Origin of the sequence: Pseudomonas sp. BGI-2 (assembly GCF_004310295.1) — a bacterium.
Classification (GTDB): domain Bacteria; phylum Pseudomonadota; class Gammaproteobacteria; order Pseudomonadales; family Pseudomonadaceae; genus Aquipseudomonas.
On the sequence record NZ_SISB01000009.1, the window covers coordinates 1 to 115343 of the forward strand.

The 115343-nt window shown below is 58.2% G+C and carries 100 protein-coding genes, 1 other RNA gene and 1 pseudogene (1 of these 102 running past the window's edge); 49 read left to right on the forward strand and 53 right to left on the reverse strand.

Annotated features, from left to right (window positions below; genetic code table 11):
- Positions 1 to 106 precede the first annotated feature (106 nt).
- On the forward strand, positions 107 to 1120 hold the full coding sequence (gene dusA / locus EYC95_RS08210; RefSeq protein WP_131060004.1) for a tRNA dihydrouridine(20/20a) synthase DusA: 1014 nt from the start codon (positions 107 to 109) through the stop codon (positions 1118 to 1120).
- A 59-nt stretch (positions 1121 to 1179) separates the two neighbouring features.
- Here the strand turns inward: dusA and EYC95_RS08215 are convergent, their stop codons facing one another.
- Positions 1180 to 2013, reverse strand: coding sequence for an undecaprenyl-diphosphate phosphatase (locus EYC95_RS08215; protein ID WP_131060005.1), 834 nt, complete (start codon positions 2011 to 2013; stop codon positions 1180 to 1182).
- 500 nt (positions 2014 to 2513) lie between these two features.
- On the opposite strand from EYC95_RS08215, the gene EYC95_RS08220 reads away from it, so the two are divergent.
- From EYC95_RS08220 to EYC95_RS08235, 4 genes are all read left to right on the forward strand, one after another.
- Complete coding sequence (locus EYC95_RS08220) at positions 2514 to 3254, forward strand: winged helix-turn-helix domain-containing protein (RefSeq protein ID WP_131059906.1); 741 nt, start codon at positions 2514 to 2516, stop codon at positions 3252 to 3254.
- Between the two features lie 28 nt (positions 3255 to 3282).
- Positions 3283 to 4035 carry an EAL domain-containing protein gene (locus EYC95_RS08225; protein WP_131059907.1) on the forward strand — a complete coding sequence of 251 codons (753 nt, stop codon included), beginning with the start codon at positions 3283 to 3285 and terminating at the stop codon, positions 4033 to 4035.
- A 29-nt stretch (positions 4036 to 4064) separates the two neighbouring features.
- Positions 4065 to 4754 carry a helix-turn-helix domain-containing protein gene (locus tag EYC95_RS08230; protein ID WP_131059908.1) on the forward strand — a complete coding sequence of 230 codons (690 nt, stop codon included), beginning with the start codon at positions 4065 to 4067 and terminating at the stop codon, positions 4752 to 4754.
- 360 nt (positions 4755 to 5114) lie between these two features.
- Positions 5115 to 6509: an undecaprenyl-phosphate glucose phosphotransferase gene (locus EYC95_RS08235; RefSeq protein ID WP_131059909.1), complete on the forward strand. Its 1395-nt coding sequence runs from the start codon at positions 5115 to 5117 to the stop codon at positions 6507 to 6509.
- Between the two features lie 256 nt (positions 6510 to 6765).
- On the opposite strand, the gene EYC95_RS08240 is transcribed toward EYC95_RS08235, so the two are convergent.
- The 6 genes from EYC95_RS08240 to galE all read right to left on the reverse strand — a co-directional run bounded on the left by EYC95_RS08240 (position 6766) and on the right by galE (position 12876).
- Positions 6766 to 8844, reverse strand: coding sequence for a YjbH domain-containing protein (locus EYC95_RS08240; protein ID WP_131059910.1), 2079 nt, complete (start codon positions 8842 to 8844; stop codon positions 6766 to 6768).
- A complete protein-coding gene (locus tag EYC95_RS08245; RefSeq protein WP_131059911.1) occupies positions 8841 to 9602 on the reverse strand; it encodes a capsule biosynthesis GfcC family protein in 762 nt (253 codons plus the stop codon). Before EYC95_RS08245 ends, EYC95_RS08240 begins: the two co-directional genes overlap by 4 nt.
- Positions 9599 to 10264 carry a YjbF family lipoprotein gene (locus EYC95_RS08250; RefSeq protein WP_131059912.1) on the reverse strand — a complete coding sequence of 222 codons (666 nt, stop codon included), beginning with the start codon at positions 10262 to 10264 and terminating at the stop codon, positions 9599 to 9601. Before EYC95_RS08250 ends, EYC95_RS08245 begins: the two co-directional genes overlap by 4 nt.
- Positions 10265 to 10278: 14 nt before the next feature.
- The gene (locus EYC95_RS08255; RefSeq protein WP_131059913.1) at positions 10279 to 11334 is read right to left on the reverse strand and encodes a polysaccharide biosynthesis/export family protein; all 1056 of its coding nucleotides are present in this window, start codon (positions 11332 to 11334) and stop codon (positions 10279 to 10281) included.
- Positions 11335 to 11474: 140 nt separating this feature from the next.
- Positions 11475 to 11717: a hypothetical protein gene (locus tag EYC95_RS08260; RefSeq protein WP_131059914.1), complete on the reverse strand. Its 243-nt coding sequence runs from the start codon at positions 11715 to 11717 to the stop codon at positions 11475 to 11477.
- Positions 11718 to 11859: 142 nt separating this feature from the next.
- Positions 11860 to 12876, reverse strand: coding sequence for a UDP-glucose 4-epimerase GalE (gene galE, locus EYC95_RS08265; RefSeq protein WP_131059915.1), 1017 nt, complete (start codon positions 12874 to 12876; stop codon positions 11860 to 11862).
- Positions 12877 to 13180: 304 nt separating this feature from the next.
- On the opposite strand from galE, the gene galU reads away from it, so the two are divergent.
- Positions 13181 to 14014, forward strand: a complete 834-nt coding sequence (gene galU / locus EYC95_RS08270; protein ID WP_131059916.1) for a UTP--glucose-1-phosphate uridylyltransferase GalU — start codon at positions 13181 to 13183, stop codon at positions 14012 to 14014.
- 28 nt (positions 14015 to 14042) lie between these two features.
- A complete protein-coding gene (locus EYC95_RS08275) occupies positions 14043 to 14450 on the forward strand; it encodes a mannose-1-phosphate guanylyltransferase (RefSeq protein WP_131059917.1) in 408 nt (135 codons plus the stop codon).
- Between the two features lie 4 nt (positions 14451 to 14454).
- On the opposite strand, the gene EYC95_RS08280 is transcribed toward EYC95_RS08275, so the two are convergent.
- The 8 genes from EYC95_RS08280 to EYC95_RS08315 all read right to left on the reverse strand — a co-directional run bounded on the left by EYC95_RS08280 (position 14455) and on the right by EYC95_RS08315 (position 24048).
- Entirely contained in the window at positions 14455 to 15606 is a 1152-nt protein-coding gene (locus tag EYC95_RS08280) for an SGNH/GDSL hydrolase family protein (RefSeq protein WP_131059918.1), read from the reverse strand.
- Positions 15607 to 15649: 43 nt separating this feature from the next.
- Positions 15650 to 16687, reverse strand: coding sequence for an acyltransferase family protein (locus tag EYC95_RS08285; protein WP_131059919.1), 1038 nt, complete (start codon positions 16685 to 16687; stop codon positions 15650 to 15652).
- Positions 16688 to 16699: 12 nt separating this feature from the next.
- Entirely contained in the window at positions 16700 to 17803 is a 1104-nt protein-coding gene (locus EYC95_RS08290; RefSeq protein ID WP_131059920.1) for a hypothetical protein, read from the reverse strand.
- Positions 17803 to 19023 carry a phosphoribosylaminoimidazole carboxylase gene (locus EYC95_RS08295; RefSeq protein WP_131059921.1) on the reverse strand — a complete coding sequence of 407 codons (1221 nt, stop codon included), beginning with the start codon at positions 19021 to 19023 and terminating at the stop codon, positions 17803 to 17805. The genes EYC95_RS08290 and EYC95_RS08295 overlap by 1 nt, the downstream gene beginning before the upstream one ends.
- Entirely contained in the window at positions 19020 to 20132 is a 1113-nt protein-coding gene (locus EYC95_RS08300) for a polysaccharide pyruvyl transferase family protein (protein ID WP_131059922.1), read from the reverse strand. Before EYC95_RS08300 ends, EYC95_RS08295 begins: the two co-directional genes overlap by 4 nt.
- Positions 20133 to 20146: 14 nt before the next feature.
- Positions 20147 to 21229, reverse strand: a complete 1083-nt coding sequence (locus EYC95_RS08305) for a glycosyltransferase (RefSeq protein WP_131060006.1) — start codon at positions 21227 to 21229, stop codon at positions 20147 to 20149.
- Positions 21230 to 21334: 105 nt separating this feature from the next.
- A complete protein-coding gene (locus EYC95_RS08310) occupies positions 21335 to 23563 on the reverse strand; it encodes a polysaccharide biosynthesis tyrosine autokinase (RefSeq protein WP_131060007.1) in 2229 nt (742 codons plus the stop codon).
- 44 nt (positions 23564 to 23607) lie between these two features.
- Entirely contained in the window at positions 23608 to 24048 is a 441-nt protein-coding gene (locus EYC95_RS08315; RefSeq protein WP_131059923.1) for a low molecular weight protein-tyrosine-phosphatase, read from the reverse strand.
- Positions 24049 to 24357: 309 nt separating this feature from the next.
- Here EYC95_RS08315 and EYC95_RS08320 point away from each other — a divergent pair, with 309 nt between their 5' ends.
- On the forward strand, positions 24358 to 25314 hold the full coding sequence (locus tag EYC95_RS08320) for a glycosyl hydrolase family 5 (protein WP_131059924.1): 957 nt from the start codon (positions 24358 to 24360) through the stop codon (positions 25312 to 25314).
- A gap of 16 nt (positions 25315 to 25330) precedes the next feature.
- On the opposite strand, the gene EYC95_RS08325 is transcribed toward EYC95_RS08320, so the two are convergent.
- Positions 25331 to 25714, reverse strand: a complete 384-nt coding sequence (locus EYC95_RS08325) for a hypothetical protein (protein ID WP_131059925.1) — start codon at positions 25712 to 25714, stop codon at positions 25331 to 25333.
- A gap of 340 nt (positions 25715 to 26054) precedes the next feature.
- Between EYC95_RS08325 and tal the strand changes: the two genes are divergently transcribed.
- The gene (tal, locus tag EYC95_RS08330) at positions 26055 to 26981 is read left to right on the forward strand and encodes a transaldolase (RefSeq protein WP_109629027.1); all 927 of its coding nucleotides are present in this window, start codon (positions 26055 to 26057) and stop codon (positions 26979 to 26981) included.
- A 114-nt stretch (positions 26982 to 27095) separates the two neighbouring features.
- Here tal and rssC read toward each other — a convergent pair whose 3' ends face one another.
- Together rssC and rssB are read right to left on the reverse strand one after the other, a co-directional pair.
- Complete coding sequence (gene rssC, locus EYC95_RS08335) at positions 27096 to 27578, reverse strand: anti-sigma factor antagonist RssC (RefSeq protein ID WP_007935262.1); 483 nt, start codon at positions 27576 to 27578, stop codon at positions 27096 to 27098.
- Positions 27578 to 28759 carry a two-component system response regulator RssB gene (gene rssB, locus EYC95_RS08340; protein WP_010456296.1) on the reverse strand — a complete coding sequence of 394 codons (1182 nt, stop codon included), beginning with the start codon at positions 28757 to 28759 and terminating at the stop codon, positions 27578 to 27580. The genes rssC and rssB overlap by 1 nt, the downstream gene beginning before the upstream one ends.
- Before the next feature lie 276 nt (positions 28760 to 29035).
- Between rssB and EYC95_RS08345 the strand changes: the two genes are divergently transcribed.
- Positions 29036 to 29335 carry a PilZ domain-containing protein gene (locus tag EYC95_RS08345; RefSeq protein WP_131059926.1) on the forward strand — a complete coding sequence of 100 codons (300 nt, stop codon included), beginning with the start codon at positions 29036 to 29038 and terminating at the stop codon, positions 29333 to 29335.
- Between the two features lie 61 nt (positions 29336 to 29396).
- Here EYC95_RS08345 and EYC95_RS08350 read toward each other — a convergent pair whose 3' ends face one another.
- The gene (locus tag EYC95_RS08350) at positions 29397 to 30086 is read right to left on the reverse strand and encodes a VacJ family lipoprotein (protein ID WP_131059927.1); all 690 of its coding nucleotides are present in this window, start codon (positions 30084 to 30086) and stop codon (positions 29397 to 29399) included.
- A gap of 200 nt (positions 30087 to 30286) precedes the next feature.
- On the opposite strand from EYC95_RS08350, the gene EYC95_RS08355 reads away from it, so the two are divergent.
- Both EYC95_RS08355 and EYC95_RS08360 read left to right on the forward strand, forming a co-directional pair.
- Positions 30287 to 30907: an HAD family phosphatase gene (locus EYC95_RS08355; protein WP_131059928.1), complete on the forward strand. Its 621-nt coding sequence runs from the start codon at positions 30287 to 30289 to the stop codon at positions 30905 to 30907.
- A gap of 109 nt (positions 30908 to 31016) precedes the next feature.
- A complete protein-coding gene (locus EYC95_RS08360) occupies positions 31017 to 31280 on the forward strand; it encodes a DUF4404 family protein (protein ID WP_131059929.1) in 264 nt (87 codons plus the stop codon).
- Between the two features lie 174 nt (positions 31281 to 31454).
- Here EYC95_RS08360 and queF read toward each other — a convergent pair whose 3' ends face one another.
- Together queF and EYC95_RS08370 are read right to left on the reverse strand one after the other, a co-directional pair.
- Complete coding sequence (queF, locus tag EYC95_RS08365) at positions 31455 to 32285, reverse strand: NADPH-dependent 7-cyano-7-deazaguanine reductase QueF (protein WP_131059930.1); 831 nt, start codon at positions 32283 to 32285, stop codon at positions 31455 to 31457.
- 61 nt (positions 32286 to 32346) lie between these two features.
- Positions 32347 to 32871 carry a plastocyanin/azurin family copper-binding protein gene (locus EYC95_RS08370; RefSeq protein ID WP_131059931.1) on the reverse strand — a complete coding sequence of 175 codons (525 nt, stop codon included), beginning with the start codon at positions 32869 to 32871 and terminating at the stop codon, positions 32347 to 32349.
- A 155-nt stretch (positions 32872 to 33026) separates the two neighbouring features.
- On the opposite strand from EYC95_RS08370, the gene EYC95_RS08375 reads away from it, so the two are divergent.
- Positions 33027 to 33707, forward strand: coding sequence for a heavy metal response regulator transcription factor (locus tag EYC95_RS08375; protein ID WP_131059932.1), 681 nt, complete (start codon positions 33027 to 33029; stop codon positions 33705 to 33707).
- Entirely contained in the window at positions 33707 to 35056 is a 1350-nt protein-coding gene (locus tag EYC95_RS08380; protein ID WP_131059933.1) for a heavy metal sensor histidine kinase, read from the forward strand. The genes EYC95_RS08375 and EYC95_RS08380 overlap by 1 nt, the downstream gene beginning before the upstream one ends.
- Before the next feature lie 89 nt (positions 35057 to 35145).
- On the opposite strand, the gene EYC95_RS08385 is transcribed toward EYC95_RS08380, so the two are convergent.
- The 3 genes from EYC95_RS08385 to EYC95_RS08395 form a co-directional block, all read right to left on the reverse strand.
- Entirely contained in the window at positions 35146 to 36390 is a 1245-nt protein-coding gene (locus EYC95_RS08385) for a lipoprotein-releasing ABC transporter permease subunit (protein WP_131059934.1), read from the reverse strand.
- A 65-nt stretch (positions 36391 to 36455) separates the two neighbouring features.
- Positions 36456 to 37139: a lipoprotein-releasing ABC transporter ATP-binding protein LolD gene (gene lolD / locus EYC95_RS08390; RefSeq protein ID WP_165557440.1), complete on the reverse strand. Its 684-nt coding sequence runs from the start codon at positions 37137 to 37139 to the stop codon at positions 36456 to 36458.
- Positions 37140 to 37146: 7 nt separating this feature from the next.
- On the reverse strand, positions 37147 to 38397 hold the full coding sequence (locus tag EYC95_RS08395; protein ID WP_131059936.1) for a lipoprotein-releasing ABC transporter permease subunit: 1251 nt from the start codon (positions 38395 to 38397) through the stop codon (positions 37147 to 37149).
- Between the two features lie 94 nt (positions 38398 to 38491).
- Between EYC95_RS08395 and EYC95_RS08400 the strand changes: the two genes are divergently transcribed.
- Complete coding sequence (locus tag EYC95_RS08400) at positions 38492 to 39070, forward strand: PilZ domain-containing protein (protein WP_131059937.1); 579 nt, start codon at positions 38492 to 38494, stop codon at positions 39068 to 39070.
- Between the two features lie 14 nt (positions 39071 to 39084).
- Positions 39085 to 39807, forward strand: coding sequence for a glycerophosphodiester phosphodiesterase (locus EYC95_RS08405; RefSeq protein WP_131059938.1), 723 nt, complete (start codon positions 39085 to 39087; stop codon positions 39805 to 39807).
- Between the two features lie 42 nt (positions 39808 to 39849).
- Here EYC95_RS08405 and sthA read toward each other — a convergent pair whose 3' ends face one another.
- Together sthA and EYC95_RS08415 are read right to left on the reverse strand one after the other, a co-directional pair.
- Positions 39850 to 41244, reverse strand: coding sequence for a Si-specific NAD(P)(+) transhydrogenase (sthA, locus tag EYC95_RS08410; protein ID WP_007907752.1), 1395 nt, complete (start codon positions 41242 to 41244; stop codon positions 39850 to 39852).
- A gap of 207 nt (positions 41245 to 41451) precedes the next feature.
- Positions 41452 to 42396, reverse strand: coding sequence for an FAD:protein FMN transferase (locus EYC95_RS08415; protein ID WP_131060008.1), 945 nt, complete (start codon positions 42394 to 42396; stop codon positions 41452 to 41454).
- 407 nt (positions 42397 to 42803) lie between these two features.
- Here EYC95_RS08415 and EYC95_RS08420 point away from each other — a divergent pair, with 407 nt between their 5' ends.
- Positions 42804 to 44102: an MFS transporter gene (locus tag EYC95_RS08420; RefSeq protein ID WP_131059939.1), complete on the forward strand. Its 1299-nt coding sequence runs from the start codon at positions 42804 to 42806 to the stop codon at positions 44100 to 44102.
- Between the two features lie 177 nt (positions 44103 to 44279).
- On the opposite strand, the gene EYC95_RS08425 is transcribed toward EYC95_RS08420, so the two are convergent.
- Positions 44280 to 45743, reverse strand: a complete 1464-nt coding sequence (locus EYC95_RS08425) for a glyceraldehyde-3-phosphate dehydrogenase (RefSeq protein WP_131059940.1) — start codon at positions 45741 to 45743, stop codon at positions 44280 to 44282.
- A 363-nt stretch (positions 45744 to 46106) separates the two neighbouring features.
- Here EYC95_RS08425 and mfd point away from each other — a divergent pair, with 363 nt between their 5' ends.
- From mfd to EYC95_RS08440, 3 genes are read left to right on the forward strand one after another with little or no spacing between them, the layout of a single operon-like run.
- Positions 46107 to 49556, forward strand: coding sequence for a transcription-repair coupling factor (gene mfd, locus EYC95_RS08430; RefSeq protein WP_131059941.1), 3450 nt, complete (start codon positions 46107 to 46109; stop codon positions 49554 to 49556).
- Between the two features lie 10 nt (positions 49557 to 49566).
- Complete coding sequence (locus tag EYC95_RS08435) at positions 49567 to 50133, forward strand: CsiV family protein (RefSeq protein WP_131059942.1); 567 nt, start codon at positions 49567 to 49569, stop codon at positions 50131 to 50133.
- Between the two features lie 11 nt (positions 50134 to 50144).
- Positions 50145 to 52838 (forward strand): DEAD/DEAH box helicase, encoded by a 2694-nt coding sequence (locus EYC95_RS08440; RefSeq protein WP_131059943.1) that lies wholly within the window; start codon positions 50145 to 50147, stop codon positions 52836 to 52838.
- A 133-nt stretch (positions 52839 to 52971) separates the two neighbouring features.
- Here the strand turns inward: EYC95_RS08440 and EYC95_RS08445 are convergent, their stop codons facing one another.
- The 4 genes from EYC95_RS08445 to EYC95_RS08460 all read right to left on the reverse strand — a co-directional run bounded on the left by EYC95_RS08445 (position 52972) and on the right by EYC95_RS08460 (position 58940).
- The gene (locus EYC95_RS08445) at positions 52972 to 56268 is read right to left on the reverse strand and encodes a DEAD/DEAH box helicase (RefSeq protein ID WP_131059944.1); all 3297 of its coding nucleotides are present in this window, start codon (positions 56266 to 56268) and stop codon (positions 52972 to 52974) included.
- Positions 56269 to 56313: 45 nt separating this feature from the next.
- Complete coding sequence (locus EYC95_RS08450; RefSeq protein ID WP_131059945.1) at positions 56314 to 57051, reverse strand: S-methyl-5'-thioinosine phosphorylase; 738 nt, start codon at positions 57049 to 57051, stop codon at positions 56314 to 56316.
- 12 nt (positions 57052 to 57063) lie between these two features.
- Positions 57064 to 58062: a beta-N-acetylhexosaminidase gene (gene nagZ / locus EYC95_RS08455; protein WP_178083827.1), complete on the reverse strand. Its 999-nt coding sequence runs from the start codon at positions 58060 to 58062 to the stop codon at positions 57064 to 57066.
- Positions 58063 to 58232: 170 nt separating this feature from the next.
- Entirely contained in the window at positions 58233 to 58940 is a 708-nt protein-coding gene (locus EYC95_RS08460) for a TetR/AcrR family transcriptional regulator (protein WP_131059947.1), read from the reverse strand.
- Positions 58941 to 59169: 229 nt separating this feature from the next.
- Between EYC95_RS08460 and lexA the strand changes: the two genes are divergently transcribed.
- Entirely contained in the window at positions 59170 to 59778 is a 609-nt protein-coding gene (lexA, locus tag EYC95_RS08465; RefSeq protein ID WP_026286346.1) for a transcriptional repressor LexA, read from the forward strand.
- A gap of 10 nt (positions 59779 to 59788) precedes the next feature.
- Positions 59789 to 60262, forward strand: coding sequence for an SOS-induced cell division inhibitor SulA (sulA, locus tag EYC95_RS08470; protein ID WP_131059948.1), 474 nt, complete (start codon positions 59789 to 59791; stop codon positions 60260 to 60262).
- A gap of 93 nt (positions 60263 to 60355) precedes the next feature.
- Here sulA and EYC95_RS08475 read toward each other — a convergent pair whose 3' ends face one another.
- The 7 genes from EYC95_RS08475 to EYC95_RS08505 form a co-directional block, all read right to left on the reverse strand.
- A complete protein-coding gene (locus EYC95_RS08475; RefSeq protein ID WP_010456352.1) occupies positions 60356 to 60589 on the reverse strand; it encodes a hypothetical protein in 234 nt (77 codons plus the stop codon).
- Between the two features lie 106 nt (positions 60590 to 60695).
- Entirely contained in the window at positions 60696 to 61220 is a 525-nt protein-coding gene (locus EYC95_RS08480) for a DUF6586 family protein (protein WP_131059949.1), read from the reverse strand.
- Between the two features lie 141 nt (positions 61221 to 61361).
- Complete coding sequence (gene topA, locus EYC95_RS08485; RefSeq protein WP_131059950.1) at positions 61362 to 63989, reverse strand: type I DNA topoisomerase; 2628 nt, start codon at positions 63987 to 63989, stop codon at positions 61362 to 61364.
- A 114-nt stretch (positions 63990 to 64103) separates the two neighbouring features.
- Complete coding sequence (locus EYC95_RS08490) at positions 64104 to 64340, reverse strand: DUF1653 domain-containing protein (RefSeq protein ID WP_046047845.1); 237 nt, start codon at positions 64338 to 64340, stop codon at positions 64104 to 64106.
- Between the two features lie 102 nt (positions 64341 to 64442).
- A complete protein-coding gene (gene fadA / locus EYC95_RS08495; RefSeq protein ID WP_008007076.1) occupies positions 64443 to 65618 on the reverse strand; it encodes an acetyl-CoA C-acyltransferase FadA in 1176 nt (391 codons plus the stop codon).
- 32 nt (positions 65619 to 65650) lie between these two features.
- On the reverse strand, positions 65651 to 67798 hold the full coding sequence (gene fadB / locus EYC95_RS08500) for a fatty acid oxidation complex subunit alpha FadB (RefSeq protein ID WP_131059951.1): 2148 nt from the start codon (positions 67796 to 67798) through the stop codon (positions 65651 to 65653).
- Between the two features lie 540 nt (positions 67799 to 68338).
- Positions 68339 to 68776 (reverse strand): hypothetical protein, encoded by a 438-nt coding sequence (locus EYC95_RS08505; RefSeq protein WP_131059952.1) that lies wholly within the window; start codon positions 68774 to 68776, stop codon positions 68339 to 68341.
- 104 nt (positions 68777 to 68880) lie between these two features.
- On the opposite strand from EYC95_RS08505, the gene EYC95_RS08510 reads away from it, so the two are divergent.
- Positions 68881 to 69318 (forward strand): universal stress protein, encoded by a 438-nt coding sequence (locus tag EYC95_RS08510; RefSeq protein ID WP_008151425.1) that lies wholly within the window; start codon positions 68881 to 68883, stop codon positions 69316 to 69318.
- 190 nt (positions 69319 to 69508) lie between these two features.
- On the opposite strand, the gene EYC95_RS08520 is transcribed toward EYC95_RS08510, so the two are convergent.
- Complete coding sequence (locus tag EYC95_RS08520; protein ID WP_131059953.1) at positions 69509 to 71428, reverse strand: ATP-binding cassette domain-containing protein; 1920 nt, start codon at positions 71426 to 71428, stop codon at positions 69509 to 69511.
- A gap of 213 nt (positions 71429 to 71641) precedes the next feature.
- Here EYC95_RS08520 and EYC95_RS08530 point away from each other — a divergent pair, with 213 nt between their 5' ends.
- Positions 71642 to 73570, forward strand: a complete 1929-nt coding sequence (locus EYC95_RS08530; RefSeq protein ID WP_131059955.1) for a transglycosylase SLT domain-containing protein — start codon at positions 71642 to 71644, stop codon at positions 73568 to 73570.
- A gap of 81 nt (positions 73571 to 73651) precedes the next feature.
- Here EYC95_RS08530 and EYC95_RS08535 read toward each other — a convergent pair whose 3' ends face one another.
- Positions 73652 to 74677 carry a Fic family protein gene (locus tag EYC95_RS08535; protein ID WP_131060009.1) on the reverse strand — a complete coding sequence of 342 codons (1026 nt, stop codon included), beginning with the start codon at positions 74675 to 74677 and terminating at the stop codon, positions 73652 to 73654.
- 68 nt (positions 74678 to 74745) lie between these two features.
- On the reverse strand, positions 74746 to 76512 hold the full coding sequence (locus EYC95_RS08540) for an ABC transporter transmembrane domain-containing protein (protein ID WP_131059956.1): 1767 nt from the start codon (positions 76510 to 76512) through the stop codon (positions 74746 to 74748).
- 257 nt (positions 76513 to 76769) lie between these two features.
- Between EYC95_RS08540 and EYC95_RS08545 the strand changes: the two genes are divergently transcribed.
- Positions 76770 to 76949, forward strand: a complete 180-nt coding sequence (locus EYC95_RS08545) for a PA1571 family protein (RefSeq protein ID WP_131059957.1) — start codon at positions 76770 to 76772, stop codon at positions 76947 to 76949.
- Positions 76950 to 77133: 184 nt separating this feature from the next.
- Here the strand turns inward: EYC95_RS08545 and pdxB are convergent, their stop codons facing one another.
- Positions 77134 to 78276: a 4-phosphoerythronate dehydrogenase PdxB gene (gene pdxB / locus EYC95_RS08550; protein ID WP_131059958.1), complete on the reverse strand. Its 1143-nt coding sequence runs from the start codon at positions 78274 to 78276 to the stop codon at positions 77134 to 77136.
- A gap of 331 nt (positions 78277 to 78607) precedes the next feature.
- On the opposite strand from pdxB, the gene EYC95_RS08555 reads away from it, so the two are divergent.
- Positions 78608 to 80017 carry an MATE family efflux transporter gene (locus EYC95_RS08555; RefSeq protein ID WP_131059959.1) on the forward strand — a complete coding sequence of 470 codons (1410 nt, stop codon included), beginning with the start codon at positions 78608 to 78610 and terminating at the stop codon, positions 80015 to 80017.
- Here EYC95_RS08555 and tusA read toward each other — a convergent pair.
- Together tusA and rlmM are read right to left on the reverse strand one after the other, a co-directional pair.
- Positions 80014 to 80265, reverse strand: a complete 252-nt coding sequence (gene tusA, locus EYC95_RS08560) for a sulfurtransferase TusA (RefSeq protein ID WP_123403368.1) — start codon at positions 80263 to 80265, stop codon at positions 80014 to 80016. The two genes, EYC95_RS08555 and tusA, sit on opposite strands and share 4 nt — an antisense overlap.
- Positions 80266 to 80460: 195 nt before the next feature.
- On the reverse strand, positions 80461 to 81534 hold the full coding sequence (rlmM, locus tag EYC95_RS08565) for a 23S rRNA (cytidine(2498)-2'-O)-methyltransferase RlmM (protein ID WP_131059960.1): 1074 nt from the start codon (positions 81532 to 81534) through the stop codon (positions 80461 to 80463).
- A 210-nt stretch (positions 81535 to 81744) separates the two neighbouring features.
- On the opposite strand from rlmM, the gene acnA reads away from it, so the two are divergent.
- The 3 genes from acnA (at position 81745) to EYC95_RS08580 (ending at position 87145) form a co-directional block, all read left to right on the forward strand.
- Complete coding sequence (acnA, locus tag EYC95_RS08570) at positions 81745 to 84486, forward strand: aconitate hydratase AcnA (RefSeq protein WP_131059961.1); 2742 nt, start codon at positions 81745 to 81747, stop codon at positions 84484 to 84486.
- Positions 84487 to 84684: 198 nt separating this feature from the next.
- Complete coding sequence (locus tag EYC95_RS08575; protein WP_131059962.1) at positions 84685 to 85476, forward strand: CPBP family intramembrane glutamic endopeptidase; 792 nt, start codon at positions 84685 to 84687, stop codon at positions 85474 to 85476.
- Positions 85477 to 85579: 103 nt separating this feature from the next.
- Positions 85580 to 87145 carry a PAS domain-containing methyl-accepting chemotaxis protein gene (locus tag EYC95_RS08580; RefSeq protein ID WP_131059963.1) on the forward strand — a complete coding sequence of 522 codons (1566 nt, stop codon included), beginning with the start codon at positions 85580 to 85582 and terminating at the stop codon, positions 87143 to 87145.
- A gap of 223 nt (positions 87146 to 87368) precedes the next feature.
- On the opposite strand, the gene EYC95_RS08585 is transcribed toward EYC95_RS08580, so the two are convergent.
- Positions 87369 to 88046 (reverse strand): alpha/beta family hydrolase, encoded by a 678-nt coding sequence (locus tag EYC95_RS08585; protein WP_131059964.1) that lies wholly within the window; start codon positions 88044 to 88046, stop codon positions 87369 to 87371.
- 99 nt (positions 88047 to 88145) lie between these two features.
- Between EYC95_RS08585 and ccoN (EYC95_RS08590) the strand changes: the two genes are divergently transcribed.
- The 18 genes from ccoN (EYC95_RS08590) (at position 88146) to EYC95_RS08675 (ending at position 104702) form a co-directional block, all read left to right on the forward strand.
- Positions 88146 to 89570 carry a cytochrome-c oxidase, cbb3-type subunit I gene (gene ccoN / locus EYC95_RS08590; protein WP_131059965.1) on the forward strand — a complete coding sequence of 475 codons (1425 nt, stop codon included), beginning with the start codon at positions 88146 to 88148 and terminating at the stop codon, positions 89568 to 89570.
- A 10-nt stretch (positions 89571 to 89580) separates the two neighbouring features.
- The gene (gene ccoO / locus EYC95_RS08595; RefSeq protein WP_131059966.1) at positions 89581 to 90189 is read left to right on the forward strand and encodes a cytochrome-c oxidase, cbb3-type subunit II; all 609 of its coding nucleotides are present in this window, start codon (positions 89581 to 89583) and stop codon (positions 90187 to 90189) included.
- Positions 90190 to 90192: 3 nt separating this feature from the next.
- On the forward strand, positions 90193 to 90393 hold the full coding sequence (locus EYC95_RS08600) for a cbb3-type cytochrome c oxidase subunit 3 (protein WP_131059967.1): 201 nt from the start codon (positions 90193 to 90195) through the stop codon (positions 90391 to 90393).
- Entirely contained in the window at positions 90390 to 91343 is a 954-nt protein-coding gene (gene ccoP / locus EYC95_RS08605; RefSeq protein ID WP_131059968.1) for a cytochrome-c oxidase, cbb3-type subunit III, read from the forward strand. The genes EYC95_RS08600 and ccoP (EYC95_RS08605) overlap by 4 nt, the downstream gene beginning before the upstream one ends.
- 483 nt (positions 91344 to 91826) lie before the next feature.
- On the forward strand, positions 91827 to 93269 hold the full coding sequence (gene ccoN, locus EYC95_RS08610; protein ID WP_131059969.1) for a cytochrome-c oxidase, cbb3-type subunit I: 1443 nt from the start codon (positions 91827 to 91829) through the stop codon (positions 93267 to 93269).
- Positions 93269 to 93877 carry a cytochrome-c oxidase, cbb3-type subunit II gene (ccoO, locus tag EYC95_RS08615; protein ID WP_131059970.1) on the forward strand — a complete coding sequence of 203 codons (609 nt, stop codon included), beginning with the start codon at positions 93269 to 93271 and terminating at the stop codon, positions 93875 to 93877. Before ccoN (EYC95_RS08610) ends, ccoO (EYC95_RS08615) begins: the two co-directional genes overlap by 1 nt.
- Before the next feature lie 5 nt (positions 93878 to 93882).
- Positions 93883 to 94068, forward strand: coding sequence for a CcoQ/FixQ family Cbb3-type cytochrome c oxidase assembly chaperone (locus EYC95_RS08620; protein WP_003175465.1), 186 nt, complete (start codon positions 93883 to 93885; stop codon positions 94066 to 94068).
- On the forward strand, positions 94065 to 95048 hold the full coding sequence (ccoP, locus tag EYC95_RS08625) for a cytochrome-c oxidase, cbb3-type subunit III (RefSeq protein ID WP_131059971.1): 984 nt from the start codon (positions 94065 to 94067) through the stop codon (positions 95046 to 95048). Before EYC95_RS08620 ends, ccoP (EYC95_RS08625) begins: the two co-directional genes overlap by 4 nt.
- A gap of 178 nt (positions 95049 to 95226) precedes the next feature.
- Positions 95227 to 95481: a type II toxin-antitoxin system Phd/YefM family antitoxin gene (locus EYC95_RS08630; protein ID WP_178083828.1), complete on the forward strand. Its 255-nt coding sequence runs from the start codon at positions 95227 to 95229 to the stop codon at positions 95479 to 95481.
- Complete coding sequence (locus EYC95_RS08635) at positions 95481 to 95891, forward strand: type II toxin-antitoxin system VapC family toxin (protein WP_131059973.1); 411 nt, start codon at positions 95481 to 95483, stop codon at positions 95889 to 95891. Before EYC95_RS08630 ends, EYC95_RS08635 begins: the two co-directional genes overlap by 1 nt.
- Before the next feature lie 206 nt (positions 95892 to 96097).
- Positions 96098 to 97513: a cytochrome c oxidase accessory protein CcoG gene (gene ccoG, locus EYC95_RS08640; RefSeq protein ID WP_131059974.1), complete on the forward strand. Its 1416-nt coding sequence runs from the start codon at positions 96098 to 96100 to the stop codon at positions 97511 to 97513.
- Positions 97514 to 97524: 11 nt separating this feature from the next.
- Positions 97525 to 98064, forward strand: a complete 540-nt coding sequence (locus EYC95_RS08645) for a FixH family protein (protein WP_131059975.1) — start codon at positions 97525 to 97527, stop codon at positions 98062 to 98064.
- A gap of 174 nt (positions 98065 to 98238) precedes the next feature.
- A complete protein-coding gene (locus EYC95_RS08650; protein ID WP_131059976.1) occupies positions 98239 to 100689 on the forward strand; it encodes a heavy metal translocating P-type ATPase in 2451 nt (816 codons plus the stop codon).
- Positions 100690 to 100711: 22 nt separating this feature from the next.
- Positions 100712 to 100930, forward strand: a complete 219-nt coding sequence (gene ccoS / locus EYC95_RS08655; protein ID WP_007905420.1) for a cbb3-type cytochrome oxidase assembly protein CcoS — start codon at positions 100712 to 100714, stop codon at positions 100928 to 100930.
- On the forward strand, positions 100923 to 101606 hold the full coding sequence (locus EYC95_RS08660) for a sulfite exporter TauE/SafE family protein (RefSeq protein WP_131059977.1): 684 nt from the start codon (positions 100923 to 100925) through the stop codon (positions 101604 to 101606). The genes ccoS and EYC95_RS08660 overlap by 8 nt, the downstream gene beginning before the upstream one ends.
- A gap of 194 nt (positions 101607 to 101800) precedes the next feature.
- Positions 101801 to 103183, forward strand: coding sequence for an oxygen-independent coproporphyrinogen III oxidase (gene hemN, locus EYC95_RS08665; RefSeq protein WP_131060010.1), 1383 nt, complete (start codon positions 101801 to 101803; stop codon positions 103181 to 103183).
- Positions 103184 to 103339: 156 nt separating this feature from the next.
- Entirely contained in the window at positions 103340 to 104074 is a 735-nt protein-coding gene (fnr, locus tag EYC95_RS08670) for a fumarate/nitrate reduction transcriptional regulator Fnr (protein WP_131059978.1), read from the forward strand.
- A 79-nt stretch (positions 104075 to 104153) separates the two neighbouring features.
- Positions 104154 to 104702, forward strand: coding sequence for an adenine phosphoribosyltransferase (locus EYC95_RS08675; RefSeq protein WP_131059979.1), 549 nt, complete (start codon positions 104154 to 104156; stop codon positions 104700 to 104702).
- A gap of 133 nt (positions 104703 to 104835) precedes the next feature.
- Here EYC95_RS08675 and EYC95_RS08680 read toward each other — a convergent pair whose 3' ends face one another.
- The 5 genes from EYC95_RS08680 to dnaX all read right to left on the reverse strand — a co-directional run bounded on the left by EYC95_RS08680 (position 104836) and on the right by dnaX (position 110627).
- The gene (locus EYC95_RS08680) at positions 104836 to 105984 is read right to left on the reverse strand and encodes an acyl-CoA dehydrogenase family protein (RefSeq protein WP_131059980.1); all 1149 of its coding nucleotides are present in this window, start codon (positions 105982 to 105984) and stop codon (positions 104836 to 104838) included.
- A 181-nt stretch (positions 105985 to 106165) separates the two neighbouring features.
- Complete coding sequence (gene recR / locus EYC95_RS08685; RefSeq protein ID WP_131059981.1) at positions 106166 to 106768, reverse strand: recombination mediator RecR; 603 nt, start codon at positions 106766 to 106768, stop codon at positions 106166 to 106168.
- 65 nt (positions 106769 to 106833) lie between these two features.
- Entirely contained in the window at positions 106834 to 107868 is a 1035-nt protein-coding gene (locus EYC95_RS08690; protein WP_131059982.1) for an NADP-dependent oxidoreductase, read from the reverse strand.
- Between the two features lie 265 nt (positions 107869 to 108133).
- A complete protein-coding gene (locus EYC95_RS08695; RefSeq protein ID WP_109628912.1) occupies positions 108134 to 108472 on the reverse strand; it encodes a YbaB/EbfC family nucleoid-associated protein in 339 nt (112 codons plus the stop codon).
- 67 nt (positions 108473 to 108539) lie between these two features.
- Positions 108540 to 110627 (reverse strand): DNA polymerase III subunit gamma/tau, encoded by a 2088-nt coding sequence (gene dnaX, locus EYC95_RS08700; protein WP_131059983.1) that lies wholly within the window; start codon positions 110625 to 110627, stop codon positions 108540 to 108542.
- A gap of 145 nt (positions 110628 to 110772) precedes the next feature.
- On the opposite strand from dnaX, the pseudogene EYC95_RS08705 reads away from it, so the two are divergent.
- Positions 110773 to 111524: pseudogene (locus EYC95_RS08705) on the forward strand (substrate-binding periplasmic protein).
- A gap of 20 nt (positions 111525 to 111544) precedes the next feature.
- On the opposite strand, the gene EYC95_RS08710 reads toward EYC95_RS08705, so the two are convergent.
- Entirely contained in the window at positions 111545 to 113245 is a 1701-nt protein-coding gene (locus tag EYC95_RS08710; RefSeq protein ID WP_131059984.1) for a bifunctional diguanylate cyclase/phosphodiesterase, read from the reverse strand.
- Between the two features lie 303 nt (positions 113246 to 113548).
- On the opposite strand from EYC95_RS08710, the gene EYC95_RS08715 reads away from it, so the two are divergent.
- A complete protein-coding gene (locus EYC95_RS08715; RefSeq protein WP_131059985.1) occupies positions 113549 to 113863 on the forward strand; it encodes a helix-turn-helix domain-containing protein in 315 nt (104 codons plus the stop codon).
- 201 nt (positions 113864 to 114064) lie between these two features.
- Here EYC95_RS08715 and ffs read toward each other — a convergent pair.
- Both ffs and EYC95_RS08725 read right to left on the reverse strand, forming a co-directional pair.
- An RNA gene (gene ffs / locus EYC95_RS08720) (signal recognition particle sRNA small type) lies at positions 114065 to 114161 on the reverse strand.
- 304 nt (positions 114162 to 114465) lie between these two features.
- On the reverse strand, positions 114466 to 115343 hold the 3' portion of the coding sequence (locus tag EYC95_RS08725; protein ID WP_131059986.1) for a putative zinc-binding metallopeptidase. Its footprint extends 289 nt past the window's final position; 878 of the gene's 1167 nt are visible here — the last part of the coding sequence; its start codon lies beyond the right edge, outside the window; the stop codon is at positions 114466 to 114468.

The following is a 115343-nucleotide window of genomic DNA, read 5'->3' on the forward strand; positions in this document are numbered from 1 at the left end:
TTCATCTATTATTCCAGTCCATCTTCTGCTCCTTCTTCGTATACTCTGTTTTTTATCACACCCCCGGCCCACCCCACAGATCCCCCCCTTATCGCCTCCCGCCCGGCTGGAGTTTGTAAAAGGACCCCCCCCACCCCCCGCCACCCCCGCCCCGCTCTCCCGCCGCTTCTCCGTCGCGCCGATGATGGATTGGACTGATAGACATTGTCGCTTTTTCCTACGCCTACTCTCCAAACACGCCCTCCTCTACACCGAAATGGTCACCACCGGCGCGCTCCTCAACGGCGATCACGACCGCTTCCTCCGTCACAACGAAGCCGAACACCCACTCGCCCTGCAACTCGGAGGCAGTGTTCCGTTGGACCTGGCCGCCTGCGCCCGCATGGCTCAGGACCACGGCTACGACGAGGTGAACTTGAACGTCGGCTGCCCGAGTGATCGGGTGCAGAACAATATGATCGGCGCGTGCCTGATGGGGCATCCGCAGTTGGTGGCGGATTGTGTGAAGGCGATGCGCGATGCGGTGTCGATTCCGGTGACGGTGAAACATCGGATCGGGATTAATGGGCGGGACAGTTACGAGGCGTTGTGTGATTTCGTCGGTACGGTTCGGGATGCCGGGTGCACGAGTTTTACGGTGCATGCGCGGATTGCGATTCTGGAGGGGTTGTCGCCGAAGGAAAACCGTGACATTCCGCCTTTGCGTTATGACGTGGCGGCGCGGTTGAAGGCGGATTTTCCGGAGTTGGAGATTATTCTTAACGGCGGGATCAAGACGCTGGAGGCGTGTCACGCGCATTTGCAGACGTTTGATGGTGTGATGTTGGGTCGTGAGGCGTATCACAATCCTTATGTGATGGCTGAGGTGGATCAGCAGCTGTTCGGCAGTACGGCGCCGGTGATCAGTCGGGCCGAGGCGCTGGCGCAGTTGCGGCCTTATATAGCGGCGCATATTGAGGCGGGCGGATCGATGCACCATATCACCCGGCATGTGCTGGGGCTGGGCACCGGGTTTCCGGGGGCGCGCAAGTTCAGGCAGTTGTTGTCGGTGGATATCCACAAGGCTAAAGAGCCTTTGGTGTTGCTGGATCAAGCAGCGGAGTTGCTTGACGGTCGTTAATGGTCAGCGTTTTATCGAAGTAAATACCAGGCTGGTGGGTCCGCAGCCTGGTTCGAGTGTCAGAGCGCTGCTGCTTCAGTCCAGTTAACCCAACCGAATGCCCATGTGGCCAGGATCACCAGACCGAATACGATTCGATACCAGGCGAATGCGGCGTAGCTATGGCTGGCGATAAACTTGAGCAAGCCGCGTACGGCGATCATGGCGAAAAAGAATGCCGTGACGAAGCCCAGGGCGAATACTGGCAGGTCGCCGGCCTGGAACAGATCGCGATACTTGTAGCCTGAGTAGACGGCGGCACCGACCATGGTCGGCATGGCCAGGAAGAACGAAAACTCGGTGGCCGCCTTGCGCGACAGTCCAAACAGCAACCCACCGATAATGGTCGATCCAGAGCGTGAGGTGCCCGGTATCATCGCCAGGCATTGAGCGAAACCGACCTTCAGGGCGTCGGACCAGCGCATGTCGTCAACATGGTCGACATACACCACATGTTCTCGCCGCTCAGCCCACAACATGATGATGCCGCCCACCACCAATGCCACCGCCACGGTGATTGGATTGAACAGATACTCGTGAATCTTATCGGCGAACAGAACGCCCAAGACAACGGCCGGCATAAAACCGATCAATAAGTTCAAAGTAAAGCGTTGCGCATTCCGTTGGGTTGGCAGGCCTGTGACGATTTCGAGAATCTTGCGCCGATACTCCCAGACAACGGCCAGGATTGCGCCCAGCTGAATAATGATATTGAAGGCCATTGCACGCTCACCACCGAAGCCGAGCAGGTCCGCGACAATGATTTGGTGCCCTGTACTTGATATGGGCAAAAACTCTGTCAGCCCTTCCACCACGCCTAAAATCAATACCGTTACGGTAGTCCAAAAATCCATCACCCCCCCCTCATCGACAACAGAAATCTGCTGGCATACTTTAAATTTATCGCCAACGAGCAAGTAAAGCGCATTCAACTGAACATTAAAACCCAACGTTAGCAAATGTCCAGAACCACAACTAACAAATCCAATGTTATACAGCGGCAAATAGGAGATAGCTCTGAACCTAGGAAAAGCACTAACTAGCACGTCGAGTAGCCAAGTGCTGATAATTCATAACTTTCTATAAACAAAAATAAACAACGGCAGCATTAGTCAGCGTCACAGCGTATTTATCTGGAAAAGCGGGACATTGCGGCAAAAGATGGCACAATGACACTCCCGTGCCTGCTGGCATGCCACGCGCCAAGAGCGCAAAGAATCTCGCCAGATTGACCAACAATGTTAAAAAAATTGTGACGCCTGCTTGAAAAACCCGGGAAATGTTACCAATTGTCAGTCACAAATGAGAATCGGTGCTTTAACATCCAAATGTCAGCACCCAGCCGAGTCAAAGCATGATGCTTACAGGGAAATTAACGAATACCAGCCACAGCCACGCAAAGGAGGTGACAGGTATTCTCACCATTGGGCGGACCCATAGTTTAGCTGAGGGTTTCAAGACATTAGTAACACGTCGTGTAGCGCAAGATATACCCGTTGACACCTCGTGCTACAACAACTTGTTTAAAAAAAATAAGGACGCCCATTCATACCGTGCAGTATTCATTATCATTGACTGCCCTCAGGCGTTTAATGAAAGCCTCGCCCTTGTGGAAAATATGCGTACCGATAACCAGGCCCTTATTATTTTTGTAGCGATCACCGGCAGAGGCACCTACAACAAGATGAAATACTATCTTGCCGGGGCCGACCATTGCATTAAATTCAGTATGCTTCCCGAAGAAAACCCGGACGCACTTTCCGAATTTTTTAATAGCGAAGAATGGCAACAGCAGCACCACTTGCTCTTGGACCCGACTCGAATGTGCCTGATTGAAAACTATAAAAAGCTGGATGTATCGTTTCCGGAAATGAAAATTCTTGAAGCGTTTGCAGAAACAAGAAACCAGATATTGAGCCATGATGAAATCGCCAGAATCATGGGGCTTAATATAACGTTTTATGACCCAAGAGCCTTGGAAAAATCTATCAGCCGCCTTCGCGGAAAGATTAAAGGTATGTATGGCACCAACGCCATTCAAAGTATTCGTGGGCATGGATATCGTCTTGTCAGGGGTCTGATTTCGACCACCTGAAGATTAATATGCAGGGAGTTATAGCATTATGAACGCAACGATGAGCGCGTCACACACCTATCGTGCGAGTCATTATCTGTCTCGACAATTGATCCTCACTCGCGATGACTGCCCATTTGGCAGCGAGATCAGAATACAGTTTGACGACGGTCAGGCTCATGCATCCTTTGTTGCCCCCATGCAGCAGATGAATGGCATTTACAGTGAAGTTCTCATGCAGACCCGGCTGATTGCCTTTTCGCTAAAAGATCACAATATTTCTAACGAAAACAAATACTTAAGTCGACTATTCGTTTGCGTTGGACAGGCAGATCTTGCCGATTCCGCACTCACGGAAGAGTTGATACAGTCCAGCGATGCCCTGCGCGATTTTGGCCAGACACTGGTTATCGCTTTCAATGAGTTGCCCCTTTCGGCGGTCAGCTTCATTGATAAAAAGAAAACCCTCAACAATGTTTATCTGTTGAAAGATCACGGCGTAGAAATCGCGTTCGACGGCAATAACATCGATGAACAAAGTATCGAAATATTTACAACCCTGAATCTTTTTGACTATATCAAGATTCCCCTTTCAGCCCTAGACTTGAGCCTTAATCTGACGGGCAACCCCGATTTATTCAATCGACTCCATGAACGCATGACCATGCTGACTCACACCACCAAAGTCGCTTTTATAGCTGACAGAGTGGAGCATGCCGCTAGCCATATACTGGCACGCGCGCTGCCTTTTGATTACTTTCAAGGGAGTCATTACTCCCCTGCCGACAGCCTATTAAATTAAAACCGAGCGCGCCCCTTCAGGAGAGAGACATGGAAAGCACTACCCCCCTCCCCAGAAAATATTTTGTTGTCGTTACTCATAGCCCGGCATTACAACTTGAGCTTGAGGCTTTACTCTCGAGTGAGCGATATAACTCATTCGGTACGTCGCAGGCAAAGATGTTTGTCGAAGATGCTGGCCTACCCTCTTCCGCCCCTAAGCTCATGGAATTTATTTCCCCTCACTTGGACAGAATCGTCCCTCCTGTTATCAGACATGATACACAGCGCATACTCTCGACATTCGAATCCGAGTGGCGAGCGGCCCAGTCCGATACGCGGTTCAATAACATCTCCTCACTTGCGGATGAAGATCGAGATGACACCCGGGATTCCCTCTCCAGCGTGACAGCCAGACCACACTATCCCTATGAAGAAGCCTGGCGACTGAGCAATGTCAATGGCGCTTTGATTAAAGATGACGTGGAGATTGTCTTGACTGGCCTGGAGGCCGCCCTGGTCAAAAAGATGCTGCACCATGATGACCGTGTAGTCAGCAAAGATGATCTTATTCGGAGCATTGGCAGAGAACCCGAACATTATCGAGGTCTGGAAATGTGCCTGAGCCGACTACAGGAAAAGTTCAAAAATGCCAGTAATGGCGAACGTCTTTTTCGGGCGGTCAGGAATCGCGGATATTGCCTGATTCAAAAAATCACAAGGGGAAAAACCTTCACCTGAGTAAATGAAACGACCACGATGGTAGTGCATACAAAAATAAAAAAGCACCCCGCCATTTCACTTTTCCAGCGCCTCCCGCCCCTCAAATAAATCCCGCCTGCCACACCATCAAACCAACTTACATTCTCGACTATTTCTAACGCCTCGCCACCCCAACATAATCGCCAGATTAACTAACCACTCGTTAAAAGTCGTCAGACAGCTTTCAACTCAATAAATTAATCTATTCACTGACGAGCGCGCCGCACAGTGGCGTTTCGCCCGTTAACGTTTTGCCCTCTTATAAAAACAATAATTTTTGTTACATCAACTTGGCTCTTGTCTGTCGACGCGCGAATGGACGTATTTTGGGGATATCGCATGGTTAACAATCTTCGTATCAATCGAAATACCCACCTCAAAGGATTGACCTTCTGGGGACAATGGGCACTGGGTCAGGGCTTTGTTGTTGCCCTGTTGTTTCTATTGGTTTATTACCAGACCGGGACGGTAGAGTTCTATTATCGTGCGTGCGCAATTCTGACGGTACTTGCCTCGGTGCCCGCCTATACATGGTGTGGCGTCTACGCGAAGAAAGATAACTACCTGGAGGGATTGGGACGTTTGCTGATGGGCTGGACAATAACCCTCGCGGCATTGGCCTGCGGGGCGTTCATCTGCAAGGCGGATGACCTGTTTTCTCGTCAACTGATCCTGGTATGGGCAGCCTGCGGTTACATCGGGCAGGCACTGTTGTACGTTCCGCTGCACGGCTTCTCGCAATACTATCAACGCTCACTTCAAAGCGAGCATAAAACCCTGATAGTCGGTACGGGTGAGTTGGCGTTGGGACTCGCCAGAAAGCTGCGTAGCCTTGAACATTTTCCGCTGGTTGGGTTGGTCAGCACCGACACCACGCTCCCGCTGGCGATGGGCTCACCGCCGATCGTAGGCCCGCAAGAGCAGTTGCTGGAGTTAATCAAAGCCCATGACATCCGACGTTTGTACATCACGCTGCCCCTGAGTGAAGCGGCAAAAATCGAAGCCATGTATATCGATTTGCTGGGCGCCAACGTAGACGTGGTCTGGGTGCCGGACTTGAACAGCCTGACGCTGCTCAATCACTCGGTCAGGGTCGTGGACGGCTTGCCGGCGATCTACCTGAATGAAAGTCCGTTGACCAGCCAGCCGACCGCGGCACTGAGTAAAAGTCTGCTGGAGAAGAGCGTGGCGCTGTTGGCCATTGTTCTTCTAAGCCCGGTCCTGTTGCTGATTGCCCTGGCTATCAAACTCAACTCCCCGGGCCCGGTGTTCTTCAAGCAGGACCGCCACGGCTGGAATGGCAAGGTGATCCAGGTCTGGAAGTTTCGCTCGATGCGTGTGCACGATGACAAGGAGGTCAAGCAGGCTAGCCGTAACGATTCGCGAATCACTCCTGTCGGACGCTTTATCCGCCGCACTTCCCTCGATGAGTTGCCGCAACTGATCAATGTGCTGCAAGGCCATATGGCCCTGGTCGGGCCACGTCCGCACGCCGTTGCGCACAACGATTACTACTCCGGGAAAATTCTCGCCTACATGGCGCGTCACCGAATCAAACCGGGGATTACCGGGCTGGCTCAAATCAACGGTTGCCGCGGTGAGACCGACACCATCGACAAAATGCAAAAGCGTGTGGAGATCGACCTTACGTACATCAATAACTGGTCGTTGTGGCTGGATCTGAAGATCCTGGTGAAGACACCCTTCACCCTGCTGTCAAAAGACATTTACTGACGGCTTCGAAGTCAGAAACCGAAAAACGACAAGGGGACGCAAGTCCCCTTTTTCATGGGCGTCTATCAGGCTCTGGTGCCCATGCAAGACCATAACCAGGGACTTATGTCAGCCCCCGGCTTACCGTTGAAGTGTGTTGGGATAGCGCAGAGAACCCTGCGCAGAAGTGTGCTCACTGTGAAACCTTCCGGGCATCCCCCTTCCGGTTGACCGCGTCACGAACTACAGCGTCTGTCGCCCTGTAGTTCGCCCGCCTTCACTCAGTGATCTTGTCGAAGTTGCGGTAGAACAAATCACTGTCACGGCTATCGGTCATCGAGTGCAGCCAGTAGCTGCGATTGAGCCGTGCACCACCGTCCCGGGTCAGCGGCGACCAGACGATGTTGGCGCGACGCATGGTCGACATGCTCATCAGTTCGTCGAAAGGAATCGAGATGTAGATGCCCTTGTCGAAACTGCCTTCGCCGTATTCCGCTTTTGTCGCGGTGGTGAGCGTGGCCCAGGCACCGAATCGCACACCATTGCGCAACTCCCGTGACAGGTCGATGGTGGTGCCCCAATCCCGCGCCAGGTAACGGCCGACACTGACGGCTGCCTGGGTATCGAACGGCAAGTCGGTATAGCCGGTGATATGGCCGGTAACGGTCGAGTAATCACGCAAGCCAAAACCCTGATTAAACTCGCGCTGACGCACGTAGTTCAAATCTGCACCCACCGACCAGCGCTGGCCCGCTGGACGGAACAACACCTCACCGCCAACACCGGCAAACATCGACTCCAGATAGCCGCCGTAGACCATGCCGTACAGGTCTTTATCCAACTGCTCGGCGTGGTTGACCTGGAACGTGGGCATGGTGACGTCAGAGGTCGTCAGGTACTTGCGCAAGTCCGTCCGCACCCGGGGCAATCCACTCGGGGCGTCGTAGGTAAAGTGGTCGTAGTTGTTCACCAGGTTGGCGCTGAGCATGCCGCTCCACCAGGTATTGCGCGTGAAGCGATACTCGGCGTCCGCATCGGCACTCAACTGATAGAGCAAACCATCAGGGCCACCGACGTTCTGTTTATAGCCCAGCCCGATGCCGTAGTTGAATGGATCGCGCGTCGCGGTATAGAGCGTGGTCTCGGTGTGCGGCATCGCCCCATTGACCTCGGTGGTACGGTGCAAAGTTTGCAGCGGCTCCTCGTTATTGACCACTTCGCGAAAGATCTCGCGAGGCACACTGGTTTCTTCCAGCGGCATGTCGTAGCGCTTGTTCACCAGGGTGAACCAGTCGATATCGTCGTTGACGCTGTTGTCCAGAATCCGGCTGGCGCGGCCGACGGCTTTTGCCGAATGGAAATAATTCGTCTGCTCGCCGTACACAAATAACTCGGGGCCGCGCTGGGTGATGCGCTCGACTTTATAGCCCGCATTTTTCTGCAGGCGTTGCGACACGTCGGCCCAGTTGACCTGATCCGGTGGCGTGGCGGGTGCCTGTGCCGGCAGACGCTCCGCTGGCGGATCGTAAGTCTTGGCCGGTGTCTTGCGGCTGACGAAGTTGGTGTGCAGGGTGATGCCAAACATAGCGGTATTGCCGCGTTCCCAGCCAGCGCTGAGATCCACCGAATCGCTCAGCTTGAACACCGCACCGATATTGATGGGCGAGTCTTGCTTGATGGCGTTGTCTTTCGGCTCGTTTTTGTAGTCGTTGCCTTCGTACTCGAGCTTCAGGCTGAGCGGGTCCCACGGTGTCTGGTAGGTGACGCCGCCAAACAATGAAGGTCGCCCACGGAAATAGGCGTTGGTGTTGACGTCACCGGTGCCCTCGCCGTCCGGCCGGGTGTTGAAGCGATCAGCCGCCCAACCCAACGGGTTGTCGAAATCGCCTCGATTGCCGATGTATCCCCAGGCAATACCCGCGCTGAAATCAAAGTCGTCATAGCGTTTGTTGGCGACCAGGAATTCGCTGGAGAACAGGCCGGTACCACCGACATCGCGAAAGCCCAGGCCCAGTTCAGGTGCCCAGTGGCTTTCTTGCCAAAGGCGTACTTTGAGGTCCACGGCCTTGTCTTTGTAACTCTGGTCGCCACTCAATGACTCGGGGCCATACCTGCGGTTGGTGATCGCGGTGTAGCGAAACGAACCTTCCAGCCATTCAAACGGCTGCAATGAAACGCTGTAACGGGTGTAGGGATCGGTTCGACTGGCATTCACACTCAACTCGCCGGCCGGGGCCATTCGGGCAGTCGGTGTCTGCATCAAGCCCACGCCGCCGAAATCATTTTGAGTCAATCGCGGCTCTGCGTGAGCCAAACCACAAGGCAACAACAGCACTGCAGCAAAACGTAAATTCAAGGAACCACCTCAGCCAGTTGCGTGGCAAGAAATTCGGCCAACTGCTGATTCAGTTCAGGTATAGGCGGATTAAGATCATCGGTTTTGACAGGAACGAGGATTTTGCTGCCGGCGGCAGGCACCTGCCCGCTTTCGCGATTCCACGGCGCAATGCCGACCCGGCGGGTGACGCCATCGGGCTGAATGATCCAGAGGTAATCGGCGTCGGCATCGGCCCGCGGTGAACACCCTTGCAGGTAATCCCGGGCCTCCTGCAGCGGACGATAGGCGACCCGGCACGGTTCGGCGACAGCGCCCAGCACTTCAACCGCATCGGAACGCATCGGGTAGACCAGGCTGTCGCCGTCATCGAGGCGAAAGTTGCGAGCGAATCCGACTTCTACCGCGATCGGATCGAGCACGGCCACCTGGCGCCCGGTAACCGGCAAGCGGCTGACTTGCTCGTACAACCGCAACGCCAATGCCGCCCGGCTGGGACGATCAAAGAGCAATGCGGTGCGTTGCAGCACCTTCAAATCGAACAAGACCCCGGCTTTGAGCCGAGCCTGCTGTTCGAGCAAGGGTTGTCGCAGCCAGGCGGCCGCCAGCCAGTAGCCTTCAGGATTGGGTTGCGTATCACGCATCACGTCCAGCACGCGGCCCCCGGGTTGCAGTTCGACCGGTCCCGGATTGCGCACATCGCCGCTGACGGTGACTGCCGCACTCGCGCCGCTGGAAATCAACAACAGGCACGTCCATAACGCCCTGGGAAACTTCAACGGACAGCCCTGCGTTCAGCGGTCAACTGCACGATCTTCAGCCGGAGTCGCCCAGTCAGTTGCTGCTCGCTCTGCAGGATGAAACCGTTGTCCGGATCGACCCAATAATGATTGGTCGCGCGCAGGCCAATAGCCGGTGCCTCTATCTGCTCATCGACACGCAGCACAGCGTATTCCTTGTCCAGGATCCTGATGGTTTCCATAGGTTTTCGGGTGAAGCGACTGCTCACGGCAACGCCCACTTCGTAACCCCGATAGAGATCGATAAAGCGCTGGCTGGTGTATCCATCGGGCAACCGGTGAAGGCCTTGCTTGAACGGCGATTGCGCTTCGATTCGCGTACCGTCCAGATCACCCTCGAAGCCCAGTCCGACAGTGCGAACCGCCAAACCGTCACGCAGCAACAGCACCTGCTTGCCGGACGCGACCCAGTACTGCAAGTCGCCTCGCTCACGCACCATCGCCAACACCCCTTCACCAGAAGGGGTGGTCAACTTGAGTTGGGGGTACTGAACCTCGGCCACTTGCGCCGGGGTCAACTCCAGGTCGTCGGGCCCGGTGGCCACGGCCTTGAAGTTGGCCAGCGTGGCCTTCATCAGCGGATTACATCCACACAACAGCAAGGCCGCCATCAAGCAGACGCTAACTTTCAACGTTCTCACAGTGGGACCAGACCTTATCTGCTGTTGGCTTCACTTAAGTTGTTTTGTGCCGCCGCGCCCATGCCCAGAATCGAGGCCGATGGCACCAATTGACTGATGAAGCGGTTCCAGCGGGTGACGTTGGCAGGACCTACGTAAACAATGTCCTGGGGACGAACGTCGAAATGAGTGGCGAGCGCCATGGCCGAAGGTGACTCGGCTTGCAGTTGATAGATTTTGGCGGGTTCCACATCGAGGTTTTCCACGCCCCGGATGACGTACACGGCATTGCCGTTTGAGGTGGTCTGGTTCAACCCCCCTACCGAGCCAATGACGTCGGAAAGATTCATGGTGCGGGTCTTGAACGTCAACGCGCGCGGCTGATTGACCTCGCCCATCACGTAAATCTTTTTGTTGTCGTTGTACGGCAAATACAACTGATCGCCGCCTCTGAGGTAGACCTTCTGCAACTCGGCATTCTGTTGATTGAGCGCGTCGAGATTCAGTGGATAAACCCGCCCGTTTCGCGTCAACAGCAACCCCGACAAGTCAGCATTCAGAGGGTCGACACCCGCAGAACCCAAGGCTTCAACCACATTGAGCGGGTTGGTGGAAATCGCTTGCGGGCCTGCTTTCAATACGGCGCCCGACACCACCACTTTCTGACTGGCAAAGCGCAATACCGCGACATCCACTTGCGGGTCCGAGATGAAAGTCGACAACTGCTCGGCGATATCGGATCGCAGTTGCTGGATGGTCTTTCCGGCAGCCTGGACTTCTTTGATGTAGGGGTAGTAGAGCGTGCCATCGGAACGCACAAGGCGACCGTTTGCATCGATCTGCTGTTGCGCGCCTGAAGGTGCGGTCAGCTCGGGGTGATCCCATACCGTGATGTACAAGACATCGTTGTTACCAATGCGGTATTCGTCCGGTGTGGCCAACAATTCCGGGGGCAGTGACTCACGTATCTGAGTGGCCCTGTCCATGGCGATGAGCTTGGGGGTAATCGGAATAAGCTCAACCCGACTGTTTTCGCTGGCACCTTCGCGAGTAATATCGCTGGTGCTCATATGTTGACCCGGCGAAAACATACAACCTTGCAAAGCAATACTTGCCAGCATTAAAAAAGGAACACTACGAATCATAATGGCACTACGCTATTCAAGGGCAAACCCAACACAAGATCGCCCAGTGTTAGCCGGGCAATCTTGTACAACACCTGCGGTATTTCTCAGTTTGTGCCGGTGGTCCCGGTAGTGCCAGTTGTCCCGGTACTTCCGGTGGTTCCGCCATTGGAACTTCCACCACTGCTGGAGGCAGCCACGGCACCTGAAACCAGCGCAGTGCTGGCCAGTGCTGCTTGTGCCGCCGTTACATCACCCAGCACTTTTGTTTCCAGCGAGAGCGGTACTTCTACAGCGAAAGCCCCGCTGCTCATCATGGACAACATGGCAATTACCATCATCTTTTTCATATCGAACTCCTTCCTGCGTGTTCTTTATATCTACGGACTTGCGGGAGGTGTTTCCAGTCAATTTTCCCGACCATAATTAACATCGCAGCCTGATATAACAGTTCAGCAGAAAAACCGGGCGCTGAAGGCACACCCTCAAGCCTTACTCGAGGTAGCCCCTGGGATGGTTCGATTGCCAGCGCCAAGTGTCCGTCATCATCTCCTGCAAATTCCGCGTGGCCTTCCAACCGAGCTCCTTCGCCGCTTTGGAGGGATCGGCCCAACACTCGGCGACATCGCCCGAACGTCGCGGCATCACTCGATAAGGCACTGTCCGCCCCGAAGCCTGCTCGAATGCCCGGAGTACCTCCAGAACGCTGTAACCGTCTCCCGTGCCCAGGTTCCAAATATTTATTCCGGTACGCGTCGAGATCGACTGCAACGCCTTGAGGTGTCCGTCCGCCAGATCCACCACGTGGATGTAGTCGCGCACGCCGGTGCCATCGACGGTGGGGTAATCATCACCAAATATTGACAGTTCCTGCAGACTGCCGACGGCAACCTGGCTGATGTAAGGCACCAAGTTATTGGGGATCCCGCTGGGGTCTTCACCCATGTGCCCACTGGCGTGAGCGCCGATCGGGTTGAAGTAACGCAACAGCGCGACGCTCCAGCGCGGCTCTGCCGCACACAGATCATGCAACACGTTTTCGATGATCAGCTTGGATTGCCCGTAAGGATTGGTGGGCGTGCCTGTAGGAAAATCTTCACGAATCGGCATCTGCTCAGGCGCGCCGTACACCGTGGCCGATGAGCTGAACACCAACCGGAACACGCCGGCCGCGGACATCGCCTGGCACAGGGTAATGCTCCCGCAGACGTTGTTTTCGTAATACTCAAGCGGCTTGCGCACGCTCTCGCCTACGGCTTTGAGACCGGCAAAATGCAGGACAGCGTCGATGGAATGCGCCTGAAAAATCCGGTCCAGCAATGCTCGGTCGCACACATCCCCGTGAATCATTGACGCGGATTTACCGCAGATGGATTCAATCGCGTGCAGGGACGCATCAGAGCTGTTGCAAAGGTTGTCCAGAACAACCACGTCGAAGCCCGCCTCAAGCAGCGCAAGTGTGGTGTGAGAACCGATATAGCCGGTTCCACCCGTTACCAGAATCTTCATAGAGCGGTCCATAGTGGGGTATTGAAGTGCTCAATGGCGTGCAAATGTTTAATGCGCACATCACCCATCGAAGCCAATGACTTATTAGCACTTCATAACAACCGACACTATTGATAGACACCGACTAAAACTAACTAAACATCATCAGATCCGACAACTAATAACATTTACCCCACTCTGCACACGCTATTAATTGCCATCAAATCTTCTCTAAGGTATTAAAGTACAACCGCAGTAATACATCAAAACCCACAGTCATACTTTTTTTGTGTGGCTGTGGACAATGACTTTTCAGGATATATCTATGATTCGTAAATGCTTGTTCCCCGCCGCTGGTTATGGCACGCGCTTCTTGCCTGCAACAAAAGCCATGCCGAAGGAAATGCTGCCGATCGTCAACAAGCCTTTAATCCAGTACGCCGTTGAAGAAGCGCGGGACGCGGGTTTGCAACACATGGCAATTGTGACCGGTCGGGGTAAACGTGCACTGGAAGACCATTTCGATATCAGCTATGAACTGGAACACCAGATTCGCGGCACCGAGAAGGAAAAGTTTCTGGCCGGCACGCGAGAGCTGATTGAAACCTGCACGTTCGCCTACACCCGTCAGGTCGAAATGAAAGGCCTGGGCCACGCGATTCTCAGTGGTCGCCCCTTGATCGGCGACGAACCTTTTGCCGTGGTGCTGGCGGATGACTTGTGCCTGAACCTGCAAGGCGACGGCGTGTTGGCGCAGATGATCAAGCTCTACAAAAAATTCCGCTGCTCGATCGTGGCCATTCAGGAAGTCCCCCATGATCAGACGCACAAATACGGCGTGATCGCTGGCGAGTTGATTTCCGAAGGGATCTACCGGGTCAACAGCATGGTCGAGAAGCCGGCGCCCGAGGACGCACCGTCCAACCTGGCGATCATTGGCCGCTACATTCTGACCCCCGATATTTTTGATCTGATCGCCGATACCCAACCCGGCAAGGGCGGCGAAATCCAGATCACCGACGCGCTGATGAAGCAGGCGCAAAATGGCTGCGTGCTGGCCTACAAGTTCGAAGGCCTGCGCTTTGATTGCGGTGGCGCAGAAGGCTATATCGACGCCACCAACTTTTGCTATGAGCAGCTGTATCTCAACGGTCTTTAACCCCACTCACTCACCCAGGCAGGCCACTATGACCACTGCAAAACGCTCGGTAGACATCGAACAGCAAGCGAGCAACTTCGGGGTGATGGCCTGGCTGTCAAGAAACCCGTCGTTATCTTCCACCTCGGCTGCCTGGTTTGGCACAACCTTGTTGGTTGAGCGTATCGGGGTGTTCCCCTCTTCGGGCGATATCTATCGCCCGGTCAGGGACCCCTTTGCGCTCTTGACCCACTTAAACAGCCTGTACGTCCACCAGGCCCTGGATATCGATGAACGCGATGGGCTTAAAGTGATTTTCAACGATTGGCGATTCCGGGTTCGCGTCCGCTATAGCGACCCGGCCATCGTCATCAATGTTGAAACCCGATGCGATCCTGACTTGATGCCTCTGAAAACCGCAGAGTTACTGAGCCATCTGGAACACTTTGAACGGTGAATGATTACTTCAAAGCGGAACCGCATTCACCCGGCACTTCACTGACACCACCGACCATCACGCGATACAAGTAATCCGCGATAAGCCGACCGCCCGAACCCGGGATGGGGTGTATTTTGTCCGGGCCGATCATGGGTGTCGGCCCGTCATTGGCGTAGCGTTTGAAGTCGGGACCGAACGTACACTGCAAACTCGCATACGCGATGTTTTCCGAACGTGCCCAAGGTTCAAGCACCTGAGCGTACTCCGTCATCGGATAGGTACTTGCGCGCGTTGTGTCCTGACGCAGGATCACGTTGATGCTCGCCGCCGGATGAACGTCGCGGATCATCCGCACCAGCCCTTTCATGTTCTCCAGATAGTCCTTGGGCTTAACGCCAAACCCCTGGTCATTACCGCCCAACATGATCAGGTAAACGTCCGCCGGTATCTTTGAGAAGACGGCCTTCCATTGGGTTTGCCATTGGCGGTCGCTTTTATAAAAGTCACCGGAGGCTGCGCCGGAAGCGGCGAGTTTGGAGACCCTGACACCGCCCTGATTATTGGCCAGCCACAACCCGAACAACGTCGGCGAGCCTTTCACCACTTCAAGCCTTAACGCCCACTTATCATTGGCGGGGGCACTTAGTTGTATTTCCTGAACCCCTGAACCGGCCATGGTCAAAGGGTGCCAGGTGTCTGAAGGTGTCCACCGATAGCGCATCTCACTGGTTTTGCCATCGCCCAGGTAGAGCAATTTGGCGTGGGCAATGGACGTATTGATGGCAGCCGTTTCGGTGGAATCCAGCTCAAGATAAGCGCCCACTTGCCCGGTAACGGTGCGGCTGTCCGGACTTGCCTCGCCCAGACTGGAAACATCCCAATCTCCACCGAAATACTTCTTGTTGCTGCGGCTGTATTTGAAATTCGAACCGCCCAGTGCGGCACCGTGATTGAACCCGACATAGCCAGGCCCAGCGAAACCAAAATCTTTCGCCAGGTGCTGAGTGAGGTCTTTGAGATAAAAGTCCTGCCCGGCGCTGTAACTGTCGCCAATCACCGAGATGGCCAGCACCTCCCCCGCTTTACCCTTGGCCATCCCGGCAAGCCGCTCGCGCGAACTTCTTGCTTCGATCACCGGAGCCGGAACGGATCGCACATCTTCGACATAGTCCATTGGCTCATCCTTCTATCTATCAGCCAGTAGGCTGAATCGGCGCTCAGGTTTGAGACACCTTAAACCCTGTCTCTGGAGTCTTTTTGCTGCTTGCACGTTCGCCCAAAAACAGAACAGAAGTAATGGCAAAACGGCTGAAAACATTCGACAACAGCACGGGGCCCAACAATCCGCACAGCACACCGCCCACGACCAGGATGCTTTCGTCTGTAACACCCAACCGACCCAAGGCGAACCGTGAACTGGCGGCAAACAGCACGTGAAAGAGGAAGATGGCGTAAGAGTATCCGCCGAGCCAGATCAGTGCTTTCGAGCGCATGTCACTCGACAGTAGCGCGACGCAGGACGTACAGCCAACGAGCAAGCCGACAAGGCTTCGGCGATCGACAATGAGTTCGCGATCCACGGCAGCAATGTAAAGCAGCGCAACCGATATCAAGACGAACACGACCGGCCCGATCACCTTCAGCGATCGCTTTAAAGCACTGACATTTTCGTGGCAAATCATCCCCGTCACGAAAAACGGCAGCAAATAGACCGCGCCGTTGATGCCAAACGCATCGACCGGAAAGACCGGCAGCAGGAACACCACCGCCGAAAACAAAAACAGCAGGTACAGCCGCGTCGCCGTCTGCAACAGACCGCGCCACTGCAGAAAACCGACAAACATGAAGATGATAAATACCGCCTGTAAAAACCAGAAATGGTTCACCGGCACGTAAAACGACAACAAGGCGTCGATTAAACCGAGGTCCTTGTTCACACCCGGTCCGACAACCTGTAGCACGGAAAATGGAATACCGACAAAAAACAAAGGCACGATCAACCTTCTCACCTTGCCAACGCAGTAAGCGGATAAGTCATTGCCCCTGATTTTGTAAATCGAATAGATATAGCCCGATATAAAGGTGAACAGCGGCATCCTGACGTACACCATCGAATCCGCCAAAACCCGAAACGGTGATCCCAGGTCTATTTTCAGTCCACCGCCCAACGGCCCTATCACGTGATAGAGCACCAGCAGCAGACACGCCAGGCCTCTGAGCGTTTCTATTTCCAACGATTTTTTCTTGCTTTGCATAAACCACAAACCTCAGCGCAAGACGCTTGATTCAACCGACTCAGGTTTTTTTGAGCGCAACTGCAACCCCAGCCCCAGAAACAGCACCGGAACCACCATGGAGAAATGTCGGGCAAACGAGCCGAAGTCAGGCTCGAACAAACCCTGCACCAATAAAAAGGACAGTGGAATCGCAATCAGCTCTTTGACTTTCGGCTCGATGATTGAGCCCTTGTAGTGACTCGACGTCATCATTTTGAACATCAACAACGAGGTCATCATCATCAGCACGACGAAGATGATCTGGCCCAGGCCGGAGAGAAGTATCAACTCCACCGGGAAAGACAGCCTGAAGAATATGCTCATCGAGTCCACGGCCTGTGAAACGAAATCACCGCCGCTAAACCACGACACGATCAATGACTTTGACCCCTCTTCACCGAGGGTGCGCTGTTCATTGTTACTGGCTCGAATGGACGAAACCGAATAGCCGACCAGCAACTGAATCGCCGTCGCGATCACCAGATAGAACATGAACAACATCACGAAAAAACTGAAACGCGATACATGTTTTTTCATCACGCACACGCCAACCCAGACCAGCGAGAACAATATCCAGTAGGGCCGAATCAGCACGCCGTAAAACAGCGCAGAAAGAAAAAAGCCCGCTCGGTATCGTTTCGAAAAGGAGAAAAACAGAATGGCAATCACCGCCACCGAGACAATGATTTCCTTGGTCAGGTTATCCAGAAAAAACGACCTGACCACACCCCATAGACACAAGGTTAGAAACAACGTTATTGGTATTTTTTTGAAGATGAAGACCGGGATGGAAGTCAGAAACAGGTTGCACAGCATCCCGTAGGCCCACGCATTGGTCAGGTTGATACCGGTGGGACGCAGCAGATAGGCCGAGCACTCGTAAGAAGACCGGTCTGGTGAAAACGGATTCCAGAAATTGCAGTTGTCTGAACGAACGTATGACGACCACAACGTCATTGCATCAGGACCAGGATCGCGGTGCATCAGCAGCGGCATCGCAATAGACAGAAAAAGACCACACAGCAGAATCAGGAATGAGATGGGCGAGTCGAGTTTTCTTCCGCGAAACTCTATGGACGGTAGAGAAATAGCCATTACAAGCTCCCCTTCGCCTGGGCGAACCTGGTCAGCAAAGCAATGACGGCCAACTGCATCGTAATCGAAAAGACATTGCCCCACGCCGCGCCATAAATTGAATAGTGCTTGATGAGCACATAGCTGACAGGCAGTGAAATCACCAGGCAGATTGCCGCACTGGCTAATGAAACCCGACTATTTTTTGAGGCAATAAGGCCTCCCCATACGATGTCGCCGACGGCGCGCAGGGCAAAAGAGAAAATCAGGATCGCTAAAATCCGGTTATCCGGACGCGGAACTGCCGCGGCCACATAATCAAGCAGGATGTTAAAGAAGGCATAAATCAGCACAGCAACCGCGCAGGAAACAACGAGTGAACGCAGCACCCATTGATTCACAAATAATTGCCGGACCGTCAGCGCCTGCTGGTTATCTTTATAACGCTTGGCAAGCACGGGAATGCCCACCACGGCAACGACCGCGTAAGACAGCGCTTGTAACGTGTTTGCGGCAGACCAGGAGTACACGTACTTGCCGAGGCTGGCATACGGTTCCATGTCCAGAATGAGAAAACGTTCAGCGTACTGACTTAATGCGATCAGCCCGCCTCCCAGATAAAACGGCAGCCCTGCTCTCCAGACAGAAGCCGTGGTGACGACACTGACTTCCCGCCCCCTGTGAACGTTAACCACAATGAAGTAACCGGCCACGATCACCAGAAGGTTGGTGGCCACCCATAACCAAAGAACACTGGCGATGGTGGACACCACGCCCGCCATGAGTCCGCCAACGGCAAGGAGCGCCCAGAGGCCGGTTTTGATGAAGAACAACAACGCGCCCCAGTTGGCTTTTTGTGCGGAAAAGACAAACGAGTTTATTTCGAAGGAAAGATGCTCGGTGAGCAGCAAAAACGTGACGCACGCGATCAACGCGACACTCGCCTCAACATCACTGAACAGTGAGTAAAGGGCGACCGTGCCCACCGATAACAACAAACCAACGGCCAGGTATAGAACCAGTACCTTATCAACGACGAGCTTCGTACTGCCCCCCACGCTGATCAGCCGATTGATTTCAGAGCTGAACCCTACACTGTAAAACTTCGAGGCGATCAAGGAGGCAGCTACCACTACGCCGTAGAAACCCAATGCGTCATAACCCAGGTAATGAGTGATGGCCAACACCAGCAAAAACTTCGCGCCTAATGCACCTCCCCGTAGCAACAACCGAAATATCATCGAACAATCCCTTTGATGATAGTGTCCATCAACTCCGTTTTGGCTTCGATTTCCTTGCAGGTGTCCGTCAGTTTTTTACCGAATCTGGACAACGCATTCGGGGCGTAAACGGTGTCGATGATGGTGTCGACATTGATATCTCCACCATTGATCACCCAGTCTTCCACGCCCATATCCTGATAGGCGCCAAAACCTTTGCGTTCATAGCTGATATGGAACGCAGGCACGCCGGCGAGTAGAGACTCAATGGCTCCATGCAGCCTTACGGAAATGACCAGATCGGGCTGATACTTTGACAGGGTTGCCTTCAAGGGCAAGAGGTCCTCGGTAATGCCGAGTTCCCGATAGAACGCCCCGTCATCGTTGCCACGGACGGCGCTTTGGACAGCGCAGACCACTTTGCTCTTGGCCCTTAGTCGCTTCAACAGAAGCTTCAAGTTGGCAACGTAGGCAACTTTCTTCTCTTTGCTCCATTCCGGCGGCTTGCGTAAAACCACGCAGACCACGGCCGGCGATGCCGCACAGCGGGTGAACTTGGGTTGCACCAGTATCTTCTTCGCCAACGCCTGGACCGCCAGATCTGGCGCTCGATAGACATTGGCATTGGACTCGAAAATAGCCGACGACCTGTTGTCCCGGACAAACACCGCGTCGGCACTGGCGTAGTGTTCTACGATCGCGCTGCTCTCACCGTGGAACGGGCCGATACTTTGCGGCAGGTAAACCGACGGCACCTTGCTCAAAATCGCCGTTTCGAGCTGCTTGGCATGACCCAGTTTCAACTTGATGTGTTCAAAGGCACTTTTTGAGCGCATGTACCCACCGCCTACCCCGACGATCAGATCACTGGTGCTCAAGAGGTCCGCGAGTGGCGCGTAAGACTGTTTAAGGAACACAGCTTCCTTCACGCGCCCCAGTCCTTTAGCCGCCATGACCGGCGCGTCATACCGCTTATAGGGAAGATAACTAAATGACTTGGGGTCCGACGCAACGACGTTGATTAACGTGTCAGCACCAAAGTTTCGCAACACCAAGGCGATGGCCAAATCCACGAGAAGGCCATCACCCGAATTTGACGCACTGTAGCCATGCAAAATAGTTACGTTCATATCTTGATATCTACTTAATAAGTTTGAGCGGAATACACGTCATAGGTTTGCTGGATCATCAGCGTTGCGCTGAACCGTTTGCGCACTCGATTGCGGCTTTCGGTGCCCAGCTCCAGCAACTTTTGTTTCTTGATATTTACTAAGATATTGGCGAGCGCCTGGTGATCGCCCGTCGAAAATATGTAGCCCGTAACGTCGTGCGTCACCAGTTCAGGCAGCGATGTACAGTCACTGGCAATAACGGGCACGCCCATGGCCATTCCTTCGAGTGGGACCATGGCAAAACCTTCCCAGCGACTGGGGACAATCAGGGCGTCTGCCGTTTTATAGAGTTCATTCACCTCTGCCGGGGTTACCCAGGGCAGGTATTCAACGGCGTCAATGACGGGGCACTCTACCGACTCCTCATTTACCGCACTGCCGACAACCGTCAGTTTCAAGTCCTTGCGTTCGACTTCCGTGAACGCCTTGAGCAAAACATCAAAGCCTTTCTGGTAGTCCAGTCGACCCACAAATAAAAGCTGAATATCCGTACGCTGATGAGACAGACCCTCATCGTTTTTATAATGAATGCCGTTGTAGATCAGCTTCATACGGTGGCGGTCGATACCAAACGAAGCCGCTTTATCCAGTTCATACTGGCTCACACAAATAATGACATCCGTCACTTTTTGCAAAAGCCGCTCAATCAGCGAATACACTTTCTGCTTGGCGGGAGAACTTTCCATCAAGAACGAAAACGCGTGCGGGCAATAGATGACTTTCGGTGACCGCCAAGGGCGCACGACCAAACAAACACATCGGCCAATGACACCGGAGAACGTGCTGTGCAAATGCACCACATCAGGTTTTTCCTTGAAGATCACACGGATGAGTTGCCAGGCAAACCGCATAAGGGAGACAACACCTCTCTTGTTTCTGGAGAAGGTCCTGATGTCCTTTTCATCAATGCCATGCAGTTCTTTCTTCTGGTCGAACGGGATCAAATAGACCAGTTCATACTGCCGGGCGTCGCCCTCAGGAGGGGTTGATATCGTCCGGATGACAGTCGCAACACCACCTTTGATCGTTTCCGCAACGTGTAGTATTTTTTTCACAATCCACCCAATTCCATGAACGTAGACGCAGGCAAAAGAGAGCTGAAAGTGGTTAAAAATCGTCAACCCACTTTCAATCCAATGACTTGGTAGATAGAACTCGCTTCACGACTTGTCAGAGGCGTATTCATAGTTGTAATAGCCGTAACTGCCATTACCGTAATAGCTGGACGCTCGTTTCTCGACGCCATTAAAAATCGCGCCTTTTAATTCGATACCGTTTTGAGCAAACCGACGAATAGTCAATTCGATCTCTTTGGCAGGATTTACACCGAAGCGAGTCACGATCAGATTAATGGCGGCTTCACGCCCAACGATTGCAGCATCTGTCACGGCCAGAAGAGGTGGCGTGTCGATGATCACCACGTCGTAGCGCTCACTCAGTTCTGCCAGGAGCTCTCTGAAGTTGGCATGCATCAACAGCTCTGACGGGTTAGGCGGTACCTGTCCACGACTGATGAAATGCAAGTTATCGACTTCGAGCTTATTGATTGCTTGCTCAATGCTGCAGCGCTTGGTCAACAGATCGGATAAACCATTGCTGATCGGGGTGGCCAACGTCTTGTGCAGATGACCTTTGCGCATATCGCCATCGATCAGTACGACTCTCTGCCCGCTTTGAGCAATGACCGCGGCCAGGTTAGAGGAGACAAACGTCTTGCCGACCTGGGGGCTCGGACCGGAAATCATGATCCGGTTATTGGTCGCATCCAGGCCCGCAAAATGCAGACAGGTTCGCAGGCTGCGTATCGACTCGATGGACAGGTCAGTAGGGTTACGCAGCGCTAATAGAAACGCCTGGTGGTTGGCACTATCGCCCAAGCGGACTTTTTTACTGTCCTCTTCCTGTTGCAGGGTGCTGTAAGGAATGGAGGCATAGACGGGCAGTCCAAGTTGTTCGATGGCTTCTGGCCCCTCGAGTCCTCTGCTCAGCGATTTACGCACTAACACCAGGGCAACACCGACAAACCCACCCAGGAAAGTCGCAATCAGTACGATCAGGGCTTTGCGGGGTTTGACCGGGGTCGTGATGTCGACATCCGCCGTATCAATCAACCGCGCATTGCCGACCGCCCCTGCCCTTACGATATCCAGCTCCTGGGATTTGTTCAGCAGCTGGGTGTAGATCTGTGTCGCCACTTCCACATCACGGGTCAGGTTCAACAGCTCCTGCTGTGTAGCCGGAAGCCCCTGGACCTTTTTTTCCAACCCTTGTCGCTGTTTGTTCAAATCCCCCATCTGAGCCATCAAGGCGCGGTAAGCCGGATGCTCTCTAGTGAACTTTCGATCCATGTCCGCTTGCTGGAGTTTCAGGTCCGAGATGCGCGTATCCAGCACCACCATCTGTTCCAGGACTGACTTGGTTTCGAGCGAAATGTTTACTGTATTTCCGCGGGTTTGATAGCTGTTCAGCGCGTTACTGGCTTTGACCAGATCGTCTTTGACTTGCGGGAGTTGTGCCTGCAGGAACTCCAGACTCTGGGCTGCCTCGGCTGAGGTGCGTTGCACATTCTGCTGCACATACAGTCTTGAGATCTTGTTGAGAATCTTCACCGCCAGCGCGTAGTCGGTGCTGGCCAAGGCCAGACTTATAATGCCCGACTCTTTACCTTGCTCGGAGACCTCGAGGGCGTCCTGGTAATTCTGAATGGTGACAATGCGTGGATTGCGCACGACTTCAAATTGGGTGCCTGGATTCGCGGCCATGCTCGCGACGAGCACCTCTACACCGTCTTGCGCGATGGCTTCGCCTGTGGCGCCGGCGGCCAACAAACCGCCATTGTCATCGTAGAGTTTGAATCGATTCTGCTCTTCGGCAACCAGCATCAATTTTTTGCCTAACAGTTCATTCGGCAGATTGAGCTGTTCAATATCAAGGCGTTCGCCGCCCCATGCATAACTGTTCATCCCGAAACGCGGCGGTGAAACACTTTCGGTCGGGATACTTTTACATCGCCGCGCAAGAAAGCCGCCGACAACCGGAAAGGTGTTGGGCGTTATCATGATATCAAGGCGCAGATCATCGACTGTTTTACCAATCACCGCGCGGGACTTGATAATGCCGATCTCGGTAGCCGCCGGGGATTGCCCACCGAGCATGCTACTGATATCCGAGAAGCCCAACATGTCGTTCTTTTTCGGCTCGACCTGTACCAGAGCGTTCGCCAGATACACTGGCGGCGATAAGATCGAATACGCGGCACCGCTCACCATGAACGCCCCGGTGATGGCACCGATCAACCATTTATGGTCAATCAATGTGCCTAATAAACCGAGCAGATCAATCTCGTCTCTCTCTTTATCCCGGGTGCTGACTACTGACGGTAACTGCATAAGGTCTATTCTTTTACCATTATTACTAATCTGAAAATCATCCATCAACGTCCGAGGCGCTGCGCCCATGAGCAAACGGCATCTTCAATCAATGCATGGGCATGGACAAAAGCAGCTTTTCCTTGACGATACGGGTCCTTTATTTCGCGTTCACTCTGCCACTTGCCCAGAAGAAACACTTTGCCCCTGGCGTGCGATGCAATCCTTAGTACGGCCTGTACATGCTCTTTTTCCATGACCAGAATGAGGTCTGATTCATTAACTATGGCGGGAGTAATCTGTCGCGCTTTAAACGCTTGGGCTTCGTGGCCCTGTTCTTCAAGAACCAGAAGTGCGTCGGGCTCCATAGACTCACCCACCCGCGCGTTCAATCCCGCGGAGGTCACTGAGATACCTGAAGGTTGCAGCGCATGGCGAAGCAACAGTTCAGCGGTAGGACTTCGGCAAATATTGCCGACGCAGACCACAAGAATCTTTCTGAACAAGGCTACTCTTCCCGTGTAGTGTCGAATCGGCCAACGTATAGCGAGGAGTTGAGTGAACCGATTAGATCGTCCCGCATTCAGAGATGGATCCGTCATGAAAATACAAGTGTATTAAATACCACGACGCATAAAAAACACCCAACCAGAAAACCGGACCATAAATAACACTTGCGATCTGGAAGTTATTTATCCGACAAAAATTAACAATGAAGGGAATGACATAGAGGATTAATGATATCGCTGTACTAATGCTATTTTGACCCTGGCCCATGCCAGGGACGACATACTGACTCAACAGGAAATCCCGATATGCGTATTCGACTGATCGCCACTTCAACGCTGTTTATACTTGGCGCACTCAGCCCCGCTTACGCCAGCCAGGCTTTTTCAGTGCTGGCGCAAGACAACAAGACAATAGGCGTTCAGGTGAAGATTCAAAATTTCTCAGCCGCCGACGCCCATCAGATCAAAGCCTCAGGGTTCGGATTCGTACGCTTTGGCGTATGGACGAACAGCCTGGGCAACCCGGCGTATCAACACCAGATCAATGAAGCCTTCGCTGCTGCCAAATCCGCCGAACTGCCGGTATTGATGACCGTTCGCTCAACCAAAGCGTTAACTCACAAAACGCAAAGCAGCGGCAGTGATCTCGCCGCTGCGGGAGATTCCTTCGCGAACTCGGTCATCGGCCTGGAAAAAGCCTTCAGCACGCAGCTTGTCGCCATTGAAATCTGGAATGAACCAGACTTGCCGAAATACTGGCCCACCCGGGATTTTGAAGTAACGTTTGTGCCTTTCATGAGTGCAGTGTGCAACGCGTTACAACAGCGGGATCATTCAACCCCACTGATCGGGTTTGGGTTCGCAAAGGTGCCAACCAAAGACTCCAAGGCGACCGTCGCACTGACTGAAATCATTAAGGATTACCCACAATGCCTCAGTGCGGTCTCCTACCATCCCTATGGCATGTCGGGCACCGAGATCAGCAGTGCTCAAGCGTTTATCCTCGATAACTTCCATGTACCGGGGGTCATTACCGAATGGGGAGTGCCATCGCTCAGTTCCATCGGGGGCACCGCCGGACAAGCATCACGCATTACAAGATTCATCTCGGATGTCAAAAAACTGAATATACCGCTGACATCCCTTTACGAATGGAAAAACAGCGACTCAGGCAGTAACGATCGCGAACGAAGTTTCGGGCTAACGTCATCTGATGGAAAATCAAAACCTGCGCAAGTGGCCGTCAGAATGTTACTAAAGTAACGACCGCACCCTTCCCTTAACAGGGGCTTTTATTCATCCACTCCGCATAACTCGCGGCGTCCATTGCCAGCGACTCCTCCACCAGGACCTCGAACAATACGGCTTGCGCTTCAAACCGCAGGTCATGTCTGGACTTCTGGGAGTCGTTCATTTGTTCCATCAACACGCGAGTGACTTGACTGGGCATGCTGGATTTCACTCGTTTTAGCCAGCCGGGAATTTTCTTCGCGGCTTTCACTCTTCCCATCTCCACCAGACCATTCATATTGTCCGGGTGGTTCTTCTTTGAAGCAGTCATCAGTTCTTCAAATACTTCGGTCAATTTCTTCAAGACATAACCGAGAATAAAGTCATCGAAGGCCTCCACAATTGCAGACACCCGCTCCCCTTGTGAAGTCATTTCCCCATCCAATACCTACATTTATCGGCGCCACATTACACGCCATCCGGGTGGCACTAATTGACATCTTATAACGACTGAACTTGACTATTTCTAACAGTCACAGGCACCCGAATGCAGGCATGGCAGCGCAGTCGCCGGAGTTGCCAGCGAAGCGTCAACGGTCAGTTGCTTTGAACCTGCGCCGCGTTTTGGCATCGTATTTACCGATACCCGCGCCCCGCCTTTCAAACATCCGTTTCCCGGTTGTTGCCACCGGGGCCACCGATACGTACATGCGCCCTTGAGTGGCTGTCAGCGCTCGGGTAATGTCATCAGACCCATAGGACAGAGCACGCCCATGACTTCCAAGCTGGAACAACTCAAACAAATGACCACCGTAGTTGCCGACACCGGCGACTTCGAAGCTATCGCTCGCGTAAAACCCGTCGACGCTACCACCAACCCTTCCCTGCTGCTGAAAGCCGCTGCCATCCCCGGTTATGCCGAGTTGCTGAACGCCTGCGTTCACGACTGCAAGGGCGATGTGGGCCTGGCCAGCGACCGTTTTGGCGTGGCGGTAGGCCAAGAGATTCTGAAGGTTGTACCGGGCCGAATTTCCACTGAAGTGGATGCGCGCCTTTCGTTCGACACTGACGCCGTATTGAAGCGTGCGCACCGTCTGATCGAGCTGTACGACAAGGCCGGCATTGGCCGCGACCGCGTGCTGATCAAAATCGCCTCCACCTGGGAAGGCATCCGCGCCGCCGAGAAGCTTGAAAAGGAAGGCATTCAGACCAACCTGACGCTGCTGTTCTCGTTTGCTCAGGCTGCGGCCTGTGCTGACGCCGGGGTATTCCTGATTTCGCCGTTCGTAGGTCGCATCTACGACTGGTACAAGAAGGCTAACGGCAACGACTACACTGGCGCGGATGATCCGGGCGTGCAGTCGGTGACGCGTATCTACAACTACTACAAGGCCAATGACTACAAGACTGTGGTCATGGGCGCGAGCTTTCGTAACCTCAATCAGATCGAGCAGTTGGCTGGGTGTGATCGCCTGACCATCAGCCCGGACCTGCTGGAGAAGCTGGCGGCGGACACTGGCAAGCTGGAGCGCAAGTTGGCTCCGGGCCATGCGGGTGAGGCGCGCTTGAGCCTGAATGAAGCGCAGTTCCGTTGGTTGTCCAACGAGGATGCGATGGCGACCGAGAAACTGGCTGAGGGGATTCGTCAGTTCGCCCGCGACCAGGAAAAACTCGAAGCACTGCTGCAAGCCAAGCTCTGATTCAGTAAGCAAATGCAAAAAAGGGCGAACCTTAACGGGTTCGCCCTTTTTTATGCTTTGAATTTGGGGAGTTTGTTATGTCGCCATCGCGGGCAAGCCTCGCTCCTACAAGGATCAATGACGCTCTAAAGCATTCACCAAATCATGGAAAGCTTCACGATTGGAGTCGTTCAGGCCCATGAGGATTTTGTGTGCTTCAAGCACTTTGATCCGCACGACTTCTTCGGACTGATCCTGGTCTGGCAGGTCGGTCAGGCATTCGGGGCACGGGATCGGGCGGTCAACGATGTTGAACACTTGCTCGAAACCCATGGACTGCAGCAGACGGGTGATGTCTTCGTGGGTGGTGACGACGGTCGGCAGCAGGCCAACCTTTTGCCGCGACAGGATCGACAGTTTGGCCAGCAGGCCAAGGGTGGTGCTGTCGATGCTGCGGGTTTCGGTCAGGTCGATCACGATCGCGTTGAAGTTCAACGCGGTGAAGATCCGCTCAATAGTCGCATCCAATGCCGAACACAGGGTCAGGCGAACTTCACCGACGAACTTCAGGACGAAGGTGCCATCCTGCTCGGCGAACTGGATTCTACCGGTACTCATTAAAGATTCCTGCTCAACACCAACAGGGCGATATCATCCGGCATCTCCCCTAGCGTGGCCAATCCGAAAACCTGCCGCAGACCATCCAGGCTGCCGCCCGCTGCCTTGACCCGTTGGGGCAAAGCCGCTTCTTTTTCTTTGAGTGTAGGTTCTGGCAAAAGGTCCAGAATGCCGTCGGACATCAGCGTCAGGCTGAACGTCGGCGGCAGCTCCAGCACGTGGTCTTCATAGGTAGCTTCATTAAAGAGGCCCACCGGCAGACCGCGCCCTTCCAGATAACGAACACTGTCTGGCGTGTACAACACAGGCAACGGCAAATGACCACCGATGCTATAGGTCAACAAACCTGTCTCCTCGTCGATGACTCCACCGACCATTGTGACGTGTTTACCCAGCTTACAACTGATCAGGCCTCGGTTGATATGACCAAGGACCTCTGAAGGCTTGAATTCTGGCAATGTGCCGCTGCGCTTGGATTCAAACAGCAAGCGCGTGGTCATGAACTTCAACAGCACGGTAACGAAGGCTGAAGAGGCGCCATGACCGGAAACGTCCGCCAGGTAGAAGGCTACCCGACGCTCGTCGACCCGAAAGTAGTCAACGAAATCACCCGACAGGTACAGCGACGGGATGATCTGGTGAGCAAACTGGAACTCATCGATGGTCCAGGGACTGACCGGCAGCATGTTCATCTGCACCTGGCGACCGGCGTTCTGGTCTTCCTGGAGCAGGTTCAGGCTGGCGGCGAGCTCTCGGTTAGCCTTTTCCAGCTTCTCGCGGTAGCGCTGGTTTTCCAGCAGCAGGCGCGCGCGATCCAGGGCCCGGCGCACAGAGTGCTCGAGCACAGCCAAATCTTCGAGAGGCTTGATCAGGTAGTCCGCCGCGCCCAGGCGCAGGGCCTCGACCGCGTCGTTCATCACGCCGGCACCCGAAACCACGATCACCGGGGTTTGCGGCGACAGCTCGGTGACCTGGCGAATGAGTTCGAGTCCGCCCATCTGCGGCATGCGCAGATCGCAGATGACCAAGTCGGGCTTGTCTTGCTCGAATACCTGAAGTCCCTGCTGGCCATTGCTGGCCTGCAGGACACTGAAACCACTGTCTTCCAAGTAGGCCGCGAGGCTCGCGCGCACTACTTCGTCATCATCGATTATCAGCAGCGTGGCACTGGTTTTTGGCATGTGGGCAAACGGCGCCAGAATTAGGTTGGCGTAGCAGGCAGGGGTTTTGTCCCGGCTCACACTACTGGATTCGCTTTCTAGCCTCTCTACTGCACCGTTTTCGAGCGTTTGCCCTACACACAGGTTCACCAGAGGTGCCCTTCTAAGGCGCAGACGGTACTCCCATCCGCGGGGCGTTTCAAGCTCACGCCGATGGTCGCTTGACGTCTTTACTTGTCAAATCACCGGGAGTTATAAGAACAGGTAAAACCGTAACCCTATGGAAGGATGAAGCCCATGAGTCAAACCGATCGGGACTACAGCGAAAAGCGCGATTTCATCCGCATGCGGGTCGATGCCGATGTGTCGCTGATTCACGAAGGCGATGAGGTGCCAGCCGTCTGCATCGACCTTTCCAGCAGCGGTATGCAGGTTGAGGCACCCCGCCTGTTCAAGGTCGGGGACCGGATCAGCGTGCGCATCGACTCCGATCACGCAGCGCTCAAAGGGCTTGAGGCCGATACCGAAGTGGTGAGGGTGAAAGAACAGGACGGTGGCACTCAGAAACTCGGGCTTACAATCTTGAAGATGAAATAAGCCCGGATCCAAACGAAAGAAGGCGGCCGATTGGCCGCCTTCTTCATTTTACTGGTCGAGATCAAAAATCGTCTTCGACCTGGCCGTCTTTGACTTTGAACTCGCGGTTCTGCAAGTACGCATTGCGGATGAAGGTGTACTTGTCGCCGCTGATTAACTTCTCGCTCGACAGCAAGCTGGCGCGGGTGTCGACGATATTCAGGCCGAAGACCGAGTTACGCACCGGCACGTCGTTGATGTAGCGGTACGGGCCGGTGTAGCCGTCGACGAACTTGGAAGGTGCATCACGCAAGGTGCTTGGGCCCATCAGCGGCAACATCACGTACGGACCGCTGCCCACACCCCAGTAACCGAGCGTCTGGCCGAAGTCTTCGTCGCTACGATTCAGGCCCATTTGGGTGCCGACATCGAAGAAGCCCAGCAGGCCGAAGGTGGTGTTGAAGATCAGACGCGCGGTGTCTACGCCCGCTGCAGCAGGTTTGACCTGCAAGACATTGTTGGCAAGGTTGGTAACATCACCGACGTTGCGGAACATGTTGTGAATGCCGTCTTCCAGGAACTGCGGCGTCACAAACTCATAGCCTTGAGCGATTGGCTTCAGTGCGTAAGTGTCGACGAAGTCGTTGAACTGGAAGATAGGACGGTTGACGCTTTCCCAAGGGTCTTCTTCCGTGGCAGCCTGGGCTGCGAACGGAACCAGCAAAACGCTGGCACACACACAAAGCTGAGCTAGACGATTGCTCCAGCGCATAGAAAACTCCTTGGATTGTACTGGCAAGGGCGCTTGGCCCAGGCGATAAGCTGGCTAGTATAAGACGGAAAAGCCGATTTAGGGCAGCCTCGCAAGTGATGGCCTACGGATGATTCGTCCTGATTGATAGCGCTTCACATCAGTGTCACTCAACTGTCACCGGCGGCGCATAGCCTTGTCACTATTTCAGGGACGTTGATATGCCGCACGCCGAAACCTTGCCCCTCGCTGCACCCAGCCTGACCGCCGTACTGTTCGGGCTCAGTGGTTGCCTGGTGGATTTCGGCGCCCGGATGCGCCAGCACGATACTCACACGCCCGAGCACGCCGAGGTCACGCCCGGCGCGCTGGACAGTCTGAACAGCTTGCAGCGCCAGCAGATTCCTTGCGCCTGGCTCGACGAGTTGCCCCCGGCCGTCAGCCATTCCCTGGCCGGCGCCCTGCCGGCGTGGATCAAACCTTCGCAACACCCCGCAACAATCAATCCGTGGCCGGCGCCGAACGCTTGCTGGCAAGCGTTAATGGCATTGAATGTCGAACAACTCGATGGTTGCGTACTGGTCAGCGGCGAACCGCGATTGCTGCAATCGGGACTGAATGCCGGGCTGTGGACGATCGGCCTGGCGTCCTGCGGCTCGCTCTGCGGGTTGGCGCCCAGTGAATGGCAGGCCTTGAGCCAAAAGGAACGCGAACACCTGCGCGGCAAAGCGACGGTACAGCTGTTCGGTCTGGGGGTGCATTCGGTGATCGATCATCTGGGCGAACTGGATACCTGCCTGGCCGACATCAGTCTGCGTCGGCTCAAGGGCGAAAAGCCCTGATCGAGATCATGCAGGTTCAGCTGGAGTGGATTAATCTAAAGGCAAGCCATAGACCTTTGGCGCGCTGCTGCGGTCTATGCCAGTGCCTATCGATAAAAGGAAGAACGCCATGCCTGCCCGCGAACTGCAACAACAGCTCAATACTCTGCGCGAGCAATTGGAACAGAATCCACCGCTGACCGAAGCCGAGCGCGAAGACCTGCACGCGCTGATGGCACAGATCGAACTTGAGCTTGAACTTGAAACCAAAACCCAGGACACCAACCTCGCCGACAATGTGAACCTGGCCGTCGAGCGCTTCGAAATTGAACACCCTACCCTTGCCGGAACCTTGCGCAACATCGTGCAAGCCCTCGGCAACATGGGGATCTGAACCTGCCAGATGCAAAAAAAAAGCCCTGCTATCGCTAGCGGGGCTTTTTCTTATCGGTGTGCAATGCAATCCCCCCTGTGGGAGTGAGCCTGCTCGCGATGGCTGAGTGTCAGGCGACATCTATGTTGGATGAGCCATCGCCATCGCGAGCAGGCTCGCTCCCACATTAGATCTTTATTGGCGGACCAGGCGGTGGTTCGGCAGTTGAACAGTTTCAGTGCTGCGATACGGGTTGATGTCCAACCCACCGCGTCGCACATACCGTGCATAAACCGTCAACTTCTCCGGTTTCAGCAACCGCTGCAAGTCGAGGAAAATCCGCTCCACGCACTGTTCATGGAAGTCCGAGTGCTGACGGAAGCTCACAATGTATTCCAGCAAACTCGCGTGATCCAGCGCCGCGCCACGGTATTCCACCGCCACGCTGCCCCAGTCCGGCTGGCTGGTGACCGGGCAGTTGGATTTGAGCAAATGGCTGTGCAGGCTCTCTTCAACAATGCGCGAATCATCGCAACGCAGCAGTTCGGGACGCGGATGCTCGTAGCTGCTGACACTGATCTCCAGGTCATCGATGCACACACCCGGCAACGCCACGACGCCTTCGGCTTCAACATCCTTGAGGCTGCGAATCCGCACGCCAACCGGCTTGCCGGCAGCGGCCGAGAGGTCTTTCACCAGCGTCGACTCAAGGGTCGCGGTATCGGCAAACGGCGTCTGATTCAACGAGTTCAGGTACAGCTTGAACGACTTCGATTCGATGATGTTCGGCGAATCCGCCGGGATACTGAATTCGCCAATCGCCACCACTGGCTTGCCCGACGGCAACAACCACGACAGCTCGAAGCAGTTCCAGAAATCCACACCCTTATAAGGCAGGGATTGCGCCGTCAGGCCCAACTCGGCCCATTTCGCGGTGCGCGGGATCGGGAACAGCAAGGACGGCGTATAGGTGGCGATGTATTCGCTGGATTTGCCCAGCGGCGAGTGTTCGGCTGCGGGATGCATGGCGGAAACCTGACTGAAGAATCAGCGGATTCTACCAGCCTTTACGCCCGCCTTAGAGTGCTTACTGACTGACAGTCAGTTTGCCGACCATGCCCGCCTGGTAATGGCCGGGAATGTTGCAGGCAAATTCCAGGTTAGTGGCCTTGGTGAAGGTCCAGGTCAGCTCAGCAGTTTTGCCCGGTTCGACGAGGACGCTGTTCGGGTCGTCGTGTTTCATCATCCCGTGATCCATGCCAGCCATCGAGCCGTGGTCCATTTCCTTCATGCCTGTAGGCGTGAGCATGCCGCTCTGCTGCATCTTCATCATTTCCTGCTGATGCCTGGCATGCATCGCCGCATCACCCAGGTTGAATTCGTGCAACAACTGGCCATTATTCACCAGCACCAAACGAACCGTCTCTCCGGCTTTGATATCGATCGCCTTGGGGGTGAACGACATGTCGCCCATCACCACCTCGACACTGCGAGTCGCCTTGGCCGCCGGGGCCGGCTGACCGAAATCGTAGGTATGCGCCGGCGATGCCCACACCGCCGAACTCAGTGCCAACAAACACGCAGCCAACACCAGAGGTTTGCGCAAAAACATAGTCGTACTCCAACAAGATAAGGTTCAGCCTGTGGAAAACTCTAAACTGTCGTCACTGCCCACAACCTGACAGCCAGATTACAACTTTGTCAGGTTGACCTGTGTTTACGCTGCCCACGGTATAAAGCGTTCGTTCCATTTGCCTCGAGTTGCCTATGAAGCTGCTGATCGTCGAAGACCAACCGAAAACCGGCCATTACTTGCGCCAGGGCCTGACCGAGGCCGGTTTCAACACCGAGCTGGTGGCCGACGGCAGCACCGGGCAACAACTGGCATTGAGTGGTAATTACGCGTTATTGATCCTTGATGTAATGCTGCCCGGTCGTGATGGTTGGCAAATTCTGCAAGCGGTACGCAGTGCCGGTCTGGATACGCCGGTACTTTTTCTGACTGCGCGAGATGCGGTGGAGGACAGAGTCCACGGCCTTGAACTCGGTGCCGACGATTACCTGGTCAAGCCGTTCGCCTTCTCCGAATTGCTGGCGCGGGTCCGCAGCCTGTTGCGACGCGGAGCTGTTTCGCCTCAGGAAACCAGCCTGCAACTGGCCGACTTGCGCCTGGACTTGATCCGCCGCCGGGTGGAACGCAATGGTCAGCGCATTGACCTGACCGCCAAGGAGTTCGCCCTGCTGGAAATGCTTCTGCGGCGCCAAGGAGAAGTGTTGCCCAAATCACTGATCGCCTCCCAGGTCTGGGACATGAATTTCGACAGCGACACTAATGTCATCGAGGTCGCGATCCGCCGTTTGCGTCTGAAAATCGACGATGAATTCCCCAACAAGCTGATTCATACCGTGCGCGGCATGGGTTATGTCCTTGAAGAGCGCCCTGTCTGATGCGTCGACTTTCGTTAAGCAGTCGCCTGGCGCTGCTGTTTGCGGCCTGTACGGCCGTGGTTTCGTTGTTTGCCGGGGTGTTGTTCAGTCGCGCCAGTGAGGCGCATTTCATCGAGCTCGATCAGCAGTTGCTGGACGGTAAGTTGATTGGTTTGCGCCGCGCGCTGCACGACGTTCGATCAAGTGAAAGTGAAGTCAAACTGGCGGATGAACTGAGCCGGCAGGCGGATCTGTCGCTGCGAATCACCGGCAGCGATGGCCAGCGCTGGTACGACAGCTCGACGCACCTGCCGGAAAAGCTCCCGCATAAACCCGGCTTATCCACGTTGAACGACGACGGCACCGATTATCGCGTGCTGAATGCGCCGCTGTTTGTCGATCGGCCTGACTCACCGCAACTGACCTTGCTGCTGGACATCACCCATCACCAGCACTTTCTGCAACGCATGCAGCGCCTGATCTGGCTGACCGTCGGTTTGTCAGCCCTGGCCACCGCGTTGCTCGGTGCATGGGCGGCGCGCAGTGGCTTGCGCCCGTTGCGGCGCATGAGTGCGATCGCCAGCGGCGTTTCGGCGCAATCGCTAAACGCCCGGCTCCCCGAAGAGAATATGCCGTCGGAACTCACCGAATTGGCCCACAGCTTCAACGCCATGCTCGGACGCCTGGACGACTCTTTTCAGCGGCTATCGGCCTTCTCTGCCGACATTGCCCATGAGCTGCGCACACCCCTGTCGAATCTGCTGACCCACACCCAGGTCACCCTCACCCGCCCTCGGCCTATCGACGATTACCGGGAAGCGCTGCACAGCAACCTCGAAGAACTGCAATGGATGGCGCAACTGGTCAACGACATGTTGTACCTGGCAAAGGCTGACCATGGGTTGCTGACGCCCAAGCGGGAATCCCTGGAGCTGGCAGAGGAAGCGGATGTGTTGCTGGAATTTTTTGCGCCGCTGGCTGAAGACGCCCGAGTGACGTTGAGCCGCGAGGGCAGCGCGCAGATGGAGGGTGACCGCAGTATGTTGCGGCGGGCGCTGTCCAATTTGCTGGATAACGCGTTGCGGTTTACGCCCGCTGATGGAGAGGTGCGGGTGCGGATTGTTGATCAGGTCAAAGGCTTGAGTTTGACGATTGAGAACAGCGGGGACGGGATTGACGGGGCGTTGCTGCCGAGATTGTTTGACCGGTTTTATCGCGCCGATCCGGCGCGTCAGGAAGGTAGCAGTGAGCATGCAGGGTTGGGGTTAGCGATTACCCAGTCGATCATCCGAGCCCATGGTGGGCAGATTCGGTGTGAATCGGAGAATGGGTGGACGCGGTTTGTGATTGACATGCCCAAGGGAGAATGAGGCCAGCAGGTCCGGCCCCTTCGCGGGCAAGCCTCGCTCCTACGCGATCATGTAGGAGCGAGGCTTGCCCGCGAAAGCGGTGTAACGGCTTACGAATACCGCAACGCGTGAGCCGGCTCGATTTTCGCTGCACGCCAGGCCGGGTACACCGTCGCCAGGAAGCTCAAGATGAAACCCGCCGAGCAGATCAACAACACATCCCCACCCTGCAATTCCGACGGCAAGTTGCTGACGAAATACACGTCAGAACTGAAGATGTGCTGGCCACTGACCCGCTCCATCCACCCCACCAGCTCACTGACGTTCAACGCCGCAATCACGCCGAGCACGCCACCGATCAAGGTGCCGACAATCCCGATCACCGTGCCCTGCACCATGAAGATCGCCATGATCTGTCGGGGTGTAGCGCCAATGGTGCGCAGGATCGCGATGTCCGCGCCCTTGTCGTTCACCACCATGATCAACGTTGCGATGATGTTGAACGCCGCCACGGCGACGATCATCAGCAACAGCAGGCCGATCATGGTTTTTTCCATCTTCATCGCGCTGAACAGACTGCCTTGGGTGTGGGTCCAGTCGTCAGCCTTGTAAGCAGTGCCCAGTCCGCCAGCAATATCGCTGGAGACTTTCGGCGCGGCGTACAAATCCTTCACCGCCAGCCGCACGCTCTGCACCTGATTCGGCTCCCAGTGCTGCATCTGCGCAGCATCGGCGACGTGGATCAGCGCCATCGAGCCATCCAGCTCGGCACCGACCTTGAACACGCCGACCACATTCAGCCGCTGCATGCGCGGGGTAATGCCACCCGGTGCCGTGCTGACTTCCGGCACGATCAGGGTGATCTTGTCGCCGACATTCAGGCGGAAACGCCGCGCGGTGATCTCACCGATCACCACGCCGAACTCGCCCGGCTTCAATGCATCGAGACGGCCCTGAACGATGTGCTGGGCAACGATCGACACTTTGCCCTCCTGCGCCGGGTCGATGCCGCTGACCTGAATCGGCTGCATCGTGCCTTTATAGGAGAGCATGCCTTCCATCTCGGTGAACGGCACGGCGGCGGTGACTTCCGGATTTTTCATCGCGGCGGCGGCCACGGGCAGCCAGTCGTCGATCGGGTTCACGCCGACGATGGTCGCGTGCGGCACCATGCCAAGGATGCGCGAGCTCATTTCGCGCTGGAAGCCGTTCATCACCGACAGCACCACGATCATCGCCAGCACGCCGAGGGCGAGGCCGATCATCGAGGTCATCGAGATGAAGGAAACAAAGCGATTGCGGCGCTTGGCGCGGGTATAGCGCATGCCGATAAAGATCGATAACGGTCTGAACATTCGCTGGGGCACCGTAAAAAAATAAAAGACCCGACGTACTCTTCAGTACGCCGGGTTTTGGTCAATCAGATGGGCGTCAGGCAACCTTCCTGCAAATGCAGGACGCGATCCATCTGGCGAGCCAGGTTCATGTCGTGAGTCACCACCAGGAACGCCGTGCGCATCGAGGTGCTGAGTTCCAGCATCAAATCCTGAATGCCCTGGGCGGTGTGGGAGTCGAGGTTGCCGGTCGGCTCGTCGAGCATCACCAGGCCTGGCTTGTTCACCAGAGCGCGGGCGATGGCCACGCGCTGACGTTCGCCGCCGGACAGTTCGGACGGTTTGTGCTCCAGGCGATGACCCAGCCCTACTCGCTCCAGCAACGCGGTCGCACGCTGACGCGCTTCCGGGATTGCGGTTTTGCCGATCAGCAGCGGCATGCAGACGTTTTCCAGCGCGGTGAACTCAGGCAGCAAGTGGTGGAACTGGTAAACGAAACCCAGCGACCGATTGCGCAGCAAACCGCGAGCCTTTTCGTTCAGCGCAGACAGCTCTTCACCGGCCAGCCAGACGCTGCCCTTGGTCGGCGTATCGAGGCCGCCCAGCAGATTGAGCAACGTACTTTTGCCCGAACCCGAGGTGCCGATAATCGCCACGCGCTCACCCGGATGCAGCTCCAGTTGCAGGCCGGCCAGAACTTCTACCGACTCCGGGCCTTCCTCGTAGGATTTGCCCAGGTTGCGGCAGCTCAAGATTGCTTTATCACTCATGCCCAACTCACTCATAACGTAGCGCCTCCGCAGGCTGGGTGCGCGCGGCACGCCAGGCTGGATACAGGGTGGCGAGGAAACTCAGGACCAACGCGGCGGCGCAGACCATCAACACATCCTGGCTCTGCACTTGCGACGGCAGGTAATCGATGAAGTACACGTCGGCGTTGAGGAACTTGTGCCCGATCAGGCCTTCGAGGGCCGAGATCGCGGCGCTGACGTTCAGCGCGGCGAAGATCCCGACCACCGCGCCGATCAGCGTACCGATCACGCCAATGACCGTGCCCTGGACCATGAAGATGGCCATGATCTGCCCCGGCGTGGAGCCAAGGGTGCGCAGAATCGCGATGTCGCCCTTCTTGTCATTCACCACCATCACCAGCGTGGAAATGATGTTGAAGGCGGCGACGGCGACGATCAGCAGCAACAGCAGGCCGATCATGGCTTTTTCCATGCGGATTGCCTGATACAGATTGCCGTGGGTGCGCGTCCAGTCGCGGGCATAGAAATGGTCTTCGCCGAGTTGCTGGGCGATATTCCACGCCGTGCGCGGGGCCTGGAACAGGTCGTCGAACTTCAGGCGGATGCCCTGAACCTGATCCGGCTTCCAGCGATGCAGCTTCGCCAGATCCTGCAGGTTGGTGACACCCAGATACCCGTCGATCTCACCGGCGCCGACATGGAAAATGCCCACAACGGTAAAGCGTTTCATGCGCGGGAACATCCCGGCCGGGGTCACCGTGACTTCCGGCGCTACGAACGTCAGCTTGTCGCCGACCGCAGCGCCGAGCTTGGCGGCCGCCTTGTCGCCGATGACGATGCCGAAACTGCCCGGCGTGAGATCGTCGAGTTTGCCCTGCTGCATGAAGTTATCAATGATCGAGACCTGCCGTTCCAGCGCAGGGTCGATGGCATTGAGCAGGACTTTGGAAACCTTGCCGTTGTTGGTCAGCAGGCCCTGCATCTGGGTGAACGGCGCCACGGCCGTCACCTGCGGGTTCTGCTTGACCTTGGCAGCCAGGCTTTGCCAGTCGCTGATCGGTTCACCGGACTCGATGGTCGCGTGGGGCACCATGCCCAGCACGCGGGTGCGCATCTCATGATCGAAGCCGTTCATGACCGAAAGCACGACGATCATCACGACCACGCCGAGGGCGAGTCCGATCATCGAGGTCAGGGAAATGAATGACACAAAATGATTGCGACGCTTTGCACGGGTATAACGCGTGCCAATAAATACGAAGAGAGGTCTGAACATGTCGGGGCTTGTTCGGAGGGAAAAGGAACGTCCTTGTGGCGGGGGTCGATAACCAGCTTTACACTCAGACCACCGCCGCTACCATGGGTTCGCCATGTCGACATTAGATGAAGAAGATCGCCGCGAATACTACCGTATCGAGGACACGATCGCACTGGAAATTCGGCCCCTGTCCGCTCCCGAAGCCGCAGGCCAGGAAGTGTTGCAGGATGCTTCCCCACTGTTCAACTTGCTCAGCGAACTGCACCTGAGCGAATTCGAGTCGCAACACCTGTTACGCCAGATCAGCGAGCGCGACCGCAACCTCGCGGCGTTCCTGAAATCCCAGAACAAACGCATCGATCTAATGAGCCAGGTGATCGCCATCACCGTGCTCGGGCAGATCGGCGAGCCGCAGCCGGTGATCATTTCCGAAGGCGGCATCGACTTTCAGTACCCGACACCCATCGCCGTGGGCGCGCACCTGTCGGTCAAACTGGTACTGATGCCGCAAGCCCTCGGCCTGTTGCTGCGGGCCAAGGTCACGCATTGCGATCGCAAGGCTGGCGCCTACGACGTCGGCACCGAGTTCCAATACCCGACCGATGCCCAACGCCAATTGCTGGCCCGCTACATTTTGCAGAAGCAGGCCCAGGAACGACGTCTGGCCCGCGAAAACGAATCCGGCATTTAATTTAAGGAAGAACCGTGACCCTCATCTACGGCCATCGCGGCGCCAAGGGCGAAGCACCGGAAAACACGCTGACCGGTTTTCAGCAATGCCTCCAGCACGGCGTACGCCGCTGCGAACTGGACCTGCACCTGTCCATGGACAACGAGCTGATGGTCATCCACGACCCGACGCTCAAGCGCACCACCGACCGACGCGGCAAGGTCGTCGAGCACACCGCAAAAGACCTGGTGACCTACGACGCACGCAAGGGCGGCCCGGGCTGGATCAAGCCCTGCCTGATTCCGACACTGGAAGAACTGTTCGAGAAATGCGATTTCGAGCACTGGCAACTGGAAGTCAAAAGCGCTTCACGCACCCGCGCCGCGACGACCGTGCTGGCGATTCGCGAAATGGCTCAGCGTTTCGGCCTGCTCGACAAGGTCACCATCACGTCGAGTTCACGTGAAGTATTGAAAGCCGCGCTGGACCTGGTGCCGGACGTGTCCCGCGGTCTGGTGGCCGAGTACGCGTGGCTTGACCCGTTGAAGGTCGCGCAAAGTTATGGCTGTGAGATTCTGGCGCTGAACTGGACCCTGTGTACGCCGGAACGCCTGCAGAAGGCGCAGCGTCAGGGGCTGCATGTGTCGGTGTGGACAGTCAACGAGCCCGCGCTGATGCGCAGACTCGCCGACTTCGGCGTTGACAGCCTGATTACAGACTTTCCCGGTTTGGCCAGCGCCACCCTCGAGAATTGCTGAAATCGGTCTCCCCGGCCGGCTCAGGCCACCGGCCGGAGCCACTCAAAAAAGCCGGTTGAGGCCGTCGTATGCCGCTACCCGATAGGCTTCGGCCATGGTCGGGTAGTTGAACGTCGTGTTGACGAAGTACTTCAACGTGTTCAATTCGCCCGGCTGGCTCATGATCGCCTGACCGATGTGAACGATCTCCGACGCCTGATAACCGAAGCAGTGAACGCCCAGCACTTCCAGTGTCTCGCGGTGGAACAGGATTTTCAGCATACCCTGGGGCTCGCCGGCAATCTGTGCACGCGCCATGCTCTTGAAGAACGCCTTGCCCACTTCGTACGGCACCTTGGCCTGAGTCAGCTCCTGCTCGTTCTTGCCGATCGAGCTGATCTCGGGAATGGTGTAGATGCCGGTCGGCACGTCGTTGACGAAGCGCCAGCTGTTGTTATCGACGATGCTGCCAGCGGCCGAACGGCCCTGGTCGTGCGCAGCACTGGCCAGGCTCGGCCAGCCGATCACATCACCGGCTCCGTAAATGTTCGGAACGCAGGTGCGATAGGCTTCGTCGACTTCGATCTGGCCACGGCTGTTAACCTTGACGCCGATGTTTTCCAGACCCAGCTGATCGGTGTTGCCGGTACGGCCGTTGCACCAGAGCAAGGCGTCGGCCTTGATCTTCTTGCCGGACTTGAGGTGCAGGATCACGCCGTTGTCCACGCCTTCGACGCGGTCGTAGTCTTCGTTGTGGCGAACCGTGATGTTGTTGTTGCTGAAGTGGTAGCTCAAGGCCTGGGAAATTTCCGAGTCCAGGAAGCTCAGCAACTGACCGCGGTTGTCCACCAGTTCAACCAGTACACCCAGGCCACTGAAGATCGACGCGTATTCGCAACCGATCACGCCAGCGCCGTAAACAATGAGTTTGCGCGGGGTGTGGCCGAGGCTGAGGATGGTGTCGCTATCGTAGATACGCGGGTGATGGAAATCGATGTCCGCCGGGCGATAAGGACGCGAACCGGTGGCGATGATGATGTGCTTGGCCACCAGTTTTTCGACCACGCCGTTGGCGCAGACCACTTCGATGGTTTGCTCGTCGGCGAAGCTGCCGGTGCCGAAGAACACGTCGACGCGGTTACGGGCGTAGTAGCCGGTGCGCGAGGCGACTTGTTTGGAAATGACTTTTTCGGCGCTTTTCAGCACGTCCGGGAACGAGAACCAGCGCGGCTCACCAATGGCCCGGAACATCGGGTTGGTGTTGAACTGCATGATCTGCCGGACCGAGTGACGCAGTGCCTTGGACGGGATGGTACCCAGGTGGGTGCAGTTGCCGCCGACCTGGCGACGGCTATCGACCATCGCCACCTTGCGCCCTGCTTTGGCGGCGTTCATTGCCGCGCCTTCTCCCGCCGGGCCGGAACCCAGCACCACCACGTCGTAGTTGTAGACAGCCATGCGTACTCCTCAGAACAGGCCGCGGCGCCCTCGGCACCTGCGGCTAAATCACGCCGATCTGCGGCGTGAAGGAACAATTTGGGGCCAGTGCAGAACCCGGACACAGTCTATAGAAGCGTCAACGCCGGGCACATTAACCCTTGGTCGCGTCGTAGGCTAGTTTTGCCTGCACTACAACGCCAGTCTTCAATGAGCGGATCACCGCAATCATTCGGTTTTGCCGCCACTGAGGCGCTCAAAAGCCTGATTGGTTCGTGTGACGAAACCTGTATCGGCACGAATCACAAAAAATGCGCCGATATCGTGTTTTTCGGCGTAGTCCCAACCGCGCTCCGGGCCGAGAATCAGCAACAGCGTCGATAAGCCATCGGCCATTAACGCTGAAGGATTAATGACCGTGACTGACGCCAGGGTGTGTGAGACCGGCGCACCGGTTCGGGCATCGAAGGTGTGAGAATAACGCTTACCGTCCTGCTGAAAATAGTTGCGGTAGTCGCCGGAGGTGGACAGGCCATAGCCATCGACCGCGATGATTTTTTGCGCGACCTGCTGGTCGTCGCGGGGCACTTCCAGGGCGATTTTCCAGGCTGAGCCGTCGAGTTTTTTACCCGCTGCCTTGAGCTCGCCGGTGACTTCGGCCAGGTAGTTGTGGATACCCAGCGCTTCGAGTTTTTCGGCAATGGTGTCGACGGCGTAACCGGCGGCGATGCTGTTGAAGTCGACTTCGACGGCGGCGTCCTTGCACAACTGATCGCGGTCGATGCGCAGGTGTTGGTAACCCACCCGCTGCCGTACTCCGGCGAGCGCCTGGGCAGCGGGCACTTTTTCCTCACGGGCCTGCGGGCCGAAACCCCAGAGGTTGAGCAGCGGTTCGACCGTCAGGTCGTAGGAGCCTTCGCTTTGTTCCGAGAGCTGCTCGCCGACGCGGACCAGCTTAAGGATCGACGCGGGCATTTTCTGACAGCGATGGGCCGGGAGATCGTTGAAAACCTCGATGTCCGAATCGCTGCGGTAGGTGGACATTTGCTGATCGATGTCGGCCAGGATCTTTTCGACCTGCGCCTTGATGTCCTTTTGAGCGGGAAGACCGGTGTGGTGCACATATTTGATTGAATAAGTGCTGCCCATGGTTGGACCTCCGAAGGTTTCCATGGAGTTGGAGTTGCCGCAGCCGGACAGTGCGCCGAGCAGAACCAATAAAACGCCCCGACACCCATTCAACGATTCCCACCTCCCAAAGCATTCCCTGACACAACGCCAAGGCCGGCCATTATGCACCTTCCCTTGTAGGAGCGAGGCTTGCCCGCGAAGACGGTGTGTCAGGTTAATCGCCTTCGCGGGCAAGCCTCGCTCCTACAGGTCTAATTCGCTCCGCCTCTAAATTCATACCGCTTAATGGCTATATCGTTTAAGCAGCAAGCTAACTAGTTGTTGCCTAACGATCTTCATACACATATCGTTACAAAACTGTTCGCCGAGGGAACCCGCCTTCATGGCGACAGCGAGGACGCGTCTAAATCAGGGATTTCCGACAAGATAGCCAAAGTGAGCACGTTGAAATGTCCTCGAATACGGGCAAAGGCATAGCGATTATTCGCGTTGTCAGCGGTAACTTTCTCGAAGTGTTCGACTTTATGGTCTATGGCTTTTACGCCACGGCCATCGCTAAAACCTTCTTCCCCGCCGACAGCGCTTTCGCCTCCCTGATGTTATCGCTGGCCACGTTCGGTGCCGGCTTCCTGATGCGTCCTTTGGGGGCGATTTTCCTCGGGGCCTACATCGACCGTCATGGCCGCCGCAAAGGCCTGATCATTACCCTCGCGATGATGGCGGCCGGCACGGTGCTGATTGCGTGCGTGCCGGGTTACGCCACCCTCGGCGTCGCCGCGCCACTGCTCGTATTGTTCGGCCGCCTGCTGCAAGGCTTCTCGGCCGGCGTAGAACTGGGCGGTGTGTCGGTGTACCTGGCGGAGATCTCCACGCCGGGTCGCAAGGGCTTTTTTGTCAGTTGGCAGTCTGCCAGTCAGCAAGCCGCGGTGGTGTTCGCCGGCCTGTTGGGGGTCGGCTTGAACCACTGGCTCAGCCCCGAAGAAATGGGCGACTGGGGCTGGCGCGTGCCGTTCCTGATCGGCTGCATGATTGTGCCGGTGATCTTCGTGATTCGTCGTTCACTGGAAGAAACGCCGGAGTTCCAGGCGCGTAAACACCGCCCTACCCTGGGTGACGTCGTCCACTCGATCAGTCAAAACTTTGGCATCGTCATCGCCGGCATGGCGCTGGTGGTGATGACCACCGTGTCGTTCTACCTGATCACCGCCTACACCCCGACTTTCGGCAAAGCCGAACTGCACCTGTCCGATCTGGATGCGTTGGTGGTGACGGTGTGTATCGGCCTGTCCAACTTCTTCTGGCTGCCGGTGATGGGTTCTGTGTCCGACAAAATCGGACGCAAACCCCTACTCCTGGCGGCGACAATTCTGGCAATCCTCACGGCCTACCCTGCCTTGTCGTGGCTGGTGGCGAACCCGAGCTTCAGCCATTTGCTGATCGTCGAGTTGTGGCTGTCGTTCCTGTATGGCTCGTACAACGGCGCCATGGTCGTGGCGCTGACCGAGATCATGCCGGTGGAAGTTCGTACGACCGGTTTTTCGTTGGCCTACAGCCTGGCGACGGCAACCTTCGGCGGGTTTACGCCGGCGGCCTGCACGTACCTGATCCACGTGCTGGACAACAAGGCTGCGCCAGGAATCTGGCTCAGTGGCGCGGCGGTGTTGGGGTTGATTGCGACGCTGGTGTTGTTCAAAGGCAATCGGCATGAACTGCGGACTGCGCAGGCTGCCGTGGTCGCCGGCGCCTGAGAGATTGCCTTCGCGAGCAAGCCCGCTCCCACATTGGATTTGTGTACGCCACAGATCAAATGTGGGAGCGGGCTTGCCCGCGAAGAGGCCGGCACAGACAACACATCTGCAACTGACAAACCGCACAAACAAAAACGCCCCGACCAAAGTCGGGGCGTTTTCATGTGCAGCTAACGCTTAGCGCGGGAATGCTGGCGGGTTTACACCGGCCATGTCTTCCATCACGCGAACCACCTGGCAGCTATAACCGAATTCGTTGTCGTACCAAACGTACAGAACAACGCGGTTGTCTTGGGTGATGGTTGCTTCAGCGTCCACAACGCCTGCGTGGCGCGAGCCAACGAAGTCGGTGGAAACCACCTCCTGCGAGTTGACGTAGTCGATTTGCTTATGCAGATCGGAGTGCAACGCCATGTAGCGCAGGTACTCGTTCATCTCTTCACGGGTGGCTGCTTTCTCAAGGTTCAGATTGAGAATGGCCATCGACACGTTTGGCGTCGGAACGCGGATCGCGTTACCGGTCAGCTTGCCGGCCAGTTCAGGCAGCGCCTTGGCGGCAGCAGTGGCAGCACCGGTCTCGGTGATCACCATGTTCAGCGCGGCGCTACGGCCACGGCGATCGCCTTTGTGGAAGTTGTCGATCAGGTTCTGGTCGTTGGTGTACGAGTGAACCGTTTCAACGTGGCCATTGATGATGCCGAACTTGTCGTTGACAGCTTTCAGCACCGGCACGATGGCGTTGGTGGTGCAGGAGGCAGCCGAAACGATCTTGTCGTCAGCGGTGATTTCACCGTGGTTGATGCCGTGAACGATGTTCTTCAGCTTGCCTTTACCCGGAGCGGTCAGAACAACGCGATCGATACCCGGGCAAGCCAGGTGCTGGCCCAGGCCCTCGGCGTCACGCCATACGCCGGTGTTGTCCACCAGCAGCGCGTCTTTGATGCCGTACTGGGTGTAATCCACTTCAGTCGGGTTTTTCGCGTAGATAACCTGGATCAGGTTGCCGTTGGCGGTGATGGTGTTGTTGGCTTCATCAATGGTGATGGTGCCATCGAACGGACCATGAACCGAGTCACGACGCAGCAGGCTCGCACGCTTGACCAGATCGTTCTCGGCGCCCTTGCGGACAACGATGGCGCGCAGACGCAGGCCGTCACCACCACCGGTTTTCTCGATCAGGATGCGCGCCAGCAGACGGCCGATACGACCGAAGCCGTACAGGACAACGTCGGTGCCTTTACGAGCGGCAACGTTTTGCTGACCCACGACGTCAGCCAGTTCTTCGCGGACGAACTGCTCGGCGGTGCGGCCATTGCCTTCGGCTTTGAACTTGACCGCAAGCTTGCCCAGGTCAACCGAAGCGGCACCGAGCTTGAGCTCGCTCATCGCTTTGAGCAGCGGGAATGTTTCGTGGACGGACAATTCGCTGTCATCGGACTGACGATGACGAGCAAAGCGGTGAGCTTTGAGAATCGCAATGACTGAACGATTGATCAGGCTGCGGCCATAGATCGAGCTCACCACGTTGTTATTGCGGTAGAGCTGACCGATAAGCGGAATCATCGCTTCTGCGAGTGCTTCACGGTCGATCCATTCACCAAGACACTGGTCGGGCTTCTGAGTCACGGGAACCTTCCACATGTAGGGGCAGAAAAAAGGGGCTACATTATGCCGCCGAGTGCCTCCCGTAGCAATGCGCGCCTGTCGTGCGATCCGTAACAAATTCCTGTTCAAAAAAATTACGCACCGCTAAAGCCCAGTAAAACCGCGGCCTTCAGCGCAGTCAATTTTTTGGAGACACCGCTGTCTTATCCGTAACCCTCCGTAACACTCAGTCGTTTTGCCACTACATAATCATCAATTTTCGGTAAAAAACCGGCGGATTTTGTCTTTACCACTACATTTCGCCAAACCTGCGTAATAGACACAGTCTGCAACTGACAGGCGGCACCCGAGGCCGCTACAATTACCGACTTTGTCGCAACGCTTGGAGCTCAACCTTCCGTGCCCGTTCTGCGTCTACCGCTTCTCCCTGCCGCGGCAGGTAAACAGCACTGGGGCAACCTGCCCGGTGCCGCCCTGAGCCTGGCCATCGCCGAGGCTGCCAGCGCTGCCAAGCGCTTTACCCTGCTGCTGACCGCCGACAGCCAAAGTGCCGAACGGCTGGAACAGGAGCTGAGTTTCTTCGCCCCGGATTTGCCCGTACTGCATTTCCCGGACTGGGAAACCCTGCCCTACGATCTGTTTTCGCCACACCAGGACATCATTTCCCAGCGCATCGCCGCCTTATACAGGTTGCCGGAGCTGAGTCATGGCGTGTTGGTCGTGCCGATCACCACGGCGCTGCACCGCCTCGCGCCGACCAAATTCCTGCTCGGCAGCAGCCTGGTGCTGGACGTTGGCCAGAAGCTCGACGTCGAGCAGATGCGCACCCGACTTGAAGCCAGCGGCTATCGCTACGTTGACACGGTGTACGAGCACGGCGAGTTCACCGTCCGCGGTTCGTTGATCGATCTGTTCCCGATGGGCAGTAAACTGCCCTTCCGTATCGACTTGTTCGACGACGAAATCGAGACGCTGCGTACCTTCGATCCGGAAAACCAGCGCTCCATCGACAAGGTCGACACCGTCCGCCTGCTGCCCGCGCGGGAATTCCCGCTGCAAAAAGATGCGGTCACCCGCTTCAAGGCACGCTTTCGTGAGCGCTTCGATGTCGACTTCCGTCGCTGCCCGATCTTCCAGGATTTGAGCAGCGGGATTACACCGGCCGGTATCGAGTACTACCTGCCGCTGTTTTTCGACGAAACCTCGACGCTGTTCGATTACCTGCCCCAGGACACCCAAGTGTTTTCCCTGCCGGGCATCGAGCAGGCCGCAGAGAACTTCTGGAACGATGTGCGCAATCGCTATGAAGAGCGCCGCGTCGATCCGTCCCGTCCTTTATTGCCACCGGCTGAGCTGTTCTTGCCGGTGGACGATTGCTTCGCACGCCTGAAGAGCTGGCCACGGGTGGTTGCCAGTCAACAGGACGTGGAAACCGGTGTCGGCCGCGAGCGCTTCCCGGCACGAGAACTGCCGAACCTGGCCATCGAAGCCAAGGCCACTCAGCCGTTGGCGGCGCTGGCCGGTTTCCTCGACGAGTTCCCCGGGCGCGTGTTGTTTACCGCCGAGTCCGCGGGCCGTCGTGAAGTGCTGCTGGAGCTGCTCGAACGCCTGAAGCTGCGACCGAAAACCGTCGACAGTTGGCCGGACTTCGTCGCGAGCAAGGAGCGCCTGGCGATCACCATCGCTCCGCTCGATGAAGGTCTGGTGCTCGACAACCCTGCCTTGGCGCTGGTCGCCGAAAGCCCGTTGTTCGGTCAGCGCGTGATGCAGCGTCGTCGCCGCGAAAAACGCACCGACGCCAACAACGATGCCGTCATCAAGAACCTCACCGAGCTGCGCGAAGGTGCGCCGGTGGTGCATATCGATCACGGCGTCGGTCGCTACCTCGGGCTCGCGACCCTGGAAATCGACGATCAAGCCGCCGAGTTCCTGACTCTGCAATACGCCGAAGGCGCCAAGCTGTACGTGCCGGTGGCCAACCTGCACCTGATCGCCCGTTACACCGGCAGCGACGATGCCCTGGCCCCGCTGCACCGTCTCGGCTCCGAAACCTGGCAGAAAGCCAAACGCAAAGCCGCCGAACAGGTGCGCGACGTCGCCGCCGAACTGCTCGACATCTATGCACGTCGCGCCGCTCGCGAAGGTTACGCGTTCGAAGACCCGAAAGCCGATTACGCAACCTTCAGCGCCGGTTTTCCGTTCGAAGAAACCCCGGACCAGCAAACCACCATCGATGCCGTGCGCGCCGACATGCTCGCGCCAAAACCGATGGACCGACTGGTTTGCGGCGATGTGGGTTTCGGCAAGACCGAAGTGGCCATGCGTGCGGCGTTCATCGCGGTGCACGGCGGTCGTCAGGTGGCGATTCTGGTGCCGACCACCCTGCTCGCCCAGCAGCATTACAACAGCTTCCGCGACCGCTTCGCCGACTGGCCGGTGAGCGTGGAAGTGATGAGCCGCTTCAAGTCGACCAAGGAAGTGAACGCCGCGGTCGCGGACCTCGCCGAAGGCAAGATCGACATCGTCATCGGCACGCACAAGCTGCTGCAGGACGACGTGAAGATCAAAAACCTCGGGCTGGTGATCATCGACGAAGAGCACCGGTTCGGTGTCCGTCAGAAGGAACAGCTCAAGGCCTTGCGCAGTGAAGTCGACATTCTCACCCTGACCGCCACGCCGATTCCGCGCACGCTGAACATGGCGGTGTCGGGCATGCGCGACCTGTCGATCATCGCCACACCGCCGGCCCGTCGCCTGTCGGTGCGGACCTTCGTCATGGAGCAGAACAAGAGCACGGTCAAAGAAGCCTTGCTGCGTGAGTTGCTGCGTGGCGGTCAGGTCTACTACCTGCACAACGACGTGAAGACCATCGAGAAGTGCGCCGCCGACCTCGCCGAACTGGTGCCGGAAGCACGGATCGGCATCGGCCACGGGCAGATGCGCGAACGCGATCTCGAACAGGTAATGAGCGACTTCTACCACAAGCGCTTCAACGTGCTGATCGCCTCGACCATCATCGAGACCGGCATCGACGTGCCGAGTGCCAACACCATCATCATCGAGCGTGCCGACAAATTCGGCCTGGCGCAGTTGCACCAGTTGCGCGGCCGCGTCGGTCGCAGTCACCACCAGGCTTATGCATACCTGCTGACGCCGCCACGCCAGCAAATCACCCCGGACGCGGAAAAGCGCCTGGAAGCGATCGCCAACACCCAGGACCTCGGCGCGGGCTTCGTGCTCGCCACCAACGACCTGGAAATCCGTGGCGCCGGTGAATTGCTGGGTGACGGTCAAAGCGGTCAGATCCAGGCCGTCGGTTTCACCCTGTACATGGAGATGCTCGAGCGCGCGGTGAAGTCGATCCGCAAGGGCGAACAACCGAACCTCGATCAGCCGCTGGGCGGTGGCCCCGAAGTCAACCTGCGTGTCCCGGCGTTGATTCCAGAAGCCTACTTGCCGGATGTGCATGCCCGACTGATTCTCTACAAACGCATTGCCTCGGCCACCGATGAGGAAGGCCTCAAGGACCTGCAAGTGGAGATGATCGACCGCTTCGGCTTGCTGCCGGAGCCGACCAAGAACCTGATGCGCATCACGGCGTTGAAGCTGCAAGCCGAATTGCTGGGCATCAAGAAAGTCGACGGCGGCCCGCAAGGCGGCCGGATCGAGTTCGCGGCGCAGACGCCGGTCGACCCGCTGACCCTGATCAAACTGATTCAGGGCCAGCCCAAACGCTACAAATTCGAAGGTGCCACGATGTTTAAATTCATGGTCCCGATGGAAAGCCCGCAAGAGCGCTTTAATACTGTAGAGGCGCTGCTTGAGTGCCTCATTCCGAAAACTGCTTGAAGGACGCCGCATGCGCCTGTTTCGTTTACTGACCTTGCTGACCACCCTGGTCGCCCCAACGGCCTTTGCCGACGACCTGTATCAGATTGAAATGATTCTGGTCCGCCAGAACGCTGTGCCTGCCATTGTCAGCAAAGCCGCACCCGAAGACTGGGCTGCCGGCGCCCAACGTATCAACCCCGACAGCCTGCGCACGCCAAGCCTGAATGGCGAAGTGGAAAAACTGACCGCCAGCAACGAATACACCGTGTTGCTGCATAAGGCCTGGCAGCAGACCCTCGGTGAAGAAGCCAGCAAAATCGCGATCAGCGACGGCACGGAGCAGTTCGGCCAGTTCCCGATCGAGGGCACCCTGAGCCTGAAACTGGGGCGCTTCACGGATGTGGATGCGGACTTTTGGGTCAACCAGATCGACGCCAATGGCATGGTCACCGCCAGCGAACGCATGAAGCAGGAAAGCCACACCAAGAACGGCCAGCTGAATTTCCTCGATAACGGCCATCTGGGGATGTTGATCAAGATCACCTCGTTGACCGCCCCTGCGCCTCGGCCAGTCCCTGATGAAATTCCGGACTGATTGAAGTCCTTATGCCTCCGACCCTGAGCAAACCCCTCGCACCTTCCTGGGTCAGCCGATTCAAGGAACAGAGCCTGGAGCGTGGCCGTCGCTACGCGCTGGAGAACCGCGTCAGGATCGTCGAGGCAGGCGACGCCACGATCGTCGCCGCTTGCGAAGGCTCTGGCGGTAACGTTTACCGTCAGACCATTCGCCTTCGCGAGTCAGCCAAAGCGACGTTGCTGATGGTCGACGCCACGTGCACTTGCCCGGTTCACGCCAACTGCAAACATTGCGCGGCGGTGTTGCTGAAAGTGCAGGAAACCCTGGCCTATCCCGCAGCCGCCCAAGACGCCGAACTGCTGGAAAAACTTCAGGCCGTGCTGGAAAACCGCAGCCCGAAGGCCCCGCCCCAAGTCCTTGTGGATAACGTGCAACCGGTGCCGCGCCTGTGGCTGGCGAGCATCGAGTTCAGCGCCTTCGAACCGCGCAACGGTAAGATGCAGCGCTACATCCAGCATCGTGCGGCGCTGTCTTTCAGCTACCTGGATGAATACGTCTGCGGGCAGAAAAACGCCGACGTCCTGATTCGGCAGGAAACCCAGACGCTGCGGATAAAACGCCATCCGGAAGCCGAACAGGCCTACAGGGAGCAGTTGCGAATCCTCGGCTTCAAAATCGCCACCCGCCAGAGCAAAGCCTTGCCGGAAAGTGCCGGCGATCTGTATGAGATGGTCAACGACAGCGCCTGGCTGACCTTCACCCTCAACGAGCTGCCGAAGTTGCGCACCCAGGGCTGGGAGCTGCAGATCGACGAGGAATTCGGTTTCGACCTGACCGCCGTGGATGACTGGTACGCCACCGTCGAGCAGGCGCCGGAACGCGACTGGTTTGATCTGGAACTGGGGATCATCGTCAACGGCGAGCGCCTGAGTCTGCTGCCGATCCTGTTGAACCTGATGCGTTCCCACACCGAAATCCTCAATCCGGAACGCCTCGCCCGACGTCGTGACGACGAACTGATTCTGGTGAACATTCCCAACCGCCCGAACTCCCAATACGGTCCCTTACAGGTCGCCCTGCCCTTCGGTCGGTTGAAGCCGGTGCTGGCAACCCTCGGCGAGTTCTACCTGCAAGAGCCTGGCGAAACCACGCTGCGCCTGAGCAAGGCCGACGCCACGCGCCTGAATCCACTGGAAGGCATGCCGCTGCTTTGGGAAGGTGGCGAGCAGATCCGCACGTTTGCCCAGCGCCTGCGGGACGTCAAGGACTACACCGCGACGGCCCCCGAAGGCTTGAACGCAACCTTGCGCCCGTATCAGCTGGAAGGCTTGAGCTGGATGCAATCGTTGCGGCAACTTGAAGTCGGCGGAATTCTCGCGGACGACATGGGTTTGGGTAAAACCCTACAGACACTGGCGCATATTCTCAGTGAGAAAAACGCCGGACGCCTCGATCGGCCGTGCATGGTGGTGATGCCCACCAGCCTGATCCCTAACTGGCTCGACGAAGCCGCGCACTTCACGCCGCAACTTAAAGTGCTGGCGTTGTACGGTGCCAGTCGCAAAAAGCATTTCGACAATCTGGCCGATTACGACCTGATTCTGACCACCTATGCGTTGCTGCCCAAGGACGTCGAACGTCTGGCGGCGCAGCCTCTGCATGTGCTGGTTCTGGATGAAGCGCAGTACATCAAGAACCCCAACAGCAAGGCTGCTCAGGCGGCCCGTGAGTTGAATGCGCGCCAGCGTCTGTGCCTGAGTGGCACGCCGCTGGAAAACCACTTGGGTGAACTGTGGTCGCTGTTTCACTTCCTCTTGCCTGGCTGGCTCGGTGACGTAAAAAGCTTCAACCGCGATTACCGCGTGCCGATCGAAAAGCGCGCCAGCGAAGTCAGGCTTCAGCACCTCAATGGTCGGATCAAACCGTTCCTGCTGCGCAGAACCAAGGAGCAGGTGGCGACGGAGTTGCCGCCGAAGACCGAAATCATCCATTGGGTCGAGCTCAACGAAGCCCAGCGCGATGTGTATGAAACTATGCGCCTGGCGATGGACAAGAAAGTCCGCGACGAGATCACTCGCAAAGGCGTGGCACGCAGCCAGATCATCATTCTTGAAGCGCTGCTGAAGCTGCGCCAGGTGTGCTGCGATTTACGCTTGGTCAACGATGCCGTGCTGCCGACTCGCGGCAGCACCTCGGGCAAGCTCGACAGCTTGATGGAAATGCTGGATGAATTGTTTGAGGAAGGTCGGCGGATTTTGCTGTTTTCGCAGTTCACGTCGATGTTGGCGCTGATCGAGGTCGAACTGAAGAAACGCGGTGTCGAATATGCGTTGCTGACGGGACAGACCCGTGACCGACGGGCGCCGGTGAAAGACTTCCAGAGCGGCAAGCGTCAGATCTTTCTGATCAGCTTGAAGGCCGGTGGTGTCGGCTTGAACCTGACCGAGGCGGATACAGTGATCCACTACGATCCGTGGTGGAACCCGGCGACGGAAAATCAGGCGACTGACCGGGCGTATCGCATCGGCCAGGAGAAGCCGGTGTTCGTCTACAAGATGATTGCCCGTGGCACGGTGGAAGAGAAGATTCAGCACCTGCAAAAGGAAAAATCCGACCTGGCGGCGGGCGTGCTGGATGGGCGCAAGACTGGGGACTGGAAGTTGCAGAGCGATGATATTGAAGCGTTGTTTGCGCCGTTGCCGGATAAGCTGGAAAAGCGCTGAGATCCGCGGCGTCTGGTAGATCGCCATCGCGGGCAAGTCGGATCGCCGCACCGCTCGCTCCTACAGGGACCATGGTCACCCTGTGGGAGCGTGGCTTGCCCGCGAAGGGCTCACCTCGATCTCACTGAAGACATCAGGACTTGAGATTTGGCAACGGCGCAAACAGCGCCTCAATATCACTCTGCTCAAGCTTCCAGCCGCCAGTCGTTCCACCTTCAAGCACCGCCCCGGCCAGCGCAGCCTTCTCTAGCTGCAGTGCCTGTATTTTTTCTTCTACGGTGCCACGGGCTATCAGCTTGTAGACAAACACAGGTTTGTTTTGCCCGATCCTGTAGGCCCGGTCAGTCGCCTGGTTTTCCACCGCCGGGTTCCACCAGGGATCGAAATGGATGACCGTATCCGCAGCCGTCAGGTTCAGACCTGTGCCGCCAGCCTTCAAACTGATCAGAAACAGCGGTACTTTACCGCTCTGGAAATCCTTGACCGGCGTGCGCCGATCCGTCGTCTCACCCGTCAACAACGAGTAGCCCAGACCACGTTGCTGCAACTCTTCCTCAATCAAGGCAAGCATCGAAGTGAACTGTGAAAACAGCAACACCTTGCGACCTTCGCTGAGCAACTCTTCCAGCATCTCCATCAAGCTGACCAGTTTTCCGCTACCAGAACGAAGGGCCTTGGCGGTGAGCGGCATTTTGATCAGCCGCAGATCGCAGCACACCTGACGCAGCTTGAGCAATGCATCGAGGATGATGATTTGACTGCGCCCGACACCACTACGGGCAATTTCGTCACGCACCTTCTTGTCCATCGCCACGCGCACGGTTTCATACACATCCCGTTGTCCATCGCTGAGATCAACCCAATGCACAATCTCGGTCTTGGGCGGCAACTCGGTCGCCACTTGATCTTTCTTGCGACGTAGCAAAAAGGGCTTTATCCGGGCCGTCAGGTGTTGCATCCGCTCGGTGTTACCGTGCTTTTCAATCGGCGTGCGGTAGTCGCGATTAAAGGTTTTGCTGTCGCCAAGCCAGCCGGGCAGCAAAAAGTGAAACTGCGACCACAACTCGCCGAGGTGGTTTTCCAGCGGAGTGCCGGACAGGCACAATCGCTGGCGGGCCTGCAGGTCGCGGGCTGCCTGAGCAGCTTTGCTGACCGGATTCTTGATGTTCTGCGCTTCATCGAGAATCAGCACACTCCATACCTGAGACTGCAATACCTCCAGGTCCCGAGGCAGCAATGCGTAGGTGGTCAACACCAAGTCGTAATCGGCAAGGCGGGCAAAGTCTTTTTGCCGCGCGGCGCCATGCAGCGCCAGTACCTTGAGCTGCGGAGCAAAGCGCAGTGACTCGTCGAGCCAGTTGGGGATCAGGCTGGTGGGCATCACGGCAAGTGCCGGACGATCAAGCCGCCCAGCCTGCTTTTCCGTTAGCAAATGAGCCAGGGTTTGCAGGGTTTTCCCCAGGCCCATATCGTCGCCGAGGATGCCGCCGACCTCCAGTTCACGAAGGGTTTGCATCCAGTTCAGCCCTTCAAGCTGATACGGTCGCAGTGTCGCTTTCAACCCCTCGGGCGCCGAGACATGAGCATGGTTCGACTCACGCAGACGCTTTGCAAAACTGCGCAGTCGTTCACCGCCCTGCCAAATTAGCGGGACGCCTTCCAGCGCGCTGAGGCGCGCGGCATCCGGCAAACTCAAACGCAATGAATCGCCTTGATGCGTCCCCAGGTACAACTCGCCCAGGGTAACCATCAGCGGTTTGATCCGACCATAGGGCAGCGCGACTTTGCCATGGGGTTTGGCACCGAAACGCCCATCACCAAGTCCAATCAGCAACAGTTCGTCATCGTTGCGTTGGGCCAGGCTTGCGGGATCCATCAACTGTGGCTGGCTACGCAGCAAATGCAGCAATATCGGCAGCAGGCTGTGACGTTCGCCGTTGACGACGATACCCAGTTGCAGATCGAACCACTGGTGCCCCGATCCTTCCTCGACTTGCGCATACCACTCTTCTACAGGCTGCAAGTTGAAATGAAAGTTATCGCTGATATCGATCAGCCAGTTTTTCTCCCTCAGCGCCGGGACTCCGTCCTGAGCAAAGGCAAGCCAGGCTGCGTCATCCGCCAGGGTGAACATTTCGCCGGGACGGTCCAGGCTGCTTTTGCGCGTGGCCTTTTTAAAACCGTGTTTTTGCAGGGCCTGACGCAGGGCTTTCTCGGCGGAGGGGTTGCGCTGTATACGCTGGGTTTCAGTCCCGGAAAGGATTAACACTTCCGGATTTCTGTCCGACGTCGGATGGCCGTTGTAGGTGAACACCAATGCGGCGCGATGCTCTGGCTCATGCTGCCAGCGGACGTAGCGCTTGCCGCTGGCGAGTGTCAGGTGAGCCTGAGGAAAAACGCCGTCAATGACCCGCTCCGTCAGTGTGTGAGGCGGCGGTGCAACTTGCGTCGCCGCCCTCATTCGATGACTGAACTGCATTGCCTGACGCGCCGGAATATCCGGGACCAACGACAAGTGACAAGCCAGTTTTTCATCCATCTCGCTGAACAGCGGCCCTACTTGCAGCCGCTCGCGATCCAGATAGTACAAGGGCTCCAGGGCCAGGATCGTTTCCACTGGGGCCGCGTCACTGCCCCATTGCGGGCGAAAACTGCCATTGGCTTGTTCGGCCCAAGCAAATTGACCCGTTCTTCTCATTCCCGGCGTCAGGGGTTGTGGCTGTTCGAGATCCAGGAAAATGCGCGAGGTTCGCAACAGCATTTCGATGAGTTCGGCGCCACTGCTGCCTTCCAAGGGGTAGCCTGCGTAATAGGCGTGATGGGAGTGAACGGCGACTAATAGCCTGGCGATTCGAAGGTCGAGCTCGGTCAGGTAACCGGGCTGGCGTATCAGCGTGTCCGACAGCGAGTACATCGACTTGATGTCTTGCATACGGCCGTCCTTGAGCTGACGCGCCTTGAAGATCTCTAGCGTCCATTTCCCGGCGGTTGGCGTGGCCCTGAGTTTGTAAAACAGGCGCGTACTCGTCACCTGCGACGGCTCATCGGGGGGATTGCTGGCAGATGGAATACCGTCAAGCCAGCGCTCCAGTTCACGATTCAGGTGAATGGAAGCCGTACTGTCAGCAACAGCGACCGGAAGGTCTTGCAGGTGATAGATAACGGTTGCGCAATGTTTGCAATCGATCACAACGGGGCATGAGCAGTTGCAGTCCAGCTCAAAAGTACCATTGGCATCTTCGACCAGCTCAATGTGCTGTTCGTAGACGTTACCTTGGGAGCCCCTGCAGGTTGCACGAACCAACACATCATCAAGTTCGAGGATTTTTACCCGATGCTCAGGGGCATATCTGCGCGCCTTATCCAGAGCGCGATGACTGAATGCCTCCGCCCACGGCAGCTGTTGAAGTTGCTCGATGATTGTCGACATACACTCAATGCTTTTGATAATGAATTAATGATGGTGGCGTACAACTTAGACTTTTAACACCCGCGCCAACGTCGACTTGACCTTCCCCATCCCGTCCTGCAACGCCTGCTCGATCTCCGCCATGGTGATCACCGCCGTGGATTTGCCCGCTGCCGGGTTCACCACCAGCGCCAGACACGCGTAATCCAGTTCCAGTTCACGCGCCAATGCCGCTTCCGGCATGCCGGTCATGCCGACGATGTCGCAGCCATCACGTTCCAGTTTCGCGATTTCAGCGACGGTTTCCAGACGTGGACCCTGAGTGCAGGCGTAGACGCCTTGACTGCTGTAATCGACACCTTCAGCCGCCAACGCCGCGATCAATTGCTGACGCAGTGATTCGCTGTAGGGATAGCTGAAGTCGATGTGGGTGACGTGCTCCAGGTCATCGGCGAAATAGGTGTGTTCACGGCCGCTGGTGTAGTCGATCAGTTGATGCGGCACACAGAAATGCCCGGTGCCCATGGCTGCATGAATCCCGCCCACGGCGTTGACCGCGAGGATCGCTTCGGCCCCCGCCTGTTTCAGCGCCCAGAGGTTGGCGCGGTAGTTCACCTGATGCGGAGGAAAACGGTGTGGGTGACCGTGACGGGCGATGAACAGCACTTCCTTGCCGGCGTATTCACCGATCTGCACTTCTGCCGAAGGCGGGCCAAAGGGCGTATCCACCGCCAGTGACTGACGAATGCTCAGACCTTCAAGTTGAGTCAGGCCGGTGCCACCGATAATCGCGTAAACCGTCATAACGAAAAGTCCTTATTCAATCAGTTGAGCTTCTTTAAGCGCGCCTATGGCGGTCAGCCAGCGCGGGTTCTGACGGTATTCAGTATTGGCATACGACTGGCCACGCATCCGCGCAATGCGATCGGACGGTTGGACCTTCAAGCGCTGGGCGGCGCTCAAGGCCAGTTCCGCAGCAGCGCGGTCGTTGCATACCAGGCCCATGTCGCAACCAGCGGTCAGCGCGGCTTCGATACGGCTGGCCGCATCGCCAACCACATGGGCGCCGGCCATGGACAGGTCGTCGCTGAAGATCACGCCATCGAATTGCAGCTCGCCGCGCAGGATGTCCTGCAACCAGCGACGGGAGAATCCGGCGGGCTGGGAATCAACTTGCGGGTAAATTACGTGGGCCGGCATGACGGCGGCCAGTTGCTTGCTCAATTTGGCGAACGGCACAAGGTCGTTGGCGCGGATTTCGTCGAGGCTGCGTTCGTCGTTCGGGATCGCGACGTGGGAATCCGCCTCGGCCCAACCGTGACCGGGGAAATGCTTGCCGGTGGCGGCCATGCCGGCGCTGTTCATGCCGCGAATGAATGCACCGGCCAGCAGCGCTGCGCGCTCAGGATCACCTTCGAACGAACGGGTGCCGACGACGGCGCTGCGCTGGTAATCCAGGTCCAGCACCGGGGCAAAGCTCAGGTCGAGGCCGACGGCCAGCACTTCGGTGGCCATGATCCAGCCGCACTGCTCGGCCAGGTACTCGGCGTTCGGATTGTCAGCGATGGCGCGCATGGCCGGCAATCGCACGAAGCCTTGGCGCAGACGCTGAACGCGACCGCCCTCCTGGTCCACCGCCAGCAACAGATCGGGACGAATGGCGCGGATCGCAGCGCTCAGCTCACGCACCTGGCGCGGGTTTTCGATGTTACGGGCGAAAATGATCAGGCCGCCCACTTCGGGCTGACGCAACAATTGGCGATCTTCGGCCGTCAGCCAGGTACCGGCGACGTCCACCATCAACGAGCCTTGCAGGCCAGCAGTCATAGAAATTCCTTGATAACGAAAAACCCGGCTCGCGTAAATACGCCGCCTTGGGCTGTGCCCGGCAGGTCGGCGATATCAATGGGAAGCGAATTCAGAACGAGAGTCGGCATGGGCGGCTAGCTTAGCGGATGTCAGCCGCCGCGCCCACCCGTGCGCGGTTAAACCTTGGCGGCAGCCGGGGCCGACTTGCTGCGCGGACGCAATTGCGCGGTGGCCATGGCCGCGTCGGTGACGCCGGTTTCGGCACGCATGCCTGCGGCCAGGAACGGCACCATCAGGCGCATCACTTGCTCAATGGACGTGTTGACGCCGAAATCGGTCTCGGCAATGGCCCGCAATGCCTTGATCCCCGACATGCTAAACGCTGCGGCGCCGAGCATGAAGTGCACGCGCCAGAACAACTCGATCGGTGGAATGCGCGGCGCGGCTTCGTTGACCAGCATCATGTAGCGGCGGAACACCTTGCCGTACATGTCTTCCAGATAACGACGCAGGTGGCCCTGGCTCTGACTGAACGCCAGCCCCAGCAAACGCATGAAGATAGACAGATCGTTGCCGCTGCGAGGCTGCACGACGAGGGCCTGCTCGACGAGAATTTCGAGCAGCTCTTCAAGGGTCGGCTTGTTTTCAGGCTTGGACTGACGCCGCTCCAGCTCTTTATCAAGGCTCAGGCAAAACGGCCCGAGAAAGCGCGAGAAGACAGCCTGGATCAGCGCCTTCTTCGAACCGAAGTGATAATTGACCGCCGCCAGATTGACCCCAGCCTTGCTGGTGATCAGACGCAACGAGGTTTCGGCGAAACCTTTTTCCGCGAACAACTGCTCGGCAGCATCAAGAATGCGTTCAACGGTTTCCGACTGGGCCATGGCTACTCCGCCTGACAAACACTTGTTTGAAACATACGTTTCAGCCTGTGCGTTGTCAAGCTTGCCGGTTCGTTTTGGGAATGGTCGGTCAGCTATTTAACCATACAACGGCGAGGCTTTAATCAGCAGGCTGATTGACCGTCCAGCGGCCGGCCAAAAAAGGGGCATTGCCAAGACCGTTCCACTGTATATAATCCCAGTCACTGTATAAAAAGACAGAGCGATCAATATGCTAAAGCTGACGCCACGCCAAGCAGAGATTCTGGCCTTCATCAAACGCTGCCTCGAAGACAACGGCTACCCGCCGACCCGTGCGGAAATCGCTCAGGAACTGGGTTTCAAGTCGCCCAACGCGGCGGAAGAACACCTCAAGGCGCTGGCCCGCAAGGGTGCGATCGAGATGACCCCGGGCGCTTCCCGCGGCATTCGCATCCCGGGCTTCGAAGCCAAGGCCGACGATTCCACCCTGCCGATCATTGGCCGAGTGGCTGCCGGTGCGCCGATTCTGGCCCAGCAGCACATCGAGGAATCCTGCAACATCAACCCTTCGTTCTTCCATCCTCGCGCCGATTATCTACTGCGGGTTCATGGCATGAGCATGAAGGACGTGGGCATTTTCGACGGTGACCTGCTGGCCGTGCACACCACCCGTGAAGCCCGTAACGGCCAGATCGTAGTGGCGCGAATCGGCGACGAAGTGACCGTCAAGCGCTTCAAGCGCGATGGCAGCAAGGTCTGGTTGATTGCGGAAAACCCTGAATTCGCCCCTATCGAAGTAAACCTGAAAGATCAGGAGCTAGTGATCGAAGGCTTGAGTGTCGGCGTCATTCGCCGCTAAAGGAGGCTTTATGCAGTTCCCACACACATCACAGCAAGCCCAACTGCCGTTGTTCGAGGCATTCATGGTGCAACCGTTGGCGCCGATTCTGAAAGACGTGGTCGAGTCGCCCTGGAGTGCCGAACCTGAAGTCTTCAGCGAGCTTTCACTGCGTGGTGCGGCCGGGAACTGCCTGAACCTTTTGGCGCCGATTCTCCGGGAACTGAGTCAGGATCAGGACGCGCGGTGGCTGACTCTGATCGCCCCACCCGCCAGCCTGACTCAGGCGTGGTTGCGAGACGCCGGCCTTAACCGTGAACGCATCCTGCTTCTGCAACCTCGCGGCACTCAAAGTGCTCAGCAGCTGACCTGCGAAGCCTTGCGCCTGGGCCGCAGCCACACGGTTGTCAGCTGGCTCAACCCGCTGAACACAAATTCACGGCAACAGTTGATCAACGCAGCCCGTATCGGGGATGCGCAGAGCCTGAATATTCGCTTGGGTTAACGTGTAAACAAAGCGCGCAATGCATAGCGCGGGGCTTCTCAAAGGATAGAGAAGCCGATCCGTAGCCATATCAGCAGAAAGCGAAGAATGGGATCAGTGGAGGACCCGCGAACTCTCATCGGTATTGAATTCGCCTTCAACCAGGCGCCCTGCCATCTGGACACCGACGCTCAACATCGCCTTGGCGACTTCCACGTGCTGGCCCTGCAGGAAAGCCTTGGCATCCTCGGAGAAATCCAAAGTAACCAGAGAACCCTCGTCCTCGGCCCTGCGCAGCTCGATTCGGCCGTCTGGTAACTCGACAATTTCTAGAAAGGACGTTGGCATAAAGGTCTGTTCTCCACGAAAGGCGGGGATTATATAGGCATCGGCCAGGCTTCGCTCGGTAACTTGACCAGCAGCGCTTTTAATCGCACCGCCGGCTCTCAGTCGATCAGCACTCGTTCAAGCCTTCGCGAAACCGGATCGCCAGCGCTTTCAGGTTTTGACGCCAGCTCTCCAGCTCTTCGCGACTCAACTCCTCAGGCGCCTCTTCTTCATCCAGGTTAACCGCGAGGATGAGCGGCTGGGTCACGTCACCCTTGGGCTTGTGCGGAGCGCGAGGCGGTTGAAACATCGCCGCGTGAGCCGCCAGCAGCTTGGCTAGCCAGGTTTCCCGATTCTGAGCCAGCTCGACCATCTCAGCCATCTCAGGGATGGCGATGGCTTCCAGCACTTCGCGAGTTAGCAACATCTCTGCCCGGGGCGCATTGGCCTGAGGCAAGCGGTAGAAGCCGGCAATTTCATGGCACAGCCCCAGCAACGCGCCGTACAGATGAAACAACGCCGACTCGCGCCCGGCCTGAATCAGTGCCAGAGAATTCATCGCTCGCCCCTCTTCGGCTCTGGCGAGCGCTTCCAGCGACAGGCCGGCGAAATAAATCTTCTGGTTGGTACGGGTATAGAGTTCGTGGGCCATGACGGCAGCCTCCACAACGAAATAATTGCTTAACGCAGGTCAGACAGTGTCGAGGATCACCTCCGCTTCCCGCAAGCACAAAACAAAAAGGCCGCATGAAAACCCGAGGGTTGTCATGCGGCCTTTTGTGTACAGCCTCTTTTACGCTTTGGCTGCCGGACGCTTGTCTTCAACCGTCCATTTACCGCCGTCGTAGTACGCCTTCCAGCCTGTCGGCTTACCGTCGACTTCAGTCTGCACGTACTGCTCTTTGGTCTTGCGGCTGTAACGGATTACAGCAGGCAGGCCGTCCGGATCTTTCTTTGGTGCTTCGCAGAGGAAGTGGTACTTCGGATCGATCTCATCCTTGTGCGGCACAATTTCGATGACCAACGGAGCACGCGTCTCGCGGTTTTTCGGGAATTGGCTGGCCGCCAGGAACAGGCCGGAAGCACCGTCGCGCAGGATGTAGGTGTCATTTACCTTTTCGCATTTCAGCTCAGGCATCTTCACCGGGTCCATCTTCGGTGGCGCAGCGTCACCGCTTTTCAGCAGCTTGCGGGTGTTCTTGCACGTTGCGTTGGTGCAACCGAAGAACTTGCCGAAACGGCCGGTCTTGAGCTGCATCTCGCTGCCACACTTGTCGCATTCCAGGCTCGGACCTTCGTAGCCCTTGATGCGATAGGTGCCCTCTTCGATTTCATAGCCAGCGCAATCCGGGTTGTTACCGCAGATGTGCAGCTTGCGCTTCTCATCCAGCAGATAAGCGTCCATCGCCGTGCTGCAGATCGGGCAGCGGTGCTTGCCACGCAACACCAGAGATTCGGACTCACCCTCGTCATCCGCAGCGATTTCGTCGCCCGGCACCAGGTTGACGGTAGCCTTGCAGCGTTCTTTCGGCGGCAGGCTGTAACCCGAGCAACCGAGGAACACGCCGGTCGATGCGGTACGAATCTGCATCGGACGACCGCACAACACGCACGGAATGTCAGTCATCACCGGCTGGTTGGCACGCATGCCGCCTTCGGCGCTTTCAGCTACTTCGAGCTTCTTCTTGAAGTCGCCGTAGAACTCGTCGAGCACGTTTTTCCAGTCGCGTTCGCCCTGGGCCACGTCATCAAGGTTCTCTTCCATGCCGGCGGTGAAGCCGTAGTCCATGAGATTGGAGAAGCTCTCGGCCAAACGCTCGGTCACGATGTCGCCCATCTTTTCCGAATAGAAACGACGGTTGTGCAGCGCTACGTAGCCACGGTCCTGAATGGTCGAAATGATCGCCGCGTAGGTCGAAGGACGACCGATGCCGCGTTTTTCCATTTCTTTAACCAGGCTCGCTTCCGAGTAACGCGCAGGTGGCTTGGTAAAGTGCTGGGTCGGATCAAGCTTGATCAGCTTCATCGCGTCGCCCTGGGCCATGTCCGGCAGCACGTCGTCATCGCCTGGCTTGGCAATTTGCGGCATGACGCGGGTGTAACCGTCGAATTTCAGGATGCGGCCCTTGGCGCGCAACTCGAAATCGCCGGCACCGACTGTGACCGTGGTCGACAGGTATTGGGCCGGCAGCATCTGGCAAGCGAGAAACTGGCGCCAGATCAGCTCGTAGAGCCGCTCTGCATCACGCTCCATGCCCGACAGCTTGCTTGGCTCGGTGTTGGCGTCGGACGGACGAATCGCTTCGTGAGCCTCTTGTGCGCCTTCCTTGCTGCTGTAGACATTCGGGTTTTCCGGCAGGTACTTCTTGCCGAACTCGCCTTCAATATAAGTGCGTGCCATCGTCACGGCATCGGCCGAGAGGTTGGTGGAGTCCGTACGCATATAGGTGATGTAGCCAGCTTCGTACAAACGCTGGGCCATCATCATGGTTTTCTTCACGCCAAAGCCCAGGCGGTTACTCGCGGCCTGTTGCAGAGTGGACGTGATGAACGGTGCCGACGGCTTGCTGCTGGTCGGTTTGTCCTCGCGCTTGACGATGCTATAGCTGGAAGACTTGAGCTTCTCCAGCGCGGCCATGGCCTGGGCTTCGTTGAGCGGCTTGAAGGCCTCGCCCTTCTCACGCGCCACGTCGAAGCGCACAGTCGCGCCCTTGGCGGTGCCGAGGTCGGCGTGGACTTCCCAGTATTCTTCCGGGTTGAACGCGCGAATTTCACGTTCGCGCTCGACCACCAGCTTCACGGCAACCGATTGCACGCGACCGGCGGACAAGCCACGGGCGACCTTGGCCCACAGCAGCGGCGAAACCATGTAACCCACCACGCGGTCGAGGAAACGACGCGCTTGTTGTGCATTTACACGGTCAATGTCCAGCTCGCCCGGTTTGGAGAAGGCTTCCTGGATTGCTTTCTTGGTGATTTCGTTGAACACCACGCGCTTGTAGCGGCTGTCATCACCACCGATGGCTTCGCGCAGGTGCCAGGCAATGGCTTCCCCCTCGCGATCCAAGTCGGTTGCGAGATAGATGGTGTCAGCATCTTTGGCGAGCCGGCGCAGCTCTTCGATGACCTTTTCCTTGCCCGGGAGGATCTCGTACTTGGCTTTCCAGCCATGATCGGGATCAACACCCATCCGCGAGACCAGCTGCTTGCGCGCCTTTTCTTTCGGCGTGAGCACCGGACCTTCACCCGCGGCGGCCTTGCCGCGTTTGGCGGCTGGCTCTTTGCTGGCGCTAGCCGAACCGCTGGTGGGCAGGTCTCGGATATGGCCGATACTCGACTTCACCACGTATTGGTTACCCAGATACTTGTTGATGGTCTTGGCCTTAGCCGGGGATTCCACAATGACCAGCGATTTGCCCATGGATCAGAAAATTCCTGAATTCTAGAAGTGAAAGGCGGTTGGCGCCTGACGCGGCACCGCTATATATAGTGGCTACAAGGTGAGGTCAAGCGCAGGGTCTTGCGCGCACTCAGCTTATGGCTTGGAAAAAAGGCTCGGTTCGGCTTGCACCAAAGCAAAGCGCGGCACCTGTTCGCCGTCAACCTCGACTGACTCAAGGAACATGCTCAAGGGACGCACCCAAAAGCCGTAATCGCCATACAGGGCTTGGTAGAAGACCACTTCTTCTTCGGTTTCCGAATGCCGCGCGATGCTGAATACGCGGTACTGCGGACCTTTGTAATGCTGGTAGAGCCCAGGTTGTATCGGCATGGTTTGGCCCTCACTCAAATCGTTTAAAAATAAAAACAAAAAAAATAAATTCAGAAAAACAAAAACCGGGGCACTTGGCCCCGGCTTCCATCAGCGAAACGCTTAAACGCGTTCGAAGACGGTGGAGATGCCTTGGCCGAGACCAATGCACATGGTGGCTACCCCGAAGGTGCCGCCATTCTGCTTCATCACGTTCAGCAAAGTGCCGGAGATACGGGCACCGGAGCAACCGAACGGGTGACCCAGGGCGATCGCGCCGCCGTGCAGGTTAACCTTCTCGTTCATCTTGTCGAGCACTTTCAAATCTTTCAGCACTGGCAGGGCCTGTGCCGCGAAAGCTTCGTTGAGCTCGAAGAAGTCGATATCGTTAATACCCAGGCCTGCACGCTTCAGTGCTTTCTGAGTGGCCGGTACTGGACCATAGCCCATGATTGCCGGGTCCACACCTGCCACTGCCATCGAGCGGATAACCGCCATTGGCTGGATGCCCAGGTCCTGTGCACGTTGCGCCGACATCACGATCATGCACGAAGCACCGTCGGTGATCTGCGACGAAGTACCGGCCGTTACGGTGCCGCCCTTCGGGTTAAACGCTGGCTTCAGAGCCGCCAGGCTTTCCAGGGTGGTTTCCGGACGAATGGTTTCGTCGTAGTCGAACAGTTTCAGGAAACCGTTCTCGTCGTAGCCCTGCATCGGGATGATTTCGTCTTTGAACTTGCCTTCCAGGGTCGCTTTGTGAGCGAGCTGGTGGGAGCGCACGCCGAAAGCGTCCTGTTGTTCGCGAGTGATGCCGTGCATTTTGCCCAGCATTTCAGCGGTCAGGCCCATCATGCCCGAGGCTTTCGCCGCGTACAGCGACATGTGCGGGTTCGGATCGACACCGTGCATCATGCTCACGTGGCCCATGTGCTCGACGCCGCCGACAACGAACACGTCACCGTTGCCGGTCATGATCGCTTGTGCGGCAGTGTGCAGCGCGCTCATCGACGAACCACACAGACGGCTGACGGTCTGGCCGGCAGCAGTGTGCGGGATCTGCGTCATCAGGGACGCCATGCGGGCAATGTTCCAGCCCTGCTCCAGAGTCTGGTTTACGCAGCCCCAGATCACGTCTTCGACTTCGCTCGGGTCAACCTTGACGTTGCGTTCCAGCAATTTGCTGATCAAGTGCGCCGACATGTCTTCGGCGCGGGTGTTGCGGTGCATGCCGCCCTTGGAGCGGCCCATCGGAGTACGACCGAAGTCGACAATCACGACGTCTCTTGGATTCAAGCTCATAAAATTTCACTCTCGCTCAAGTGTTGGGACGCTTAACCGAAGAACCGTTGGCCGGTTTTGGCCATTTCACGCAGTTTTGCGGTCGGGTGGTACAGCGCGCCCAAATCAGCGTACTGGTCAGCCAGGGCAACGAACTCGGCAACACCGATCGAATCGATGTAGCGCAGCGCACCGCCACGGAATGGAGGGAAACCAATACCGTAGACCAGACCCATGTCGGCTTCGGCGGCAGTTTCGACAATGCCGTCTTCCAGGCAACGCACGGTTTCCAGGCACAGCGGGATCATCATCCAGTTGATGATGTCTTCGTCAGTGACTTCGCGCTGCTCGTAAACGATCGGCTTGAGCACTTCCAGCACCGACGGATCGGCCACTTTCTTTTGCTTGCCGCGCTTGTCGGTCTCGTAAGCGTAGAAACCCTTGCCGTTTTTCTGGCCCAGGCGCTTGGCTTCGTAGAGCACGTCGATAGCCGAACGGCGATCGTCTTTCATGCGGTCCGGGAAGCCTTCAGCCATCACGTCACGACCGTGGTGACCGGTGTCGATGCCGACCACGTCCATCAGGTAGGCCGGGCCCATTGGCCAGCCGAATTTTTCCATGATCTTGTCGATACGGACGAAGTCCACGCCAGCGCTGACCAGCTTGGCGAAACCGCCGAAGTACGGGAACAGGACGCGGTTGACCAGGAAGCCCGGGCAGTCGTTGACGACGATCGGGTTCTTGCCCATTTTCTTGGCGTAGGCAACGGTGGTGGCAACAGCCAGCTCGCTGGACTTCTCGCCACGAATCACTTCAACCAGCGGCATCATGTGCACCGGGTTGAAGAAGTGCATGCCGACGAAGTTTTCCGGACGCTTGAGGGCTTTGGCCAGCAAGGTGATGGAAATGGTCGAGGTGTTGGACGCGAGGATAGTGTCCTCTTTGACCTTGTCTTCGACTTCGGCCAGAACGGCTTGCTTGACCTTCGGGTTCTCGACAACAGCTTCAACAACCAGGTCCACGTGACCGAAATCACCGTAGGACAGGGTCGGACGAATGCCGTTAAGCACTTCAGCCATTTTCGCCGGGGTCATGCGACCTTTATCAACGCGGCCGACCAGCAGCTTGGCGGCTTCAGCCAGGCCCTGCTCGATGCCGTGCTCGTTGATGTCCTTCATCAGGATCGGCGTGCCTTTGGAAGCCGACTGATAAGCGATACCACCACCCATGATGCCGGCGCCCAATACGGCAGCCTGCTTCACTTCTTTGGCGATGTCGTCGTAGGCCTTGGCTTTTTTCTTCAGCTCCTGATCGTTCAGGAACAGACCGATCAAGCTCTGCGCAGCAGAAGTCTTGGCCAGTTTGACGAAACCGGCAGCTTCGATTTCCAGCGCCTTGTCACGACCGAAGTTCGCGGCTTTCTGGATGGTCTTGATCGCTTCAACCGGTGCCGGGTAGTTCGGACCGGCTTGACCTGCCACGAAACCTTTGGCGGTTTCGAAAGCCATCATTTGTTCGATGGCGTTCAGTTTCAGCTTTTCCAGCTTCGGCTGACGCTTGGCCTTGTAGTCAAACTCGCCAGAGATGGCGCGCTTGATCAGCTCCAGGGCGGCTTCCTGCAATTTCTCAGGGGCAACCACGGCATCGACGGCGCCGACTTTCAGCGCGTCTTCAGGACGGTTTTCCTTGCCGGCGGCAATCCACTCGATGGCGTTGTCGGCACCGATGAGGCGCGGCAGACGCACGGTACCGCCGAAGCCCGGGTAGATGCCCAGTTTGACTTCCGGCAGACCGATCTTGGCCTTGGTGGACATGACGCGGTAGTCCGCCGCCAGGCACATTTCCAGACCGCCACCCAGCGCGATGCCGTTGATCGCGGCGACAGTCGGGACATTGAGGTCTTCGAAATCGCTGAAAATCTTGTTGGCTTCCAGGTTGCCAGCAACAAGCTCTGCATCAGGCAGCTTGAAGTTCTCGACAAATTCGGTGATGTCGGCGCCGACGATGAAGACGTCCTTGCCACTGCTGACGATCACACCCTTGATCGAAGCATCTGCCTTGATAGTGTCTACGGCCTGACGCAGTTCGTTCAGGGTTAGACGGTTGAACTTGTTAACGGACTCACCCTTGAGGTCGAATTTCAATTCGACGATGCCACTTTCAAGAGCCTTAACCGTGATGGCTTTACCTTCGTAAATCATCAACTGATCTCCACGATATGGAAGCTGAACAGTACACGTCGGACGCAGGCGAATGGCTCGGCAGGACGCTTATCGTCGATGCTAACGCCAATCCACCCGGCACACCCGCCAACGCGATAGTCGGGATTCTGTAGGAGCGGTCTGAAATACAAACGCTCAATTCATACGCCCGTTTGATTTGGGTACGCCACCTTCACGGAATTTCCGACAATTGTCAATCGCCCAAAATACGGGTTGAAACGCGACTTTGCGGTCACTTCCGTACTGCGAAGATCTTCAACACGCATCTGCATGTGAGCCCATTCATAGTATCAATAGTTAGAAAAGTCGCCCTAATTCGCTACAGCCTTTGTTTAACAGGCTACGCTGGCGGGAACTCGAGAAAAAAATATAAACAATTTGGGCGAACGCCCGGCGCAAGATCAGCGGCACAAAGAATTACCGGCCTGCCTGGCCAACCCCGGCCCGATGATGATGTCGGGCTTTTTATTGCCTGTCTGTCGGAGGTTTCGCGCCATTGCAGCGCGAAATGTCCGTGAATCATGCCAGCGCTTTCAGCACTGCATCAATGTCCTGCAAAATCGTCGCCTCGCCCTTCTCGCCCCAGTACAGGGTGATCATCTGCTTGTCCGCCTCAACCTTGTAGACGTTGGTTGGCAATTTTTCGAAATGATTGAGCAGCGCTCGGTCTTCGCAAACCTCCTGCCACTGGTTCACCCACACACCCGGCGATTTTTGCCAGTAACTCCAGCACGCCGGCTGATTGCCACGGCGCGGCCGATGGTACTGGGCGCAAGGGCTCGGCGGCTCCTGACTCAGCCAGTGCGGCCACTCCTGAGGCGCAAGCTGCATAGCCAACCCGATACGCCGCGCCTCCATGCGCAAGGCCATGCGCCCGCTCTGCCCACGGGACGGTCGCAACCATGCCAGCGGACTCAGTACCACCAGCAGGATTGACACCACTATCCAGACCGTCATATCTGTACTCCCGATTCTTGATGTGCGCTTTGAGTCACTTTGGAACCAATGCGCTTGAAACCAGCCATACTTACCAATATTGCAATCCTCAGGAGGAGCACCTCATGCCCTACAACCACATTCTGGTCGCTGTAGATCTAACCGAAGAGTGCGACCCTGTAATCCATCGTGCTCGCGAGTTGTCGGTGAGCAACGGAGCGAAATTATCCCTGGTCCACATCGTCGAACCGATGGCCATGGCCTTTGGTGGCGACGTCCCCATGGACCTGTCACAACTGCAACAGCAGCAGTTCGATCAGGCCAAGGAACGCCTGGACCGACTGATCGTGAAGTACCCGGAGCTTTCCAAAGAATACAGCCACCTGACCTACGGCCAGCCACGCCAAGAGATCCACCACCTGGCCAAGGAACAGACCTGCGACCTGATCGTGGTGGGCAGCCATGGCCGACACGGCCTGGCATTGCTGCTGGGCTCGACGGCCAATGACGTGCTCCACGGTGCGCCTTGCGATGTGCTCGCGGTGCGCCTGATCAAAAGCTGAAATACTTTCCATTGTGGGAGCGGGCTTGCTCGCGAATGCGGTGGATCAGTCAATATAAGTGTCGACTGATACGCCGCCTTCGCGAGCAAGCCCGCTCCCACAGGGGATTTGCGTCAATCTGTAGATCGCATTTCATACGAAAAGCCCGGCGTTCATCACTGAACGCCGGGCTTTTTTATTGCAGGATCAATCAGGCATCCAGCTCGGCCCAACGCTCGACCATCACGTCGTGCTCAGCCTGCAACTGCTCAAGCTGAGCGATCACGGCAGCGGTCTCGACCGCAGGACGCTGATAGAAACCGGCATCGGCCATTTGAGCCTCGACGGCAGCGATCTGCTGTTCCATGGCTTCGATCTGAGCCGGCAACATCTCCAGCTCACGCTGCAACTTGTAGCTGAGCTTCTTCTTCGCCATCGGCGCTTCGACTGCTGCAGCAACCGGCGCCGCTTGCGCCGTCACCACCGCCGAAGTCAGGTCGGCTTTGCCGGACTTGCTCTCGGTCACGCCCAGCAGGCGCGGCGAGCCGCCCTGACGCAGCCAGTCCTGGTAACCACCAACGTATTCACGAACCTTGCCTTCACCTTCGAAGACCAAGGTGCTGGTGACCACGTTGTCGAGGAATGCCCGGTCGTGACTGACCATCAGCACGGTGCCGTTGAAGGTCAGCAAGACCTCTTCCAGCAGTTCGAGGGTTTCGACGTCGAGGTCGTTGGTCGGTTCGTCGAGGACCAGCAGGTTCGCCGGTTTGCTGAACAGTTTGGCCAGCAACAGACGCGCACGCTCACCACCCGACAGCGCCTTGACCGGCGTGCGGGCACGCTGCGGGCTGAACAGGAAGTCGCCGAGGTAGCTCAGCACGTGGCGGCTCTGACCATCGATATCGATGAAGTCGCGACCTTCGGCCACGTTGTCGATCACAGTCTTTTCCAGGTCCAGCTGATGGCGCAACTGGTCGAAGTAGGCCACGTCGATGCGCGTCCCCTCTTCCACTTTGCCGCTGGTTGGCTGCAGACCGCTGAGCATCAGCTTCAGCAAGGTCGTCTTGCCGGTACCGTTGGCGCCGAGCAGACCGATACGGTCGCCGCGCGTCAGGACCATCGAGAAATCCTTGATCAGGAACGGGCCACCCGGGTGAGCAAAGCTCACGTTCTCGAGGACCATCACCTGCTTGCCGGACTTATCAGCGGTATCCAGCTGAATGTTGGCCTTGCCGGTGCGCTCGCGACGTTCGCTACGCTCGACGCGCAGGGCTTTCAATGCGCGTACGCGGCCTTCGTTACGGGTGCGGCGGGCCTTGATGCCCTGGCGGATCCAGACTTCTTCCTGGGCCAGCTTTTTGTCGAACAGCGCGTTGGCCGTTTCTTCAGCGGCCAGCGAGGCTTCCTTGTGCACGAGGAAACTGGCGTAGTCGCCGTTCCAGTCGATCAGGCCGCCGCGATCCAGTTCCAGAATGCGGGTCGCGAGGTTCTGCAGGAATGAACGGTCGTGCGTGATGAACAGCACGGCGCCCTGGAAATCCTTCAGCGCTTCTTCGAGCCAGGCAATTGCACCGATGTCCAGATGGTTGGTCGGTTCGTCGAGCAGCAACAGGTCCGGCTCGGAAACCAAGGCCTGGGCCAGCAGGACGCGGCGACGCCAGCCGCCGGACAATTCGGCGAGGGTCTTGTCGGCTGGCAACTGCAGACGGCTCAAGGTGCTGTCGACCAATTGCTGTAAACGCCAGCCGTCGCGGGCCTCGAGGTCGTGCTGGACGTGCATCAACTTGTCCAGGTCGGCGTCAGTGACGATGTTCTGGCTCAGGTGGTGATACTGCGCGAGCAGCTCGCCCACACCGTCCAGGCCTTCGGCCACTACGTCGAACACGGTCCGCTCGTCGGCTACCGGCAATTCTTGCGGCAATTCGCCGATCTTGAGGCCGGGTGCGCGCCAAACGGAGCCCTCATCGGGCTTCTGGTCGCCCTTGACGAGCTTCATCATGCTCGACTTGCCAGTGCCGTTGCGGCCGATAATGCACACCCGCTCACCACGGGCGATCTGCCAGGACACCTTGTCCAACAACGGCATAGCGCCGAAAGCAAGGGACACATCGCTGAATTTGAGCAGGGTCATGAGCTTCTCCAAAAACCGGGCGCGCATTCTACCTGACTTGAGGCTTCAGAAGGCCGGCTATTTCAATGTCGAAGCACTCTGCATGACAATTGTTGCGAACTTGTGCAGAGAGGCCGGCAAAGCTTTCGCCCGTTGCTGGCAAAAGGCTAAGCTACAGACAATTCAGTGCAGGTTAAGCCTGCGCTTGTCGTGATTTCTCTGCCCGGACGTCTCATGCGCAGTCGCCTTTTCAGTCTTTTATCTTGCTTGCTTCTTTCTGCCACTGCCGTTCAAACCGCCCAGGCGGTGGACTTGTCCACCCAGCGTCAATATTACGATGAGGCCAAGCGTGCCTTGGCCAAGGGCGATACCGGCCCTTATTTTCGTTATAGCCAGGCCCTCAGCGATTATCCGCTGGAGCCGTATCTGGCTTATGACGAACTGACCGCGCGCCTGAAAACCGCCAGCAATGCCGAGATCGAAAAATTCCTCGCCGAACACGGTGACTTGCCCCAGGCCAACTGGATGAAATTGCGCTGGTTGCGCTGGCTGGCCGATCGCGGCGACTGGGCGACCTTCCTCAAGTACTACGACCCCAAGCTCAATTTCACCGAACTGGACTGCCTGAACGCGCAGTACCAGATCGGTCATAACCAGAAAACCGAAGGCTACGCCAACGCCAACAAACTCTGGCTGACCGGCAAATCCCAGCCTGCCGCCTGCGACGCGCTGTTCGGGCAATGGGCTGCCGAAGGTCAACTGACCGAACAAAAACGCTGGGAACGCACCAAGCTCGCCGCCCAGGCGCGCAACTATCCGCTGGCCAACAGCCTGGTCAACGGCCTGACCACCCTCGCCCCTCGCGGTCGTTTGCTGGTGGATGTGGCGCAGAAACCCGAACTGCTGAACCAACCTTCGCGCTTTACCCCGGCCGATGAACCGATGTCCGACGTGGTCAGCCTCGGCCTGCGCCGCCTGGCCCGCCAGGACCCCGACAAGGCCATGAACCTGCTCGACGGCTATGCCAGCAGCATGCACTTCTCCCGCGATGAAAAAGTGGCGATCGCCCGTGAAATCGGGTTGACCCTCGCCAAACGCTTCGATCCTCGTGCGCTGGACATGATGACCCGGTACGACCCGGAACTGCGCGACAACACTGTGTCCGAATGGCGTATGCGCCTGCTGTTGCGTCTGGCCCGCTGGGATGATGCCTATCAGCTGACTCGCCGCTTGCCGCAGGATCTGGCGACCACCAACCGCTGGCGCTACTGGCAGGCCCGCAGCCTGGAACTGGCGCAACCACAGAACCCGGAAGCGCAAACGCTTTACAAGAACCTCGCTCGTGAGCGGGATTTTTACGGTTTCCTGGCTGCCGATCGTTCGCAATCACCTTATTCGCTGAACAACAAACCCTTGGTACTGAGCCAGGCGCTGATCAACAAGGTGCGCAACACACCAGGCGTTCGTCGCGCCCTTGAGTTCCACGCCCGCGGGCAAATCGTCGACGGTCGTCGCGAGTGGTACCACGTCAGCCGTCATTTCAGCCGTGACGAAATGGTCGCCCAGGCGAAACTGGCCTACGACCTGAAATGGTATTTCCCGGCGATCCGCACCATCAGCCAGGCGCAATACTGGGACGATCTGGACATTCGCTTCCCGATGGCTCACCGCGAGACCCTGGTGCGCGAAGCCAAGGTCCGTGGCCTGCACTCGAGCTGGGTGTTTGCCATTACCCGCCAGGAAAGCGCCTTCATGGACGACGCCCGCTCCGGCGTCGGCGCCAGCGGCCTGATGCAGCTGATGCCTGGCACCGCCAAGGAAACCGCGCGCAAGTTCAGTATCCCGCTGGCCTCGCCGCAGCAAGTGTTCGACCCGGACAAGAACATCCAGCTCGGCGCCGCTTACCTGAGCCAGGTTCACAGCCAGTTCAACGGCAACCGCGTCCTCGCCTCCGCCGCCTACAACGCCGGCCCCGGCCGTGTGCGCCAGTGGTTGCGCGGTGCTGATCACCTTAGCTTCGACGTCTGGGTGGAAAGCATCCCATTCGATGAGACCCGCCAGTATGTGCAGAACGTGCTGTCGTACTCGGTGATCTACGGCCAGAAGCTTAACTCGCCACAACCGTTGGTGGATTGGCATGAGCGGTACTTCGACGATCAGTGATGGTGGTTTGACGCGCTAAAAAAAATGCCCGCATTGAGAAATGCGGGCATTTTTTCATGGTGTTCAAACAGCTATGTCGAGTCAGTACCGCACCGCCGTTCGTTCGCCAAGCTCGGTCAGGCGATACCTTTGAACCGGACTGCGGGGGGAATCGGGGTCAGTCATTTCAATCAAGCCGACAGCTAATGCGGGCTTGAGATAGTTAGCCCTGAAGGTCGCCTTGTGGGCTAGACCAACCTCTGCCATCAGATCATTAACCTTGAGTGGAGCGGTTCCACGCAGAGCGATGAGTAGTTTCGCTACTTGGTCGGTTACTTGGTCGGTTACTTGGTCGGTCGTAGGTTCGCTTCGGGCAGCCTCGCCGAGCGCAACGCTCAACGCTTGCAGCATGAACTCGACAAAAGGCGTTGATTCGGCAAGCTGATCGGCTGCCGACAACGCAGCGTAATAAGCGTCCTGCTGCTCTCGAATCACCGCTTCGACTGGCAGATAAGCCAATACCGGCCGCCACTGACTGAGTATCAAGGTTTGCCAGAGTCGCCCCATCCGCCCATTTCCGTCGGCGAAGGGATGAATAAACTCGAACTCGTAGTGGAACACGCAGCTGACGATCAAAGGGTGCCAATCTGATTCGCTGAGCCACGCCAGCAAATCGTCCATCAAGTGCGCAACGCGACTCGGCGGCGGTGCCATGTGGACTAATTTTTCGCCACGGTAAATACCTACACCCGCTCGGCGAAACTGCCCGCAGTCGTCAATCAATCCACCCATCAGCAACTCATGCGCCCGCAGCAGGTCGGACTGGCTGCTCGACCGCCACTCGGGCATGGCTTCATAAGCCGCAAACGCGTTACGCACTTCCTGGATTTCTCGCGGCAGCCCAAGAACCCGTCGCCCAGCCAGAACTGCGGTCACCTGCTCAATGCTAAGGGTGTTGTTCTCGATCGCCAAAGAAGCCTGAATCGTACGAATTCGATTACTGCGACGTAGTTGAGGCGTCTGTAGGCGTTCGTCCACAGCCGTCAGCTGACCGATTTGTTCGCTGATCCCGGCGATCAACGTCAGCATTCTGGTGGTCAGGGTCAACGGTGGTTGATAACGACTCATATCCTCATCCAGGCTCGCAACTGAGGCCGACATAATGCCCGAACCTTGCAGCATTCAGCAGCTCTCATTCATGCCGCTTCGTGCCCATCACTAAACTGCAACGCCGCCAACCGCGCATACAGCGCATTGCTGGCAATCAACTCCTGATGCGTCCCCACCGCCACCAGTTTTCCTTGATCCATCACCGCGATCCGGTCGGCATTTTTCACCGTGGCCAAACGGTGGGCGATGACTAGGGTGGTGCGGTTTTTCATCAGGCTCGGCAGAGCTTGCTGGATCAGGTGTTCGCTCTGAGCATCGAGGGCGCTGGTGGCTTCGTCCAGCAACAGGATCGGTGCGTCCACCAGCAGCGCCCGTGCGATGGCCAGGCGTTGGCGTTGGCCGCCGGACAACCCGAGGCCGCCGTCGCCCAGGTGGGTTTGGTAGCCGTTGGGCATTTGCTCGATGAAGTCGTGTGCGTAAGCGATTTTTGCCGCTTCCTGGACCTGGGCCAGGGTTGCTGTCGGGTTGCCGTAGCGGATGTTCTCTTCGATGCTGCCGAAGAACAGCGCCGGGTTTTGCGAGACCAGGGCGAAGCAGCGACGCAGGTCGAGCGGATCGAGTTGGGTCAGCAGCACGCCATCCAGCAGGATCTGTCCCGAGGCGGGATCGTAAAAACGCAGCAGCAGGTCATACACCGTGGATTTACCGGCACCGGACGGACCGACCAGGGCGAGGGTTTCGCCCGCATTGATGGTCAGGCTCAAGCCGTCGACGGCATAGCTTTCTGGACGCGACGGGTAGGAAAAGCGCACGTCTTGCAGCGCCAGATCGCCTTTCACCCGATCAGGCAAGGTGACCAAACCCGAGGTTGGCGGCTGGATGATGTTTTCCGAACGTAGCAGTTCGGCAATCCGCTCGGCCGCGCCCGCCGCTCGCTGTAACTCACCGATCACTTCGCTCAACGTGCCGAAGGCGCTGCCGACGATCAGGCTGTAAAAGACGAATGCCGCCAGTTCACCTGCCGAGATCCGTCCGGCGATCACGTCCATGCCGCCGACCCACAACATTACGCCAACCGCGCCCAGCACCAGCACGATCACCAGCGTAATCAGCCAGGCCCGTTGAAAAATGCGTTTGCGCGCCGTGTTGAATGCCTCCTCTACCGTCACGGCGAAGCGCTGCTCGTCCTGGACCTGATGGTTGTAGGCCTGCACGGTTTTGATCTGGCCGAGGGTTTCGGAGACGTAGCTGCCAATGTCGGCAATTCGGTCCTGACTCAGGCGCGACAGGCTGCGTACCCGGCGGCCGAAAATCAGAATCGGCGCGATCACCAGCGGCAATGCCACGACCACGATGCTGGTGAGTTTGGGGTTGGTGATAAACAGCAAGACGATCCCGCCGATCACCATCAGCAAATTGCGCAAAAACAGCGACAACGAAGAGCCGATCACCGATTGCAGCAACGTGGTGTCGGCGGTCAGCCGTGACTGGATTTCGGAGCTGCGATTGTCTTCATAGAAACCCGGATGCAGATAAACCAGGTGGTTGAACACATGCTTGCGGATGTCAGCGACCACGCGCTCGCCGATCCACGACACCAGATAAAAGCGCGCAAAAGTGCCTATCGCCAGCCCGATCACCAGCACCATGAACAGACCGATGGTCTGGTTGAGCAAATGCGCCGATTGGGTCATGAACCCTTGATCCACCAACAAACGAATGCCCTGCCCCATCGACAAGGTGATGCCGGCGGTGACGATCAGGGCGAACAACGCGCCAAACGCCGGCCAGCGATAAGGTGCAAGAAAACGACTGGTCAGGCGAATCGCGCGGCGGTGACGGGCAGAGAGCATCGGGTTATCCAGTACGCAATTGATGGGGCCAGCCTATACCGCTTAAGTGGGGTGGAACTCTGTAAATCACAATGAGTCAGGTTAATTATGACCACAACGACTAGCGCCTAGACGCTATTGGTCTAAAGTCCGGGTGGCAACGTTGGGGGATTTCTGGTGGACTGACGTTGCCGCTCGGGAAAGACCGTAGGGAGTTGTCACAGCCCGGTCACCTGACGGTTTTAGAGTAAGCACACAACCTGATGAGGAGACAGGCCATGTCCTTGCAAAACAGCAGCGAAGACAAAATTGAAGTGATCCGCACGCAGCCAAACCAGTCTCTGGGTTGCTCGATTATCGATAAGGAAGGGCGCGAAGTACCGATCACTGAAGGCATGATCCAGGACGCTTGCCGCGAACTGGAGCAGCGATTGGTCAAGCCTGCCGAACAAAAGTGATATAGCCACCGTCTTCTTGACCCGGCCCTGATGGCCGGGTTTTTTATGGGTGCTTATCCGGGAATTGCGGTGCGGCCCTTTCGCGGGCAGCCACGCTCCTACAAGGTTGGCGTCGTCCGCCTGTTTAGCGAACACCCAAATCCTGTAGGAGCGAGGCTTGCCCGCGAAAGGGCCAACTCGATATTCAGACAGTCGTAGCGCCCAAAGCCGCCACAATCTTCTGCAACTCAGCCGACTCGCCCTCAATCCGCACTGCCAACCCATCAATCTCCCGCCGCTGCGGGTAATGCTTGCGCAACGCATCAAACGCCGCACGCTGCTCGCTCACATTGCCTACAAGGCTGCGTCGGAAATCCGCATCGTCCCGGCGCGGGTCGTACACGCCGCGGCACAGCATCGCCAGCGCCCAGGCCGGATCGCTTTCAGCGTTCAGGGTCACTTGCGACAACCACGGTGCCGGCAGTAAATCGCTCAAGCTGACCTGGGCCGGTTGCCCGATAGATTCGCAATACGCCTGATAGATCTGCGCCGTCCCTCGCTGCTTGCCATCGAGGCTGTAGCCGGCAATGTGCGGCGTCGCCAGCACGCAGAGTTCGGCCAGCGCCACATCGACTTCAGGCTCGCCTTCCCAAACGTCGAGTACCGCTTGCAGGTCTTCGCGCTGCAACAACACCTGGCGCAGCGCAGCGTTGTCCACCACCGGGCCACGACTGGCGTTGATCAGCCAGGTGCCCGGCTTGAGTTGGTTCAGACGATTTTTATCGAACAGATGCCAGGTCGACTGAGCGCCGTGTTTCTTCAACGGGGTGTGCAGGCTGATGACGTCACACTGCTCGATGATCTGTTCGAGGCTGACGTAATCGCCACCTTCAGCGGCTTGTCTTGGCGGATCACAGACCAGCACGTTCCAGCCCAGGCCCTTCAAGACGTTGACCAGTCGACCGCCGACTTCACCGGCACCGACCACGCCGTAAGTGCGCCGAGTCAGGTCAGCGCCTTCGATTTCGGCCAGGGTCAGCAAACTGCCGAGCACATAGTCGACCACGCCCCGGGCATTGCAGCCGGGCGCGCTGGACCAGGCAATGCCGGCCTGCTGAAAGTAATCCAGATCCAGGTGATCAGTGCCGATGGTGCAGGTGCCGACAAAGCGCACCTTGCTGCCTTCGAGCAACGCGCGATTGACGTTGGTCACCGAACGCACCAGCAGCACATCGGCCTGCTCGACGGTAGCGCGGTCGATGGAACGTCCCGGCACCCGGCGGATTTCGCCGAACCCTTCGAAGAAGGCATCGAGCAGCGGGATATTTTCGTCGGCAACAATCAGCATGGCAGGCTCCTTTGGCGGATCGGCAGTGTAGGCGCAGATGCCTGTAGTGGACCAGCGGGCATTAAGGATCACCACGGTCCTTGTGGTGAGGGGATTTATCCCCGTTGGGCTGCGAAGCGGCCCCTGTTCCTGAATCCGCGTTATTGCAGACACTCCGCGTGCACTGGTTTGGCGACTGCTTCGCAGCCGAACGGGGATAAATCCCCTCACCACAGGGGATCGCAGCACTTCAAAGGCAATTACAAATAGGTAACACAGGACTTTTCCTGACCACTGCGTCAAGGCGTAGAATGCGCCGCCTCGTGCATCAAAATCTCTGGACGTTTCGCCCTTGAATTCCGTGACTGACCGCCCCGCCGCTATTTCCCTCACCCGCCCGGCCCGGGTTCGCCTGGAGCTGAAAAACCTGCTCGGCCTGGCGTTGCCGATCATGATCGCGCAACTGGCGACCACCGCCATGGGCTTTGTCGATGCGGTGATGGCGGGCCGGGTCGGCCCGCGGGACCTGGCGGCCGTGGCGCTCGGCAACTCGATCTGGGTTCCGGTGTTTCTGTTGATGACCGGCACCTTGCTGGCCACCACCCCGAAAGTTGCCCAGCGCTTTGGCGCCGGTACGCACAGCGAAATCGGTCCGATCGTACGCCAGGCGTTATGGCTGGCCTTGGTGGTGGGTTTGATGGCGACTGGCATGCTGTTCAGTGCCGAACCGATCCTGCACATGATGAAGGTCGATCCCGAACTGATCGGCCCGTGCATGCAATACCTGCACGGCATCGCCAGCGGCCTGCCCGCCGTCGCCTTCTATCATGTGCTGCGCTGTTTCAGTGACGGCCTGGGGCGTACGCGCCCGGCGATGGTCCTCGGCCTGTGCGGGTTGGCGCTGAACATCCCGCTGAACTACATCTTCATTTATGGCCACTTCGGTGTGCCGGCCATGGGCGGTGTCGGGTGCGGCTGGGCCACGGCGATTGTGATGTGGGTCATGGCGCTGGGCATGGCCGGCTGGGAGCGCTGGGCACCGGCCTATCAGTCGAGCCAGTTGTTCAGCCGTTTCGACTGGCCGCAATGGTCGGTGATCAAACGCCTGCTGGGCATCGGCCTGCCCATCGGCATAGCAGTGTTCGCCGAGTCGAGCATCTTCGCCGTGATCGCCCTGCTGATCGGCAGCCTCGGCGCCACCGTGGTTGCAGGACACCAGATCGCCCTGAACTTCAGCTCGCTGGTGTTCATGATCCCCTACTCCCTCGGCATGGCCGTGACCGTGCGGGTCGGCCAGGCGCTCGGTCGTCAGGAGCCGCGTGAAGCCCGCTTCGCCGCGGGTGTCGGCATGGGCACGGCGCTGGCGTATGCGTGTATTTCGGCGAGCATGATGCTGTTGTTGCGCGAACACATCGCAACGATCTACACCGCCGACCCGACGGTGATTCGAGTGGCGGCAATGTTGATCGTGTATTCGGCGCTGTTCCAGTTTTCCGATGCGATCCAGGTCACTGCGGCCGGCGCGTTGCGTGGTTATCAGGACACTCGGGTGACGATGATCCTGACGCTGTTCGCCTACTGGGGGATCGGTTTGCCGGTGGGTTACGCGCTGGGCCTGACCGACTGGTTCGGCACGCCGAGCGGCCCGAGCGGGCTGTGGCAGGGTTTGATCGTGGGCTTGAGTTGCGCGGCGCTGATGCTGTCGATCCGCCTGACGCGCAGTGCACGCAAGCGGATCCGCATCAGTCATTCGGCGGGTTAAGCGAGTTTTTTGCGGATCCAGTAGAGGTAGGTGCCTGCCTCTTCATGCTGCCCGACCAGTTCGTGATCCAGAAACACGCAAAACTTGGGAATGTCGCGACGGGTCGATGGGTCAGTCGCGATCACTTTGAGCAGGCCGCCGGGTGCCAGGTCCCGGATGTGCTGGTGCAGCATCATCACCGGTTCCGGGCAGTTGAGGCCGGTGGCGTCGAGGGTGCCGTCTACCGGCGTATCAATCATTTCACTCATGATTCACTCCTGAAACTGCCGGCATTGTCGCGTATTGCCGGGTGTTCGGTCATCTGTGTCGTACACCGCCCCCGCCCTTGTAGGAGCGAGGCTTGCCCGCGAAGGCGTCCTTGAAGACGCCAAAAGCTTCGCGGGCAAGCCTCGCTCCTACAGGGTTGTGTGGCGCCCCGCATATACGGGGGTAAGCAGTGTGCATTAGCGGGACTTGGGTTTCTTAACGTCAATCCGGCGCAAGTGGCAGGTTACTTCTTCACGGTCGTGATACAGCTGTTTGCAGCCGATCTCGACCCGAATCCCGCGTTCCTTGAACCCCTCGGCAATGCGCTCCAGCAAGCGTTTCACTTCGGCGTAACGCTGTTTCATCGGCAACTTCAGGTTGACCACCGCTTCGCGGCAATGCCCCTCGCCAATCCATTCTTCCAGCATCGCGGCGTTGCGCGCCGGTTTCTCGACGATGTCGCAAACCATCCAGTCCACCGGCTGCCGCGGCTTGAAGGTGAAACCGTCGGCCATCAAGTGTTGCACCAGACCGGTGTCCATCAGGCTTTCGGCCATCGGGCCGTTGTCGATCGCGGTCACCAGCATGCCGCGGTTGACCAGTTGCCAGGTCCAGCCGCCGGGTGCGGCACCGAGGTCGACGCCGGTCATGTCGCTGTGCAAGCGTTCATCCCACTGGTCGCGGGGGATGAAGTGGTGCCACGCTTCTTCCAGCTTCAGCGTCGAACGGCTCGGCGCTTCACGGGGAAACTTCAGCCGCGGAATGCCCATCGGCCACATTGCCGAATTGTTGGACTCTGCCAGGCCCATGAACACTTCACGGCCGCTTTTGAAGGTCAGCAGCAGGCGTGGTTTATGCGCATCTTCGACCAACTTGCCGGCCGCCATCAGCGCTTTGCGCAGGTGGCCTTCGAATTTCTTGCAGAAGTTCGACAGTTCCTTGCCATCGTTGGTGTCGACCATCTCCAGCCACAGGCTGCCGCACAGCGGGAAGTCCGCCATGTGGGCGAGGATCACGCTGATGCGGTCGGTTTCCGGCAGGTCGATGAAAATCCCGCGGGCCCATTGGCGCGGGAAGATCAGCTCGGCGAAACGCTGGCCGCGCATCAGGCGCTCGGCGCCGTCTTCTTCGGTGCAGATGAATTCGGCGCAGGCGCTGGCGGTCTTGGCCTTGGCATAACCGGCCACGTTCAGCCGCGCAGCGTGTTCGGAAATCTCGGAACAGACTTCGCCTTCGAAGCCCGGCCGGCAATGCATAAAGAGGGTGTTCATTGAATCTCCTGGGCAATCGGCAATGAATCGATGCGCAAACTTGCCCTGTAGCAAAGCCTGTCACGAAAACCGGCGCATGATAGCCGAGTTCGGAACCTTGGACTTGGCCATAGAGTCCAGTAATTAGCCTTAAGCATCAAACAGGACTAGGTTTAAACCTCAGTTCGTTCCCTCAGTCCGTAGCCGTGCGGACCCAAAGGAGTCATTTCAATGCCGTCCCTCGATAGCCTGAAAACCCTTAAAACCTTACAAATCGACGACAAGACCTATCACTATTTCAGCTTGCCGGATGCCGCCAAAAGCCTGGGCGATCTGGACAAGCTGCCGATGTCGTTGAAAGTGCTGCTGGAAAACCTGCTGCGCTGGGAAGATGAAAAAACTGTCACCGGCGCTGACCTTCGGGCGATTGCCGCCTGGCTCAAGGAGCGTCGCTCCGACCGTGAAATTCAATACCGCCCCGCGCGGGTATTAATGCAGGACTTTACCGGTGTTCCCGCGGTGGTCGACCTGGCCGCCATGCGTGCGGCCATGGCCAAGGCCGGCGGCGATCCGCAGCGCATCAACCCGTTGTCGCCGGTGGACCTGGTGATCGACCACTCGGTGATGGTCGACAAATTCGGCAGTTCCAGCGCCTTCGAACAGAACGTCGACATCGAAATGCAGCGCAACGGAGAACGTTATGCGTTCCTGCGCTGGGGCCAGAGCGCCTTCGACAACTTCAGCGTGGTGCCGCCGGGCACGGGCATTTGCCACCAGGTCAATCTGGAATACCTCGGTCGCACGGTCTGGACCAAGGACGAGGACGGCCGCACCTACGCCTTCCCGGACACCTTGGTCGGCACTGATTCCCACACCACCATGATCAATGGCCTCGGCGTACTCGGCTGGGGCGTCGGCGGGATTGAAGCGGAAGCGGCGATGCTCGGCCAGCCAGTGTCGATGCTGATTCCGGAAGTGATCGGCTTCAAACTCACCGGCAAGCTCAAGGAAGGCATCACCGCCACCGACCTGGTGCTGACCGTCACACAGATGCTGCGCAAGAAAGGCGTGGTCGGCAAATTCGTCGAGTTCTACGGTGACGGCCTCGCCGATCTGCCGCTGGCCGACCGCGCGACCATCGCCAACATGGCCCCTGAATACGGCGCCACCTGCGGCTTCTTCCCGGTGGACGACATCACGCTGGAGTACCTGCGCCTGTCCGGTCGCCCACATGAAACCGTGAAACTGGTCGAGGCCTACAGCAAAGCCCAGGGCCTGTGGCGCCTGCTGGGCCAGGAACCGGTGTTCACCGACACGCTGGCGTTGGACATGGGCAGCGTCGAAGCCAGCCTGGCCGGGCCGAAACGCCCACAGGACCGGGTCTCGCTGCCGAATGTCGCGCAAGCGTTCAGTGATTTCATCGACCTGCAATTCAAACCCACCAGCAAGGAAGTCGGTCGCCTCGAAAGCGAAGGCGGCGGCGGTGTCGCGGTAGGCAATGCCGACCTGGCCGGTGAAGCCGACTACGAATACGACGGCCAGATCTATCGATTGAAAAACGGCGCGGTGGTGATCGCCGCGATCACCTCCTGCACCAACACTTCCAACCCGAGCGTGATGATGGCCGCCGGGCTGGTGGCAAAAAAAGCGGTGGAGAAAGGCCTCAAGCGCAAACCGTGGGTCAAGAGTTCGCTGGCCCCAGGCTCGAAAGTGGTCACCGACTACTACAAGGCTGCCGGCCTGACCCAGTACCTGGATGAGTTGGGTTTTGCCCTGGTCGGCTACGGCTGCACCACCTGCATCGGCAACTCCGGTCCCTTGGCGGAGCCGATCGAAAAAGCCATCCAGGCTGCCGATCTGACTGTCGCCTCGGTACTGTCGGGCAATCGTAACTTCGAAGGTCGGGTGCATCCGCTGGTGAAAACCAACTGGCTGGCGTCCCCTCCCCTGGTCGTGGCCTATGCGCTGGCCGGTACGGTGCGGACCGACATCAGCAGCGAGCCATTGGGCAACGACAAGGACGGCAATCCTGTGTACTTGCGGGATGTTTGGCCGAGCACCCAAGAGATTGCCGACGCGGTGAATCAGGTCAACACCGCCATGTTCCACAAGGAATACGCCGAAGTGTTTGCCGGCGACGAGCAATGGCAAGCGATTGAAGTGCCGCAAGCGGCGACCTATGTCTGGCAGGATGATTCGACCTACATCCAGCATCCGCCGTTCTTCGATGACATCGGCGGCCCGCCGCCCGTGGTCAAGGACGTCGCCGGTGCCAGGGTCCTTGCGCTGCTCGGCGATTCGGTGACCACCGACCACATCTCCCCCGCCGGCAACATCAAGGCCGACAGCCCGGCCGGTCATTACCTGCGCGAGAAAGGCGTGGAACCACGGGACTTCAACTCCTACGGTTCGCGTCGCGGCAACCACGAAGTGATGATGCGCGGCACCTTCGCCAACATCCGCATTCGCAACGAGATGCTCAGCGGCGAAGAAGGCGGCAACACGATTTACATTCCGACCGGGGAAAGGATGCCGATCTACGACGCGGCCATGCGTTATCAAGCGGCGGGAACGCCGCTGGTGGTGATCGCCGGTCAAGAATACGGCACCGGCTCAAGCCGCGACTGGGCGGCCAAGGGCACCAATCTGCTGGGTGTGAAAGCGGTGATCGCTGAAAGCTTCGAGCGGATTCACCGCTCCAACCTGGTGGGCATGGGCGTGCTGCCATTGCAGTTCAAGCTGGATCAGAACCGCAAGAGCCTGAACCTGACCGGCAAGGAGACGCTGGATATCCTGGGTTTGACTGGCGTGGAGTTGACGCCACGGATGAACCTGACACTCATCATCACCCGCGAGGATGGAAGCCGCGAGAAAGTCGAGGTGTTGTGCCGAATCGATACGCTCAATGAAGTGGAGTACTTCAAGTCGGGGGGGATTTTGCATTACGTGTTGCGGCAGTTGATTGCGTCGTAACCGCCTGCTGACACGGACACCGCCTTCGGGCGGTGTTTTTGTTTGTGTCATGTGGGAGCGAGCTTGCTCCGGGTGGAGTTTCGACGATGAGGCCATAACACTCAAAATCATCGTTGACTGACACTCCGCTATCGCGAGCAGGCTCACTCCTACAAGGGACCGCGGCGCCACGCAAATTTCTGGACACAAGGACTTCACATGATTGCCCTGCCATGGATCTACCTGGCCCTTCTCTCCCTCGGTTACGCCCTCGCTCTGACTTACGGCCAACTCGGCTGGCTGGCCGGCATCTCCGTCGCGCTGCTACTGGTCGCCGGTTTCGCCGTCCGCCAACAAAAGCTGCCCATCGCTCGCTTCCTAGGCCACGGCTTGTTCATCTTCCTGGCCTTGGCGCTGGCGATGCACTGGCTGCCGGGTTTCTACAACGGTCGAGGCATCGATCCGCAACGCTTCACCGATGATGCAGTGCCGTTTTCCATGTACCTGAATCAGGACAAACCCCTGATCGGCTTCTGGCTGTTACTGGTGTGCCCTTGGATTGTCGGCCGGCGCTCCCTGCGCCTTTCGGCTTATGCCACGGCACTCGCCCTGACCCTGAGCACCGTGCTGGCCTTGGGCGGCGCACTTGTGCTGGGTGTGATCAGTTGGGCACCGAAGTGGCCGGATCAAGCCGGGTTGTGGGTGCTGAACAATCTGCTGCTGGTCACGCTGGTGGAGGAAGCGCTGTTTCGCGGTTATATCCAGGGCGGTCTGAGTCGGCAGTTCAAAAACCTGCCCTACGGTGAAAACCTGGCGTTGCTGCTTGCGTCGCTGTTGTTCGGTCTGGTGCATGTGGGGGCGGGTTGGCAATGGGTGCTGCTGGCGAGTCTGGCAGGTATCGGCTATGGTCTGGCCTACCGTTTTGGCGGTTTGGGGGCGGCCATCGCCACCCATTTCGGCTTGAACCTGCTGCATTTCGCACTGTTCACCTACCCGATGCTCGCCGGCTGATGCAATGGCCGTTTTGCGACGCGCCGCTGATTATTGAAAAATAATTTCAATAAAATCCTGACGCCGCCGACAACCTCTCAAAGCCTTGCGGATTGAAAAAGCCATGCGTAACAACCAGCCCACCACACAACGCGAACGGACCTTCCCGGCTCAGCAACGGTTGATTTCCACCACCGATGCCAAAGGCGTGATCACCTACTGCAACGACGCCTTTGTCGAAATCAGCGGGTTTTCCCGTGAGGAGCTGATCCGTGCGCCGCATAACCTGGTCCGTCACCCCGACGTCCCGGCCGCGGTGTTCGCGCACATGTGGGGCACACTGAAACAAGGCTTGCCATGGATGGGCATTGTCAAGAATCGCTGCAAGACCGGTGACCACTACTGGGTTAACGCCTATGTCACTCCGGTTTTCGAAGGCAATCAGGTGATCGGTTACGAATCGGTGCGGGTCAAACCCACCGCCGAGCAGATCCGCCGTGCCGAAGCGCTCTACCAACGCATCAACCAGGGCAAGTCGGCCGTCCCTTCGACAGACAAATGGTTGCCGGTGCTTCAGGACTGGCTGCCGTTCATTCTGGTCAGCCAGCTGAGTTTCATGATCGGTGCGTCCCTCAACTCCCAGTGGGGCTTCGCCCTCGCCGCCGGTCTTTCGGTGCCGTTGGGCCTGTTGGGCCTGAGCTGGCAACAGCGTGGCCTCAAGCGCTTGCTGCGCCTGGCCGAGCAGACCACCTCCGACCCGCTGATCGCGCAGATGTACACCGACAGTCGTGGCGCTCAGGCACGCCTGGAGATGTCGATTCTCAGCCAGGAAGCGCGCCTGAAAACCTGCCTGACCCGCCTGCAGGACACCGCCGAGCACCTGACCGAGCAAGCCAAACAGTCCGACGCCCTGGCCCACAACAGCTCCACTGGCCTGGAACGTCAACGGGTCGAAACCGAGCAAGTGGCCACCGCCGTCAATCAGATGGCCGCCACCACCCAGGAAGTCGCTAGCCACGTACAACGTACCGCCGACGCCACCCAGGAAGCCAATCGCCTGACCGGTCGCGGCCGCGACATCGCCGGCGAAACTCGTGAAGCCATCCAGCGCTTGTCGGCGGTGGTCGGTGAAACCGGGCTGACCGTGACCCAACTGGCCAAGGACAGCGACGAAATCGGCGGCGTGGTCGATGTGATCAAAGGCATCGCCGACCAGACCAACCTGCTGGCCCTGAACGCCGCTATCGAAGCCGCGCGTGCCGGCGAGATGGGCCGTGGTTTTGCGGTGGTGGCTGACGAAGTGCGCCAACTGGCACAACGTACCAGCGAATCCACCGGGCAGATTCACGCCCTGATCGCCAAGCTCCAACAAACCGCCAGCACCGCGGTGCAAACCATGGAAGCCGGGCATCGCCAGGCGGAAGAAGGCGTGGCGCGAGTATTGGAAGCGGATCAGGCGTTGGTGGGGATCAGCGAAGCGGTGGCCAACATCACCGACATGACCACCCAGATCGCTGCCGCGACCGAAGAGCAAAGTGCAGTCGCCGAGGAAATCAGCCGCAACATCAGCAACATCTCGCAACTGGCTGACCAGACTTCAGAACAGGCACAGCACTCGGCGTTATTGAGTGAAGAGTTGACGAAGACGGCGAATACCCAGTATTCGTTGGTGGAGCGGTTTAATCGCTGATTGATGCTGGAAACAAAGAACCCGGACGGCGAAAGCTTCCGGGTTTTTTATTGCCAATCTGAAAGTGATGGCGCCTGTCAGGGCCTCTTCGCAGGCAAGTCGGATCGCCGCCCGCTCGCTCCTACAGGTTTGGTACCGTTCATCCGAGCACCGACAACCTGTAGGAGCGAGCGGGCGGCGATCCGACTTGCCCGCGAAGAGGCCCTGATGCCCAACACAAATCTCATTTGAGAAATGCAGCTACCCGACTCACCGCCGAAGCCAAATGCTGCTCATGGGTAAACCCCGAAGCTTTCAATGGCTTCAAATCATGATCCCCCGCCCCCAGCCAGAACACCTCGATACTCGGCGCCAACGTGTAAGCCTCGACCGCTTCACGATTGCCCAGCGCATCCCGCTCGCCCTGAACAATCAACGTCCGAGTCTTGAGTCCAGCCAAATGCTCGACCCGGGGTTTCTCCGGTTTACCGACCGCGTAAAACGGATACCCCAGACATACAAGTGCATCCGCCCCCAACTCATCCGCCAGCAAACTCGCCATCCGCCCGCCCATGGACTTGCCGCCAATGGCCAAACGCCCAGTGACATGGCGTCGCACCTCCGCATACACCTCACGCCAGCATTCCTGCAGTTTCGGCGCCGGATTCGGTGGACGGTTGCCCCCGTCAACACGCCGTTGCGCCATGTACGGAAACTCGAAGCGCAGTACGTTGATGCCTTGATCGGCGAGGCGTGCAGCCATGTCGTTCATCCAGCCACTGTCCATCGGTGCGCCGGCACCATGGGCGAGGATCAGCGTTGCCGATGCAGGTCCTGAGGCGGCATTCCACAACCATCCGTGATCCCGCACACACTGCGCCCATTGATCCCCGTCAATACTGGCCTTGTGCTGTTTGTCCATGCTTGCCTCGCTTTTAGTCTGCCTATAACTCCAGGCGAAGGACGCGCTGCCTTTTTGTTGCAAGCGTGCTCACTTCGGCTGAACCGTGGATGGGGAACCATGAACACTTCTATCAGTACCGCCTACAACTACAAGGTGGTCCGCCAATTCGCCATTATGACGGTGGTGTGGGGCATCGTCGGCATGGGGCTCGGGGTTTTTCTCGCGGCTCAATTGGTCTGGCCTGAACTCAACTTCGATTTACCGTGGACCAGTTTCGGCCGCTTGCGCCCGCTGCACACCAACGCAGTGATCTTCGCCTTCGGCGGTTGCGCCCTGTTCGCCAGTTCGTTCTATTCGGTGCAACGCACCTGCCAAACGCAACTGTTCGCACCGAAAATCGCCGCGTTCTGCTTCTGGGGCTGGCAAGTGGTGATCCTGCTGGCGGCCATCAGCTTGCCGCTGGGTTACACCAGCTCCAAGGAATACGCCGAGCTGGAATGGCCGATCGACATTTTGATCACCATCGTCTGGGTCGCCTACGCCGTGGTGTTCTTCGGCACGCTGGCGAATCGCAAGACCAAGCACATCTACGTCGGCAACTGGTTCTTCGGTGCATTCATCATCACCGTGGCGATTCTGCACATCGTCAACAACCTTGAGCTGCCGGTGAGTTTCACCAAGTCCTACTCGGTGTACGCGGGTGCGACCGATGCCATGGTTCAGTGGTGGTACGGACACAACGCCGTAGGCTTTTTCCTCACCGCCGGTTTTCTCGGGATGATGTACTACTTCGTGCCGAAACAGGCCGAGCGTCCGGTGTATTCCTATCGCTTGTCGATCGTGCACTTCTGGGCGCTGATCACCCTGTACATCTGGGCCGGCCCGCACCATTTGCACTACACCGCGTTGCCGGACTGGGCGCAGTCGCTGGGCATGGTGATGTCGCTGATCCTGCTGGCGCCAAGCTGGGGCGGGATGATTAACGGGATGATGACCCTCTCGGGCGCCTGGCATAAGTTGCGCAGCGACCCGATCCTGCGCTTCCTCGTGGTATCGCTGGCTTTCTACGGCATGTCGACCTTTGAAGGGCCGATGATGGCGATCAAGACGGTCAACGCCCTCTCCCACTACACCGACTGGACCATCGGCCACGTTCACGCCGGGGCACTCGGCTGGGTCGCGATGATTTCCATCGGCGCGCTGTACCACATGATCCCGAAAATCTTCGGTCGCCCGCAGATGCACAGCATCGGCCTGATCAACGCGCACTTCTGGCTCGCCACCATCGGCACCGTGCTGTACATCGCGTCCATGTGGGTCAACGGCATCGCCCAGGGCCTGATGTGGCGTGCAGTCAACGAAGACGGCACGCTGACCTACTCCTTCGTCGAAACCCTGGTGGCCAGCCACCCAGGCTTCGTCGTGCGGCTGGTGGGCGGTGCGATCTTCCTCAGCGGCATGTTCCTGATGGCTTACAACACCTGGCGCACCGTGCGGGCCTCGCAGCCTGCCGAAGTCGCCGCTGCCGCGCAGATGGCCTGAGGAGTCCGCCATGAAACACGAAACAATCGAGAAAAACGTCGGCCTGCTGATGCTGCTGATGGTCCTGGCCGTGAGCATCGGCGGTCTGACCCAGATCGTCCCGCTGTTCTTCCAGGACGTGACCAATAAACCGGTGGAAGGCATGAAACCCTACACCGCGCTGCAACTGGAAGGTCGCGACATCTACATCCGTGAAGGCTGCGTGCAGTGCCACTCGCAGATGATCCGCCCGTTTCGCGCCGAAACCGAACGTTACGGGCACTACTCGGTGGCGGGCGAGAGCGTCTGGGATCACCCGTTCCTCTGGGGCTCCAAACGCACCGGTCCGGACCTGGCCCGGGTCGGCGGGCGCTACTCGGATGACTGGCACCGTGCGCACTTGTACAACCCGCGCAACGTGGTACCGGAATCGAAGATGCCGGCCTACCCATGGCTGGTCACCCAACCGGTGGACAGCAGCAGCACCGAAACCAAGCTCAAGGTCATGCGCACCCTCGGCGTGCCGTACACCGACGACGACATCAGCGGCGCGGTGTCCAGCATCAAGGGCAAGACTGAAATGGACGCCCTGGTTTCTTACCTGCAAGTGCTCGGCACTGCGATCAAGAGCAAGAGGTGAGCCATGGTCTTTGAAATGAGCACGGGCCTGATCCGCGGCCTCGGCACTGTCGTGGTGTTCGTGGCATTCGTCGGCCTGACCCTGTGGGTGTTCAACAGCAAGCGCGGCCCGGAATTCGCCGAAGCGCGCCTGCTGCCGTTCGCCGACGAACCACAACCCGACAGCACCCAAGAACCCGCAACAACAAGGAGTACCCGGCCATGACCACCTTCTGGAGTACGTGGATCTGCGTACTGACCATCGGCAGCCTGATCGGCCTGACCTGGCTGCTGATCGGCACCCGCAAGGGCGAAACCAAGGGCAGCGTCGACCAGACCATGGGCCACAGCTTCGACGGCATCGAGGAGTACGACAATCCGCTGCCGCAGTGGTGGTTCATGCTGTTCGCCGGCACGCTGGTGTTTGCCGTGGGTTACCTGATCCTTTATCCGGGCCTGGGCAACTGGAAAGGCGTCCTGCCGGGTTACGAGGACGGCTGGACGGGCGTCCACGAATGGGAAAAGGAGATGAACAAGGCGGACGCGAAGTTCGGACCGATCTTCGCCAAATTCGCCGCCATGCCCGTTGAAGAAGTGGCCAAGGACCCGCAAGCGCTGAAAATGGGTGGTCGCCTGTTCGCGTCCAACTGCTCGGTGTGCCACGGCTCGGATGCCAAGGGTGCCTTCGGCTTCCCGAACCTGGCCGACAGCAACTGGCGCTGGGGCGGTGATGCCGAGATGATCAAGACCACGATCATGGGTGGTCGCGTAGCGGCAATGCCGGCTTGGGGTGAAATCCTCGGTGATGCCGGCGTGAAAAACGTTGCCGCGTATGTGCGTCATGAATTGGCCGGCCTGCCACTGCCCGCGGACAGCACCGCCGATCTGCAAGCCGGACAGCAAGCGTTCAGCACCACCTGCGTAGCCTGTCATGGGGCAAACGGCCAGGGCACTGAAGCCATGGGGGCGCCGAATCTGACGCAACCGGCCGGATTCATTTACGGAACCAGCCTGGCGCAATTGCAACAGACCATTCGTCATGGCCGTCAGGGTCATATGCCAGCGCAGAACGAATTGCTCGGCAACGACAAGGTGCAACTGCTGGCCGCTTACGTCTACAGCTTGTCTCACGGTTTGAGCACCGAGCGTTTGCAAGCTGAAGGCAAACGCGAATAAATCTCGACCGCTCTACTGCCGCATTCTCCCGGATGCGGCAGTTCCCTGCCTCTTTGCGACCAAGTGTCGCACCCCTCCGATGGTCCTCCTTTCGGTTCACCACATTCGGGTCTAAGCTTGCTTCGATGCGGACTGGCATGAGCCGGTTCCAGGTCGACCCAACCCGATGTGTTCGACAAATCTGCTCGATGACAAGCCGCAAAGGCTGGTAGATACCGGCTGTCATGCCAATTGCCATCGGTCACCTGCTCGTTGTGTTTGAACACACCCCGTAACAACTGACCTGACCCCCTCACCCTTTTCGTTCGCTGCGACGTTTTGTCCTAGGCCGATTTTGTCCTTACGCGGCGCATGGAAAGGCCGCAGAATCAGCTTTTGAAAGCATTGACCCAGGTCATGGCGCGTTGCAATGACCCCCCGCTTTCTACATACTTGCGGCCGATTTTTACTCCTAATAAAACACCCAAACCGTGGAACCTTAGAATGAGCACAGCAATCAGTCCGACTGCTTATAACTATAAGGTAGTCCGCCAGTTCGCCATCATGACGGTGGTCTGGGGGATCCTTGGCATGGGGCTTGGTGTCTTCATCGCCTCACAGCTTGTATGGCCGGAATTGAACTTCGGTCTGCCGTGGACGACTTTTGGACGCTTACGCCCGTTGCACACCAACCTGGTGATTTTCGCCTTCGGTGGTTGTGCTCTGTTTGCCACTTCTTATTACGTCGTGCAGCGAACCTGCCAAACGCGACTGATTTCCGACAGCCTCGCCGCCTTCACCTTCTGGGGATGGCAAGCGGTGATCGTCGGCGCGATCATTACCTTGCCGCTGGGTTACACCACCACCAAGGAATACGCGGAACTGGAATGGCCCCTGGCTATTCTGCTGGCCATCGTCTGGGTGTCCTACGGTCTGGTGTTCTTCGGCACCATCACCAAGCGCAACACCAAACATATCTATGTGGGTAACTGGTTCTACGGTGCCTTCATCGTCGTGACGGCGATGCTGCACATCGTCAACCACGCGTCCCTGCCGGTCAGCTTCTTCAAGTCCTACTCGGCCTACGCCGGTGCGACTGACGCGATGATACAGTGGTGGTACGGCCACAACGCGGTCGGTTTCTTCCTGACCACCGGCTTCCTGGGGATGATGTACTACTTCGTTCCGAAGCAGGCCGAGCGTCCGATCTACTCCTACCGCCTGTCGATCGTGCACTTCTGGGCGCTGATCACCCTGTACATCTGGGCCGGTCCGCACCACCTGCACTACACCGCCCTGCCGGACTGGGCTCAGTCCCTGGGCATGGCGATGTCGATCATCCTGCTGGCTCCGAGCTGGGGCGGCATGATCAACGGCATGATGACCCTGTCGGGCGCCTGGCATAAGCTGCGCACCGACCCGATCCTGCGCTTCCTCGTGGTATCGCTCGCGTTCTACGGCATGTCGACCTTCGAAGGTCCGATGATGGCCATCAAGACCGTCAACTCGCTGTCGCACTACACCGACTGGACCATCGGCCACGTACACGCCGGTGCCTTGGGTTGGGTTGCGATGATCTCGATCGGCGCCATTTACCACATGATCCCGAAATTGTTTGGTCGCGCGCAGATGCACAGCATCGGCCTGATCAACACGCACTTCTGGCTCGCGACCATCGGTACCGTTCTGTACATCGCTTCGATGTGGGTCAACGGCATCACCCAGGGTCTGATGTGGCGTGCAATCAACGACGACGGCACCCTCACCTACTCGTTCGTCGAAGCCCTGCAAGCCAGCCACCCTGGCTTCATCGTTCGCGCCTTGGGCGGTGCGTTCTTTGCCAGCGGCATGCTGTTCATGGCCTACAACGTATGGCGCACCGTACGTGCCTCGAACCCGGCTGAAGCCGAAGCAGCCGCTCAGATTGCTGTAGTTGGAGCTCACTGATGAAGCATGAAGCAGTCGAGAAGAACATTGGCCTGCTGGCCTTCTTCATGGTTATCGCCGTCAGCATCGGCGGCCTGACCCAGATCGTTCCGCTGTTTTTCCAGGACGTCACCAACAAGCCGGTCGAAGGCATGAAGCCTCGTACCGCCCTTGAAGTCGAAGGACGTGACGTCTATATCGCCAACGGTTGCGTCGGCTGCCACTCGCAGATGATCCGCCCGTTCCGCGCTGAAACCGAACGTTACGGCCACTATTCGGTTGCCGGTGAAAGCGTCTGGGACCACCCGTTCCTGTGGGGCTCCAAGCGCACCGGTCCGGACCTGGCCCGTGTCGGCGGTCGTTACTCCGATGACTGGCAGCGTGCGCACTTATACAACCCGCGCAACGTGGTGCCTGAGTCGAAAATGCCGGCCTACCCGTTCCTCGTGGAAAACAAGCTCGACGGCAAAGACACCGCCAAGAAACTGGAAGTCTTGCGCACGCTCGGCGTCCCTTACACCGACGAAGACATCGCCGGTGCCAAGGATGCTGTGAAGGGCAAAACCGAAATGGACGCGCTGGTGGCCTATCTGCAAGGCCTGGGCACCATCATCAAAAGCAAACGGTGATTTAGATGGATATCGGGATGATTCGTGGCCTGGGCACCGTTGTTGTGATGGTGGCCTTCATCGGACTGGCGCTGTGGGTGTTCAGCCCCAAGCGCAAGTCGGAGTTTGAAGACGCGACCTTGCTGCCTTTCGCGGATGATCCCGAAGCCATCAAGCACGTCGAGCAAGCTTCTAGGAGTAACAAAGAATGACTACGTTCTGGAGTCTGTACGTCACAGTCCTCAGTCTCGGCACCATCTTCGCCCTGACCTGGCTGCTGCTGTCTACCCGCAAGGGCCAGCGCGCCGAGCAGACAGAGGAAACGGTTGGCCACTCCTTCGACGGGATCGAGGAGTACGACAACCCCCTGCCGAAATGGTGGTTCATGCTGTTCGTGGGCACCATCATCTTCGCCCTGGGCTACCTGGTGCTGTACCCGGGCCTGGGCAACTGGAAAGGCCTGCTGCCGGGTTACAACTACCTGGATAACGAAAAGCAGACCGCGTTCGCCAACGGCCAGACCGGCTGGACCGGCGTTCACGAGTGGGAAAAGGAAATGGCCAAGTCGGACGCGAAGTTCGGTCCGATCTTCGCCAAGTTCGCTTCCATGCCGATTGAAGAAGTCGCCAAGGACCCGCAAGCCCTGAAGATGGGTGGCCGCCTGTTCGCCTCCAACTGCTCGGTCTGCCACGGCTCCGACGCCAAAGGCGCTTATGGCTTCCCGAACCTGACCGACGCCGACTGGCGCTGGGGCGGTGAAGCGGAAACCATCAAGACCACCATCATGGGCGGCCGTCACGCGGTCATGCCGGCGTGGGCTGACGTGATCGGCGAGCAAGGCGTTGCGGACGTTGCTTCGTTCGTGCTGACCAACCTCGACGGCCGCAAAATGCCGGAAGGCACCAAGGCCGATCCGGTTGCCGGCCAGAAGCTGTTTGCCGCCAACTGTGCGGTGTGCCACGGCCCGGCAGGCAAAGGTACGCCAGCGATGGGCGCCCCCGACCTGACCCACCCGGCCGGGTTCATCTACGGTTCGAGCTTCGCTCAACTGCAGCAGACCATCCGTTACGGCCGTCAGGGCCAGATGCCTGCGCAAGAACAGCTGCAAGGCAACGACAAGGTTCACCTGTTGGCCGCTTACGTCTACAGCCTGTCTCACGGTGAGAAAGCGCCGGTGGCGGACGCCCAGTAAGGCAAACGCTTGATGCAACAAAAAACGGCCCCGCCAATGTGAATTGGCGGGGCCGTTTTTTTTGCCCCTCAAGTCCGGCCCCAGCGACCAGCGGTAGCGACGCTTACCCCTTCGTGGTTGCGATCCGGCCCGCCTGGTAGTAACGTTTCTACAAAGTACTTCAGGAGGGGCAACCATGATGGCCATCACCACCATTTCCAGTCGTGAATTCAACCAGGACACAAGTAGTGCCAAAAAAGCCACGCGTCAGGGTCCGGTAATTATCACCGACCGTGGCAAGCCGGCCCATGTACTGCTAAGCATTGAGGACTACCAAAATCTCACCGGCAGCAACGTCAACATCGTCGATCTATTGGTGATGCCGGAAGCGGCAGATATCGAGCTCGAAACCGAGCGCGCCGTGATCACTCATCGACCCGTGGACCTGTCCTGATGTTTCTACTCGACACCAATGTGATTTCTGAACTACGCAAACCCCGGGCGGACGCAAACGTCGTCGCCTGGGCCAAAAGTGTCATCGCGCCACGTATGTTTATTTCCGCCATTACCCTAAAGGAGCTGGAGGCCGGTGTTCTGCGAATGGAGCGTCGTGACCCCGCGCAGGGAAAGGTTTTGCGTACCTGGCTGAAGCGACATGTCATGCCAGCCTTTGATGCCAGAATCTTGCCGGTCGACGCCGCCGTGGCTCTGCGCTGTGCCGGTTTGCATGTTCCAGGCAGCGCAAATGAAAGCGACGCCCTGATTGCAGCGACTGCCCTGGTTCATGGTCTGACGGTGGTCACTCGCAATATCGGCGACTTTCAATCCAGCGGCGTTGCCTTGATCAATCCATGGGCCGATTGAAACGTAGGCACTCGTAAAACCGTCCATAATTCACAAGTCAATTGATTCAAGTCATTACACCGTCAGTTGATTTCAACCAACGTGACCAAAGGTCGCACCCTTGAGCTAGAGCGACAGGCGTATCATTGCGCCACTGCAACACCTCTTTTTGACCGCGGTCGGCATGTACTGACCGAGGCGTTTTTCCACTGCCGTGGGATGCAATGATGAGCAATCAGATTCCGGTACACGACGTCACTCCGCCTGCCAAGAACGCGAACAACAGCGTCGACCTCTACGCCTCACGAGAAAAGATCTACACCCGCACCTTCACCGGCTTGTTCCGTAACCTGCGGATGATGGGCGGTGCCGGGTTGTTTCTGCTGTATTTCGGTACGGTCTGGCTGAACTGGGGTGGTCATCAGGCCGTCTGGTGGAACCTGCCGGAGCGCAAATTCTTTATTTTTGGCGCAACCTTCTGGCCTCAGGACTTCATCCTGCTCTCAGGCATTTTGATCGTCAGCGCCTTCGGCCTGTTCTTCATTACCGTGTACGCCGGTCGTGTGTGGTGCGGTTATACCTGCCCGCAGAGCGTCTGGACGTGGATTTACATGTGGTGCGAAAAGGTCACCGAAGGCGACCGCAACCAGCGCATCAAGCTCGACAAGGCGCCAATGAGCGCCAACAAATTCCTGCGCAAATTCAGCAAACACACGATGTGGCTGTTGATCGGCTTCGTCACCGGCATGACCTTCGTCGGTTACTTCTCGCCCATTCGTGAACTGACGATCGATTTTTTCACCGGCGAAGCAGATGGCTGGTCGTATTTCTGGGTCGGTTTCTTCACCCTGGCCACCTACGGCAACGCCGGCTGGTTGCGCGAGCAAGTGTGCATTTACATGTGCCCGTATGCGCGGTTCCAGAGCGTGATGTTCGACAAGGACACGCTGATCGTTTCCTACGATCCGCGCCGTGGCGAGAGCCGCGGCCCGCGCAAGAAAGGCATCGACTACAAGGCCCAGGGCCTGGGCGACTGCATCGATTGCACCATGTGCGTCCAGGTCTGCCCGACCGGTATCGACATTCGCGACGGTCTGCAGATCGAATGCATCGGCTGCGCGGCATGTATCGATGCCTGCGACAGCATCATGGACAAGATGGACTACCCACGCGGCCTGATCAGCTACACCACCGAACACAACCTGTCCGGGCAAAAAACCCATAAACTGCGCCCGCGCCTGATCGGCTATGCCCTGGTGCTGCTGGCCATGATGGGATTGCTGGCGGGCGCGTTCTTCATGCGTTCGCTGGTCGGTTTCGACGTCAGCAAGGACCGTGTGCTGTACCGCGAGAACGCTGAAGGCCGAATCGAGAACGTCTACAGCCTGAAGATCATGAACAAAGACCAGCGCGACCATACCTATGTGCTGGAAGCCTCTGGTTTGCCGGACCTGAAGCTGCAAGGCAAGCGCGAAATCAAAGTCGCCGCCGGGGAGATTTTCAGCCAGCCGGTCGAACTGTCGATCGCACCGGAAAAACTGCCGTCGAGCACCAACGAGGTGAAATTCATCCTCAAGGATGCCGACGACGACAGCGTCCACGTTGAAGCCAAGAGCCGATTTATCGGCCCACAAATTCGTTGAGAGAAGTGATCATGCCCGCAGCAAACGCCGCAAGCCCTTGGTACAAGCATCTTTGGCCGTGGATCATCATCGCCATCCTGGCCTGTTCCGTGACCCTGACGTTGTCCATGGTGACGATCGCGGTGAACAACCCGGATAACCTGGTCAACGACAACTACTACGAGGCCGGCAAAGGCATCAACCGCTCCCTCGACCGCGAGCTGCTGGCCCAGACCCTGCTGCTGCGGGCCAGCGTTCACCTGGATGACGTGACCGGTGAAGTCGATCTGCGCCTGAGCGGCAACAGCCAACCAAAAACCCTTGAGCTGAACCTTATTTCACCGACCCAGCCGGAGAAGGATCGCAAAATCAGCCTCGCCCGCAGCGAAACCGAACAGGGCCGCTACATCGGTCAGTTGAGCGACAAGGTTGAAGGCCGTCGTTTTGTCGAATTGCTAGGCACACAGGACGACCACATCTGGCGCATGTTCGAAGAAGAACTGGTCAGCCATGACAAGGACCTGCTGCTGGGTGATGAACCGCTGCAAGGCGCGGAAGACCTGAAGAAGTAACAACCAGCAATGTGGCGAGGGGATTTATCCCCGTTCGGCTGCGAAGCAGTCGTGAAACCTGTTAGCAAAATATGACTGGAAGAATGCAGGGGGCCGCTTCGCAGCCCAACGGGGATAAATCCCCTCGCCACAGAACCTGGCCCGGTTTTAACAATTGTTTTCATGGCCACTTAGATGACCACTCAACTGCCCTGCTACCACTGCGCCCTGCCCGTCCCGGCCGGCAGCCGCTTCACCGCCGCCGTCCTCGGTGAAACCCGCGAGTTCTGCTGCCCGGGTTGCCAGGCCGTGGCTGAAGCGATCGTGGCCGGTGGGCTGGAAAGCTACTACCAGCATCGCAGCGAGTCATCGGCCAACCCCGAAGCCTTGCCAGTGCAGTTGGTGGATGAGTTGGCGCTCTACGACCGCGCCGACGTGCAAAAGCCCTTCGTGCGCCACGACGGTGAACTCGCCGAAACCACTCTGTTGATGGAAGGCATCAGCTGCGCCGCCTGCGGCTGGTTGATCGAGAAACACCTGCGCGCCTTGCCGGCGGTGGCCGAGGCACGGTTGAACCTGTCCAACCATCGCCTTCACGTGCGTTGGGCCGACGCGCAATTGCCGTTGAGCCAGGTCCTCAGCGAATTGCGCCACATCGGTTACGCCGCGCACCCGTATCAAGCAGACCGCGCCAGTGAACAACTGGCCAGCGAAAACCGTCTGGCCTTGCGCCAACTCGGTGTCGCCGGGCTGCTGTGGTTCCAGGCGATGATGGCGACCATGGCCACCTGGCCGGAATTCAACATCGACTTGAGCCCCGAGTTGCACACCATCCTGCGCTGGGTCGCGCTGTTCCTCACCACGCCGATCGTGTTTTACAGCTGCGCGCCGTTCTTCAAAGGGGCGATGCGCGATTTGCGTACACGCCACCTGACCATGGATGTGTCGGTGTCATTGGCGATCGGCAGTGCCTACATCGCCGGGATCTGGACCTCGATCACCGGGGTCGGCGAGTTGTATTTCGATGCGGTGGGAATGTTTGCGCTTTTCCTGCTGGCCGGGCGTTATCTGGAACGTCGCGCCCGGGAGCGCACCGCCGCCGCTACCGCACAGCTTGTAAACCTGTTGCCTGCTTCGTGCCTGCGCCTGAGTGCCAACGGCCAGAGCGAGCGGATCCTGCTCAATGAACTGCGCGTCGGCGATCAGGTGCTGGTGCATCCGGGCGCGATCCTGCCGGCCGACGGCAAGATCCTCGATGGCCAGTCGAGCATCGACGAATCGCTGCTGACCGGCGAGTACCTGCCACAGCCGCGCGCACAGGGCGATGCGGTCACCGCCGGCACCCTGAACGTGGAAGGCGCGTTGACCGTGGAAGTGCTGGCACTGGGTCAGGACACGCGGCTTTCAGCCATCGTCCGTCTGCTGGACCGCGCCCAGGCCGAGAAGCCGCGACTGGCTGAAATCGCCGACCGCGCCGCGCAATGGTTCCTGTTGCTCACGCTGATCGCATCCGCCTGCATCGGCCTGCTGTGGTGGGAACTGGATTCATCACGAGCCTTCTGGATTGTCCTGGCGATGCTCGTTGCAACGTGCCCGTGCGCCTTGTCGCTGGCCACGCCCACCGCCCTCACCGCCGCCACCGGCACGCTGCACAAACTCGGCTTGCTGCTGACGCGCGGTCATGTGCTGGAAGGCCTGAACCAGATCGACACGGTGATATTCGACAAGACCGGCACGTTGACGGAAGGTCGCCTGGCCTTGCGTTCGATCCGCCCTCTCGGCGCGCTCGATAGCGATCAATGCCTGAGCCTGGCCGCAGCCCTGGAAAACCGCTCCGAACACCCGATCGCTCGCGCATTTGGCCGAGCGCCACTGGCGGCCGAAGAAGTTCTCAGCATGCCGGGGCTTGGTCTTGAAGGTCTGGTCGGCACGCAACGCTTGCGTATCGGCCAGCCGGGTTTTGTCTGCGAACTCAGTGGCGCTGCTGTACCGGTGATGCCCGACGAAGCGGGCCAATGGTTGCTGCTCGGCAACAGCCAGAGCCCGCTCGCGTGGTTCGTCCTCGATGACCGTTTGCGCGCCGATGCCCCGGCGCTATTGGAAGCTTGCAAGGCGCGCGGCTGGCGCACATTGCTGTTGTCGGGCGATACCTCGCCGATGGTCGCCAGCGTGGCCGCCGAACTGGGCATCGACGAAGCCCGGGGCGGTTTGCGTCCGGACGATAAATTGCAGGTCCTGCAACAGCTGCACAAGGAAGGCCGCAAGGTGTTGATGCTCGGTGACGGGGTCAACGACGTGCCGGTGCTGGCCGCCGCCGACATCAGCGTGGCGATGGGTTCGGCCACCGATCTGGCGAAAACCAGTGCCGATGCGGTGTTGCTGTCGAACCGTCTCGACGCGCTGGTGCAAGCCTTCAGCCTGGCACGGCGCACCCGTCGGGTAATCATCGAGAACCTGCTGTGGGCCGGGCTGTACAATGGCCTCATGTTGCCGTTCGCCGCCCTCGGCTGGATCACGCCGGTATGGGCCGCGGTCGGCATGTCCATCAGTTCGTTGACCGTGGTGCTGAACGCCCTGCGCCTGACTCGCCTACCGAGCGCGCCTGCCGCCCGCACCACGCCAGAAACCCGCCCGCTGCCGGCCTGAGCCGCGCGGGCATGGAGTCCAGATGCCAGCTCTCTACGTGATGATCCCGGCCGCGCTGCTGATCGTGGCCATCGCCATTTACATCTTCTTCTGGGCCGTCGACAGCGGTCAGTACGACGACCTCGACGGCCCGGCCCACAGCATTCTGTTCGACGACCAGGACCCTAACCACAAGGCGGCCGTCGACGAGGCCAGCGGCCATCCGGCCAAACCGGACGACAAGGCACCGCCTCATGCTTGAGTTGGCGCCACTGCTGGTGTCTGCGGTGATTCTCGGCCTGCTCGGTGGCGGGCATTGCCTGGGCATGTGCGGCGGCTTGATGGGCGCGCTGACCCTGGCGATTCCCAAGGAACAACGCAGCCGACGCTTTCGACTGCTGCTGGCCTACAACCTGGGGCGAGTTCTCAGCTATGCAACGGCCGGCCTGCTGATCGGCCTGGCGGGTTGGGCAGTGGCCAATAGCCCGGCGGCGATGTTCATGCGCGTCATCGCCGGATTGCTGTTGGTCGCCATGGGCTTGTACCTCGCCGGTTGGTGGAGCGGCCTGACCCGCATCGAAAGCCTCGGTCGCGGCCTTTGGCGGCATATCCAGCCGGTTGCCAACAAACTGCTGCCGGTGTCGAGCCTGCCCCGCGCGTTGCTGCTGGGCGCGCTGTGGGGATGGCTGCCGTGCGGGTTGGTTTACAGCACGTTGCTGTGGGCGGCGAGCCAGGGCAATGCGCTGGACAGTGCGCTGCTGATGCTCGCGTTCGGGCTCGGCACCTGGCCGGTGCTGCTGGCCACCGGACTGGCGGCGGAGCGCGTCACGGCGTTGTTGCGCAAACGTGGTGTGCGCATGACGGGCGGGTTGCTGGTGATGCTGTTCGGTATCTGGACATTGCCGGGGCCGCATCAGCATTGGCTCATGGGGCATTAGATCGGCGGGGCGCCCTTCGCGGGCAAGCCTCGCTCCTACAAGGGATCGCAAACTTCTGTAGGAGCGAGGCTTGCCCGCGAAGAGGCCCTCACTGACAACACAAATCCTGACCGTTGATGCAAATCAAGATGCCCCAGCGTCGCACCCCATAGACTTGCAAACACTGCCAGCCTATCCGGGGGAATGCCCGCATGATGCTCGACGCCATTCGTTGGGACACCGATCTGATCCGCCGTTACGACCTGGCGGGGCCGCGTTACACCTCTTACCCGACTGCGGTGCAATTTGACGGACAAGTCGGCACGTTCGACCTGTTCCACGCCCTGCGCGACAGCCGCAAGGCCCTGCGCCCATTGTCGCTGTACGTGCACGTGCCGTTCTGCGCGAACATTTGCTACTACTGCGCCTGCAACAAAGTCATCACCAAGGACCGGGGCCGCGCCCTGCCCTACTTGCAGCGCCTTGAGCAGGAAATTCAGCTGATCGCCTGCCACCTCGACCCGACGCAAAAAGTCGAACAACTGCACTTCGGCGGCGGCACCCCGACCTTTCTCAGCCACGACGAACTGCGCCAGTTGATGGCTCAGTTGCGCAAGCACTTCAACCTGCTGGACGACGATTCCGGCGACTACGGCATCGAGATCGATCCTCGCGAAGCCGATTGGTCGACCATGGGCTTGCTCCGCGAGTTGGGCTTCAACCGGGTCAGCATTGGCCTGCAAGACCTCGATCCGGCAGTGCAACGGGCGGTCAATCGCCTGCAAAGCCTGGAAGAAACCCGCGCCGTGATCGACGCCGCCCGGACCCTGCAATTTCGCTCGATCAACATCGACCTGATCTACGGCCTGCCGAAGCAGACACCGGAAAACTTCGCCCGCACGGTCGACGAAGTCATCGCGCTGCAACCGGATCGGCTTTCGGTGTTCAACTACGCGCACCTGCCGGAACGCTTCATGCCGCAACGGCGAATAAACAGCAACGAACTGCCGACGCCGGCGCAGAAACTGGAAATGCTCCAGCGCACCATCGAACAGCTGACCGCTGCCGGTTACCGCTACATCGGCATGGACCACTTCGCCCTGCCCGACGACGAGTTGGCGATTGCCCAGGAAGAATCGACCCTGCAGCGCAACTTTCAGGGCTACACCACTCACGGTCATTGCGATTTGATCGGCTTGGGGGTGTCGGCAATCAGTCAGATCGGCGACCTCTACTGCCAGAACAATAGCGACCTGAACCAGTACCAGAATGCCCTCGCCGTCGCGCAATTGGCGACCAGCCGCGGCCTGAAATGCAACGCCGACGACCGCGTGCGGCGGGCGGTGATTCAGCAGTTGATCTGTACGTTCACCCTGGAGTTCGCGGACATCGAACAGGCCTTCAACATCGATTTTCGCGGTTACTTCGGTGAACTGTGGCCTCAGCTACTGACCATGGCCGATGACGGATTGATCAGCCTCGACAACGATCGGATCAGCGTACTGCCCGCCGGTCGCTTGTTGGTGCGCTCGGTGTGCATGGTGTTCGATGCCTATTTGCAACAGCACAATCACCAGCGGTTTTCCCGGGTGATCTGATGGCCGTGAAACCTTGCACGAGTTCGGATGCAAGGTTATTGGCCGCCGACCGCGGCCCTTTATCACCATGCGACAAAAACGGCACAAACTGGCCTGAATGTCCTCCCGTGAGTTACCCTTACGGCTTATGTGTGTTTTCCCACAAGGATTGAAGAAATGTCCGAGCCAGTAAAGCTGCGCGCTCACAGTCAGGCCCATTGCAAGGATTGCAGCCTGGCCCCCCTCTGCTTGCCACTTTCTCTGAATCTGGAAGACATGGATGCGCTGGACGAGATCGTTAAACGTGGGCGTCCGCTGAAAAAAGGCGAGTTTCTGTTCCGCCAGGGCGACACCTTCGATTCCGTTTATGCAGTCCGCTCCGGCGCCCTCAAGACCTTCGGCCTTAGCGATGGCGGTGAAGAACAGCTCACCGGTTTCCACTTGCCGAGCGAACTGGTCGGCCTGTCGGGCATGGACACGGAAAAGCACCCGGTCTCGGCGCAAGCCCTGGAAACCACGTCGGTGTGCGAAATCCCCTTCGAACGCCTCGACGAACTGGCCCTGCAACTGCCGCAACTGCGCCGTCAGCTGATGCGTGTCATGAGCCGCGAGATTCGCGACGATCAACAAATGATGTTGCTGCTGTCGAAGAAAACCGCCGACGAGCGCATCGCCACGTTTCTGGTCAACCTCTCGGCACGTTTCCGCGCCCGGGGTTTCTCGGCCAACCAGTTCCGCCTGAGCATGTCGCGCAACGAAATCGGCAATTACCTGGGCCTGGCGGTGGAAACCGTTTCCCGGGTGTTCACGCGCTTCCAGCAAAACGAGCTGATCGCCGCCGAAGGCAAGGAAATCCATATCCTCGACCCAATCCAGCTCTGCGCACTGGCCGGTGGCTCACTCGAAGGCTGACGGCAACAATTGCGGCTGAGCGAAACGGTTCAGCCGCCGTTATACTGCGACGTTTGCAGCCTGCCAGGACACTTCGACGATGGTCTTCGACTCCTTCGACATCAAATCCCTGATCCGCCCCGTGATCGACTTCCCCAAGCCGGGCGTTATCTTTCGCGACATCACGCCGTTGTTCCAGTCGCCTACGGCCCTGCGCCTGGTGATGGACAGCTTCGCTCATCGTTATGTCGAAGCAGACTTTACGCATATCGGCGCGATGGATGCCCGTGGTTTCCTGATCGGCTCGGTCCTGGCCTATCAGCTGAACAAGCCGTTGGTGCTGTTCCGCAAGCAAGGCAAACTGCCAGCCGACGTGCTGGCCGAGGGCTATGCCACCGAATACGGCGAAGCCTTCCTCGAAGTGCACGCCGACAGCCTGTGCGAAGGTGACTCGGTGGTGATGTTTGATGATTTGATCGCCACCGGCGGTACGCTGATTGCGGCGGCGAACCTGATTCGGCGCATGGGCGCGCGGATTCATGAAGCGGCGGCGATTATTGATCTGCCGGAGCTGGGTGGGTCGCAGCGGCTGAAAGAGATGGGGATTCCGACTTTTTGCCTGACGCAGTTTGCATTGAGCGAGAAGTAAGCGGCGTCCTCACTGACGCCTTCGCGGGCAAGCCTCGCTCCTACAAGATTAGAGTTGTGTCGAAAATTCGGCCCTAACAGAAATTCGTAGGAGCGAGGCTTGCCCGCGAAAGCGTCAGCCGCCACACCCAGGATTAAAGCCCCATCTGTTTACTGATGATCTCGTTCATCACTTCCCGCGTCCCGCCACCAATCGACAGAATCCGGTTATCCCGATACAGCCGCTCCACCAGACTCTCGCGCATGTAACCGAGACCGCCGAGGATCTGCACCGCATCCGTCGTAATCCGGTCAGCCGTGTCGGTGGCGAAATTCTTGGCCATGGAAATCTCCTTGATCACGCTCTGCCCCGCCGCCATTTTCGCCGCCTGACGGTAAGTAAACTCCCGTGATACCTCCAATGCCGTGGCCATTTCCGCGAGGCGGTGTTTAAGCACCTGGAACTTGCCGATGGGTTTGCCAAAGGCTTCGCGCTGACGCGCCCATTTCAGGCTTTCCTCCAGCGCCAGCTGCGCCGTCATGTTGGCCATCAACGCCAGCGCCAGGCGTTCGCTCTGGAAGTTGCCCATGATGCAGGCGAAGCCCATGTTCTCGGCGCCGATCAGATTTCCCACAGGCACCCGGCAATCGTCGAAGAACAATTCGGCCGTGTCCGACGCCCACCAGCCCATTTTCTTCAACTGACGACCGACGGTGAAACCGGGCGTGCTCTTTTCGATCAGCAGCAGACTGATGCCTCCGAAACCCGGCTCGCCCGTGCGCACCGCAACGGTGTAGAAATCGGCGCGGACGCCACTGGTGATAAAGGTCTTACTGCCGCTGACCCTGTAAAAGTCGCCGTCACGCACAGCACGGGTTTGCAGATTGGCCACATCGGAGCCGCCGCTGGGCTCGGTGACGGCCAGGGCGCTGATCTTCTCGCCGGCCAGCACTTGCGGGACGACACGATCACGGACTTCAGGCCTGGCCCATTTGAGAATCGGCGGCAGTCCGATGTCCAGTGAACCGAGGCCGGCCACCAGACCGCCGGAACCACAGCGCATCAGCTCTTCGCTGGCAGCGACCTTGGCGAAGAGATCACCTTCGTGGCTGCCGCCCAGGGATTCGGGATAGCCAATGCCCAAAATCCCCGCCATACCGGCCTTGAGATAGAGCTCGCGGGGAAAGCTTTCAGCTTCTTCCCACTGATCAATGTCCGGAAGAATCTCACGCTCGACGAAACGTCTGACGCTGTCGCGGACCAATTGGTGGCTGGGATCGAAGTATTCCTGAAAGGCAGGCATCGGCGAGCTCCACTGAAGGTTCAGCGAAGTTAACCGAGCGCTTGCTTGGTTTTCAATAGAATTGTGTGAATCAGATAGACCGAGGCGCGGCCTTCGCGGGCAAGCCTCGCTCCTACAGAAGGGCCGGTGACCCTGTAGGAGCGAGGCTTGCCCGCGAAGGCGTCAGTGCAGACACCACAAATTACAAAGCGATCGGCTTACGCCCCGCAAACGAATGCGCCAATGTCCCGCCATCCACCAGTTCCAGCTCACCCCCCAACGGCACCCCGTGGGCGATACGCGAAGCAACCAGGCCTTTATTGCTCAGCAACTGGGCGATGTAATGCGCCGTCGCCTCACCTTCCACGGTCGGGTTGGTGGCCAGGATGACTTCAGTAAATGTGCCTGCCTCTTCGATCCGCGCCAGGAGCTGCGGAATACCGATGGCCTCCGGCCCCAGCCCGTCGAGCGGCGAGAGATGTCCCTTGAGCACAAAGTAGCGACCCCGGAAACCGGTCTGCTCCACGGCGTACACATCCATCGGACCTTCCACCACGCAGAGCAAGGTGTCATCACGACGAGTATCGGAACATTGCGGGCAGAGGTCGTCTTCGGTCAGCGTGCGGCATAACCGGCAATGGCCCACCCCTTCCATCGCCTGGCTCAGTGCCGACGCCAGTCGCGAACCACCGCTGCGATCACGCTCAAGCAGTTGCAGCGCCATGCGCTGAGCAGTTTTCTGACCGACACCCGGCAAAATTCGCAGGGCATCGATCAGTTGGCGAATCAAAGGGCTGAAGCTCATGGGGAAACGTCCGACAAAACAACGAGACGCGGTTTATACCCGCGCCTCGGATTAGCGTCAATTATTCAGTCCTGAGCGACCCGAACCACCAGTTTGCCAAAGTTGCGTCCTTCCAGCAGACCGATGAAGGCCTCGGGTGCATTTTCAAGGCCATCGACCAAGTCTTCGCGGAACTTGACCTTGCCGTCTCGCACCCACGGCGCCATGGCGCTGACGAACTCCGGCTGACGATCACCGTAGTCGTCGAACACGATAAAGCCCTGGATTCGTACGCGCTTGGTCAGCAACGTGCGCTGCAATTGCGGCAGGCGATCCGGGCCGGTCGGGGCTTCGTGGGCGTTGTAGGAAGCGATGAGGCCGCACAGTGGAATCCGCGCCTTGGCATTGAGCAGCGGCACCACCGCGTCGAACACCTTGCCGCCGACGTTTTCGTAGTAAATATCGATGCCCTCGGAGCACGCCTGCGCCAGTTCATCGGCGAAGCTCGGGCTCTTGTGGTCGACGCAGGCATCGAATCCCAATTCCTCCACCACGTAGCGGCATTTTTCCGCGCCGCCCGCCACGCCAACCACGCGCAGGCCTTTGATCTTCGCCACCTGGCCGACCACCGAGCCCACTGCGCCCGAGGCGGCCGCGACCACCAGGGTTTCGCCAGCGTTGGGCTGGCCGATATCCATCAGGCCCATGTACGCGGTCATGCCCGGCATGCCCAGCACACCCAGGGCCATTGATGGGGTCGGCAAACCGCTCGGCACCGGAATGATGTTGCGGCCATCGCTGATGCTGTGGCTCTGCCAACCGGTGGCGCCCACCACTACGTCGCCTTCGTGGAACTTCGGATTCAGCGAGCGCTCGACGCGGCTGACAGCGCCACCGGTCATCACCTCGCCGATTTCTACCGGCGCGGCGTAGGACGGCGCGTCACTCATGCGACCGCGCATGTAGGGGTCCAGCGACAGGTATTGAGTCTTGAGCAGGACCTGGCCGTCGGCCAGGTCTGGCAACGCGACCCGCTCCAGGCGGAAATTCTCCGGCGTCGGCGCACCTGTAGGGCGGGACGCCAGGACGATACGTTGGTTGAGGGTCAATGCGTCTGGCATGTGAGCGTCTCCTTTGATCGATGAATTCGGCGGTATAGGGGAGCAGACCTTTGTGGTGGCAGGGCGTTCGATGTTTCGTCAGTTGTGCCGAGGTGAATTCTTCGCGGGCAAGCCTCGCTCCTACAGGAGTTCGCGATCCCATGTATGAGCGAGGCTTGCCCGCGAAGGCTGCCTAACGGGCACCGTGTTTCCAACTGGCAGAAACAAAAATGCCAGGCGCGATGCCTGGCATTTTTTTGTAGCTCATTCGATACGCTTTGGCGAATCAGAACGGCAGTTTCATACCCGGCGGCAGTTGCATGCCAGCGGTCATGTTGCCCATCTTGTCCTGGCTGTTGGCTTCGATCTTGCGCACGGCGTCGTTGACGGCGGCAGCGAACACCGCTTCCAGCATCTCTTTGTCGTCTTCGCTCAGGCCTTCAACCAGGCTTGGGTCGATGGTCACGCGCTTGACGTCGTGACGACCGGTCATCACCACGGTGACCATATCGCCGCCGGCTTTACCGGTGACTTCGGCGTTGGCCAGTTCTTCCTGCATCTTGGCCATTTTTTCCTGCATCTGCTGCGCCTGCTTCATCAGGCCGGCCATGCCACCTTTCATCATGGGAATCACCTCAAAAGTACTTGGATTTAAACAGCGCCCGGCCCTTGAGGCCGAACGCCTTCAGTTATTAGCCCTGACTGACCAGGGCTTCGACAGGTTCAATAGTATCGTTACGGACCACCGCACCGAACTGCTGCATCATTTGCTGGATGAACGGATCACCGTGGATTGACTCCTCGGCCTCGCGCTGACGGTTGACGCGGCGCCGAGACGCGGCCTGGGCCGGGGTTTCCTGCTCAGGCTTGATCAGCTCCATGGTCAGGGTCAGCGTACGCCCGTGAAACTGGTTCAAAGCATCGTTGAGACGACGTTGCTGGGTCGCATTGAACAAGGCGCTGTGGGCCGGGTCCAGGTGCAACAGCCAGTTGTCGCCATCGACAGCGATCAGGGTGCAGTTGGCGGCGATGCTGCCGGTCATGCCCGAGATCGGCAATTTCGGGAACAGCTCCAGCCATTGCAGGGCCAGACCGGTGGCGGGCATGGCGGCCGGCTCAGGCTCGGGTTCCGGCGCGGGTTCGGCGGCGTGTTCGCTGGCCAGTTCATCGAGGTAGCTGTAAGCCGAATCCATGTCCGGCTCGATGTAATCTTCGTCCAGCGGCGGCTCGTCATCCAGGTCCACGCCCGGCGTGGCGGCGTCGACGTCGGCCACCGACGGCTCCGGGATCGGCGCCGCGGCCCACTCCGGCGCGTCCGGCACCACGCTGTCAGGCGTCGGCAACGGCATGGGCGGCAGATCGGGTTGTTCGCTGGCGGTTTCCAGAACCGGCTCGACGGCGGGTTGCTGGACGGGCTCCGGCTCGACCGGGTCATTCCACGGCAAGTCGACCACCGCTTCGACCGCGACAGGCTCAACCACAGGCTCGGCCATGACAACGGGCGCAACCGGTTCAGGCTCTGGAGCAGGAACCGCCGCAGCGACGGGTTCAGGCACAGGCGCAGGGGCAACGGGGGCAACTGCCGCAGCGACTACCGGCGCCACAACCGGTGCGGCAGCCACTGAATTTGCGGAATCAACTGTGGCCTGGCTGATCCCCACTGGCTTTAGCGGTTGCCTCGGGGCGTCCGCGGTGTCCGCCGGTCGGAACGCGAGCATTCGCAGCAAGACCATTTCGAAGCCACCACGGGGGTCCGGCGCCAGCGGCAAGTCGCGGCGGCCGATCAGGCCCATCTGGTAATAGAACTGCACATCTTCGGCCGGCAGTGCCTGGGCCAGTGCCAGCACCCGATCGCGGTCGCCGTGACCGTTGTCGACGCCTTCAGGCAACGCCTGGGCGATGGCGACACGGTGCAGCACGTTGAGAATTTCCGAGAGCACGCCGTTCCAGTCCGGGCCTTGTTCGGCCAGATGGCGGACGGCTTCGAGCAAGGCCTTGGCGTCGCCTTCGATCAACGAGTGCAGAACGTCGTAGACCTGACCATGGTCGAGTGTGCCGAGCATCGCCCGCACGTCGGCGGCCATGACCTTGCCTTCACCGAAGGCGATGGCCTGGTCGGTCAGGCTCATGGCGTCACGCATCGAGCCGTCGGCGGCGCGGCCCAGCAGCCACAGTGCATCGTCTTCGAACGGCACGTTCTCGACGCCCAGCACGTGGGTCAAATGCTCGACCACGCGTTCCGGGGTCATGTTCTTCAGGGAGAACTGCAAGCAACGCGAAAGAATGGTTGCAGGAAGTTTCTGCGGGTCGGTCGTCGCCAGGATGAACTTGACGTAGGGCGGCGGTTCTTCAAGGGTTTTCAACAGCGCATTGAAGGAATGGCTGGAGAGCATGTGCACTTCGTCGATCAGGTAGACCTTGAAGCGCCCGCGGCTCGGCGCGTATTGCACGTTATCGAGCAGCTCACGGGTGTCTTCGACCTTGGTCCGGCTCGCGGCGTCGATCTCGATCAGGTCGACAAAGCGGCCTTCATCGATCTCGCGGCACACCGAACACTCGCCGCAGGGCGTCGAAGTGATACCTGTTTCACAGTTCAGGCATTTGGCGATGATGCGCGCGATGGTGGTCTTGCCGACCCCGCGCGTACCGGTGAACAGGTACGCGTGGTGCAGCCGCTGGCTGTCCAAGGCATTGATCAGAGCCTTGAGCACATGGGTCTGGCCGACCATTTCGCGGAACGAGCGCGGACGCCATTTACGTGCAAGAACCTGATAACTCATCGAAAACCGTCGCAACGAAGGAACAGAAGCGGCTAATGCTAGCGGAGCAAGGCCAAAATTGCATCCGGCGCGCTCGTCTAATCTGGCTGAGATGCACTTTGCGGGGCTTTTAATCGGCTCAGGTTTGCGATGTACCGGAGCGTTTATGCGTTTTGCCTCGGGGGCACCGCTGTGGATAAGCCTGGACGTCGCCGCCGCCGAAGCGCCGCTGCGTTTCGTGGTGCCCGACAGTTGGGCGATGCCGATGGTGCAGCTGGAGCGCGGGCAAGTGACCCAAGGCATCCTGTTCGACGTGATGCTGAGCCTCGCGACCCAGGTCGGCGTGCCGGCCGAATTCCATGTACTGCCGCGGGCCCGGGTGCAAAACGCCATGGAACACGGCGAGGTCGATGTCCGCTGCTATGCCGCGCAGTCCTGGTTGCCGAATCAGTCCGGAGACTACATCTGGAGCATTCCGCTGTGGTTTCAGCGCGACATGCTGATCAGCCGGCAAGATCCGCAGCCCTCGGTGGTGCCTGCGAGCTTGTCGCGACAACCCATCGGTACCGTGCTCGGTTACTCCTACCAACGCTGCAACCGCTGTTCGATGCCGACCGACTGCACCGCGAAGACGCGCGCAACCAGGAACAGGTGCTGGAAAAACTCCACGCGGGGCGCTATCGCTATGCCGTGAGTAACCAATGGACACTGGACTGGTTCAATCAACGCCTGTTGCCCGGCCAGCAACTCAAAGGCGTGGCGGTGTTGCAGGAACAAATTGTGGGGTGCTACGTGCGCAACGACCCCAAGGTGCCGGTGCAACGTATATTGCGCACGTTGCTGCGGATGAAAATGTCGGGGGAGATTGATGACATTATCCGGCTCTATATTGGAAACGAACCCGAAGCCAACCCATAACCTGTGGTGATCACAAGACTTCAGCCAACCCGATCCAGCACCCGCCATTGCAGTGGTGCGACAAATCCCGCAACCCACCCCGGCACATCGGCAGGAGGCATCGGCCGGGCGATGAAATAGCCTTGGGCAACTTCACACCCCAGTCGCAACAGCAACTCACCATGCTCGATACTTTGCAGCCCTTCGGCAATCACCTGCCGGCCAAACGCTCGGGCCAGTCCGATCACCGCCGTGGTCAGCGCCAAGTCATCGTGATCATCAAGAATGTCGCGCACAAACGATTTATCGATCTTGATGGTTTGGGTACGCAAACGCTTGAGGTAGCTCAGCGACGAATAGCCGGTGCCGAAGTCGCCCAGTGAAAACTGCACTCCGAGCTCCTGACAGGCCTGCAAACAGGCGCTGACGTGCTGGATGTTCTCGATCGCCACCGACTCGACGATTTCCAGGTCGAGCATCTGCGGAGCAACGTCGGTATGCCGGGCCAGGACGTGCCTGAGGCGGTCGACGAAATCCGCGCGCTGAAAATGCCGTGCCGCGATATTAATGCTGATCGGCCAGCCCTGCCCCGCCTGCTGCCAGTGGTGCAACTGCGTCAACACCTGATCCATCACCCATTCACCGATGTCGACGATCAGGTCCGTCTCTTCCACCAGCGGCAAAAACTCCCGGGCCGGGACCAGGCCATTTTGCGGATGCTCCCAGCGCAACAGCGCCTCGAAGCCGACCACCACGCCAAGGCGCATATTGACCTTGGGTTGAAAATGCAGACGCAACTCATCGGCGGCCAGCGCCTGGCGCACTCGCTCGACCGTCTGGTGAGTGGCCTTGACCTCCTGATCCCTCGACACGTCGAACAGATGGAATCGGTTGCGACCGCGCTGCTTGGCCACGTACATGGCCTGATCGGCGTGACGCAACAGGGTTTCGGCATCTTCATTATCGAGGGGAAACAGCGTGACGCCGATGCTGGCGAACACATTGATGTCCTTGCCATGCAAGGTGTACGGCGCCGAGACTGCCCCCAGCACCCGATTCAGCGCCGCGCGCAATTCCGGCAGATCCCGCACGTAACGCAACACCAGCACGAACTCGTCGCCAGCCAACCGCGCTACCACATCTTCGCCACGCACGATGTGGCGCAAACGCTTCGCCACTTCCACCAGCAATTGATCGCCACTGGCGTGGCCGTAGCCGTCGTTGACCGCTTTGAACCCGTCAAGGTCGAGCATACAGACGGCGAGCGGAATGTTTTCCTGCCGGGAGAACTCCAGCGCCTGGTCCAGCAGATCCGAGAGGAACGCGCGATTGGGCAACCCGGTCAGCACATCATGCCCGACCCGCCATTGCAGGGAATGTAATAACTGGCGTTTTTCACTGATGTCGAAACGAATCGACAGGTATCGATCAACCCGTCCGGTGGCGTCATTGAGTACCGGCACCATGGTGCTTTCGACCCAGTACAGGCTGCCGTTCTTGGCGCGATTACAAATGTCGCCCTTCCAGACGTTGCCCAGCGCAATGGTGCGCCACATGCCGGCGAAGAAATCAGCGCTGTGCACACCGGAATTGAGGAGACGATGGTTCTGCCCGAGCAACTCATCACGGCTATAGCCGGACACGGCGCAGAACTGATCGTTGACGTGGGTGATCCGACCGCTCAGGTCAGTCTCGGAAAAAATGGCGGCGGCATCCACGGCCCTGCGGTATTTCTCATCCATGAATCAGGCTCGCTGTCGCTAGCGGTGGGACTGCGCAAACACGTTTTCACTCCATGACCCGCATTTGATGACTTCGCAGAACCGAAGATCGGCTAGTCTCAAAAACCTCGTGCAAGGCTGGCAAGGGAGCGCAATGCTGACGGTTTCGCATTGCCCATTTTCTCGAAACAGGTCACTAAACACCCCTTATTGGCGGCGATTCTACGAAATGCATCACATTTTGCAAAGCAAGGTGATGGATCATGCAGTTGTCTAATGCAAAAATCTATCGTTAAGTTCTTGATTCTAAATGGGAATTGAGCGATGCAAATTTCAAGTTTGGGTCCAGCCATCCGACGCTACCGCAAGGTCGCGGGGCTTACTCAGGCTGAACTCGGCGAAAAAACCGGTTTTGACCCCAAAACCATCAGCCGCTTTGAAACCGGAACGTATACCCCCAGCGTTGAAGCCTTGTTCCTGCTTGCCAAGGTGCTGGACGTAAAGCTGAAAGCCTTTTTCGCAGATTTAGTCGATGAAGATGAACAGCGGGCGTATCTGTTCGGCGTCATTCACAAAGCCACCCCGAAGGATCTGGGAAAGCTGATTGCAGCGGTTGACCAGGCCTTGTCCAAGCCTTAGTGCCAGCAATAAAGAACAATGCCACAAATGAAAAAGGAGGCCGATGTGTCTGATACGACACATCGGCCTCCTTTTTTATGTTCGTTCTAAAAATCGGAAACGACAAAACACCGCCTGGAACAAGCTCCATGGCCGCACAACGAAATAAGTATTTTTAAACAGAAAACGCGAGAGAGTACTCGCGGTGCGTTATGGAGGCAACCCCACCAGCCACACCCCGGCACACAATGTTCCCGCTGTGGCTGCTTCCTTCCGGATCTGACCAGGTTCACGGGTAATCGTTGCGGGGGGACCGATGGGGTCACCATAACGACGCTCACCTGACGGCGAGCCGCGCCATTGTACCTATCTGAGACGAAGTTACAACCGTTCGATCCAGATTAAAAATATGAATCAGGTCAAGGACATGCACAGGACGCGAAACTCCACTGTCCGTAGCAGCTGTCGAGCCTGCGAGGCTGCGTCCGGCTGCGCAGCAGTCGTAAAATCAGGCAGCGCGGTTTTGCAGGTAAACCGCGAGCACCGGATTTACTCCTGCTTTGCAGCCGGACGCAGCCTCGCAGGCTCGACAGCTGCTACAAGCGGACGCGCTGTGTGCAGGATTACAGGTCTTGCAACACCTCATCCGCCCTGCCGCCCTCTTGCTGGATCACCAGGTGGATGAAGTGCAGCTTGGCAATCACCGCTGGTGGCAGGACGAACGGATAAAAATCCGGCTGGCCCATGCTGCGCGACAGTTCATTGAGCATGCCGGCCAGTTCGATCCACGCGTTGACGAATGACAGGAACGCCGCGCCGCCGGGATGCTGCGGATCGTAGAGCGTGTCGGACGGAAATGGCTGGTAGTCAAAATCCATTTCCCGCGCGCTCATGCCAAACCCCAGCGCCGTGTCCACCGCATCCATCATGTGCAGGTAATGCGCCCAGGTTTCCGCCCAGTCTTCCCACGGATGCATGGTGGCGTAGGCGCTGACGCACTGTTGCTGCCAGTCAAGTGGCGCGCCTTGCTGGTAATGCCGCTCCAGAGCGTCGGCGTAGCTGACACGCTCATCGCCGAACAGGCTGCGGAACGACTCCAACCAAGGGCTATTGGCGATCAAGCGGTCCCAGTAGTAATGCCCGACTTCATGCCGAAAATGCCCGAGCAGCGTGCGATAAGGTTCGTGCATTTGCACCCGGACCTTTTCGCGGTGGGCGTCGTCGGCTTCCTTGATATCGAGGGTGATCAGACCGTTGGCGTGACCCGTGGTCGGCGGCTTGCCTTCAAGGTCGACACCGATGAAGTCAAAGGCCAGGCCGGTCTGTTCGTCGATGGTTTTGGGAATCACCTGCAAACCCAGGCTGATCAACTGTGCGACCAGACGACGCTTGGCGGTTTCGACCTTGCGCCAGCGTTCGTGGTTTTCGGCAATCGACAGGTCTGGAATGGTGCGATTCAGGCTACAGGCGATGCACAACGCATCGTGGTCATTGGCCGGCA

Excerpts from the sequence above, each read along its gene's own strand:
- EYC95_RS08215 (WP_131060005.1), bottom strand. The coding sequence starts at position 2,013 with ATGGATTTTTGGACTACCGTAACGGTATTGATTTTAGGCGTGGTGGAA.
- EYC95_RS08220 (WP_131059906.1), top strand. The coding sequence starts at position 2,514 with ATGATGCTTACAGGGAAATTAACGAATACCAGCCACAGCCACGCAAAG.
- EYC95_RS08225 (WP_131059907.1), top strand. The coding sequence starts at position 3,283 with ATGAACGCAACGATGAGCGCGTCACACACCTATCGTGCGAGTCATTAT.
- EYC95_RS08230 (WP_131059908.1), top strand. The coding sequence starts at position 4,065 with ATGGAAAGCACTACCCCCCTCCCCAGAAAATATTTTGTTGTCGTTACT.
- EYC95_RS08235 (WP_131059909.1), top strand. The coding sequence starts at position 5,115 with ATGGTTAACAATCTTCGTATCAATCGAAATACCCACCTCAAAGGATTG.
- EYC95_RS08255 (WP_131059913.1), bottom strand. The coding sequence starts at position 11,334 with ATGTTTTCGCCGGGTCAACATATGAGCACCAGCGATATTACTCGCGAA.
- EYC95_RS08260 (WP_131059914.1), bottom strand. The coding sequence starts at position 11,717 with ATGAAAAAGATGATGGTAATTGCCATGTTGTCCATGATGAGCAGCGGG.
- galE (WP_131059915.1), bottom strand. The coding sequence starts at position 12,876 with ATGAAGATTCTGGTAACGGGTGGAACCGGCTATATCGGTTCTCACACC.
- galU (WP_131059916.1), top strand. The coding sequence starts at position 13,181 with ATGATTCGTAAATGCTTGTTCCCCGCCGCTGGTTATGGCACGCGCTTC.
- EYC95_RS08275 (WP_131059917.1), top strand. The coding sequence starts at position 14,043 with ATGACCACTGCAAAACGCTCGGTAGACATCGAACAGCAAGCGAGCAAC.
- EYC95_RS08280 (WP_131059918.1), bottom strand. The coding sequence starts at position 15,606 with ATGGACTATGTCGAAGATGTGCGATCCGTTCCGGCTCCGGTGATCGAA.
- EYC95_RS08285 (WP_131059919.1), bottom strand. The coding sequence starts at position 16,687 with ATGCAAAGCAAGAAAAAATCGTTGGAAATAGAAACGCTCAGAGGCCTG.
- EYC95_RS08290 (WP_131059920.1), bottom strand. The coding sequence starts at position 17,803 with ATGGCTATTTCTCTACCGTCCATAGAGTTTCGCGGAAGAAAACTCGAC.
- EYC95_RS08295 (WP_131059921.1), bottom strand. The coding sequence starts at position 19,023 with ATGATATTTCGGTTGTTGCTACGGGGAGGTGCATTAGGCGCGAAGTTT.
- EYC95_RS08300 (WP_131059922.1), bottom strand. The coding sequence starts at position 20,132 with ATGAACGTAACTATTTTGCATGGCTACAGTGCGTCAAATTCGGGTGAT.
- EYC95_RS08310 (WP_131060007.1), bottom strand. The coding sequence starts at position 23,563 with ATGCAGTTACCGTCAGTAGTCAGCACCCGGGATAAAGAGAGAGACGAG.
- EYC95_RS08320 (WP_131059924.1), top strand. The coding sequence starts at position 24,358 with ATGCGTATTCGACTGATCGCCACTTCAACGCTGTTTATACTTGGCGCA.
- EYC95_RS08325 (WP_131059925.1), bottom strand. The coding sequence starts at position 25,714 with ATGACTTCACAAGGGGAGCGGGTGTCTGCAATTGTGGAGGCCTTCGAT.
- tal (WP_109629027.1), top strand. The coding sequence starts at position 26,055 with ATGACTTCCAAGCTGGAACAACTCAAACAAATGACCACCGTAGTTGCC.
- rssC (WP_007935262.1), bottom strand. The coding sequence starts at position 27,578 with ATGAGTACCGGTAGAATCCAGTTCGCCGAGCAGGATGGCACCTTCGTC.
- rssB (WP_010456296.1), bottom strand. The coding sequence starts at position 28,759 with ATGCCAAAAACCAGTGCCACGCTGCTGATAATCGATGATGACGAAGTA.
- EYC95_RS08345 (WP_131059926.1), top strand. The coding sequence starts at position 29,036 with ATGAGTCAAACCGATCGGGACTACAGCGAAAAGCGCGATTTCATCCGC.
- EYC95_RS08350 (WP_131059927.1), bottom strand. The coding sequence starts at position 30,086 with ATGCGCTGGAGCAATCGTCTAGCTCAGCTTTGTGTGTGTGCCAGCGTT.
- EYC95_RS08355 (WP_131059928.1), top strand. The coding sequence starts at position 30,287 with ATGCCGCACGCCGAAACCTTGCCCCTCGCTGCACCCAGCCTGACCGCC.
- EYC95_RS08360 (WP_131059929.1), top strand. The coding sequence starts at position 31,017 with ATGCCTGCCCGCGAACTGCAACAACAGCTCAATACTCTGCGCGAGCAA.
- queF (WP_131059930.1), bottom strand. The coding sequence starts at position 32,285 with ATGCATCCCGCAGCCGAACACTCGCCGCTGGGCAAATCCAGCGAATAC.
- EYC95_RS08370 (WP_131059931.1), bottom strand. The coding sequence starts at position 32,871 with ATGTTTTTGCGCAAACCTCTGGTGTTGGCTGCGTGTTTGTTGGCACTG.
- EYC95_RS08375 (WP_131059932.1), top strand. The coding sequence starts at position 33,027 with ATGAAGCTGCTGATCGTCGAAGACCAACCGAAAACCGGCCATTACTTG.
- EYC95_RS08380 (WP_131059933.1), top strand. The coding sequence starts at position 33,707 with ATGCGTCGACTTTCGTTAAGCAGTCGCCTGGCGCTGCTGTTTGCGGCC.
- EYC95_RS08385 (WP_131059934.1), bottom strand. The coding sequence starts at position 36,390 with ATGTTCAGACCGTTATCGATCTTTATCGGCATGCGCTATACCCGCGCC.
- lolD (WP_165557440.1), bottom strand. The coding sequence starts at position 37,139 with ATGAGTGATAAAGCAATCTTGAGCTGCCGCAACCTGGGCAAATCCTAC.
- EYC95_RS08395 (WP_131059936.1), bottom strand. The coding sequence starts at position 38,397 with ATGTTCAGACCTCTCTTCGTATTTATTGGCACGCGTTATACCCGTGCA.
- EYC95_RS08400 (WP_131059937.1), top strand. The coding sequence starts at position 38,492 with ATGTCGACATTAGATGAAGAAGATCGCCGCGAATACTACCGTATCGAG.
- sthA (WP_007907752.1), bottom strand. The coding sequence starts at position 41,244 with ATGGCTGTCTACAACTACGACGTGGTGGTGCTGGGTTCCGGCCCGGCG.
- EYC95_RS08415 (WP_131060008.1), bottom strand. The coding sequence starts at position 42,396 with ATGGAAACCTTCGGAGGTCCAACCATGGGCAGCACTTATTCAATCAAA.
- EYC95_RS08420 (WP_131059939.1), top strand. The coding sequence starts at position 42,804 with ATGTCCTCGAATACGGGCAAAGGCATAGCGATTATTCGCGTTGTCAGC.
- EYC95_RS08425 (WP_131059940.1), bottom strand. The coding sequence starts at position 45,743 with ATGTGGAAGGTTCCCGTGACTCAGAAGCCCGACCAGTGTCTTGGTGAA.
- EYC95_RS08435 (WP_131059942.1), top strand. The coding sequence starts at position 49,567 with ATGCGCCTGTTTCGTTTACTGACCTTGCTGACCACCCTGGTCGCCCCA.
- EYC95_RS08440 (WP_131059943.1), top strand. The coding sequence starts at position 50,145 with ATGCCTCCGACCCTGAGCAAACCCCTCGCACCTTCCTGGGTCAGCCGA.
- EYC95_RS08445 (WP_131059944.1), bottom strand. The coding sequence starts at position 56,268 with ATGTCGACAATCATCGAGCAACTTCAACAGCTGCCGTGGGCGGAGGCA.
- EYC95_RS08450 (WP_131059945.1), bottom strand. The coding sequence starts at position 57,051 with ATGACGGTTTACGCGATTATCGGTGGCACCGGCCTGACTCAACTTGAA.
- EYC95_RS08460 (WP_131059947.1), bottom strand. The coding sequence starts at position 58,940 with ATGGCCCAGTCGGAAACCGTTGAACGCATTCTTGATGCTGCCGAGCAG.
- lexA (WP_026286346.1), top strand. The coding sequence starts at position 59,170 with ATGCTAAAGCTGACGCCACGCCAAGCAGAGATTCTGGCCTTCATCAAA.
- sulA (WP_131059948.1), top strand. The coding sequence starts at position 59,789 with ATGCAGTTCCCACACACATCACAGCAAGCCCAACTGCCGTTGTTCGAG.
- EYC95_RS08475 (WP_010456352.1), bottom strand. The coding sequence starts at position 60,589 with ATGCCAACGTCCTTTCTAGAAATTGTCGAGTTACCAGACGGCCGAATC.
- EYC95_RS08480 (WP_131059949.1), bottom strand. The coding sequence starts at position 61,220 with ATGGCCCACGAACTCTATACCCGTACCAACCAGAAGATTTATTTCGCC.
- topA (WP_131059950.1), bottom strand. The coding sequence starts at position 63,989 with ATGGGCAAATCGCTGGTCATTGTGGAATCCCCGGCTAAGGCCAAGACC.
- EYC95_RS08490 (WP_046047845.1), bottom strand. The coding sequence starts at position 64,340 with ATGCCGATACAACCTGGGCTCTACCAGCATTACAAAGGTCCGCAGTAC.
- fadA (WP_008007076.1), bottom strand. The coding sequence starts at position 65,618 with ATGAGCTTGAATCCAAGAGACGTCGTGATTGTCGACTTCGGTCGTACT.
- fadB (WP_131059951.1), bottom strand. The coding sequence starts at position 67,798 with ATGATTTACGAAGGTAAAGCCATCACGGTTAAGGCTCTTGAAAGTGGC.
- EYC95_RS08505 (WP_131059952.1), bottom strand. The coding sequence starts at position 68,776 with ATGACGGTCTGGATAGTGGTGTCAATCCTGCTGGTGGTACTGAGTCCG.
- EYC95_RS08510 (WP_008151425.1), top strand. The coding sequence starts at position 68,881 with ATGCCCTACAACCACATTCTGGTCGCTGTAGATCTAACCGAAGAGTGC.
- EYC95_RS08520 (WP_131059953.1), bottom strand. The coding sequence starts at position 71,428 with ATGACCCTGCTCAAATTCAGCGATGTGTCCCTTGCTTTCGGCGCTATG.
- EYC95_RS08530 (WP_131059955.1), top strand. The coding sequence starts at position 71,642 with ATGCGCAGTCGCCTTTTCAGTCTTTTATCTTGCTTGCTTCTTTCTGCC.
- EYC95_RS08535 (WP_131060009.1), bottom strand. The coding sequence starts at position 74,677 with ATGAGTCGTTATCAACCACCGTTGACCCTGACCACCAGAATGCTGACG.
- EYC95_RS08540 (WP_131059956.1), bottom strand. The coding sequence starts at position 76,512 with ATGCTCTCTGCCCGTCACCGCCGCGCGATTCGCCTGACCAGTCGTTTT.
- EYC95_RS08545 (WP_131059957.1), top strand. The coding sequence starts at position 76,770 with ATGTCCTTGCAAAACAGCAGCGAAGACAAAATTGAAGTGATCCGCACG.
- pdxB (WP_131059958.1), bottom strand. The coding sequence starts at position 78,276 with ATGCTGATTGTTGCCGACGAAAATATCCCGCTGCTCGATGCCTTCTTC.
- tusA (WP_123403368.1), bottom strand. The coding sequence starts at position 80,265 with ATGAGTGAAATGATTGATACGCCGGTAGACGGCACCCTCGACGCCACC.
- rlmM (WP_131059960.1), bottom strand. The coding sequence starts at position 81,534 with ATGAACACCCTCTTTATGCATTGCCGGCCGGGCTTCGAAGGCGAAGTC.
- acnA (WP_131059961.1), top strand. The coding sequence starts at position 81,745 with ATGCCGTCCCTCGATAGCCTGAAAACCCTTAAAACCTTACAAATCGAC.
- EYC95_RS08575 (WP_131059962.1), top strand. The coding sequence starts at position 84,685 with ATGATTGCCCTGCCATGGATCTACCTGGCCCTTCTCTCCCTCGGTTAC.
- EYC95_RS08580 (WP_131059963.1), top strand. The coding sequence starts at position 85,580 with ATGCGTAACAACCAGCCCACCACACAACGCGAACGGACCTTCCCGGCT.
- EYC95_RS08585 (WP_131059964.1), bottom strand. The coding sequence starts at position 88,046 with ATGGACAAACAGCACAAGGCCAGTATTGACGGGGATCAATGGGCGCAG.
- ccoN (WP_131059965.1), top strand. The coding sequence starts at position 88,146 with ATGAACACTTCTATCAGTACCGCCTACAACTACAAGGTGGTCCGCCAA.
- ccoO (WP_131059966.1), top strand. The coding sequence starts at position 89,581 with ATGAAACACGAAACAATCGAGAAAAACGTCGGCCTGCTGATGCTGCTG.
- EYC95_RS08600 (WP_131059967.1), top strand. The coding sequence starts at position 90,193 with ATGGTCTTTGAAATGAGCACGGGCCTGATCCGCGGCCTCGGCACTGTC.
- ccoP (WP_131059968.1), top strand. The coding sequence starts at position 90,390 with ATGACCACCTTCTGGAGTACGTGGATCTGCGTACTGACCATCGGCAGC.
- ccoN (WP_131059969.1), top strand. The coding sequence starts at position 91,827 with ATGAGCACAGCAATCAGTCCGACTGCTTATAACTATAAGGTAGTCCGC.
- ccoO (WP_131059970.1), top strand. The coding sequence starts at position 93,269 with ATGAAGCATGAAGCAGTCGAGAAGAACATTGGCCTGCTGGCCTTCTTC.
- EYC95_RS08620 (WP_003175465.1), top strand. The coding sequence starts at position 93,883 with ATGGATATCGGGATGATTCGTGGCCTGGGCACCGTTGTTGTGATGGTG.
- ccoP (WP_131059971.1), top strand. The coding sequence starts at position 94,065 with ATGACTACGTTCTGGAGTCTGTACGTCACAGTCCTCAGTCTCGGCACC.
- EYC95_RS08630 (WP_178083828.1), top strand. The coding sequence starts at position 95,227 with ATGGCCATCACCACCATTTCCAGTCGTGAATTCAACCAGGACACAAGT.
- EYC95_RS08635 (WP_131059973.1), top strand. The coding sequence starts at position 95,481 with ATGTTTCTACTCGACACCAATGTGATTTCTGAACTACGCAAACCCCGG.
- ccoG (WP_131059974.1), top strand. The coding sequence starts at position 96,098 with ATGAGCAATCAGATTCCGGTACACGACGTCACTCCGCCTGCCAAGAAC.
- EYC95_RS08645 (WP_131059975.1), top strand. The coding sequence starts at position 97,525 with ATGCCCGCAGCAAACGCCGCAAGCCCTTGGTACAAGCATCTTTGGCCG.
- EYC95_RS08650 (WP_131059976.1), top strand. The coding sequence starts at position 98,239 with ATGACCACTCAACTGCCCTGCTACCACTGCGCCCTGCCCGTCCCGGCC.
- ccoS (WP_007905420.1), top strand. The coding sequence starts at position 100,712 with ATGCCAGCTCTCTACGTGATGATCCCGGCCGCGCTGCTGATCGTGGCC.
- EYC95_RS08660 (WP_131059977.1), top strand. The coding sequence starts at position 100,923 with ATGCTTGAGTTGGCGCCACTGCTGGTGTCTGCGGTGATTCTCGGCCTG.
- hemN (WP_131060010.1), top strand. The coding sequence starts at position 101,801 with ATGCTCGACGCCATTCGTTGGGACACCGATCTGATCCGCCGTTACGAC.
- fnr (WP_131059978.1), top strand. The coding sequence starts at position 103,340 with ATGTCCGAGCCAGTAAAGCTGCGCGCTCACAGTCAGGCCCATTGCAAG.
- EYC95_RS08675 (WP_131059979.1), top strand. The coding sequence starts at position 104,154 with ATGGTCTTCGACTCCTTCGACATCAAATCCCTGATCCGCCCCGTGATC.
- EYC95_RS08680 (WP_131059980.1), bottom strand. The coding sequence starts at position 105,984 with ATGCCTGCCTTTCAGGAATACTTCGATCCCAGCCACCAATTGGTCCGC.
- recR (WP_131059981.1), bottom strand. The coding sequence starts at position 106,768 with ATGAGCTTCAGCCCTTTGATTCGCCAACTGATCGATGCCCTGCGAATT.
- EYC95_RS08690 (WP_131059982.1), bottom strand. The coding sequence starts at position 107,868 with ATGCCAGACGCATTGACCCTCAACCAACGTATCGTCCTGGCGTCCCGC.
- EYC95_RS08695 (WP_109628912.1), bottom strand. The coding sequence starts at position 108,472 with ATGATGAAAGGTGGCATGGCCGGCCTGATGAAGCAGGCGCAGCAGATG.
- dnaX (WP_131059983.1), bottom strand. The coding sequence starts at position 110,627 with ATGAGTTATCAGGTTCTTGCACGTAAATGGCGTCCGCGCTCGTTCCGC.
- EYC95_RS08710 (WP_131059984.1), bottom strand. The coding sequence starts at position 113,245 with ATGGATGAGAAATACCGCAGGGCCGTGGATGCCGCCGCCATTTTTTCC.
- EYC95_RS08715 (WP_131059985.1), top strand. The coding sequence starts at position 113,549 with ATGCAAATTTCAAGTTTGGGTCCAGCCATCCGACGCTACCGCAAGGTC.